General features: G+C 66.2%; 96 protein-coding genes and 3 tRNA genes (1 of these 99 only partly in view). 65 read left to right on the top strand and 34 right to left on the bottom strand.

Going from position 1 to position 114,955, the window contains the following annotated elements; all coding sequences use genetic code 11:
* From JANGC3_RS0109690 to JANGC3_RS0109665, 6 genes are all read left to right on the top strand, one after another.
* On the top strand, positions 1-863 hold the 3' portion of the coding sequence (locus JANGC3_RS0109690; protein WP_017876292.1) for an alpha/beta fold hydrolase. The gene continues 157 nt to the left of window position 1, outside the view; the window shows 863 of its 1,020 coding nt (coding positions 158-1,020); its start codon lies off the left edge, out of view; its stop codon occupies positions 861-863.
* Positions 864-994: 131 nt separating this feature from the next.
* Positions 995-1,336 carry a hypothetical protein gene (locus JANGC3_RS0109685; protein WP_017876291.1) on the top strand — a complete coding sequence of 114 codons (342 nt, stop codon included), beginning with the start codon at positions 995-997 and terminating at the stop codon, positions 1,334-1,336.
* Between the two features lie 115 nt (positions 1,337-1,451).
* Positions 1,452-2,174, top strand: a complete 723-nt coding sequence (gene tsaB, locus JANGC3_RS0109680; RefSeq protein WP_026132786.1) for a tRNA (adenosine(37)-N6)-threonylcarbamoyltransferase complex dimerization subunit type 1 TsaB — start codon at positions 1,452-1,454, stop codon at positions 2,172-2,174.
* On the top strand, positions 2,171-2,641 hold the full coding sequence (rimI, locus tag JANGC3_RS0109675; RefSeq protein WP_017876289.1) for a ribosomal protein S18-alanine N-acetyltransferase: 471 nt from the start codon (positions 2,171-2,173) through the stop codon (positions 2,639-2,641). The genes tsaB and rimI overlap by 4 nt, the downstream gene beginning before the upstream one ends.
* Positions 2,638-3,504, top strand: coding sequence for a uracil-DNA glycosylase (locus JANGC3_RS0109670; RefSeq protein WP_017876288.1), 867 nt, complete (start codon positions 2,638-2,640; stop codon positions 3,502-3,504). Before rimI ends, JANGC3_RS0109670 begins: the two co-directional genes overlap by 4 nt.
* Complete coding sequence (locus JANGC3_RS0109665) at positions 3,488-4,459, top strand: DUF1853 family protein (RefSeq protein ID WP_017876287.1); 972 nt, start codon at positions 3,488-3,490, stop codon at positions 4,457-4,459. The genes JANGC3_RS0109670 and JANGC3_RS0109665 overlap by 17 nt, the downstream gene beginning before the upstream one ends.
* A gap of 81 nt (positions 4,460-4,540) precedes the next feature.
* Here JANGC3_RS0109665 and lplT read toward each other — a convergent pair whose 3' ends face one another.
* Positions 4,541-5,803, bottom strand: a complete 1,263-nt coding sequence (lplT, locus tag JANGC3_RS0109660; protein ID WP_026132785.1) for a lysophospholipid transporter LplT — start codon at positions 5,801-5,803, stop codon at positions 4,541-4,543.
* 131 nt (positions 5,804-5,934) lie between these two features.
* Between lplT and alr the strand changes: the two genes are divergently transcribed.
* The 6 genes from alr to JANGC3_RS0109630 all read left to right on the top strand — a co-directional run bounded on the left by alr (position 5,935) and on the right by JANGC3_RS0109630 (position 12,306).
* Positions 5,935-7,032, top strand: coding sequence for an alanine racemase (gene alr / locus JANGC3_RS0109655; protein ID WP_026132784.1), 1,098 nt, complete (start codon positions 5,935-5,937; stop codon positions 7,030-7,032).
* Positions 7,033-7,126: 94 nt separating this feature from the next.
* Positions 7,127-8,506 (top strand): DNA repair protein RadA, encoded by a 1,380-nt coding sequence (radA, locus tag JANGC3_RS0109650; protein WP_017876283.1) that lies wholly within the window; start codon positions 7,127-7,129, stop codon positions 8,504-8,506.
* 149 nt (positions 8,507-8,655) lie between these two features.
* Positions 8,656-9,102 (top strand): PilZ domain-containing protein, encoded by a 447-nt coding sequence (locus JANGC3_RS30745; RefSeq protein ID WP_157406551.1) that lies wholly within the window; start codon positions 8,656-8,658, stop codon positions 9,100-9,102.
* Between the two features lie 24 nt (positions 9,103-9,126).
* Positions 9,127-9,447, top strand: a complete 321-nt coding sequence (locus JANGC3_RS0109640) for a PilZ domain-containing protein (protein WP_157406550.1) — start codon at positions 9,127-9,129, stop codon at positions 9,445-9,447.
* A 192-nt stretch (positions 9,448-9,639) separates the two neighbouring features.
* On the top strand, positions 9,640-11,019 hold the full coding sequence (fliD, locus tag JANGC3_RS0109635; RefSeq protein WP_017876280.1) for a flagellar filament capping protein FliD: 1,380 nt from the start codon (positions 9,640-9,642) through the stop codon (positions 11,017-11,019).
* Between the two features lie 156 nt (positions 11,020-11,175).
* Positions 11,176-12,306 carry a polyamine ABC transporter substrate-binding protein gene (locus JANGC3_RS0109630; protein ID WP_017876279.1) on the top strand — a complete coding sequence of 377 codons (1,131 nt, stop codon included), beginning with the start codon at positions 11,176-11,178 and terminating at the stop codon, positions 12,304-12,306.
* Between the two features lie 337 nt (positions 12,307-12,643).
* Here the strand turns inward: JANGC3_RS0109630 and sixA are convergent, their stop codons facing one another.
* On the bottom strand, positions 12,644-13,102 hold the full coding sequence (gene sixA / locus JANGC3_RS0109620) for a phosphohistidine phosphatase SixA (RefSeq protein ID WP_017876278.1): 459 nt from the start codon (positions 13,100-13,102) through the stop codon (positions 12,644-12,646).
* Positions 13,103-13,120: 18 nt separating this feature from the next.
* Positions 13,121-15,217 (bottom strand): polyphosphate kinase 1, encoded by a 2,097-nt coding sequence (ppk1, locus tag JANGC3_RS0109615; protein ID WP_017876277.1) that lies wholly within the window; start codon positions 15,215-15,217, stop codon positions 13,121-13,123.
* A 290-nt stretch (positions 15,218-15,507) separates the two neighbouring features.
* On the opposite strand from ppk1, the gene pstS reads away from it, so the two are divergent.
* From pstS to JANGC3_RS0109550, 13 genes are all read left to right on the top strand, one after another.
* The gene (gene pstS / locus JANGC3_RS0109610) at positions 15,508-16,542 is read left to right on the top strand and encodes a phosphate ABC transporter substrate-binding protein PstS (RefSeq protein WP_442789076.1); all 1,035 of its coding nucleotides are present in this window, start codon (positions 15,508-15,510) and stop codon (positions 16,540-16,542) included.
* A 230-nt stretch (positions 16,543-16,772) separates the two neighbouring features.
* Positions 16,773-17,756, top strand: a complete 984-nt coding sequence (pstC, locus tag JANGC3_RS0109605; protein ID WP_017876275.1) for a phosphate ABC transporter permease subunit PstC — start codon at positions 16,773-16,775, stop codon at positions 17,754-17,756.
* Positions 17,753-18,616, top strand: coding sequence for a phosphate ABC transporter permease PstA (gene pstA / locus JANGC3_RS0109600; RefSeq protein WP_017876274.1), 864 nt, complete (start codon positions 17,753-17,755; stop codon positions 18,614-18,616). The genes pstC and pstA overlap by 4 nt, the downstream gene beginning before the upstream one ends.
* A gap of 36 nt (positions 18,617-18,652) precedes the next feature.
* Positions 18,653-19,453, top strand: a complete 801-nt coding sequence (gene pstB, locus JANGC3_RS0109595; protein WP_017876273.1) for a phosphate ABC transporter ATP-binding protein PstB — start codon at positions 18,653-18,655, stop codon at positions 19,451-19,453.
* A gap of 43 nt (positions 19,454-19,496) precedes the next feature.
* Positions 19,497-20,201, top strand: coding sequence for a phosphate signaling complex protein PhoU (gene phoU / locus JANGC3_RS0109590; RefSeq protein WP_017876272.1), 705 nt, complete (start codon positions 19,497-19,499; stop codon positions 20,199-20,201).
* Between the two features lie 3 nt (positions 20,202-20,204).
* Positions 20,205-20,894 (top strand): response regulator, encoded by a 690-nt coding sequence (locus JANGC3_RS0109585; RefSeq protein ID WP_026132782.1) that lies wholly within the window; start codon positions 20,205-20,207, stop codon positions 20,892-20,894.
* Positions 20,895-20,900: 6 nt separating this feature from the next.
* Positions 20,901-22,217: a phosphate regulon sensor histidine kinase PhoR gene (gene phoR / locus JANGC3_RS0109580; protein WP_017876270.1), complete on the top strand. Its 1,317-nt coding sequence runs from the start codon at positions 20,901-20,903 to the stop codon at positions 22,215-22,217.
* 198 nt (positions 22,218-22,415) lie between these two features.
* Positions 22,416-23,315 carry a patatin-like phospholipase family protein gene (locus JANGC3_RS0109575; RefSeq protein ID WP_017876269.1) on the top strand — a complete coding sequence of 300 codons (900 nt, stop codon included), beginning with the start codon at positions 22,416-22,418 and terminating at the stop codon, positions 23,313-23,315.
* Between the two features lie 73 nt (positions 23,316-23,388).
* Positions 23,389-23,793 carry a GlcG/HbpS family heme-binding protein gene (locus JANGC3_RS0109570; protein ID WP_026132781.1) on the top strand — a complete coding sequence of 135 codons (405 nt, stop codon included), beginning with the start codon at positions 23,389-23,391 and terminating at the stop codon, positions 23,791-23,793.
* Between the two features lie 468 nt (positions 23,794-24,261).
* Positions 24,262-25,434 (top strand): glutamine-hydrolyzing carbamoyl-phosphate synthase small subunit, encoded by a 1,173-nt coding sequence (carA, locus tag JANGC3_RS0109565; RefSeq protein WP_035787573.1) that lies wholly within the window; start codon positions 24,262-24,264, stop codon positions 25,432-25,434.
* Positions 25,427-28,657 (top strand): carbamoyl-phosphate synthase large subunit, encoded by a 3,231-nt coding sequence (gene carB / locus JANGC3_RS0109560; protein WP_017876266.1) that lies wholly within the window; start codon positions 25,427-25,429, stop codon positions 28,655-28,657. The genes carA and carB overlap by 8 nt, the downstream gene beginning before the upstream one ends.
* 107 nt (positions 28,658-28,764) lie before the next feature.
* Positions 28,765-29,241, top strand: coding sequence for a transcription elongation factor GreA (gene greA, locus JANGC3_RS0109555; protein ID WP_026132779.1), 477 nt, complete (start codon positions 28,765-28,767; stop codon positions 29,239-29,241).
* Positions 29,241-29,690 carry a DUF4149 domain-containing protein gene (locus tag JANGC3_RS0109550; protein WP_017876264.1) on the top strand — a complete coding sequence of 150 codons (450 nt, stop codon included), beginning with the start codon at positions 29,241-29,243 and terminating at the stop codon, positions 29,688-29,690. Before greA ends, JANGC3_RS0109550 begins: the two co-directional genes overlap by 1 nt.
* Before the next feature lie 140 nt (positions 29,691-29,830).
* Here JANGC3_RS0109550 and JANGC3_RS0109545 read toward each other — a convergent pair whose 3' ends face one another.
* Complete coding sequence (locus tag JANGC3_RS0109545) at positions 29,831-30,304, bottom strand: YhbY family RNA-binding protein (RefSeq protein WP_026132778.1); 474 nt, start codon at positions 30,302-30,304, stop codon at positions 29,831-29,833.
* Positions 30,305-30,345: 41 nt separating this feature from the next.
* Between JANGC3_RS0109545 and JANGC3_RS0109540 the strand changes: the two genes are divergently transcribed.
* From JANGC3_RS0109540 to glmM, 4 genes are all read left to right on the top strand, one after another.
* Positions 30,346-31,029: an RlmE family RNA methyltransferase gene (locus tag JANGC3_RS0109540; protein WP_017876261.1), complete on the top strand. Its 684-nt coding sequence runs from the start codon at positions 30,346-30,348 to the stop codon at positions 31,027-31,029.
* Positions 31,030-31,238: 209 nt separating this feature from the next.
* The gene (gene ftsH / locus JANGC3_RS0109535; protein ID WP_026132777.1) at positions 31,239-33,122 is read left to right on the top strand and encodes an ATP-dependent zinc metalloprotease FtsH; all 1,884 of its coding nucleotides are present in this window, start codon (positions 31,239-31,241) and stop codon (positions 33,120-33,122) included.
* A gap of 110 nt (positions 33,123-33,232) precedes the next feature.
* The gene (gene folP, locus JANGC3_RS0109530) at positions 33,233-34,072 is read left to right on the top strand and encodes a dihydropteroate synthase (RefSeq protein WP_017876259.1); all 840 of its coding nucleotides are present in this window, start codon (positions 33,233-33,235) and stop codon (positions 34,070-34,072) included.
* Positions 34,073-34,111: 39 nt separating this feature from the next.
* Positions 34,112-35,449 (top strand): phosphoglucosamine mutase, encoded by a 1,338-nt coding sequence (gene glmM, locus JANGC3_RS0109525; protein WP_026132776.1) that lies wholly within the window; start codon positions 34,112-34,114, stop codon positions 35,447-35,449.
* 512 nt (positions 35,450-35,961) lie between these two features.
* Here the strand turns inward: glmM and JANGC3_RS32530 are convergent.
* Positions 35,962-36,210, bottom strand: a complete 249-nt coding sequence (locus tag JANGC3_RS32530; RefSeq protein ID WP_157406549.1) for a DUF6463 family protein — start codon at positions 36,208-36,210, stop codon at positions 35,962-35,964.
* Between the two features lie 608 nt (positions 36,211-36,818).
* Here JANGC3_RS32530 and JANGC3_RS28935 point away from each other — a divergent pair.
* The 3 genes from JANGC3_RS28935 (at position 36,819) to JANGC3_RS0109505 (ending at position 39,427) form a co-directional block, all read left to right on the top strand.
* A complete protein-coding gene (locus tag JANGC3_RS28935) occupies positions 36,819-38,873 on the top strand; it encodes a tetratricopeptide repeat-containing diguanylate cyclase (protein WP_157406548.1) in 2,055 nt (684 codons plus the stop codon).
* Between the two features lie 217 nt (positions 38,874-39,090).
* A tRNA-Pro gene (locus JANGC3_RS0109510) sits at positions 39,091-39,167 on the top strand.
* Positions 39,168-39,352: 185 nt separating this feature from the next.
* A tRNA-Arg gene (locus tag JANGC3_RS0109505) sits at positions 39,353-39,427 on the top strand.
* A 257-nt stretch (positions 39,428-39,684) separates the two neighbouring features.
* Here JANGC3_RS0109505 and JANGC3_RS0109500 read toward each other — a convergent pair.
* Positions 39,685-40,632, bottom strand: a complete 948-nt coding sequence (locus JANGC3_RS0109500) for an ABC transporter substrate-binding protein (RefSeq protein ID WP_051068263.1) — start codon at positions 40,630-40,632, stop codon at positions 39,685-39,687.
* 384 nt (positions 40,633-41,016) lie between these two features.
* On the opposite strand from JANGC3_RS0109500, the gene JANGC3_RS0109495 reads away from it, so the two are divergent.
* Positions 41,017-44,121 (top strand): DUF748 domain-containing protein, encoded by a 3,105-nt coding sequence (locus JANGC3_RS0109495; RefSeq protein WP_017876254.1) that lies wholly within the window; start codon positions 41,017-41,019, stop codon positions 44,119-44,121.
* A 19-nt stretch (positions 44,122-44,140) separates the two neighbouring features.
* Here the strand turns inward: JANGC3_RS0109495 and JANGC3_RS28930 are convergent, their stop codons facing one another.
* Complete coding sequence (locus tag JANGC3_RS28930) at positions 44,141-44,377, bottom strand: hypothetical protein (protein WP_017876253.1); 237 nt, start codon at positions 44,375-44,377, stop codon at positions 44,141-44,143.
* Between the two features lie 372 nt (positions 44,378-44,749).
* On the opposite strand from JANGC3_RS28930, the gene JANGC3_RS0109485 reads away from it, so the two are divergent.
* The 7 genes from JANGC3_RS0109485 to fdhD all read left to right on the top strand — a co-directional run bounded on the left by JANGC3_RS0109485 (position 44,750) and on the right by fdhD (position 52,045).
* Complete coding sequence (locus JANGC3_RS0109485; protein WP_026132775.1) at positions 44,750-45,091, top strand: zinc ribbon domain-containing protein YjdM; 342 nt, start codon at positions 44,750-44,752, stop codon at positions 45,089-45,091.
* A 199-nt stretch (positions 45,092-45,290) separates the two neighbouring features.
* Positions 45,291-46,328, top strand: coding sequence for a hypothetical protein (locus JANGC3_RS28925; RefSeq protein ID WP_017876251.1), 1,038 nt, complete (start codon positions 45,291-45,293; stop codon positions 46,326-46,328).
* A 147-nt stretch (positions 46,329-46,475) separates the two neighbouring features.
* A complete protein-coding gene (locus JANGC3_RS0109475; protein WP_026132774.1) occupies positions 46,476-47,609 on the top strand; it encodes a glycosyltransferase in 1,134 nt (377 codons plus the stop codon).
* The gene (locus tag JANGC3_RS0109470) at positions 47,596-48,360 is read left to right on the top strand and encodes a DUF2334 domain-containing protein (RefSeq protein ID WP_017876249.1); all 765 of its coding nucleotides are present in this window, start codon (positions 47,596-47,598) and stop codon (positions 48,358-48,360) included. The genes JANGC3_RS0109475 and JANGC3_RS0109470 overlap by 14 nt, the downstream gene beginning before the upstream one ends.
* 294 nt (positions 48,361-48,654) lie before the next feature.
* Entirely contained in the window at positions 48,655-50,964 is a 2,310-nt protein-coding gene (locus tag JANGC3_RS0109465) for an FdhF/YdeP family oxidoreductase (protein WP_017876248.1), read from the top strand.
* On the top strand, positions 50,961-51,230 hold the full coding sequence (locus JANGC3_RS0109460; protein ID WP_017876247.1) for a hypothetical protein: 270 nt from the start codon (positions 50,961-50,963) through the stop codon (positions 51,228-51,230). Before JANGC3_RS0109465 ends, JANGC3_RS0109460 begins: the two co-directional genes overlap by 4 nt.
* A complete protein-coding gene (fdhD, locus tag JANGC3_RS0109455; RefSeq protein ID WP_157406547.1) occupies positions 51,221-52,045 on the top strand; it encodes a formate dehydrogenase accessory sulfurtransferase FdhD in 825 nt (274 codons plus the stop codon). Before JANGC3_RS0109460 ends, fdhD begins: the two co-directional genes overlap by 10 nt.
* Before the next feature lie 70 nt (positions 52,046-52,115).
* On the opposite strand, the gene JANGC3_RS0109450 is transcribed toward fdhD, so the two are convergent.
* Positions 52,116-53,327 carry a pyridoxal-phosphate-dependent aminotransferase family protein gene (locus tag JANGC3_RS0109450; RefSeq protein WP_017876245.1) on the bottom strand — a complete coding sequence of 404 codons (1,212 nt, stop codon included), beginning with the start codon at positions 53,325-53,327 and terminating at the stop codon, positions 52,116-52,118.
* A gap of 466 nt (positions 53,328-53,793) precedes the next feature.
* Between JANGC3_RS0109450 and JANGC3_RS0109445 the strand changes: the two genes are divergently transcribed.
* The 5 genes from JANGC3_RS0109445 to JANGC3_RS0109425 are packed head-to-tail and all read left to right on the top strand — an operon-like array spanning position 53,794 to position 58,812.
* Entirely contained in the window at positions 53,794-55,218 is a 1,425-nt protein-coding gene (locus JANGC3_RS0109445) for a TolC family protein (RefSeq protein WP_157406546.1), read from the top strand.
* A gap of 1 nt (position 55,219) precedes the next feature.
* Complete coding sequence (locus JANGC3_RS0109440; RefSeq protein WP_017876243.1) at positions 55,220-56,203, top strand: HlyD family secretion protein; 984 nt, start codon at positions 55,220-55,222, stop codon at positions 56,201-56,203.
* 11 nt (positions 56,204-56,214) lie between these two features.
* Entirely contained in the window at positions 56,215-57,399 is a 1,185-nt protein-coding gene (locus JANGC3_RS0109435; RefSeq protein WP_017876242.1) for an ABC transporter permease, read from the top strand.
* Positions 57,396-58,622 (top strand): ABC transporter permease, encoded by a 1,227-nt coding sequence (locus JANGC3_RS0109430; protein WP_017876241.1) that lies wholly within the window; start codon positions 57,396-57,398, stop codon positions 58,620-58,622. Before JANGC3_RS0109435 ends, JANGC3_RS0109430 begins: the two co-directional genes overlap by 4 nt.
* Entirely contained in the window at positions 58,606-58,812 is a 207-nt protein-coding gene (locus JANGC3_RS0109425) for a glycine zipper 2TM domain-containing protein (protein WP_026132772.1), read from the top strand. The genes JANGC3_RS0109430 and JANGC3_RS0109425 overlap by 17 nt, the downstream gene beginning before the upstream one ends.
* 94 nt (positions 58,813-58,906) lie before the next feature.
* Here the strand turns inward: JANGC3_RS0109425 and JANGC3_RS0109420 are convergent, their stop codons facing one another.
* Together JANGC3_RS0109420 and JANGC3_RS0109415 are read right to left on the bottom strand one after the other, a co-directional pair.
* Positions 58,907-59,980: a patatin-like phospholipase family protein gene (locus JANGC3_RS0109420; RefSeq protein ID WP_017876239.1), complete on the bottom strand. Its 1,074-nt coding sequence runs from the start codon at positions 59,978-59,980 to the stop codon at positions 58,907-58,909.
* Between the two features lie 155 nt (positions 59,981-60,135).
* Positions 60,136-61,113, bottom strand: coding sequence for an aldo/keto reductase (locus tag JANGC3_RS0109415; protein WP_035788492.1), 978 nt, complete (start codon positions 61,111-61,113; stop codon positions 60,136-60,138).
* A gap of 94 nt (positions 61,114-61,207) precedes the next feature.
* Here JANGC3_RS0109415 and JANGC3_RS0109410 point away from each other — a divergent pair, with 94 nt between their 5' ends.
* Complete coding sequence (locus tag JANGC3_RS0109410) at positions 61,208-62,137, top strand: LysR family transcriptional regulator (RefSeq protein WP_232429683.1); 930 nt, start codon at positions 61,208-61,210, stop codon at positions 62,135-62,137.
* Between the two features lie 151 nt (positions 62,138-62,288).
* Here JANGC3_RS0109410 and JANGC3_RS0109405 read toward each other — a convergent pair whose 3' ends face one another.
* A complete protein-coding gene (locus JANGC3_RS0109405) occupies positions 62,289-63,575 on the bottom strand; it encodes an O-acetylhomoserine aminocarboxypropyltransferase/cysteine synthase family protein (RefSeq protein WP_017876236.1) in 1,287 nt (428 codons plus the stop codon).
* A gap of 237 nt (positions 63,576-63,812) precedes the next feature.
* On the opposite strand from JANGC3_RS0109405, the gene JANGC3_RS0109400 reads away from it, so the two are divergent.
* Together JANGC3_RS0109400 and JANGC3_RS0109395 are read left to right on the top strand one after the other, a co-directional pair.
* A complete protein-coding gene (locus JANGC3_RS0109400) occupies positions 63,813-65,048 on the top strand; it encodes an HD-GYP domain-containing protein (protein WP_017876235.1) in 1,236 nt (411 codons plus the stop codon).
* 105 nt (positions 65,049-65,153) lie between these two features.
* On the top strand, positions 65,154-71,552 hold the full coding sequence (locus JANGC3_RS0109395; RefSeq protein ID WP_017876234.1) for a DUF3320 domain-containing protein: 6,399 nt from the start codon (positions 65,154-65,156) through the stop codon (positions 71,550-71,552).
* Positions 71,553-71,604: 52 nt separating this feature from the next.
* On the opposite strand, the gene JANGC3_RS0109390 is transcribed toward JANGC3_RS0109395, so the two are convergent.
* The 9 genes from JANGC3_RS0109390 to JANGC3_RS0109350 form a co-directional block, all read right to left on the bottom strand.
* Positions 71,605-72,504, bottom strand: a complete 900-nt coding sequence (locus JANGC3_RS0109390) for a carbohydrate kinase family protein (protein ID WP_026132770.1) — start codon at positions 72,502-72,504, stop codon at positions 71,605-71,607.
* A 124-nt stretch (positions 72,505-72,628) separates the two neighbouring features.
* Positions 72,629-74,314 carry an alpha-amylase family glycosyl hydrolase gene (locus tag JANGC3_RS0109385; protein ID WP_051068261.1) on the bottom strand — a complete coding sequence of 562 codons (1,686 nt, stop codon included), beginning with the start codon at positions 74,312-74,314 and terminating at the stop codon, positions 72,629-72,631.
* A gap of 1 nt (position 74,315) precedes the next feature.
* Positions 74,316-75,206 (bottom strand): maltose ABC transporter permease MalG, encoded by an 891-nt coding sequence (gene malG, locus JANGC3_RS0109380; RefSeq protein WP_017876231.1) that lies wholly within the window; start codon positions 75,204-75,206, stop codon positions 74,316-74,318.
* 12 nt (positions 75,207-75,218) lie between these two features.
* The gene (gene malF, locus JANGC3_RS0109375) at positions 75,219-76,730 is read right to left on the bottom strand and encodes a maltose ABC transporter permease MalF (RefSeq protein ID WP_017876230.1); all 1,512 of its coding nucleotides are present in this window, start codon (positions 76,728-76,730) and stop codon (positions 75,219-75,221) included.
* A 110-nt stretch (positions 76,731-76,840) separates the two neighbouring features.
* Positions 76,841-78,055, bottom strand: coding sequence for a maltose/maltodextrin ABC transporter substrate-binding protein MalE (gene malE, locus JANGC3_RS0109370; protein ID WP_017876229.1), 1,215 nt, complete (start codon positions 78,053-78,055; stop codon positions 76,841-76,843).
* A gap of 86 nt (positions 78,056-78,141) precedes the next feature.
* On the bottom strand, positions 78,142-79,221 hold the full coding sequence (locus JANGC3_RS0109365; RefSeq protein ID WP_026132769.1) for an ABC transporter ATP-binding protein: 1,080 nt from the start codon (positions 79,219-79,221) through the stop codon (positions 78,142-78,144).
* A gap of 144 nt (positions 79,222-79,365) precedes the next feature.
* Entirely contained in the window at positions 79,366-81,015 is a 1,650-nt protein-coding gene (locus tag JANGC3_RS0109360) for an alpha-amylase family glycosyl hydrolase (protein ID WP_017876227.1), read from the bottom strand.
* 291 nt (positions 81,016-81,306) lie between these two features.
* On the bottom strand, positions 81,307-82,320 hold the full coding sequence (locus JANGC3_RS0109355) for a substrate-binding domain-containing protein (protein ID WP_017876226.1): 1,014 nt from the start codon (positions 82,318-82,320) through the stop codon (positions 81,307-81,309).
* A gap of 417 nt (positions 82,321-82,737) precedes the next feature.
* Complete coding sequence (locus JANGC3_RS0109350) at positions 82,738-83,958, bottom strand: maltoporin (RefSeq protein ID WP_026132768.1); 1,221 nt, start codon at positions 83,956-83,958, stop codon at positions 82,738-82,740.
* Positions 83,959-84,343: 385 nt separating this feature from the next.
* Here JANGC3_RS0109350 and JANGC3_RS0109345 point away from each other — a divergent pair, with 385 nt between their 5' ends.
* The 6 genes from JANGC3_RS0109345 (at position 84,344) to trhA (ending at position 90,772) form a co-directional block, all read left to right on the top strand.
* Positions 84,344-85,312, top strand: a complete 969-nt coding sequence (locus tag JANGC3_RS0109345) for a GDP-mannose 4,6-dehydratase (protein ID WP_017876224.1) — start codon at positions 84,344-84,346, stop codon at positions 85,310-85,312.
* Positions 85,299-86,093 carry a YaiO family outer membrane beta-barrel protein gene (locus JANGC3_RS0109340; protein ID WP_017876223.1) on the top strand — a complete coding sequence of 265 codons (795 nt, stop codon included), beginning with the start codon at positions 85,299-85,301 and terminating at the stop codon, positions 86,091-86,093. The genes JANGC3_RS0109345 and JANGC3_RS0109340 overlap by 14 nt, the downstream gene beginning before the upstream one ends.
* Positions 86,090-87,271 (top strand): HEAT repeat domain-containing protein, encoded by a 1,182-nt coding sequence (locus tag JANGC3_RS32525; protein WP_157406545.1) that lies wholly within the window; start codon positions 86,090-86,092, stop codon positions 87,269-87,271. Before JANGC3_RS0109340 ends, JANGC3_RS32525 begins: the two co-directional genes overlap by 4 nt.
* Complete coding sequence (locus JANGC3_RS28915; RefSeq protein ID WP_017876222.1) at positions 87,268-88,719, top strand: glycosyltransferase family 2 protein; 1,452 nt, start codon at positions 87,268-87,270, stop codon at positions 88,717-88,719. The genes JANGC3_RS32525 and JANGC3_RS28915 overlap by 4 nt, the downstream gene beginning before the upstream one ends.
* 241 nt (positions 88,720-88,960) lie before the next feature.
* On the top strand, positions 88,961-90,016 hold the full coding sequence (locus tag JANGC3_RS0109325) for a hypothetical protein (protein ID WP_017876221.1): 1,056 nt from the start codon (positions 88,961-88,963) through the stop codon (positions 90,014-90,016).
* 138 nt (positions 90,017-90,154) lie between these two features.
* Complete coding sequence (trhA, locus tag JANGC3_RS0109320; protein ID WP_017876220.1) at positions 90,155-90,772, top strand: PAQR family membrane homeostasis protein TrhA; 618 nt, start codon at positions 90,155-90,157, stop codon at positions 90,770-90,772.
* Between the two features lie 45 nt (positions 90,773-90,817).
* Here trhA and JANGC3_RS0109315 read toward each other — a convergent pair whose 3' ends face one another.
* On the bottom strand, positions 90,818-92,005 hold the full coding sequence (locus JANGC3_RS0109315) for an MFS transporter (RefSeq protein WP_035787570.1): 1,188 nt from the start codon (positions 92,003-92,005) through the stop codon (positions 90,818-90,820).
* Between the two features lie 230 nt (positions 92,006-92,235).
* Between JANGC3_RS0109315 and JANGC3_RS0109310 the strand changes: the two genes are divergently transcribed.
* Complete coding sequence (locus JANGC3_RS0109310) at positions 92,236-93,117, top strand: LysR family transcriptional regulator (RefSeq protein ID WP_017876218.1); 882 nt, start codon at positions 92,236-92,238, stop codon at positions 93,115-93,117.
* Between the two features lie 7 nt (positions 93,118-93,124).
* Here the strand turns inward: JANGC3_RS0109310 and JANGC3_RS32520 are convergent, their stop codons facing one another.
* Positions 93,125-93,304, bottom strand: a complete 180-nt coding sequence (locus tag JANGC3_RS32520; protein WP_157406544.1) for a hypothetical protein — start codon at positions 93,302-93,304, stop codon at positions 93,125-93,127.
* Between the two features lie 283 nt (positions 93,305-93,587).
* Here JANGC3_RS32520 and JANGC3_RS33210 point away from each other — a divergent pair, with 283 nt between their 5' ends.
* The 5 genes from JANGC3_RS33210 (at position 93,588) to JANGC3_RS0109290 (ending at position 96,864) form a co-directional block, all read left to right on the top strand.
* A complete protein-coding gene (locus tag JANGC3_RS33210) occupies positions 93,588-93,746 on the top strand; it encodes a hypothetical protein (protein WP_198292013.1) in 159 nt (52 codons plus the stop codon).
* Between the two features lie 154 nt (positions 93,747-93,900).
* The gene (locus JANGC3_RS0109305; protein WP_017876217.1) at positions 93,901-94,278 is read left to right on the top strand and encodes a LiaF transmembrane domain-containing protein; all 378 of its coding nucleotides are present in this window, start codon (positions 93,901-93,903) and stop codon (positions 94,276-94,278) included.
* Entirely contained in the window at positions 94,268-95,035 is a 768-nt protein-coding gene (locus JANGC3_RS0109300; protein WP_026132765.1) for a LiaI-LiaF-like domain-containing protein, read from the top strand. The genes JANGC3_RS0109305 and JANGC3_RS0109300 overlap by 11 nt, the downstream gene beginning before the upstream one ends.
* Positions 95,036-95,038: 3 nt before the next feature.
* Entirely contained in the window at positions 95,039-96,106 is a 1,068-nt protein-coding gene (locus JANGC3_RS0109295) for a sensor histidine kinase (RefSeq protein ID WP_017876215.1), read from the top strand.
* A gap of 29 nt (positions 96,107-96,135) precedes the next feature.
* Positions 96,136-96,864: a LytR/AlgR family response regulator transcription factor gene (locus JANGC3_RS0109290; protein ID WP_017876214.1), complete on the top strand. Its 729-nt coding sequence runs from the start codon at positions 96,136-96,138 to the stop codon at positions 96,862-96,864.
* Between the two features lie 71 nt (positions 96,865-96,935).
* Here the strand turns inward: JANGC3_RS0109290 and JANGC3_RS0109285 are convergent, their stop codons facing one another.
* The 6 genes from JANGC3_RS0109285 to JANGC3_RS0109260 all read right to left on the bottom strand — a co-directional run bounded on the left by JANGC3_RS0109285 (position 96,936) and on the right by JANGC3_RS0109260 (position 104,994).
* Positions 96,936-97,583 (bottom strand): dihydrofolate reductase family protein, encoded by a 648-nt coding sequence (locus tag JANGC3_RS0109285; protein WP_026132764.1) that lies wholly within the window; start codon positions 97,581-97,583, stop codon positions 96,936-96,938.
* A gap of 96 nt (positions 97,584-97,679) precedes the next feature.
* The gene (locus JANGC3_RS0109280; RefSeq protein WP_017876212.1) at positions 97,680-99,971 is read right to left on the bottom strand and encodes an ATP-dependent DNA helicase; all 2,292 of its coding nucleotides are present in this window, start codon (positions 99,969-99,971) and stop codon (positions 97,680-97,682) included.
* Positions 99,950-101,599, bottom strand: a complete 1,650-nt coding sequence (locus JANGC3_RS33205) for a VRR-NUC domain-containing protein (RefSeq protein WP_017876211.1) — start codon at positions 101,597-101,599, stop codon at positions 99,950-99,952. The genes JANGC3_RS0109280 and JANGC3_RS33205 overlap by 22 nt, the downstream gene beginning before the upstream one ends.
* 179 nt (positions 101,600-101,778) lie before the next feature.
* Positions 101,779-102,342 carry a TIGR01841 family phasin gene (phaP, locus tag JANGC3_RS0109270; RefSeq protein ID WP_017876210.1) on the bottom strand — a complete coding sequence of 188 codons (564 nt, stop codon included), beginning with the start codon at positions 102,340-102,342 and terminating at the stop codon, positions 101,779-101,781.
* A 98-nt stretch (positions 102,343-102,440) separates the two neighbouring features.
* Positions 102,441-102,653 carry a hypothetical protein gene (locus JANGC3_RS0109265; RefSeq protein ID WP_017876209.1) on the bottom strand — a complete coding sequence of 71 codons (213 nt, stop codon included), beginning with the start codon at positions 102,651-102,653 and terminating at the stop codon, positions 102,441-102,443.
* Between the two features lie 118 nt (positions 102,654-102,771).
* Entirely contained in the window at positions 102,772-104,994 is a 2,223-nt protein-coding gene (locus JANGC3_RS0109260; protein WP_026132763.1) for a PAS domain-containing sensor histidine kinase, read from the bottom strand.
* Between the two features lie 298 nt (positions 104,995-105,292).
* Between JANGC3_RS0109260 and JANGC3_RS33630 the strand changes: the two genes are divergently transcribed.
* The gene (locus JANGC3_RS33630) at positions 105,293-105,658 is read left to right on the top strand and encodes an NmrA family NAD(P)-binding protein (RefSeq protein ID WP_017876207.1); all 366 of its coding nucleotides are present in this window, start codon (positions 105,293-105,295) and stop codon (positions 105,656-105,658) included.
* A gap of 60 nt (positions 105,659-105,718) precedes the next feature.
* Here the strand turns inward: JANGC3_RS33630 and JANGC3_RS0109250 are convergent.
* A tRNA-Leu gene (locus JANGC3_RS0109250) sits at positions 105,719-105,803 on the bottom strand.
* 323 nt (positions 105,804-106,126) lie between these two features.
* Between JANGC3_RS0109250 and rnr the strand changes: the two genes are divergently transcribed.
* The 4 genes from rnr to JANGC3_RS0109230 all read left to right on the top strand — a co-directional run bounded on the left by rnr (position 106,127) and on the right by JANGC3_RS0109230 (position 110,971).
* On the top strand, positions 106,127-108,607 hold the full coding sequence (gene rnr, locus JANGC3_RS0109245; protein WP_026132762.1) for a ribonuclease R: 2,481 nt from the start codon (positions 106,127-106,129) through the stop codon (positions 108,605-108,607).
* Between the two features lie 3 nt (positions 108,608-108,610).
* Complete coding sequence (rlmB, locus tag JANGC3_RS0109240; protein WP_017876205.1) at positions 108,611-109,357, top strand: 23S rRNA (guanosine(2251)-2'-O)-methyltransferase RlmB; 747 nt, start codon at positions 108,611-108,613, stop codon at positions 109,355-109,357.
* A 161-nt stretch (positions 109,358-109,518) separates the two neighbouring features.
* Entirely contained in the window at positions 109,519-110,262 is a 744-nt protein-coding gene (gene cysE, locus JANGC3_RS0109235) for a serine O-acetyltransferase (protein WP_017876204.1), read from the top strand.
* Between the two features lie 10 nt (positions 110,263-110,272).
* Positions 110,273-110,971 carry a YceH family protein gene (locus tag JANGC3_RS0109230; protein WP_026132761.1) on the top strand — a complete coding sequence of 233 codons (699 nt, stop codon included), beginning with the start codon at positions 110,273-110,275 and terminating at the stop codon, positions 110,969-110,971.
* A 60-nt stretch (positions 110,972-111,031) separates the two neighbouring features.
* Here JANGC3_RS0109230 and JANGC3_RS0109225 read toward each other — a convergent pair whose 3' ends face one another.
* The 5 genes from JANGC3_RS0109225 to JANGC3_RS0109205 form a co-directional block, all read right to left on the bottom strand.
* On the bottom strand, positions 111,032-111,490 hold the full coding sequence (locus tag JANGC3_RS0109225) for a DUF421 domain-containing protein (RefSeq protein WP_017876202.1): 459 nt from the start codon (positions 111,488-111,490) through the stop codon (positions 111,032-111,034).
* 154 nt (positions 111,491-111,644) lie between these two features.
* Positions 111,645-112,625 carry a hypothetical protein gene (locus JANGC3_RS0109220; protein ID WP_017876201.1) on the bottom strand — a complete coding sequence of 327 codons (981 nt, stop codon included), beginning with the start codon at positions 112,623-112,625 and terminating at the stop codon, positions 111,645-111,647.
* Entirely contained in the window at positions 112,622-113,503 is an 882-nt protein-coding gene (locus JANGC3_RS0109215; RefSeq protein ID WP_017876200.1) for an ABC transporter ATP-binding protein, read from the bottom strand. The genes JANGC3_RS0109220 and JANGC3_RS0109215 overlap by 4 nt, the downstream gene beginning before the upstream one ends.
* Positions 113,500-113,868 carry a GntR family transcriptional regulator gene (locus JANGC3_RS0109210; RefSeq protein ID WP_017876199.1) on the bottom strand — a complete coding sequence of 123 codons (369 nt, stop codon included), beginning with the start codon at positions 113,866-113,868 and terminating at the stop codon, positions 113,500-113,502. The genes JANGC3_RS0109215 and JANGC3_RS0109210 overlap by 4 nt, the downstream gene beginning before the upstream one ends.
* Before the next feature lie 297 nt (positions 113,869-114,165).
* Complete coding sequence (locus JANGC3_RS0109205) at positions 114,166-114,924, bottom strand: UDP-2,3-diacylglucosamine diphosphatase (protein WP_017876198.1); 759 nt, start codon at positions 114,922-114,924, stop codon at positions 114,166-114,168.
* Positions 114,925-114,955 lie beyond the last annotated feature (31 nt).

Genomic DNA, 114,955 nt, shown 5'->3' with positions numbered 1-114,955 from the left:
GCCTGCACTACGTCGAGCAGGGGCAGGGGCCGACCTTGCTGCTGTTACACGGCAACGCGACGATGGCCGAGGATTTCAGCTTGTGCGGCCTGGTCGGACAACTGGCGCGGAATTTCCGCGTGGTGGCGATCGACCGGCCCGGCTACGGCTACAGCGAACGCCCGCGCGGCCGGCTGTGGACCCCGCGGGCGCAGGCGCGGCTGCTGCGCGGCGCCCTGTTGCAACTGGGCGCGGAACCGGCCATTGTGCTAGGGCACTCCTGGGGTACGATGGTGGCGCTGGCGATGGCGCTGGAATTTCCCGCCAGCGTACGCGGCCTGGTGCTGCTGTCGGGCTACTACTACCCCAGCTTGCGGCTCGACGTGCCGTACGCCGCCATCCCGGCGATTCCGCTGCTGGGCGACCTGATGCGCTTTACGCTGTCGCCGTTGCTGGGCCGGCTGCTGTGGCCGGTTTCGATGCGCTTCGCGTTCAGCCCGCGCAAAATCGCCGGCAGCTTCCGCCTGCCGCCCTGGATGTCCTTGCGCCCGCTGTCGATGCGCGCCAGCGCCGAGGAGGCGGCGTTGATGATCCCGGCCGCCGCGGCCTTGCGCAAACGCTATGGCGAGCTGCGCATGCCGGTGACGATCATGGCCGGGGCCAACGACCGCGTCGTCAGCGCGCAAGGCCAGTCGGCGCGCCTGCACGCGGAGCTGCCGCACAGCGAACTGCTACTGTTCCCGGCCGTCGGCCACATGATGCAGCATCTGGTGCAGGACGACATCGCGGCGCAGGTCGGGCAACTGGCCGGCGCGGCCGAGCCCGCGCCGCGCCCGCCGGCGGCCGGCCGCGCGCACGACCGCGCCGGCGCGCCGCTGCACTAAGCGCAACACCGACGGCGCAAAGCCGGGGGGGGGGGGACTCCTACAGCGCGACGGCTTGCCGTCCTATGCCGAATCGGCTCCCGCTTGACTAGCATGCGGTGTCAACCGCACACTCAATCTGGAGGCATCCAATGACCGCACCGCAACCCACCACGCAGCAAGGCCGCAACAGCGCGATGGACAAAACCGACGCCGAACGCGAGCGCGGCGATCCCTACGCCAACCAGGGCGGGGGCAAGCTCGGCAGCGGCAACGTCAACAGCGGCCACCCGGCCAACGACGTCATCACCCGCGCCGACTCGGCCAAGACGCGCGCCGACACCGCCCGCAGCACCGAGGTCGTCGGCGCCAACGTCAAAGGCTCCGGCATGCCCACGCGCAGCGGCGCCGGCAAGCTGGCCGACGACCGCCCCGGCCGCAACGATCCGAAAAGCGAGCACGCCTCGTCGTCGCGCAACACGCACGAGGAGTAGGCGCGGTCAGGCCAGCCGGGGCCGCCGCCGCGACCGTCGTGGCGGCGGCCGGGATCGCGTCCCGCCACCGTTGGCGGAAAGCCCCGGCAGGGGATGCGGCGGGTTAAAATACCGCATGTCTACCATTCTTGCCATTGAAACCTCGTCCGAACTCGCCTCTTGCGCATTGCTGCGCGGCGACGTCGTCAGCAGCCGCGATTCCTCCGGCGTGCGTACCCATTCCCAATCGATCCTGCCCATGGTGCAAAGCCTGCTCGAAGAAGCCGGCATCGCGCTGCGCGACTGCGACGCGATCGCCTACGGCTCCGGCCCCGGTTCCTTCACCGGCGTGCGCACCGCCTGCGGCATCGCCCAGGGCCTGGCGTTCGGTGCCGGCTTGCCGGTGGTGCCGGTGGTCACGCTCGACGCCATGGCGCTGGCTTGCCACCAGCAACACCAGGCCGACGCCATCCTTACCGTGCTCGACGCCCGCATGGGCGAGGTCTACTGGGCCGAGTACGCCTACGCCGGCGCCGACGGCTTGCGGGCGGTGGTCGCGCCGACCCTGTCGGCGCCGGCCGAGGTGCAGCCGCAAGGCGAAGCCGTCAGCGCCTGTGGCAACGGCTTGGCCGCGTACGCGCCGGCGTTCCAGGGCCGCGCCTTCGCCGCCGCCGCGCACCGCGACATCATGCCGCACGCGGTGCAGATCGGCCAGTTGGCGCGCGTCGCCTTCGCCGCCGGCGCCTTCGTCGCGCCCGCCGAGGCGCAGCCGCTGTACCTGCGCAATAAAATCGCCTTCACCAGCGCCGAGCGGCTCGACATCAAAAACGCGAAGGCCGCCGCGGAGGCCGCCTTATGACGCCGCAGTGGGACCTGGCCCGGCTCAACTACGAGCCGATGAGCGAGCGCGACATCGACGAGGTGCTGGGGTTGGAGGAATGCGTCTACCCGCACCCCTGGAGCCGTGGCAACTTCGTCGACTCGCTCGCCAGCGGCTACCAGGCCTGGGTGCTGCGCGACCAGCACGGCTACCTGCTGGGCTACTTCCTGCTGATGGCCATCGTCGACGAGGCGCACCTGCTCAACGTCGCCGTCAGCGCCGAGATTCAGGGCCAGGGACTCGGCCGTTTCCTGCTGAACCAGGCGGTCGCCTGCGCGCGCGGCCTGGGCATGGAATCGGTGCTGCTGGAAGTGCGGCCATCCAACTCCCGCGCGCTGGAGATTTACCGGCGCTACGGCTTTTCCCAAATCGGACGGCGCAAGGCTTACTACCCTGGCGCCAACCAGCAACGCGAGGACGCCATTGTGATGCGGCTCGACATATGAACCAGAGCACGGGCCGCAGCGCGGTTTTCCTCGAAGAGATGGGCGTGGGCGCCTTGTGGCGCCTGCGCCAGCCGGTGGCGGGCTTGCCCGACGCCGAGTTGGCGGCGCCAGCCGAGTCCGAGTCCGACGCCGTGGACGTGGCGGCACCGGCCGTCGCCGCCGTGGCGGCGGCCGCAGCCGCGGTGCCGGCGGCAACGCCGGCCCGGCCCGTCGCCGCCGCGCCGCCGGACGGCTCGACCGCATGGTTCGACGACGCGCCGGCACCGCCGCCGCCGGTTCCGGTGTCGGACCAGGCCATCGCCGCGATGGACTGGAACGAATTGAAGACGGCCATCGCCAAATGCACGCGCTGCCAGCTAGGCAGCAGCCGCAAGGGCGTGGTGTTCGGCCGCGGCGACCGCAACGCCGACTGGCTGGTCGTCGGCAGCGGCCCGAACCGCGCCGACGAGCGCGACGCGCAAGCGCTCAGCGGCGCCGCCGGCAAACTGCTCGACAACATGCTGCTGGCGATCGGCTTGCAGGCCGACAGCAACGTCTACGTCACCAACCTGGTCAAGTGCCGTCCGGGCGCCGCCGACGGCGCCGAGCGCGCGCCGACGGCCGAGGAAAACGCCGCCTGCCGGCCCTTCCTCGAGCGCGAACTGGCGTTGACCGGCGGGCGCATCATCCTGACCATCGGCCAGGCCGCGGCCGGCGGCCTGATACGCAGCCCGGCCGCCGCGCGCGGTACCGTGCGCCGGCTCGGCGGTATCCCGGTCGTCGCCACCTACCACCCCGAGGACATGCTGCGCCAGAGCGATACCAAAGCCAAGGCATGGGGCGACTTGTGCCTGGCCAAGCGCACGCATGCCGCCGCCGACTGAGGCGGCGGGCGACGCCTTCCAGGCGCGCTTCGAGCGCCGCTGGGGCCATCTGACGCGGCCGCACGTGCGCGCGCTGGCCTGGCTGCTGGACGCGCCCGACCTGCTCGACCCGGCCAGCGCCCACTGGGGCGGGCGCATCGCCACCCTGGGCGCCACCAGCGCCGCCGACGCCGCCTGGCTGGCGGCGCTGCAGCGCGACCCGGCGCCGCTCGACGCCGCGCTCGGCGCCCGCTACTACTCCCGCCTCGGCCTGTACGCCGAAAAACTGCTGGCCTTTTACTTCGCGCAGCGCGGCGTGCTGGTGGCCCACGGCCTGCAGGTGCGCGCCAACAAAAACGACACGGTGGGCGAGTTCGACTTCCTGCTGCGCCTGGACGGCGCGTTGGCGCACTGGGAGTTCGCCACCAAGTTCTACCTGCTCGACGGCGAACCGGATGACGGCCGCTTCCACCGCCTGATCGGCCCCAACCTGGCCGACAGCCTGGGCCTCAAAATGCGCAAGATCATCGACAAGCAGCTTTCGCTGGCGCAGCATCCGGCGGCCCAAAGCCTGCTGCCGGGCGCGCCCGACAGCGCCCAGGCGCTGGTCAAGGGTTGGTTGTTCTATGCGGGCGGGACGGTGCGGCCGATGGCCGGCATCTCGGCGGCGCACAACCATGGTTTCTGGAGCACGCTGTCGGGCATCGACGGGCTGGCCGGCGAGCGCTTTGTCGTGATGCCGCGGCTGCAATGGCTGGCGCCGTTGAAAGTGGCGGCCGGCGTCGCCGTGCTGGGCCGGGACGCGCTGCGGCAACTGCTGGCGGCGCAATTCGCCGCCACGCCGGGCGCCGTCATGGTGGCGGCGGTGCGAGAGGAAAACGGCTGGGAGGTGGAGTGGCGGCGTGGCTTCATCGTGGCCGACGACTGGTCCCGCCAAGCCGCCGAACGGCGCGACACCGGCAAGCTGCCGCGGTAACAGCCAGCGCGCCGCTTAAACAAGATACACCAAAGGCGACCAGCCCGGGGTCAGGCCCTTGGTTGAAACGAGGCCGCCAACTTAATGCTTATGCTCGCCGATCAAGGCCAGCGAATCGTGCTCGCGCTGGCTGGCGGCGTGCTTGCGCATGATCATGTACATGGTGCCGGCGACGAACAGGCCAAACGCGACGATGATAATGTCGAGGTCCAGATGCAGGCGGATCATCACCGAATACACGGCCAGCATCGTCAAGATCGACAGGTTCTCGTTGAAATTTTGCACCGCGATGGAATGGCCGGCGCTCATCAGCACATGGCCGCGGTGCTGCAGCAGCGCGTTCATCGGCACCACGAAAAAGCCCGACAGCGCGCCGATCAGGATCAGCAGCGGGTAGGCCAGGTACACCGAATGGACCTGGGTCATCAGCATGACGATGACGCCCATCGCGATACCCAGCGGTATCACGGTCAACGACTTGCGCAAGGGAATGAAGCGCGCCGACAGCGCGGCGCCCAGCGCGACGCCGATGGCGACCACGCCGACCAGGCTGGTGGCCTTGTCGAAGGGCATGTGCAGCGATTTCTTCGCCCATTCCAGCACGATCAGCTGCAAGGTGGCGCCGGCGCCCCAGAACAGCGTCGTCACCGCCAGCGTGATCTGGCCCAGCTTGTCTTTCCACAGGATCGAGTAGCAATTGGCGAAGTCGGTGATCAGCTTGATCGGATTGCGTTCCTGGTGCGGGTACACGCAGCCGGTGTCGGGGATTTTCAAATTGAAGATGGCCGCCAGCACATAGGTGCCGCCGACGATGCACAAAGCCGCCTCGGTCGGCGTGTCGATGCCGGTGTCCATGCCGGGGAAGTCGAAGCCTAGCAGGGTCGGCGCGACGCGGCTGCTGACCAGCGCGCCGCCCATGACGGTGCCAAGGATGATCGAGGTGACGGTCAGGCCCTCGATCCAGCCGTTGGCGGCGACCAGCTTTTCCGGCGGCAGCAGTTCGGTCAGGATGCCGTACTTGGCCGGCGAATAGATCGCCGCGCCGAAGCCGACCACGGCGTAGGCCAGCAGCGGGTGGATCTGGGCGAAGATCAGGGCGCAGCCGAAAATTTTCACCAGGTTGGCGATGAACATCACGCGGCCCTTGGGCAGCGCGTCGGCGAAGGCGCCGACGAAGGCGGCCAGCAAGACGTAGAACAGCACGAAGGAGAGTTTGAGCAGCGGCGTGATCCACGCGGGCGACTGCGTCGAAATCAGCAAGTCAATGGCGACGAAGAGCAGCGCGTTATCAGCCAGCGAGGAAAAAAACTGCGCCGCCATGATAGTGTAGAAACCACGATTCATTCTTAAGTGCCTGAAATCATATATATGGCTTGCTTTATACCATGAATATCGGGTATTCCCCAAACTTGCACGCGGTGTGGCGGGGCCGGGTCCGGTAGAATACGCCCTTAACCATTACCCAGTAGAACGTTATGCCAAGGCCGATAGTCGCAACGATCCATCTCGATGCCATGCAACATAATTTGGCGCGGGTGCGCGCCTGCGCGCCGCGGGCCAAGGTCTGGGCGGTGGTCAAGGCGAATGCCTACGGCCACGGCCTGGAGCGGGCGCTGCGCGGCTTCGCCGGCGCCGACGGCCTGGCGCTGGTCGAGCCGGACTACGCGCTGCGCCTGCGCCAGCTGGGCTGGGGCGGGCCGATCCTGCTGCTCGAGGGCTTCTTCGATGCGGCCGACCTCGACGCGATGGCCGCGCACGGCATCAGCGGCACGGTCCACTGCGTCGAGCAGATCGCCCTGCTGGAGGCGGCCACGCTGCCGCGGCGCGTCGACCTGCACCTGAAGATGAACACCGGCATGAACCGGCTCGGCTTCACGCCGGCCGCCTTCGCCCAGGCGTATGCGCGCTTGCGCGCGATTGCCGGCGTCGGCGACATCACGCTGATGACGCATTTCGCCAACGCCGACGAGGCGGCCCACCCGGCCTTGCCGATCGGCGAGCAGATCCGCCGCTTCCGCCTCGGCGCGGACGGCCTGGAAGGCCAGCGCAGCCTGGCCAACTCGGCCGGCGTGCTGCGCCAGGCCGAACTCGACGCCGACGTCGCCAGCGACTGGGTCCGGCCCGGCATCATGCTGTACGGCGGCACGCCCGGCGGCCGGCCGGCGGCCGCCTTCGACTTGCGCCCGACGATGACGCTGCGCAGCGCCGTCATCGGCGTGCAGGACATCGGCGCCGGCGACGTGGTCGGCTACGGCAGCCATTACCAGGCCGCCGGCCCGACCCGCGTCGGCGTCGTCGCCTGCGGCTACGCCGACGGCTACCCGCGCCACGCGCCGCACGGCACGCCGGTGCTGGTCGACGGCGTGCGCACCAGCCTGATCGGGCGCGTCTCGATGGACATGATGACGGTCGACCTGAGCCACGTGCCGGGCGCCGGGGTGGGCAGCGCCGTCACGCTGTGGGGCCAGGGCTTGCCGATCGACGAGGTGGCGCAGGCCGCCGGCACCATCGGCTACGAGCTGATGTGTGCGCTGGCGCCGCGCGTGCCGGTGGTAGAGATGCCGCTAAGTTAACGATATTCGAGGGTCGGCTTAGCCAGCCGGGGCGTAACCCGGCTGGCGCCGCCGCCGGCATTTCCAATCACCCTATATAGTAGCGATACTCCCCATGGCAAAAGCAAAAACCAACTACACCTGCAGCGAATGCGGCGGCGTCAGCAACAAATGGACCGGCCAGTGCGGCGCCTGCCAGCAGTGGAACACGATGGTCGAAACGGTTCCCGAAAGCGCCGGCGGCAACAACCGCTATTCCAATCCGCAGCACATGGCGCTGGCGCAGACGGCGCCGGTGCTGTCGCTGTCGGATATCGACGCGATCGACGTGCCGCGCTTCGGCACCGGCATCGAGGAGTTCGACCGCGTACTCGGCGGCGGCATGGTGGCCGGCGGCGTCGTGCTGATCGGCGGCGACCCGGGCATCGGCAAGTCGACGCTGCTGTTGCAGGCGCTGGCGAACATGTCGCACAGCAAGCGCGTGCTGTACGTCAGCGGCGAGGAGTCCGGCGCCCAGATCGCGCTGCGCGCCAAGCGCCTGGTCATCGACGCCAAGGACTTGAAACTGCAGGCCGAGATCCAGCTGGAGAAAATCCTCGGCACGCTGGCCGACCTGAAGCCCGACGTGGCCGTGATCGACTCGATCCAGACCGTGTATTCGGACGCGCTCAGTTCGGCGCCCGGCTCGGTGGCCCAGGTGCGCGAGTGCGCCGCCCAGCTGACCCGCATGGCCAAGCAGACCGGCGTGACCATCATCCTGGTCGGCCACGTGACCAAGGAGGGCGCGCTGGCGGGGCCGCGCGTGCTCGAGCACATCGTCGACACCGTGCTGTACTTCGAGGGCGACGCCCACTCCAGCTTCCGGCTGGTGCGGGCGATCAAGAACCGCTTCGGCGCCGTCAACGAGCTGGGCGTGTTCGCCATGACGGAAAAGGGCTTGAAGGGCGTTTCGAACCCGTCGGCGCTGTTCCTGTCGCAGCACGACAACCAGGTGCCCGGCTCCTGCGTGATGGTGACGCAGGAGGGTACCCGCCCCTTGCTCGTCGAGATCCAGGCGCTGGTCGACACCAGCCACCTGCCGAACGCGCGCCGGCTCTCGGTCGGGCTGGAGCAAAACCGGCTGGCGATGCTGCTGGCGGTGTTGCACCGCCACGCCGGCATCGCCGCCTTCGACCAGGACGTCTTCATCAACGCCGTCGGCGGCGTCAAGATCACCGAGCCGGCGGCCGACCTGGCGGTGCTGCTGGCGATTAACTCGTCGATGCGCAACAAGCCCTTGCCGCGCGGCCTGGTGGTGTTCGGCGAGGTCGGCCTGGCCGGTGAAATCCGCCCGGCGCCGCGCGGCCAGGAGCGCCTGCGCGAAGCCGCCAAGCTGGGTTTTTCAATCGCCATGATCCCCAAGGCCAACCTGCCCAAGCAAGCCATCGAGGGCATGACCATCATCGCCGTCGAGCGCATCGACGAGGCCTTCAACAAGCTGCGCGAGCACGAGTGACGGTGTGGTGTCGACGACAATAACAATTCTTTGATGTAACTAATATTTCCGTATGGCATTATAATAGCGTCCGCTGGCCGGTGCATCTCCGGCGGCCGGACCCGCGTGCGCGGGCTTCGCCGGATACATTTGACGCATCGGACGGACAATTGCTAGTTGATCAAAGAAAGGGGCTGCGCAAGGTGATGCGCGGCAGGGCCATGCTGATGCTCGACGGCGCCGGCCCGGTGCACGCGCGCGCCCAGGACGTCGGCCTGGGCGGTGTTTCACTGGGGCTGGTCGATTCGGTGCAGGTGGGGCAATGCGGCTTGGTGTCGTTTCAAATTTTCTCTGGCGGCAAGCTCGACATTGTGACGACCCGGGTCGAGGTCATGCACTGCGTCTGCGGCAGCGACGGTTTCAAGGCCGGCCTGCAGTTCGGCCGGCTCGACGAGCGGGCCGCCGCCGCCATCGCCAACTACCTGCGGCGCGACTGGCCGCCGTCGGCGCGCAACCGCGAGCGCGACCGGACGCCGCTGCCGTTTGCACATATAATAACCACGGTCCGGCAGCCGCGCTATGGCGGTGTCGTCGCCCGGCCGGCGCCACCCGACTAACGCGTATTGAGCATCGGATATAAATTGTCAGTAGAGCAACGGCAAACGCCGCGTAAGATATTACGTACCAGGGCCATGCTGGTGATGGACGGCGCCGCCGCCGTGGCGGCGCACACGATGGACATCGGCAGCGGCGGCGTCGCCGCCGTGGTCGACGGCAAGTTGGCGCTCGGGCACAAGGGACGCATCATGTTCGAGATGCTGATCGAGGGTAAATTGCACCTGGTCGACAGCCAGGTTTCGGTTACGCACTGCATCCTCAGCCACGAGGGTTTCAAGGTCGGCTTCCAGTTCGCCAACCTCGACATCGCCGTGGCGAACGCGATCAACAAGTACCTGCGCTGACCCGGCGCAAGGCGCAAGGGCCGGTCAGAGCGAGAATATAGCCTCAGCTCGGGGCTTTGTTTTTCCGTTAAAAGTACATAATGTGCAATTGAAGGGAATGCAGGCCAACACGCCAACAGCGTCGACGCCCCGTCTCTTGCGAGGCCGGCGGCAGATCCGCCGCGCCATTGTCTAACCGGACGGGACGCCATCATGTTTAGCTCTGCAATCAACAATACCAATCCATATAACGCCAATGCCGGCGCCACCCAGGGCGGCGTGTCGGCCGACGTCTACGCGCGCGTGGAAAAAGTCATGGCCTCGCAGGGCAAGGGCGTGGCCAAGCTGAACAGCGCGCTGACGCGCGACCAGACCAAGTTGTCGGCGCTGGGCCAGTTGCACACGGCCTTGGCCAAGTTCCAGTCGATCGCCCAGGGCATGGCGGGCGGCGGACTGGCGACCTCGGCCATCTCGTCTGCCAAGGGCGTGCTGGGCGCGAGCACCACCGGCCAGGCCGCCAGCGGCAGTTACGCCGTCGACGTCAAGCAATTGGCGCAGGCGCAGGTGCTGGCCAGCGCCGAGCAGAAGAGCGCCGACGCCGCCATCGGCAGCGGCGCGCCGGCCGTCATCACGGTGGAGTTCGGCAGAGCCGACGGCGCCAGCTTCGCGCCCGGCGACGACAAGACCAGCAAGACCGTCACGATCAAAAACGGCAACAACACGCTGCAAGGCATCGCGGCGGCGTTCAAGGAGGCCGGCATCGACGCCAAAGTCGTGAAGAGCGGCGACGGCTTCGCCTTGACGCTGAACGGCCAGAGCGGCGCCGCCGGCAGCATGCGCATCAGTGTCAGCGGCGACGCGGCGGTGAAGGACTTGCTGTCGCACAGCCCCGGCGCGGCCAAGGGGATGAGCCAGAGCGTGGCCGCGCAGGACGCGCTGCTGAGCGTCAACGGCACAGAGATCAAGAGCGCCGTCAACACCCTGGGCGCGGCCATCGCCGGCGTCAGGCTGGAGCTGACCGGCAAGGGCGCCACCAGCGTGGTGGTGGCGAAGGACCCGGGCCAGATCGCCGGCAACGTCGCTGGCCTGGTCAGCGCGTACAACAGCATGAACGCCAAATTGCAGTCGCTCAAGGGCGGCGAGTTGAAGTCGGACCTGGCGCTGTCGCAGGCCAGCAGCCAGATGGGACAGGTGCTGACGTCCGGCGGCAATGGCGTGCCGACCTCGGTGCTGGCGAAGATCGGCGTGTCGATCGGCAAGAACGGCGAGCTGGTACTCGACGAGAAAAAGCTCAACAGCGCCATCGCCGCCGACCCGGACGCGGTCAGCAAGTTGTTCACCGACAACGGCCGGGGCGTCGCCGACCAGTTCGCGGCGAAGATCGGCGCGCTGACCGGCGACAGCGGCATGCTGAAAAAAGAGGTGGCCTCGGTCGGCAGGGAGATCACCACGCTGACCGGCAAGAAGGCCGCGATGACCAAGGCGCTGACGGCGCAGGCGAACGCGCTGGTGCAACTGTATTCGCAGCAGGCGCAGTCCGGCGGCGGCTATGGCGCCGGGCCGTCCCGTTCACTGTTCGATTTCATGGCGTAGCGCGCGCCGGCGGCATGTTGGGATAGCAGGGACCGGCCTCGATTTTCGGGAAATATTTCTCGGAAAACGAGGCCGGTCCCTTTTTTTTCGCGCGCGGGGCGCTATCATGTTGGCCTGCAAGTTTGGGCATCGTGAATTGTTTGGACGGAGACGAGTATGGTGGCAGTGAATTTTCAGGCGCGCGTTGGCGCGCGCATCGGACGCGGCGCGCTCGCCCTGGCCGCCGCGGTGACGCTGGCGCTGCCGGCGCAGGCGCAGGAGGAAAAAGTCCTCAATATCTATAACTGGTCCGATTACATCGGCGACGACACGGTCAAGAATTTTGAAAAGGAAACCGGCATCAAGGTCCGGTATGACGTTTTCGATAATAACGAGATCCTCAACGCCAAGCTGGTGGCCGGCAAGTCGGGCTACGACATCGTGGTGCCAACCGCGCAGTGGGCGCGCCTGCAGATCGACGGCGGTTTGCTGCGCAAGCTGGACAAAAGCAAACTGAGCAACCTGGCCAACCTCGACCCCGCCATCCAAGCCAAGCTGGCCAGGCTCGACCCGAACAACGAACACCTGGTCGACTGGTTGTGGGGTTACACCACGGTTGGCATCAACGTCAACAAGGTCAAGGCCGCGCTGGGCGGCTTGGCGTTGCCGGACAACGCCTGGGACTTGATCTTCGATCCGAAGTACGCGTCCAAGCTGAAGTCCTGCGGCGTGTCTATCCTCGATTCGCCGTCCGAGGTGTTGCCGGCGGCGCTGCAGTATAGGGGCAAGCCGGCCTATTCGAAGGTCGCCGCCGATTACCAGGAGGCCGCCAAGGTGTTGCAGGCGATCCGCCCCTACGTCACCTTGTTCAGCTCGTCGGGCTACATCAACGACATGGCCAACGGCGCCGTCTGCGTGGCCCTGGGCTGGTCGGGCGACATCAACATCGCCCGCCAGCGCGCGCTCGACGCCAAGAACGGCAACGTGATCCAGGTGCTGGTGCCGAAGGCGGCCGCGCTGATGTTCGATACGATGGCGATTCCGATCGACGCGCCGCACCCGAACAACGCGCACCTGTTCATTAACTACATCCTGCGCCCGGAAGTGCACGCCAGCCTGAGCAACAAGGTGTTTTACGCCAATCCGAACACGGCCAGCGTCAAGTTCGTGCGCAAGGACATCGCCGAGAACAAGGCGATCTTCCTGTCGGAGCAGGACAAGCAGCGCATGGCCGCGCCGGAGGCGACCACGGCCGAGGTGCGGCGCTCGGTGACGCGGATTTACACCAAGTTCAAGTCCGGCAGGTAAGGCGGGGAGGGTGGCAAGGGTGTCGCCGCGGGCGGGGCGGCGGGACAGGCGCTCGCGACGAAAGGGGTGGCTCGTCGCCGGCGCCGGGGGGGCTTCGTTGGCGGGGCGCTATTCGTGGTAGCGGTCCATCAGCTTACGCCGGCTGTTGCTCATCTCGCCGACCATTTCGACGACAATGAGGCAGATCATTGCTCCAAATATACCCATGATAAACACGCTGAACATGGTGATCTCGACCGCTGTCGGGCGGCGCCTCCGTGTGGTTGATACCTTTAAACTGTAGCAGAAGCGCCCCGCTTTACAAGCGCGCGGCGCAGGGATTCGCGTTCACGGCGCCTTACTTGACGACCAGGTCGTGCGCCATCACCGCCTTCAGGTAGACGCTGGCCGGATCGCCCGGTTCGCGCTGCGAAAACCACCACGCCGCCGCCTTGCGCATTTCCCAGTCTTGCTCCTCGCCGGTCAGCAGCAGGGCCGCCACCTGGCCCAGCGTCGGCTGGTGGCCGACGATCAGCACCGCCTCCTTCGACGCCGGCCAGTTGGCCGCCTTCAGCACGTCTTCGGCCTCGGCGCCGGGCGCCAACTCCGGGTGCAGCTTGAACTTGCGGCCCAGCGCCTCGGCCGTCTGCAGCGTGCGCAGCGCCGGGCTGACCAGGATGCGGCAGCTGTCGGGCAGTTGCGAGGACAGCCAGTCCGCCATGCGCCGCGCCTGCTTCTGGCCCTTCACGGTCAGCGCCCGCTCCAGGTCCGGCACGCCGTCTTCGGCTTCGGCGTGGCGCCATAAGATCAAATCCATGCTGTCCTCCTTGTCAATTCATTCTGCCCCGGCCACGGTGTCGGGCGTGCCCAGCGTGTGCATCAGGTGCTGCTGCGCGCTGAACTCGGCTTGGCGCGCGCGCGGTTTGCGGCGCGTGTACTGGCCGCTGGAATCGAGTTCCCAGGCGTTGCTGTTGTCCTTCAAGTAAGGGTTCAAGCCCTCGGCGATGACGCGCCGCTTCAGCGCCCGGTCCAGTACCGGGAACGCCACCTCGACGCGGCGGAACAGGTTGCGGCTCATCCAGTCGGCGCTGGACAGGTAGACGTCGTGCTCGAGGTCGTTGCGGAAGTAATAGATCCGGCTGTGTTCGAGGAAGCGGCCGATGATCGAGCGCACCCGGATGTTTTCCGACAGCCCCGGCACGCCCGGCTTGAGGGTGCAGGCGCCGCGCACAATCAGGTCGATCTTGACGCCGTCGTTCGAGGCCGCGTACAGCGCGCGGATCACCGACTCGTCGACCAACGCGTTTATCTTGACGATGATGCGCCCGGGCCGGCCGGCGCGGGCGATCTTCGCCTCGTTGCGGATCGCCTTGATGATTTCGCTTTGCAGGCCGAACGGCGCCAGCCACAGATGGCTCAGGTTGTGCGGCTTGGTCAGGCTGGTCAGGTGGATGAAGACCTCGTTGACTTCGACCGCCAGTTCCTGGCGCGAGGTCAGCAGGCCGAAGTCGGTGTACAGCTTGGTGGTGGTCGGATGGTAGTTGCCGGTGCCGAGGTGGGCATAAAAGCGCAGCGCGCCTTCCTCGCGGCGTATCACCAGCGCCACCTTGGCGTGGGTCTTCAGGCCGACCACGCCGTAGACGACCTGGGCGCCGGCCTGTTCGAGCTTGTCGGCCCAGTTGATGTTGGCTTCCTCGTCGAAGCGCGCCATCAGCTCGACGATCACAGTCACTTCCTTGCCCATGCGCGCGGCCGCGATCAGCGACTCCATCAGGTCCGAGTTCATGCCGGTGCGGTAGATGGTTTGCTTGATGGCGACGACGGCCGGGTCGTGGGCGGCGCTGCGCACGAAGTCGATGACGGTCTGGAACGACTGGAACGGGTGGTGCAACAGGATGTCGTGCTTTTTCAGCGTGGCGAAGATATCGGTCAGCGCGCCTTTTTGCGGCACGCCCGGGAAGAACGGCGCGAAGCGCAGCGCCGGCTGCTGCACGTGGTCGATCAGCTCGGCCAGGCGCACCAGGTTGACCGGGCCGTTGACGCGGTACAGGCGGCTCTGGTCCAGGCTGAACTGGTCGAGCAGGAACTGCGACAGCTCGGGCGGGCAGTTCTTGGCCACCTCGAGGCGCACCGAGGTGCCGAACTGGCGCCCGACCAGCTCGCCCTTGAGGGCCTGGCGCAGGTTCTTGACCTCGTCCTCGTCGACCCACAGGTCGCTGTCGCGGGTGACCCGGAACTGCGAATAGGCGATGACCTCGCGCCCGGCGAACAGGTCGGAGATGTGGGCGTGGATGATCGACGAGAGCAGGCAGAACGACACGCCGCCGCTCGACAGTTCGTCGGGCAGGCGGATCACCCGCGGCAGCACCCGCGGCGCCTTGACGATGGCGATCGCGGTGCCGCGGCCGAAGGCGTCCTTGCCGCTCAGCGAGACGATGAAGTTCAGACTCTTGTTGACCACCTGCGGGAACGGGTGGGCCGGGTCCAGGCCGATCGGCGTCAGCAGCGGGCGCACCTCGCGGTCGAAATAATCCTTGACCCAGGCCCGCTGGGCCTCGTTGCGGTCGTGGTGGCGCAGCAGGTGCACGCCCTTAGCGCGCAACTGCGGCAACACCTCGGTGTTGAGGATCTCGTACTGGTGCTGCACTAGCAGGTGGCACTCGTTGCAGATGCGCGCCAGCGTTGCCAACAGCGCCGGGTGGCCCGACAGTTCGCCGCCGGCGTGCCCGGCCGCCAGCAGGCTGGCCACGCGCACTTCGAAGAACTCGTCCATGTTGCTGCTCATGATGCACAGGTAGCGCAGCCGCTCCAGCAGCGGAATGCCGCGGTCCTCGGCCTGCGCCATGACGCGCCGGTTAAACGCCAGTTGCGACAATTCGCGGTCGAGCAGGGTGCCCGACTTGTTGATGTCCGCGTGCTGTTCCAGGTTCATATGTGCGTGCAGATCAGGTTTCATGTTCTCTTGTCTTTGCAGATAGTTAATTCTAGTTCTTTTTGGCCTGCCGCGAGTGTAATTGTGAAATATGACAACTTTGTGACATCGACCGGCGCCGCGGCGTCGTATTGTGACAAGGCGATGGTAGCCGCCCGGGCATGGGCCGGGGCGGGCCGGTCGATGAGCGGATTGTTTCATGTCATAAAGCTGTCATATTTGGCCGGTAGACTGCGCAACATTGACGGCGGCGCGTAGCACCGTTACAACCCAGAGGACTTGATATGCAAATGAAGCAAATGGTGAAATCTTTCGTAGTTGCCGGCTCGGTCGCGATGACGTTCAACGCCATGGCGGCGGATATGACAGGTGCTGGCGCAACGTTTCCCTACCCGATCTACGCCAAATGGGCGGAGTCGTACAAGGCCGCCACCGGCAACGGCCTGAATTACCAGTCGGTCGGCTCCGGCGCGGGTATCAAGCAGATTAAGGCCAAGACCGTCGACTTCGGCGCCTCCGACATGCCGCTGAAGGCGGAAGATTTGGACGCCGAGGGCTTGATGCAGTTCCCGGCCATCATGGGTGGCGTGGTCACCGTGGTCAACCTGGACGGCGTCGCCCCGGGCCAGCTGAAGATGACCGGCCAGGTCGTCGCCGACATCTACCTGGGCAAGATCACCAAGTGGAACGCGCCTGAAATCAGCGCCCTCAACAGCGGCGTCAAGCTGCCCGACGCCGACATCACCGTGGTGCACCGCGCCGACGGCTCCGGCACCTCCTTCCTGTTCACCGACTGGCTGTCGAAGGTGCACCCCGAGTTCAAGGCCAAGATCGGCGCCGGCACCGCCGTCAAGTGGGCAGTCGGCGTCGGCGGCAAGGGCAACGAGGGCGTCGCCGCGAACGTGCAGCGCATCAAGGGCTCGATCGGTTACGTCGAATGGGCCTACGCCAAGAAAAACAAGATGTCGCACACCCAGTTGAAGAACAAGGACGGCCAGTTCCTGCAACCCGACGACGACAACTTCAAGGCCGCCGCCGCCAACGCCGAGTGGACCAAGACGCCGGGCTTCGGCGTGGTGCTGACCGACCAGGCCGGCAAGACCAGCTGGCCCGTCACCGGCGTTTCCTTCATCCTGATGCACAAGACCCAGGCCGACGCGGCCAAGGGCAAGGAAGTGCTGAAGTTCTTCGACTGGGCCTTCAAGAACGGCGCCGCCTCGGCCGTCGAGCTGGACTACGTGCCGCTGCCGGCGTCGGTCGTCAAGCTGGTGCAGGATTCCTGGAAAGCCAACCTGAAAGACGCGTCGGGCAAGTCGGTCTACTAATCGCGCGCATCCCTCCCGCGGTAAGCCGACTGGCGTCGGCGGCGGCTCGGCGTCGGATTACGCTTCGCTAATCCGAGCTACGCAAGCCGAACCGAGCGGCATTATCCCCGGGAGGGAGTTAGCCAGGGCCGCCTGGGCAAGATCAGGCGGTCCCGGCTAGCCCACATTAACGGCATAAACGGCATAAATGGCATACTATGAGCGCAAACCTATCCTCCTCACTCGGTCCGATGACCGAGATCACCATGCCCGACCACAGTACCGCGGCGATGCACTCGGCGATGCGCAAGCAGCGCCTGCAGGATTTCTTCTTCCACAAGGTGACGATGCTGTTCGCCTTGTCGGTGTTGCTCGTGCTCGTCGGCATCATCATCTCGTTGATGATCGGCGCCTGGCCGGCGTTGCATGAATTCGGCCCGGCCTTCCTCACCACCGTCGAATGGGACCCGGTCAACGACCGCTACGGCGCGCTGATCGCCATCGTCGGTACGCTGTCGACCTCGCTCATCGCGCTGTTGATCGCCTTTCCGGTCAGCTTCGGCATCGCCCTGTTCCTCACCGAAATCTGCCCGCCGTGGCTGCGCCGCCCGCTCGGCACCGCCGTCGAACTGCTGGCCGGCGTGCCCAGCATCATTTACGGCATGTGGGGCCTGTTCGTGTTCGCCCCGCTGTTCGCCGACCACGTCCAGCCGCTGTTGAAGGCGACGCTGGGCCAACTACCCGTCGTCGGCCAGCTGTTCAGCGGTCCGATGATGGGCATCGGCATCCTCACCGCCGGGCTGATTCTGGCCGTCATGATCATCCCCTTCATCGCCTCGGTGATGCGCGACGTCTTCGAGATCGTGCCGGCGGTGCTGAAGGAATCGGCCTACGGCCTCGGTTGCACGCGCTGGGAAGTGGTGCGCAAGGTCGTGCTGCCGTACACCAAGACCGGCGTCGTCGGCGGCGTCATGCTGGGCCTCGGCCGCGCGCTCGGCGAAACCATGGCCATCACCTTCGTCATCGGCAACGCCAACAAGCTGTCGTGGTCGATGTTCGCGGCCGGTAACAGCATCGCCTCGACCTTGGCCAACGAATTCGCCGAGGCCGAGTCCAGGCTGCACGTGTCCTCGCTGTACGCGTTGGCGCTGATCCTGTTCGCCATCACCTTTATCGTTTTGTCGGCCGCCAAAATCATGTTGGCCGGAATGTCCCGCAAGGAAGGCGTGAAATGAAGCAAGCCACCGCAATCAACCCGGTCTACCGCCGCCGCCTGTTTGTGCACCGGGTCGGCATCGCCCTGTCGGTGCTGGCCATGTCGGTCGGTCTGATCTTCCTGGTGTGGATCCTGGCCACCTTGCTCATCAAGGGCTTCGACGGCTTGACGCTGAACCTGCTGACGCAGACCACGCCGGCCCCCGGCAGCGAAGGCGGCGGGCTGATGAACGCCATCGTCGGCAGCCTGATGCTGGTCAGCCTGGCCACCGTCATCAGCACCCCGATCGGCATCCTGGCCGGCATCTACCTGGCCGAGTACGGCGAGGAAAACTGGTTCGCCCAAACCACCCGCTTCGTCACCGACATCATGCTGTCGGCGCCGTCGATCGTCATCGGCCTGTTCGTCTACGCGCTCTACGTCGCCAACGTCCAGCATTTCTCCGGCTGGGCCGGCTCGATCGCGCTGTCGCTGATCGCCGTGCCGGTGGTCGTGCGCACCACCGACAACATGCTGCGCCTGGTGCCCAACAGCCTGCTCGAGGCCGCCTTCGCCCTGGGCGCGCCGCGCTGGAAGGTGGCCACGCTGGTGCGCCTGCGCGCCGTCAAGGCCGGCGTCATCACCGGCGTGCTGCTGGCGCTGGCGCGCATCTCCGGCGAAACCGCGCCGCTGCTGTTTACCGCGCTCAACAACCAGTTCTTCAGCGCCGACATGAACGCGCCGATGGCCAACCTGCCGGTGGTGATCTACCAGTTCGCCATGAGCCCGTACGACAACTGGCGCGCGCTGGCCTGGGGCGGCGCGCTGCTGGTCACCTTCAGCGTGCTGGCCTTGAACATCCTGTCGCGCACCTTGTTCAGCCAGAAAATCCCGAATTAATTTGTTTATCCAGTTATCTATGAAGCGATCGATACCATGAACACGCATATGAGCAACGACGGCGCCATCGAGCTGGCGCCGAAGAAAAAAACCATCGAGATTTCGGGACTGAATTTTTACTACGGCAAGACCCAAAGCCTGCACAACGTCAACCTCGACATCCACGAGAAAAAGGTCACGGCCTTCATCGGCCCGTCCGGCTGCGGCAAGTCGACGCTGCTGCGCACCCTCAACCGCATGTACGACCTGTACCCGGGCCAGCGCGCCGAGGGGCGGATCATGTACCGCGGCCGCAACGTGCTCGACGCCGACCAGGACGTCAACATGCTGCGCGCCAAGGTCGGCATGGTGTTCCAGAAGCCGACGCCGTTTCCAATGTCGGTGTACGACAACATCGCCTTCGGCGTGCGCCTGTACGAGGACATGTCGAAGGGCGAAATGGACGAGCGCGTCGAGTGGGCGCTGAAGAAGGCGGCGCTGTGGGGCGAGGTCAAGGACAAGCTGGGCAAGAGCGGCCTGTCGCTGTCGGGCGGGCAGCAGCAGCGCCTGTGCATCGCCCGCGGCGTCGCCGTCAAGCCGGACGTGCTGCTGCTCGACGAGCCGACGTCGGCGCTCGATCCGATCTCGACGGCGAAGGTCGAGGAGCTGATCAGCGAACTCAAACAGGACTACACCATCGCCATCGTCACGCACAATATGCAGCAGGCCGCGCGTTGTTCCGATTACACTGCGTATATGTACCTCGGTGAGCTGGTCGAGTTCGGTGACACCGACCAGATTTTCATGAATCCGGCGCGCAAAGAGACGCAGGATTACATCACCGGCCGCTTCGGCTGATATGCCGGCGCCGGCATCGACTAATTGAACACGGAGAGACAGCATGACAGGTGAGCATTCATCCAAGCAATACGATAACGAACTCGAAGGCATCCGCTCGAAAGTGCTGTTAATGGGCGGCATCGTCGAGACCCAGTTCCTCGACGCCATGACTTGTTTTCGCATCGGCAATCCGGAGCGCGCCGACCGCGTCATGCGCGAAGACGACACCGTCAACCAGCTCGAAGTCTCGCTCGACGACGCCTGCAGCCATCTGATCGTGCGGCGCCAGCCGGCCGCCAACGACTTGCGCACCATCATGGCGACGATCAAGGTCATCACCGACCTCGAACGCATCGGCGACGAGGCCACCAAGATCGCCCGCGTCGCCAAGGGCCTGCACGCGCGCGGCAACGTCGTCGTCAACCACTATGAAATGGTGCGCGGCATCGCCAACACCGCTAGCGACATGTTGCACGACGCCCTAGACGCGTTCGCCCGCAACGACGGCAAGCAGGCGCTGCAACTGATCGCCCAGGACGCCATCATCGACCACGAGTTCCGTTCGATCATGCGCAACCTGATCACCTTCATGATGGAAGACCCGCGCACCATTTCGGCCGCGCTCGACACCTTGTGGGTGGCCAAGGCGATCGAACGCATCGGCGACCACGCCAAGAACATCGCCGAATACGTGATCTACGTGGTCGAGGGCAGGGACATCCGCCACACCCGTAGCGCAACGGCGCCCGTCGACCTTCCCGAGTGATTCATGGCATCTGATAAAACCACGGTATTGATTGTAGAAGACGAGCCGGCCATCGTTGAACTGGTGACCTATTCGCTGCGCGAAGCCGGCTGGAATTGCTGTTCGGTGCAAAACGTCGCCGACGCCTGGGACTTTATCCAGCACCGCACGCCGCACCTGATCCTGCTCGACTGGATGTTGCCGGACCAGACCGGCCTGCGCCTGCTCTCGCGCATCCGCGCCGACCGCCAGTTCAGCGCCATCCCGGTCATCATGCTGACCGCCAAGAGCATGGAAGAGGACAAATTGGCCGGCCTCAACAGCGGCGCCGACGATTACGTCACCAAGCCGTTCTCGCCGCGCGAGTTGCTGGCGCGCGCCAAGGCGCTGTTGCGCCGCAAGAGTCCCGAGCACGCGCAGGAAACCATGCGCGCCGGCAACGTGGCGCTTGACCCGGTGAGTTGCACCGTCATGATGGACGCGCAAAAAATCGACATCGGCCACGCCGAATACAAGTTGCTGAAGTTCCTGCTGGCCCATCCGGAACGGGTGTTCTCGCGCAGCCAGTTGCTCGACAAGGTCTGGGGCGACCACGCCGTCATCGAGGAACGCACCGTCGACGTCCACGTGCTGCGCCTGCGCAAGGCCCTGAAGGAGGCCGAAAGCTTGATCAAGACCGTGCGCAGCGTCGGCTACATGTTGTCCGAAAAATAGACTCTTATGAATCCGAAATTGTTGTTCTGGGTCCCCGCCGCGCTGCGCATGGCCCTGGTGCTGGCCGGCGTCGGCGTGCTGTGGTTCCTGTTCGGCGTGGTCATCGCGCTGGTGGTGGCGTTCGCGTTGATGGTGGTGATGGTGTTCGTCCAGCTGTCGTATCTGTACCAGCTCAGCAACTGGCTCGACAATCCGCACAGCGCCAAGCTACCCGACGGTTGGGGTTCGTGGACCAACATCTTTTCGCGCCTGTACCGGCTGCGCCGCGACGACGAGAAAAGCCAGGCCGAGCTGAGCGAATGGCTGGCGCGCTTCCGCCAGGCCATGCACTTGCTGCCGGACGGCGTCGTCATCATGGACGACGTCCTATTCCTCGAATGGTGCAACCCGGCCGCCGAGCAGCACCTGGGCCTGACCCAGGAGCGCGACAAGGGCATGCGCGTGACCAACCTGATCCGCAGCCCGGAATTCATGGACTACATCATCCTGGGGCGCTACGAGCAGCCGCTGACGTTGACGTTCCGCAACCGCAAGCTGATCGTCCAGATCATCCCGTTTGAAAACCGCCGGCAAATCCTGGTCACCCACGACGTCACCGAAACCGAGCGCATCGAGATGATGCGGCGCGACTTCATCGCCAACGCCTCGCACGAGCTGCGCACGCCGCTGACGGTGATCGTCGGCTTCCTGGAAATCGCCGGCACCGAGCTCGACCTCGACGCCCCGACCCGCGCCGCCCACATCAAGCTGATGACCGAGCAGGCGCACCGGATGCAGAACCTGATCGAGGACATGCTGACCTTGTCGCGGCTGGAGTCGGTCGACTACCCGCTGCGCCCAGAGCGGGTCGACGCCGGCAAGCTGATGGAGCAGGTGCTGCGCGACGCCCGCGCGCTGTCGGCCGGCAAGCACCAACTGACGCTGGAGGCCAGCGGCGCCGACGTGCTGGGCAACTTCGAGGAGCTGCACAGCGCTTTTGGCAACCTGGCCTCGAACGCGGTGCGCTACACCCCGGCCGGCGGCGCCATCCACCTGCTGTGGCAGGACAGCCCGGGCGGCCCGCAATTCATCGTGCGCGACACCGGCATCGGCATCAGCCCGGAGCATATTTCGCGCCTGACCGAGCGCTTCTACCGGGTCGACAAGAGCCGCTCGCGGGAAACCCAGGGCACCGGCCTGGGGCTGGCCATCGTCAAGCACGTGCTGCTGCGCCACGGCGGCACGCTATCGATCAAATCCGAGGCGGGGCAGGGCAGCAGCTTCATCGTCAGCCTGCCGAAGTCGGTGACCACCCCGGCCGCCGCCGAACTGCTGCCGCACTGAGCGCCGGTCGGGTTACGCGTCCCGCCAATCCGACCTCCGACACCGGGCCCCGGCGCCGGAGGGGGGCAGACCCTCGGGGCCTGACCCCGGACTCGCGCCCTTGGTTTGCCCGGCGCGCCCCTTCAGCCCGTCCTCGGCGTGCCCGCCCGGCAAGTGCGCTACAATCCGCCGGCTATGTCGCAGACCTCGCCTATATATATGTCCCCACGTCGTTACTCCCTGATCGCCATCGCGGCCCTGCTGCTGGCCGGCTGCACCACCACCGCTCCCGAGGCGCCGGCGCCGGCCGCCGCGCCGCAACCGCCGCGCAAGATCAAGATCGGCCTGGCGCTGGGCGGCGGCGCCGCGCGCGGCTTCGCCCACATCGGCGTCATCAAGGCGCTCGAATCGCAGGGCATCCTGGCCGACGTCGTGGTCGGTACCAGCGCCGGCGCCGTGGTCGGCGCCCTGTACGCGGCCGGCAATTCCGGCTTCGCGCTGCAAAAGCTCGCCTTTGACATGGACGAGGCCGCCATCTCCGACTGGGCCATGCCGCTGTTCGGCAAGTCTTCCGGCGTGCTCAAAGGCGAAGCCTTGCAAAGCTACGTCAACAAGTCCGTCGGCAACCTGCCGATGGAAAAGCTGAAGATCCCGTTCGGCGTCGTCGCCACCGACCTGAAGAACGGCCAGCCGATCCTCTTCCAGCGCGGCAACACCGGCATGGCGGTGCGGGCCTCGTCGTCGGTGCCGGGGGTGTTCCAGCCGGTCGCCATCAACGGCCGCCACTACGTCGACGGCGGCCTGGTGGCGCCGGTGCCGGTGCGCTTCGCGCGCGACATGGGCGCCGACTTCATCATCGCCGTCAATATCTCGACGCAAACCGACGCGCAGGCGGCGATCAGCTCGATGGAAGTGATCCTGCAAACCTTCAGCATCATGGGCCAGCGCATCAACCAGTTCGAACTGAAGGACGCCGACGTGGTGATCCAGCCCAGCCTGGGGCTGATGAAGGGCAACGACTTCAACGGCCGCAACCAGGCCATCCTGGCCGGCGAGCAAGCCGCTTTCGCGGTGATGGCGCAGCTCAAGCAAAAACTCAAGGCCAAGCGCGAACCATAAAATCAAGCGGCAAGCAGGTGCGCATCGGCGAGCAGTGGCGTACAATTCGTCCTCATTAAAAAAAGGACGCATGATGCAATCGAAACCAATCTTGACACTTGACGACGTTAAAAAAATCGCCGCGGCGGCGGAAGCGGAAGCGCTCGCCAACAAATGGGCGGTCGCCATTTCCATCGTCGACGATGGCGGTCACATGTTGTGGTTTCAGCGCATGGACGGCGCCGCGCCGATTTCCTCGCATATCGCGCCGGCCAAGGCCAAGACCGCGGCGCTGGGCCAGCGCGAATCGCGCGTCTACGAAGAGATGATCAACAACGGCCGCGTCTCGTTCCTGAGCGCGCCCGAAATCGCCGGCATGCTCGAAGGCGGCGTACCCATCGTCGTCGACGGCTACTATGTCGGCGCGGTTGGCGTGTCCGGCGTCAAATCGTCGGAAGACGCGCAAATCGCCAAGGCCGGCATCGCCGCGCTGGGCTGACAGTGGCATAGCCGCGCCCGCTAAGCGCCGCGGCCACTTCGCCGTTCGGGGCCGGGTCGCGCGCGTCGCCATTCTTGAGGGAGTGGCGGCGCGCGCGACCCGGCCCCGACTTCCTTGTATCTGCGCTTTACAGCCAATCGGCTTCCACGTCGGATCATCGAAGCCGGCCCGGCCGCGCTCGGAACTAGCTTGCTTGGCAATTGTTTAACGTTGTCGGACGCCGGTGCGGGGCGCCGCCGGCATGTGTCGCCGGCGGCTATTTTTGCGCCCTTTTTGGGGTCGCGGCGATTGCCGGAAGGGCGCCGATGCGCTATAATTGCAAGGTTTAGCCATTCTTACACATACCGTAGCCGACTACCACCATCCCATCATTCATTATGACCGTTGACCCTCAAGCCGCAGCTGCTTGGGATGCTTGGCGGTCGGTCTGACGTGGCGCAGCTACGGTAACTTTATCAGGAGTTGCCCTTGCCGCCATTTTTTTCTGGCCCTGCCGTTCCAGCCATTTTAGCGCTTGCTGATGGAACGATTTTCAAAGGATTTTCCATCGGTGCCGCCGGTCATACGACGGGCGAGGTGGTGTTCAACACTTCCATGACCGGCTATCAGGAAATCCTCACCGATCCGAGCTACTGCCGCCAGATCGTGACCCTTACCTATCCGCACATCGGCAACACCGGCGTCAACCCGGAAGACGTGGAATCATCCAAGGTGCACGCCGCCGGTTTGATCATCCGCGACCTGCCGTTGCTGGCCTCGAATTTCCGCTCGACCCAGTCGCTCGGCGACTATCTGAAGGCCGAGAACATCGTCGCCATCGCCGGCATCGATACCCGCAAGCTGACCCGCATCCTGCGCGAAAAGGGCGCCCAGAGCGGCGCCATCCTGGTGGGTACGCAAGGCAACGAGCCGTCCGCCGCGCAAGCGCTGGAACTGGCGCGTTCCTTCCCCGGCCTGTCCGGCATGGACCTGGCCAAGGTGGTCTCGACCAAGGCCGCCTACGAGTTCACCGAAACCGAGTGGACGCTGGGCGAGGGCTACGGCAAGCTGGCCGATTCCAAGTTCCACGTGGTGGCCTTCGACTACGGCGTCAAGCGCAACATCCTGCGCATGCTGACCGCGCGCGGCTGCAAGGTGACGGTGTTGCCGGCCCAGGCTTCGGCGGCCGACGCGCTGGCGCTGAACCCGGACGGCATCTTCCTGTCGAACGGCCCCGGCGACCCGGAACCGTGCGACTACGCGATCGCCGCGACCAAGGAGTTGATCGAGCGCGGCATTCCCGTGTTCGGCATCTGCCTGGGCCACCAGATCATGGCGCTGGCCTCCGGCGCGAAGACCCTGAAGATGAAGTTCGGCCACCACGGCGCCAACCACCCGGTGCAGGACCTGGACTCGAAGCAAGTGCTGATCACGTCGCAGAACCACGGTTTCGCGGTCGACGCGGCGACCTTGCCGGCCAATTGCCGCGTTACGCACGAGTCGCTGTTCGACGCTTCGCTGCAGGGCTTCGCCCGCACGGACAAGCCGGCGTTCTGCTTCCAGGGCCACCCGGAAGCGTCGCCTGGCCCAATGGATGTTGCTTACCTGTTTGATCGCTTCATCGGCTTGATGGATGCGGTGGAGAAAAAGAAAAATGCCTAAACGTTTAGATATTAAAAGTATTCTGATTATTGGCGCCGGCCCGATCGTTATCGGTCAGGCTTGCGAATTCGACTATTCCGGCGCGCAAGCGTGCAAGGCCCTGCGCGAAGAGGGCTACAAAGTCATCCTGGTCAACAGCAACCCCGCGACCATCATGACCGACCCGGAAATGGCCGACGTGACCTACATCGAGCCGATCACGTGGAAGGTTGTCGAGCGCATCATCGCTAAGGAGCGTCCCGACGCGATCCTGCCGACGATGGGCGGGCAGACCGCGTTGAACTGCGCGCTGGACCTGCACAACAACGGCGTGCTGGAAAAATACAAGGTCGAGTTGATCGGCGCCTCCCCGGAAGCCATCGACAAGGCCGAGGACCGCTCCAAGTTCAAGCAGGCGATGACCAAGATCGGCCTCGGTTCGGCCCGCTCCGGCGTGGCCCACTCGATGGACGAGTCGTGGGCCGTGCAGCGCGAACTGGGTTTCCCGACCATCATCCGGCCGTCGTTTACGATGGGCGGCAGCGGCGGCGGCATCGCCTACAACGAGGAAGAGTTCGAAACGATTTGCAAGCGCGGCCTGGAAGCGTCGCCGACCAAGGAGTTGCTGATCGAAGAATCGTTGATCGGCTGGAAAGAGTATGAGATGGAAGTGGTGCGCGACAAGGCGGACAACTGCATCATCATCTGCTCGATCGAAAACCTCGACCCGATGGGCGTGCACACCGGCGACTCGATCACGGTGGCGCCGGCCCAGACGCTGACGGACAAGGAATACCAGATCATGCGCAACGCCTCGCTGGCGGTATTGCGCGAGATCGGCGTCGACACCGGCGGCTCCAACGTGCAGTTCTCGATCAACCCGGCCGACGGCCGCATGATCGTCATCGAAATGAACCCGCGCGTGTCGCGCTCGTCGGCGCTGGCCTCGAAGGCAACCGGTTTCCCGATCGCCAAGATCGCCGCCAAGCTGGCGGTCGGCTTCACGCTCGACGAGTTGCGCAACGAGATCACCGGCGGCCAGACCCCGGCCTCGTTCGAGCCGTCGATCGATTACGTCGTCGTCAAGATCCCCCGTTTCACGTTCGAGAAGTTCCCGACCGCCGACCACCACCTGACCACGCAGATGAAGTCGGTCGGCGAGGTGATGGCGATCGGCCGCACCTTCCAGGAATCGTTCCAGAAAGCCCTGCGCGGTCTGGAAGTGGGCGTCGACGGCCTGAACGAGAAGACCAAGGACCGCGAGAAGATCGAGGAAGAGCTGGGCGAGCCCGGTCCGGAACGCATCTGGTACGTCGGCGACGCCTTCGCCCAGGGCTTCACGATGGAAGAAGTGCACCAGCTGACCCATATCGACCCGTGGTTCCTGATCCAGATCAAGGAAATCGTCGACCTCGAACTGTGGCTCGACACCCAGTCGCTCGACGCGCTCGACAAGACCACGCTGTACAAGTTGAAGCAAAAAGGTTTCTCGGACCGTCGCCTGGGCTTCCTGCTGCAAACCACCGACACGGCGGTGCGCCTGAGGCGCCACGCGCTCAACATCCGCCCGGTCTACAAGCGGGTCGACACCTGCGCCGCGGAATTCGCCACCGACACCGCCTACATGTACTCGACCTACGATGAAGAGTGCGAGTCTAATCCGAGCGACAAGAAAAAGATCATGGTGCTGGGCGGTGGCCCGAACCGCATCGGCCAGGGTATCGAATTCGACTATTGCTGCGTGCACGCGGCGCTGGCGATGCGCGAAGACGGTTACGAGACCATCATGGTCAACTGCAACCCGGAAACCGTGTCGACCGACTACGACACCTCGGACCGCCTGTATTTCGAATCGCTGACGCTGGAAGACGTGCTGGAAATCGTCGCGCTGGAAAAACCGGTCGGCGTTATCGTCCAGTACGGCGGCCAGACGCCGTTGAAGCTGGCGCTGGACCTGGAAGCGAACGGCGTGCCGATCATCGGCACCTCGCCGGACATGATCGACGCCGCCGAAGACCGCGAGCGGTTCCAGCAGTTGTTGCACAAGCTCGAGCTGCGCCAGCCGCCTAACCGCACCGCCCGCACCGAAGAGGACGCGTTACGCCTGGCGCAGGAAATCGGTTATCCGCTGGTGGTGCGCCCCTCGTACGTGCTGGGCGGGCGGGCGATGGAAATCGTCCACGAGCAACGCGACCTCGAGCGCTACATGCGCGAAGCGGTCAAGGTCTCGCACGATTCGCCGGTGCTGCTGGACCGCTTCCTGAACGACGCCATCGAGTGCGACGTCGATTGCATCTCCGACGGCGAAACCACCTTCATCGGCGGCGTCATGGAGCATATCGAACAAGCCGGCGTGCATTCGGGCGACTCGGCCTGCTCGCTGCCGCCGTACTCGCTGTCGCAGGAAACCATCGACGAACTGAAGCGCCAGACCGCGCTGATGGCCAAGGGCTTGAACGTGGTCGGCCTGATGAACGTGCAGTTCGCGATCCAGAAGCAAGAGATCGACGGCCAGATGCAAGACGTCGTGTTCGTGCTGGAAGTCAATCCGCGCGCCTCGCGCACGGTGCCGTTCGTTTCCAAGGCCACCGGCCTGCAACTGGCCAAGATCGCCGCCCGCTGCATGGTCGGCCAGTCGCTGGCGTCGCAGGGCATCACGCAGGAAGTGGTGCCGCCTTACTTCAGCGTCAAGGAAGCCGTCTTCCCGTTCGTCAAGTTCCCTGGCGTCGACACCATCCTCGGCCCCGAGATGAAGTCGACCGGCGAAGTGATGGGCGTGGGCATGACTTTCGGCGAGGCGTTCGTCAAGTCGCAGCTGGGCGCCGGCGTCAAATTGCCGAAGTCGGGCAAGGTCTTCCTGAGCGTCAAGGCGTCGGACAAGCCGCGCGCCGTGCAGGTGGCGCGCGACCTGGTCGACATCGGCTTCACGCTGGTGGCCTCGAAGGGCACCGCCGCGGTGATTTCCGCCGCCGGCATCCCGGTGACGCCGGTAAACAAGGTGATCGAAGGGCGTCCGCACATCGTCGACATGATCAAGAACCATGAAATCGTTCTGGTCGTCAACACGGTCGAGGAAAAACGCAGCGCCATCGTCGATTCGCGGGCCATCCGCACCTCGGCGCTGGCCGCGCACGTGACCACCTACACCACCATCGCCGGCGCCGAAGCGGCGGTGGAAGGGATACGTCATCTCGACGAGTTGCGCGTCTACGATTTACAAGGTCTGCATAAAACCTTACACTAAGCCTGTTTGCGGCACCCTTGACCACAGAGCCCCGCGCGGCAGTATCGCGCGGCCTCTGTGGTTTTCACTTGGTGGACCGGTTCCACCGACAACTTAGTAGATAAAACATGACCTCAGTCCCACTTACCAAATACGGCGCAGAACTGTTGAAAGCGGAGTTGCATCAGCTTAAGACCAAAGAGCGCCGCATCGTCATCGACGCGATCTCGGAAGCCCGTTCGCACGGCGACCTGTCGGAAAACGCCGAATACGACGCCGCCAAGGAGCGCCAAGCCTTCGTCGAAGGCCGCATCGCCGAACTGGAAGGCAAGCTGGGCGCGGCCCAGATCATCGACCCGGCCACGCTGGACGCGGAAGGGCGCGTGGTGTTCGCCGCCACCGTCAACTTGGAAGACCTGGAAAGGGGCACCAAGGTGACCTACCAGATCGTCGGCCTCGACGAAGCCGACTTGAAATTGAACAAAGTGTCGGTGACCTCGCCGATCGCCCGCGCGCTGATCGGCAAGTACGCCGGCGACGTGGTGGAGGTGCAGGCGCCGTCCGGTCCGCGCGAATACGAAATCCTGGAAGTGTTGTACATCTGATGCCGCTGGCGCGCGTGCGTGTCGCCGTGGCGACCTTGTGGGCCGGCAGCCTGTGGACGGTCGGCTATCTGGTGGCGCCGGTGCTGTTTGCCACGCTGGCCGACCGCGCGCTGGCGGGCACGATTGCCGGCAGCATGTTCCGCGCCGGCGCGCTGCTGTCGGCCGCGTTCGCGTTGCTGATGCTGGCCTTGCTGGCCTGGAGTGGCGCCGACCTGGAACCGAAGCGGCGCCGCCTGTTGTTCGCCCTGGTGCTGGCGATGCTCGGCTGCGTGCTGCTGAACTACCTCGGCATCCAGCCGCTGATCGCCGGCATCCGCGAGGCGGCCGGGCCGGGCGGTCTGGACGCGTCGCCGCAGCGCAAGCTGTTCGGCGTGCTGCACGGCGCCTCGATGCTGGTGTACATGGTGCAGAGCGCGCTGGCCGGCGTGCTCATCTGGAAGCAGCGCTAAAAACAACAGTAAAACGCTCGTCAGTCGATAATGTGCGATCGAGCGCGACCGGGGCGGGCGCGGCGGACGAAAAAAAGCGGGCCGGTCCGCAACCGAGGGGTTGCGGACCGGCCCGCCGGTGGCGGGTTGCCTGGCGGGGCTTACTTGCTGCCCAGCGCGCTTTTCTTGGCGCTCTTCTGACGCGGCTTGGCGCGCTTGATGGAGCCGCCTTCGGTAACGCGCTCATTGCCCTTGATCATGACTTTGGTGACCGACGGACGCTTGGTTCCGCTGGCACTGGCCTTGACGATGGTCACTTCGCGCATACCCTTGCCCGTGGTGACGCTGCGTTCTTTGACAACTTCTTTTTTCGGACGGTAGATCACCAGCAGTTTGCCAATATGTTGTACCGGAGCGGCGCCGAGATCGCCGCAAATCGTCTCGTACATCCCCACGCGGGCTTCGCGGTCGTCGCCGAATACGCGGACCTTAATCAGACCGTGCGAATCCAGGCCAAGATCGATTTCTTTGAGTACGGCAGGTGTCAAGCCCGCTTCGCCAATGATGACGATAGGCTTCAGCGCGTGAGCTTCGGCGCGCAGTGCGCTGCGCTCTACGGGTGTAAGTTTTAGCATAATAATTTTTAGTAATCCCTTAAAAGCAGTATTCTACGCGAATGGCAAAGAAGAAATTAAACAAAAACTGGTTGCACGACCACATAAATGATCCATATGTGAAGTTGGCGCAGAAAGAGGGCTATCGTGCCCGGGCCGCATACAAGCTCAAGGAAATCGACGAGGACGAAAAACTTGTAAAACACGGCCAGGTGATCGTCGACCTCGGCTGCACCCCGGGCAGCTGGGCGCAATACCTGCGCCGCAAGCTGGCCGGCAAGGACGGTGGCGGCATCGACGGCACCCTGATCGGTCTCGACATGCTGCCGATGGAGCCGATTGCCGACTTCAACTTCATCCAGGGCGACTTCCGCGAAGCGCGCGTGCTGCGCCAGCTGGAAGTGGTGCTGCAGGGGCGCAAAGCCGACCTGGTGTTGTCGGACATGGCGCCCAATCTGTCGGGCATCGCCTCGGCGGACGCGGCGCGCATGGAGCATTTGATCGATTTGGCCATCGAATTCTCGCAACTGCACCTGAAACCGTCCGGCGCCTTGCTGGTGAAGTGCTTCAACGGCACCGGCTACAGCCAGATCGTGGAGAAATTCCGCGCCGAGTTCAAGGTGGTGACGCAGAAAAAACCCAAGGCCAGCCGCGATAAATCGTCGGAAATCTTCCTTTTGGGACGCGGCGTCAAGAATGCGGCGGAAAATAAGCCGCTTCTGGACGAATCCGCCCTTGATATTTGACGCTTGTAGCCGCACATCAAAGCAGGGAAGGGTAATGCCGTGAGGGTATGAAAATGCTCGCAGGCACATAAGCCCGGTTACGCTTCCCGCGTGCGCGCGGTGTTTTTTGCGCGCACGCATCGGCAGGCTTTGGCACGGCCCGCTTATTGCGAGTAAAATCGTGTTTTCAGCTATAGGAAAAAGATGCGTACCGCATCCAAGGAGTCTTCGTGAATAACATGTTTTCCAAATCTGCCATCTGGGTAGTCGTTGCCCTGCTTCTTTTCATGTTGTTCAAACAATTTGACAGCCACGGCGTCGCGGGCGGCAGCAAGGCCATCGCTTATTCCGATTTGCTGGATGAGGTCAAAGCCAAGCGCGTCAAGGAAGTCTTGATCGAGGGCGGCAACATCACCGCCACCCGCATCGACGACAGCAAGGTCCGCACCACCGCTACCTTCCTCGACCGCGGCCTGATCGGCGACCTGCGCGAAAACGGCGTGCGTTTCGACGTCAAACCGCCGGAAGAGCCGTCGCTGCTGCAGCAAGTGTTCGTTTCCTGGTTCCCGATGCTGCTGTTGATCGGCGTCTGGGTGTTCTTCATGCGGCAAATGCAGGGCGGCGGCAAAGGCGGCGCCTTCTCGTTCGGCAAGTCGAAGGCGCGCATGATGGACGAGGCCAATAACACCGTCACCTTCGCCGACGTCGCCGGTTGCGACGAGGCCAAGGAAGAAGTCAACGAAGTGGTCGATTTCCTCAAGGACCCGACCAAGTTCCAGAAACTGGGCGGGCGCATTCCGCGCGGCGTGCTGATGGTCGGCCCTCCGGGCACCGGTAAAACGCTGCTGGCGCGCGCCATCGCCGGCGAAGCCAAGGTGCCGTTCTTCTCGATTTCCGGCTCCGATTTCGTCGAGATGTTCGTCGGCGTGGGCGCCTCGCGCGTGCGCGACATGTTCGAGAACGCCAAGAAACATTCGCCGTGCATCATCTTCATCGATGAAATCGACGCCGTCGGCCGCCACCGCGGCGCCGGCATGGGCGGCGGCAACGACGAGCGCGAACAAACCTTGAACCAGTTGCTCGTCGAGATGGACGGTTTCGAGGCCAATTCCGGCGTCATCGTCGTTGCCGCGACCAACCGCGCGGACGTGCTCGACAAGGCGCTGCTGCGTCCGGGCCGCTTCGACCGCCAAGTGTCGGTGGGCTTGCCGGACATCCGCGGCCGCGAACAGATCTTGAACGTGCACATGCGCAAAGTGCCAATCAGCACCGACGTCAAGGCCGACATCCTGGCCCGCGGCACCCCCGGCTTTTCCGGCGCCGACCTGGCCAACCTGGTCAACGAGGCGGCGCTGTTCGCGGCCCGCCGCAGCAAGCGCCTGGTGGAAATGTCGGACTTCGAAGATGCCAAAGACAAGATCTTCATGGGTCCCGAGCGCAAGTCGATGATCATCCGCGAGGAAGAGCGTCGCAATACCGCCTACCACGAGTCGGGCCACGCGGTGGTGGCGAAACTGTTGCCGAAGGCCGATCCGGTGCACAAGGTGACGATCATGCCGCGCGGCTACGCCCTCGGCCTGACCTGGCAGTTGCCAGAGCACGACAACCTGTCCGGCTACAAGGACAAGATGCTCGAAGAGATCTCGATTCTCTTCGGCGGGCGCATCGCCGAGGAAATTTTCGTCGGCCAAATGTCGACCGGCGCCTCGAACGATTTTTCCCGCGCCACCAAACTGGCGCGTTCGATGGTGACACGCTTCGGCATGTCCGACAGCATGGGCGTGATGGTCTACGAGGACAGCCAGCAAGACGGCTTCTTCGGCGGCTCGGCCAAGACGATTTCGGAGGCGACCCAACAAAAGGTCGACGCCGAGATCCGCAATATCCTCGACACCCAGTATGCGATTTCGCGCAAGCTGCTGGAAGAGAACCGCGACAAGGTGGAAGTGATGACGAAGGCTCTGCTCGAATGGGAAACCATCGACGCCGACCAGATCAACGACATCATGGCCGGCCTGGAGCCGCGCCTGCCGAAGGCCGGCGTGCCGCCGCGGCGCAATTCGGGCGACAGCGGCGCCGGCGGCATCTCGCCGAACGTCACGGCGCCAGCCTGACGCTGGCCGTTTGATGTCGGCTTCGTGCCGTCAGTAAAAGGGCGAGGAGCGATCCTTGCCCTTTTCCGTCGTGCGGCCTCCTGCCGTTTTTCCTACCGTTTCCCAGCCCCATGCGACAATACTTTCAATTCGGCCGGTTTGGCTTCAACCTCACCGCCCCGGGCGGCAAGGCCCTGGTAATGGGCATCCTGAACGTCACGCCCGATTCGTTTTCCGACGGCGGCCAGTTCCAGTCGCTGGAGTTTGCCCTGGCCCGCGCCGACGAGATGGTTGCCGAAGGCGTCGACATTATCGACATCGGCGGCGAATCGAGCCGGCCCGGCGCGCCCGCGCTGTCGCTGGCGGACGAGCTGCAGCGTGTCATGCCGGCGCTGTACGCGCTGCGCGACTGCGGCAAGCCGCTGTCGGTCGACACGTACAAGCCGGAGGTGATGCGCGAAGCCATCCTGGCCGGCGCCGATATGATCAACGACATCAACGCCTTCCGCGCGCCGGGCGCGATCGAGGCGGTGCGCGGCAGCGACTGTGCCTTGTGCATCATGCACATGCAAAGCGTGCCGCAAACCATGCAGGCGCGCCCGGAATATGGCGACGTGGTGCGCGAGGTCGTCGACTTCCTGCGCGAGCGGGTCGCCGCCCTGACGGCGGCCGGCGTCGAGCGCGAGCGCCTTTGCGTCGACCCCGGCTATGGTTTCGGCAAGACGGTCGAACACAACTTCGCGCTGCTCAAGGCCAGCGGGCAGATCCGCGCCGAACTGGGCCTGCCGATGCTGGCCGGGCTGTCGCGCAAATCGATGCTCGGGGCCGTCACCGGCAAGCCGGTGGAGCGGCGCCTGGCCGGCAGCCTGGCCGGCGCATTGGCTGCGGTAGCGCATGGCGCCGATATCGTACGGGTGCATGATGTGGCTGAGACTGTCGACGCGCTGAGCGTATGGCACGCGGCGCGCTAACAACATACGTGAGTAATCAACTTGATAGAAGAGAATAAAATGACACGTAAATACTTCGGAACAGACGGCATCCGCGGTCTGGTCGGCGCCGCGCCAATCACCCCTGACTTCGTGATGCGCCTCGGCTACGCCGCCGGTAAAGTCTTGGCCAAGGCCCAGACCGCCGCGATCAAGCCGACCGTGCTGATCGGCAAGGACACGCGCATCTCCGGGTATATGCTGGAAGCGGCGCTGGAGGCGGGCTTCTCGGCCGCCGGCGTCGACGTCATGCTGGCCGGCCCGATGCCGACGCCGGCGATCGCCTACCTGACGCGGGCGCTGCGCCTGGCTGCCGGCGTGGTCATCTCGGCGTCGCACAACCCGTTCCACGACAACGGCATCAAATTCTTTTCGCACCAGGGCACCAAATTGCCCGACGCGACCGAGCAGGAAATCGAACTGGCGCTCGACACGCCGATGTCCTGCGTGGCGTCGGAGAAGCTGGGGCGCGCTAAGCGCCTGGCCGACGCCCAGGGCCGCTACATTGAATTTTGCAAGAGCACCTTCCCCAACGAGTTGGACCTGCGCGGCATGAAAATCGTCGTCGACTGCGCCCATGGCGCCGCCTACCACATCGCGCCGCACGTGTTCCACGAACTGGGCGCCGAAGTGATCGCCATCGGCAACAAGCCGGACGGCTTTAACATCAACGCGGGCTTTGGCGCGACGGCGCCGGCCGCAATGGCGGCGGCGGTGGTCGAGCACGGCGCCGACCTCGGCATCGCCCTCGACGGCGACGCCGACCGGTTGATCATGTGCGACGGCAAGGGCCGCCTGTATAACGGCGACGAGCTGCTGTACGTGATGGTCAAGGACCGCCTGGCAACCGGCCCGGTGCCGGGCGCGGTCGGCACCCTGATGACCAATATGGCGCTGGAAGTGTTGTTCAAGGAAATGGGTATCGGCTTTGCGCGCGCCAAGGTGGGCGACCGCTACGTGCTGGAGGTGATGAAAGAGCGTGGCTGGATCCTCGGCGGCGAAGGCTCGGGCCACCTGCTGTGCCTGGACAAGCACACCACCGGCGACGGCATCGTATCGGCGTTGCAGGTGCTGTCGGCGCTCAAGCGTAGCGGCAAGACGCTGGAGCAATGCACCAGCGAGTTGGTGCTGTTCCCGCAAACCTTGATCAACCTGCGCGTCGCGGCGGGCTTCGACTGGCAAAAGAACCCGGCCATGGTCCGTGAAAAGGAAAAAGTCGAGCGGGAACTGGGCGATACCGGCCGCGTGCTGATCCGCGCATCCGGCACCGAGCCGCTGATTCGCGTCATGGTCGAGGCCAAGAGCGCCGAGCACGCCAAAACCATGGCGCAGCGCATCGCCGACAAAGTCATGGCCTAAGCCTCCGGCGGGAGGGGGGGGCGCCGGCGCCGCCGGCCCAAACCGCCGCGAATATGCGAAGGGCCGCCCAATATGGCGGCCCTTTTCACGTGTGCGCCCAGCATGGGCGCACACCTGTGGGCGCAAATCCCGCCGCGAGCTGACCACAGCGACGAAGCCCGCGCCATGCGCCAAAAAGTCAGGATCGGCGCTGCTGCCTGCGGCGCTGAGAAGGGGGGGGGGGGGGGGCTGCTGCAGGCGTTCAAGCGTGTGCGAGCCCTTCAGCGAGCACAGCTACGGGTTGCGTCCGGGCCGGCGCGCGCAAGACGCGGTTCTTGCCGCGCAAGTGTATGGTCAGTCGGGGAAACGTATCAATGACGCTGGAGTGGTCAATCACCCGGTAGCTCACGCGAGCCGACCATATCCAATCGTAACAAGGGCAATTGATAATAACAAAAGCGCCCAGATCGGCGAGTTGGGAAAGGCCGCCACGCCGAACAAGGCGGTGGCAGACAAATACAAACCGATGATTTTCAGGGTCTCAGATCTGACACGGTAGCGGCACGTATTGCGAGATGCCCGCATACCGTTATGGCAGGTCCAAACAAGGTGAGCCACGCGGCGGCAACGCGGCGTGAATCATTGGCCGAAAAAGCACCGATAAACCCGTCCTGCAGCGCAGCGGCAAACGGATGCCGGAAGCGCACGACCGCCATCCCTATATGAAGAATCCCCAGGAGGGTTATTCCCCACGCGACCATCATTTTCCAGCTCCATTCCATATCATTCTCCACTGTATCCCGTGCGGCAGGGCCGGCTATCGTATATTACGCAGCTGCTGCGTGAGATAGGCTGGTCGGTAGATGACGCGGCGGCACTCGCCCGTTTTTACTATTATGCGGTCATTGGCTATTCCCACGCGGGAGGGCAGGCGGCAAGCGAACGCGACTTGGCGCTGTACGTGGCGATGTTTGATAAGGTTCGCTAAGTCGGGTTCGCACGCGCGTCCCGGCGGCCCCGTTGGCCGGGGATTTCGACAACTCGGATTGTTCCCGTTTCGATTCGGGCTTGCCAGCCCGGGAGCAGGCCCCCGGGCGCGCGCGGCGTGCGTGCTCGGTTTCCACTGGGTCCGGGTGGCGGCCACCCGGAAGGCGTTGCGCCGACACAGGCCGAAATTGCCATGGCGGGGCCGCCGGGCCAATCATTGCTTGATTTCCTCGTGGCAATTAATCATACTGGGACGATCGCCGCCGCCTCGACCTAGCTGCCGCGCTGCAACCGCCGCCCGATTCCGACTCGCCCGGCACCCACGGACGCGCTTCCCGCGCGGGTACGTAACCGACCTTTTCGCGCCGCGCTGATCGCGCCGGCACCTGCAGCCATGAACGTTTTGTCTTCATTTCCGGTGCGCCGGGCCAGTAGCCTGGCGAGAGCCGCCCTGCTGGCGGCGACACTGTGGGCGCCAGTCGCGCGGGCCGACGACGCCGCCACGCTGGCACAATTGCGCGCCATTGTCGACCTGTCGTACAACACCAATGTCGCCGCGTTCAAACGGCTGCAAAGCTTGCGCGCCGCGTTGCCGGCCAAAGTGTCGTATCGCGTCCAACGCGAGCTGTTGTTGACGCGCCATGCGCTGCAACGCGACGCCGGGCAGGCGGACGACGCTTTCGACACGCTGGAAGCGCTGCGCGAACTTGCGCAGGCCAACGGCGACCAGGGCACGCTGGCGATGGCGCGGCTAGGTCGCATCGACCGCCTTCTGCATCAAAACAAACCGCTGCTGGCGCTGGCTGCGCTCGACGCCATGCGGCCCCATATCGGTGCCAATCCCGATCCCCAACTGCAGAACTGGCTTGACCTTTCCTATGGCGACGCTTACAACGCCACGACACAGTACGACAAGGCCTTAAGTCGCTATCTTGCCGTGCTGAGGCGCGCCGAGGGCAGCGGCGAGGCGACGCTGCGCTCGCGCCTGCAGGCGGTGATGCTGATCAGCCGTCTTTACGTCAACATGAGTAACCCCGAAAAGGGGCTGGAGATGGCGACGTCCGCGCTGGACGCCTACCGTGGCGCCATCGCAGCCAGGCCGCTTGCCTGGCTGCTGTTCGCGCAGGGCATCGCCTACGTGGCGCTGGACCGCAACGCCGAGGGTCTGGCCGCGTTCGAATTGGCGCTCGCAACGGCCGAGCGCGCGGGGCTGGTGGCGATGGAGGGCACCATACTCGGCAACATCGCCAACCATTATCTGCGCGCGCACCAGTATATGAAGGCGGAGGTGGCGGCGCGCAAGGCGTTGGCGAAATCGCTGCAAGTAGGCGACGCCAGTTCGACGCTGATGGCCAAGGCCAATCTCGGTTTTGCGCTGGGCGGGCAGGGCAAGGTCGACGCGGCGCTGCCGTACATCCATGAAGTGATTGCTTCGCTACGCGCATCAAACGCGAGTGGCGACCTGGTCAGCATGCTGGACGAAACCAGCCGCATGCTCGAGGGAGCCGGGCGGCCACGTGAAGCGCTGACGTTCGTGCGCGAGCAGCAGCACGTCCAGAAAGGGTTGCTGGCCGCGGAACGCGACCAGGCCGTGGCCGCGCTGCAAGAGAAGTTCGAAGCCGACCGGCGCCAGCGCCAGATCGGCCAGCTGGCGCGCGACAATCTGCTGAAGGACGCGGTGATCAGCAACAAGCGCCAAGAACAGTGGGTCATCGGTATCGCGGCCGCGCTGCTGCTGGTGGCGGGCGTGTTCGTGTACCTTCAGTACCGCCGGGCCACCAGCGCCAACGCCGAACTGGAACGTTTGAATACACAGCTGGAATTCCACGCCACGCGCGATCCGCTGACGGGGCTGTTCAACCGCCGCGTGTTCCTGGAACGCATGCAGCGACGGGCCGGCCTGCCCGAGGCGGAGCGGCGCCAGCAGCGCGGCAGCGGCATCGACGCCATCACGATCATCGATATCGACCACTTCAAGCAGATCAACGACCGCTGGGGCCATGCCGTGGGCGACCGCACGCTGGTCGAGGTGGCGCGGCGCCTGACGGAGGCGGTGCGCAGCAGCGATATCGTGCTGCGATGGGGCGGCGAGGAATTCCTGGTCTTTGCGCCGGGGATGCCGCCGAACCAGATCGAAGCGATGGTGGAGCGGCTACTGCACAGCGTGGGCACGGCGCCCGTCGATTGCGGCGACGTGCAGGTGCCAGTGAAGATCAGCGCCGGCACGGTGCCTATGCCATTCTGCGACTTGCCGGAAGCGCATTTCGGCTGGGAGAAGGCGGTGCAGCTGGCGGACATGGCGCTGTATTATGCCAAGTCGCAGGGACGCAACCGCGCCGTCATCGCGTCCAGTCTGCGGGAGCCCGCAGGTGAATTGCTGGCGCGCGCGGAAAGCGATTTCGCCGGCGCCGTGGCGCAGGGTATCGTGGCAACCGTGGCCGTGGCTGGTCCGCAATAGGCGCAAGCGGGGCCGGTGTGCGTTGTCGCCGGCGCTGGCAGGCACCGCTCGAGGAAGGTCAGCGGATTGTGTATAAAGTAAATGGTCCGAAGCTGCGCCCGGCGGCTCGGCGGAGCGGTAGTCTGATGCCATCATGCAAGCAGCTTCGATAGCTATTTTGATTTAATTTTCCTTGGGCGATTGACGGAGCGGGCCCCAGACGGTATTATCTTGTCTTCGGAGTGTAGCGCAGCCCGGTAGCGCACCTGGTTTGGGACCAGGGGGTCCAAGGTTCGAATCCTTGTACTCCGACCAAAATATAAGCGGGCTGTCAGATTCTTGGCAGCCCGTTTTTCATTTCGTGTATGGCATTTGAATGTTCTTGGGTATTCATTCTGCCGATAGCTCGGCCGGATATAACCTTCGGTAGCTCGGCTTGCATCAAGAGTATAAAGTGCCGTCACAAAACCGCTGCCAGCGGGTAAAATATCGGCTTCAATCCGCCCGTCGTTCAACGGATAGGACCTCGCTCTTCTAAAGCGATCATGGGGGTTCGATTCCCTCCGGGCGGACCATCGAATACAAGCTAACGACGACGCAAGAACTGTCGCTTCGCTGCGGCCTGCCAATATCGCGACACATCCGCCGGCTGGTGCCGTCTGGATCCTCGTCAATAACTCATTTCCCTGTACTGGCTTGGCTCGCGCAAAAACGCGGACCGATTCGACCCGCTCTTCGTCGGCAGTGGAGCGATAAGGTGTTGCCAATACAAACAATTGGTCAGATGATCATTCCGAATGATTCTTGCCCCGGCATCGAGTCCGAGTACCCGTTAAGGCAGCAGCAAGGACTGGATTTCCGGGTTCTTGTGGTTTGCCGGGGTCACCATCACCGCTCCGGTGAAGATAATACGGTCTTTGACGGGGGCGTTGCGTACTGCCGCTACCGCGGCCTTGATGCCCAGATATCCCATCTGGCGCGGATTCTGCACCACCAGTCCATTGATGTCCTGTAGCGCTAGGCCGCCGAGCAGGAAATCCGTCGAGTCAAATCCGATGAATTTCTTCTTCCCGGCCACGCCAAGCTCGCGCAGGGCACGTAACATGCCTTCGGTAGAGGATTCATTGACGGCAAAGACACCGTCAACGGACGGGAATTTTTTCAAGAGCTTCGCCGAGCCGCGGGTGGCCTGGTCGCGTGTGGCGCCGCCATACTCGTCGGCGACGACGCGAATGCGGGGCGCATTTCGTTTCAGGTAGGCGATAAAGCCGCGGGCACGCTCTTCGGTCGAGCCGCTGCCCGTCACCGTGCGTAAGACCATTACTTTGCCGCGCGCATTCAGCAACGTCGACATATGTTCCGCCGCCAGCTGTCCCGCGGCGAAATTGTCCGTCGTGATGAAGTTCAAATGGCGGTCGCCGTCCAGTTCGGAGTCGACCACGACGACTTTGATGCCCGTCGCCACGGCCCGCGCCACCGGCCCCGCCAAGCGCGCCCTGTCGGTTGGGGCGATAATGATCGCGTCAACGCCGGCAGTGGTGTACATCTGCAGGAGCTTGATTTGCTCGTCGGTTTTATCGTTGTGGGTCGGACCGCGCCAAGTGAGCGCGATATGCCCTTCCTCGCGGATGCCGCGCTCGACGCCGTCGCGCATGAATTTCCAAAACTCTTGATCGGGCGATTTCGCAATGAAAACGATGTTCATGTCCTTGTCGCTGGCAAGCACAGGGCCAGTTCCGAAAGCCAGGCAGGCGACCAACATCAGGAGATATTTCCCCATTTTTTTCTCCGACACATATGAGGCGTTGCGATTGCCACCCGACGCGGCCGGCGGATCGCTTGATGATGAATTTGTTGGTGCAGTGTAATCGTACCCAACTACATAGGCAAGCAGGTACTTACCGAGACGACGCGGCATGCCCGAAGTGCGGCTGAGAGTGCGCCAGGCGAGCCATCGCTTGGGCGCCGCGCACGGCTGTGGGGAGTGGTTTCCGTGGCGCACGGCGCGCAAGTTTCAGCGATAATATCCACTGTTGCCCAATGGGCACCTTAGTGCGCCCGCGTTCATGGCCGCCCGGCGCCCATTTTGGCGTTTATATATACAGTTGGACTGGCAATCCCGTCTTGCACAGCGTTGCGGACAATGTCGATAATAAGGAAAAATATGGCAAACTCCCCGCGTTCGCGCTGGCCACTGCGCGCCGCGCGCTGGCTTGGCTTCACGCTACTCCTGCTCGCGCTCTTGGTGGGCGCCGTCTGGCTGGCGCTGCCGCCGCTGGTCAAACATTTTGGCGAACAACAAATTGAAGCCAAAATCGGCCGCAAGGCCAGCATCGGCGCGGTCGCCTTCGACCCGTTCAAGCTGGTGTTGACGGTGTCCGATTTCCTCCTCTACGAGCGGGACAACACCAGTGCCGCTTTTTCGGCGCGGACGCTGCTGGTCGACGTCGCCCCGGCCGCCTTGTTCAAACTGGCGCCCTTGCTGAGCGAGGTCAGGCTGGTCGGCCCGCAACTGCATATTGTGCGCACCGGCGACGCCGGCGTGGCCCGCTATAACTTTTCCGATGTGATCGAGCGCGTGCTGGCAATGCCAAAAAGCGCGCAGCCGACGCTGTTTTCGGTCGCCAACATCCAGCTTGAACACGGCGCGATCACCTTCGACGACCGCTTCAACGACAAACAGGTCAAGGTTGAAGCGCTCAGCATCGGCTTGCCGTACCTGTCCAATTTCCCGGATCAGGTCGACTCCTTCGTGCAACCGCGCCTGTCGGCGACGGTGAACGGTTCGCAGTTCGTGTTGAAAGGACGCAGCAAACCGTTCGCCGGCAGCCAGGACACCGCGCTCGCGCTGGACGTCGAACGCCTCGACCTGGCCAGCTACATGAAATTTTCCCCGGTGGCGTTGCCGCTGGCGGTGCAGAGCGCCAAGCTGTCGACCAAGCTCGACTTGACCTTCGTGCGAAACCGGGGCCGGCCGCAGGTGGTGCTGTCCGGCACCATCAAACTGGCCGATGTCGTGTTGCACGACAACCGCGCCGCGCCCTTGTTGAAGGCGCAGGAAATGCTGCTGCAGTTGCGCAAGCTTGACCTCCTCGCCGGCGTCGGCGCGCTGGAGAAAGTCGAGATCGTGCAGCCGCAATTATTCCTTGGCCCGGGCGATGTCGTCGGCGCCCAGCGTATCGGTCTTGAAAACGCCAGCGTCGACGCCGCCGCCCGCACCGTCGCCGCCGACGCCTTGCGCCTGGCCGGGTTGCAGGGCGAGGTGCGGCGCGACGCCCGCGGCGCATTCAATGTACAGCAATTGTCCGGCCGGGTGGGCGGCCCGGCCAAGGCGGCCGCGGCGGACAAGGCCGCGCCGGCCTGGTTACTGGCGCTCAAGCAGTTCGCCGTCAGCGACGGCGCCCTCGCCTATACCGACGGCGCCGTGAAGCCGGCCGTCAAGCTGCGCGCCGACGACTTGAACCTGACGCTCGACGACATCTCCAGCCGGTTCGACCGACCGCTGAAGGTAACGCTGCGCACCCAGCTCAACAAAACCGGCAAGTTGTCGATCGATGGCAGTATCGCGCCGCAATTCAAGTCCTATGATTTGGCTATCGACGCCCAGAACCTGCAGGTGCCGGCGTTGCAACCGTATTTCGCCGACTACCTGAACGTCACGCTGGCCTCGGGCCAGGCCAGCGGCAAGGGGACATTGCTGCTGGTGCCGGCCGACGCCGGCAAGGAAACGGCCACCACCTACCGCGGCATGCTGCGCCTGGCCAATTTCCGCATGCTCGACAAGGAGACCGCCGCCGATTTCCTGAAATGGCGCGCGCTCGACGTCAACGGTATCAACCTCAGCCTGGGCGGCCCGCGCCAAAACATTGGGCTGGAAAAGGTCGCGCTGAGCGATTTTTACGCGCGCATCATTTTGTCGGAGTCGGCCAAACTGAACCTGGGCAATATCGTGGTGTCGAAAAACGCGCCGATCGGCACGCCGGCAGCGTCGCTGACCTCGGCCGAGCCGGCCGCGCCGTCCAGGGCGGCGCCGCTTGCCACCGCGGTCGTGGCGGCGCCGCCGCCCAAGTCGAACGCCCCGGTCATCAGGATCGGCCAGATTACGATTAAAGGCGGCAACATCAACTACACCGACAATTTCGTCAAACCGAATTACACCGCCAATATGACGGGCATGAACGGCACCGTCGGCGCGATCGCCTCGGACAAGCCGCAGCCGGCCCCGCTCGACTTGAGCGGCAAGATCGACAACGACGCGGCGGTCGCCATTTCCGGCACGCTGAACCCGCTGTTCTCGCCGATGTTCCTCGACATCAAAGCCAGCGCGAATGGCGTCGAGCTGCCGCGGTTGACGCCGTACGCGGCCAAGTACGCCGGCTACGCGATTGAAAAGGGCAAGCTGTCGATGGCGGTTAGTTACCGGGTTGAACAGGGCAAACTGGTGGCGCAGAACGACGTGCGCATCGACCAGTTGACGTTCGGTGAAAAAATCGACAGCCCGACCGCCACCAAGCTGCCGGTGATGCTGGCGGTGGCCCTGCTGAAGGACCGCAACGGCCAGATCAATATCAACCTGCCGATCTCCGGCACCCTGGGCGATCCGCAGTTTTCGCTCGGCGGCATTATCGTGCGCATTTTCCTGAACCTGGTCGTGAAGGCGGTGACGTCGCCGTTCGCGCTGATCGGTTCGGCATTTGGCGGCGGCGACGAGCTTGGTTATGCGGAATTTTCCGCCGGCTCGGCCAGCTTGACCGAGGCCAGCCAAGGCAAGCTCGACACCATTGGCAAGGCGCTGACCGAGCGTCCCGGGCTGAAGCTGGACCTGATCGGCCGGGTGGACCCCGGCAGCGACGCGGACGGCGTGCGCCAGCAGGTGTTGCGCAGCAAGCTGAACGCGTTCAAGCGCAAGGAATCGCTCGACCGCGGCGGCGAGTCGGTGTCCGAAGACGTCGGCGTGACCGACGCGGACAAAGAAAAATACATGGGGAAAGTGTATGCGGCGCAAACTTTCGACAAGCCGCGCAACCTCGTCGGCCTGGTCAAGTCCCTGCCGCCGGCCGAGATGGAAAAACTGATCCTTGCCAACTCCCCGGTCACCGCCGACGCCCTGCGGGCGCTGGCCAGCCGGCGCGCCGAGGCGGTGCGCGCCTACCTGGAAACCAAGGGGGTCATCGCGGCCGAGCGCATTTTCCTGGTGGCGCCGAAGGTGACGGCGGACGGCATCGCGGACAAGGGCGCGCCAAATCGCGTCGATTTCGCGTTGAAGTAATGCATGGAAGACGGCGCGTTCAATCCACCAAGTCGAGGCGTTTTTCGATGCGTTCGACGCGGCCGAGGATACGGTCGTAGCACAGTTCCTGGCCGGCGTGCATGACGGCGAAATCGCCGCCGTCGCGCCGCAAGCTTGCCACGCCCATTTCGGCGCTGCGGAGGCGGTGTTTGATTTCTTTCGTGTCGGCCCTGACTTCGGCGATTTCCGCCCGGATAAAGCGCAGTTGCTCCAGCACGAGGTTTTCACAGTTCATGATTGCTCCTTATTAAGGTCCGATTCCGTCGCAGTACCGGCTTGTTTGTATGACTCTGCGATACACCTTCCTGTTCCGCTCATTCAGGCAGTTGCTGCGCTACCTCAAGTGAGCCGCCGGCAAGCGAGTGGCGGATCTGGGCTGCGCCTGGGCGCAAGTTCCGCGTCATTATTGTATTAATAATAATGTAACGCGTAGGCGCCCGGTGCTTCTTGGGCGCGCTCAAAGAGCGGCCATGTGGCTGGCGTCGGCAACGCCTCCCGGCGCGGCGGCGCGGGTACTCAGGGGGGAAATAGATCCAAGCTAGCCCCGCGCAAGCAGTATACTGCCGGTTTTTTACGGCCGTTGCCTTACCCGAAAGGATCACCCAGCATGAGCGCTCTTCCAGCTTGCCCGCAATGCAATTCCGAGTACACCTATGAGGACGGCGCCTCCTACATCTGCCCGGAGTGCGCTCACGAGTGGCCGGTGCAAGCCGCCGCGGCCGCGGAAGAGGGGGGCCGGGTCTACTGCGACTGCGCCGGCAACGTGCTGCAAGACGGCGACACCGTTTCCGTGATCAAGGACTTGAAATTGAAGGGCGGCGGCGGCGTCGTCAAAATGGGCACCAAGGTCAAGAACATTCGCCTAGTCGACAGCGACCACGATATCGACTGCAAAATCGACGGTTTCGGTTCGATGAGCCTGAAGACGGAGTTTGTCAAAAAAGTGTAGTGGCGTCGGGTCGGACCCGGCCGCGCCGGACCAGCCGACCCGATACTCTGGCTCGCGGCCGCGGCCTGCCACCGCTGCGCTTTCCCCATTGTTTTTGTCTCGTGCGCGGGCGCCAAACGGGTCGCCGCTCGCGCCGGTTTTCTGGTACATTCCGTTTTTGCAACAATTGTCATTAATCACGATTTATTGAGGAACGAGAATGTCTGATATTTCCAGCCCAAACGCGGACGCGACCCCGCCGTCCGGGAGCGCCGCGCCGGTGCCGCCGAAGGCGCCCAAACAACCCTGGCTGCGCTATGTGATGTACACGCTGGCGGTGTTGGGCGTGTTGCTGCTCGCGCTGGTGGCTGTGGTCATGTACGAAAACAGCAAGAAGCCGAAGAACGTCGCCATCGACGAGACGGAAATGATCGATTCGCTCATGTCCAGCAACTACGGCAAGTATTCCGACGAACACAAGGGCTGGTTGTATGTCGGCGAGGGCAATCGCACCTACGTGGTGCGGGTGGTCCAGCAGGCCAAGCCAAGCGACGGGGCGCACGGCGACGAATTGTATTTCGTTACCAGCGGCAAGCCGCTCGATGGCGAGCCGGGCGCCATGTACGGCGTCTTCCAGGTGCGCGCAGGCGAGAAGGAAGAGGTCGGCAAACTGTTTCAAATCAGTTCGCCTTATCGCTACGAGGGGACGGTGCCGTTGACGCCGGAGAACGTGCGTTTCGAGGCCTTGAGCGAGACACTGTGGGCTTGGGTCATCAAGGTGCAGGACGGCGCTGACCCGAAGCTGGCGACGGTCACGGTCAACAACGTGGTGCTGGCGCCGAACGGCGACAATATCGCGGTGCTGGCGTGGTTCAGGGCGTCGCTGGCGTCGGACCCGGGTATCGACTGCGCCGCGGCGGAAACGCGTTACAAGTCCTGGGCCAACGGCGAGAGCCATCCGCAGGCCGCCGCCACCGAGGCCGCCGCGACGCAGGCTGGGCAGACCGAGTCCGAGCACGAGTCCGAGCACGAGCACGAGCACGAGCACGAGCACGAGGTCGACGACGTGCCCTTGCGCTGCAACGACGCCAACTGGGCATATCGCACCGGTCCGGTGTCCGGCGCGGTGCCGGTGCCGTTGACGGTCACCGCCAAGGGCGTGCGCGATGGCGTCAAAATGCAGGAGAAGACCTGGAAGCTGGTGTTTGACAGCAAGGCCTTTTCCTACCACGTGCCGGAGGCGTTAACCCCGGAATGAGGCAGCGGCCGGCGCCCCTGCGCGCCGGCGCCGGCGCCGGCATCGTTCCGGCCGGGCCGCAGGAACGAAAAGCGCCCGCGCATGTCGAATTGGCATCCGCATCAATCTCTCCGGCGACGGCGGTGCGCCGACATAGGGGGCGCAGGCATGCATGTCGTCGATATCACCATGTTTTACGCGGCCGAGGGTGGCGGCGTCAGCACTTACCTGAACGCCAAGGCGCGCTGGCTGGCCGGGCGCGAACGCATCAGGCATACCATCGTCAGCCCCAACCCGCACGCCGGCGGCACGGCCGACCAGGCCGGCATCCCCAGCCTGGCGCTGCCGGGCATCCATGGCTACCGGATGCCGCGCTCGGTCGGCGCCGCCGCCGGCGTGCTGCGGGCGCTGCGGCCGGACCTGGTTGAGGCCGGCGACGCCGGCCCCTGCGCATGGGCCGCGCTGAAGGCGGCGCGGCAGTTGCAGATTCCGGCCGTGGCCTTTTATCATTCCGACTTGCCGCAATTGATGCGCAACCGCTTCGGCGCGCTGGCCGCGGGCGCGGCCAAGCGCCACCTGGCGCAACTCTATCGTCGCTTCGACCTGGTGCTGGCGCCCAGCAAGATGATGGCGCAGAAACTGGAGGCGATGGGCGTTGCCGGCGCGCTGCACCAGCCGCTGGGCATTGACACCGACGTGTTTTGTCCGCAACGCCGCGACGCCGCCCTGCGCGCGCAACTGGGCCTGCCCGACGACGCCCGCCTGTTGCTGTACGCCGGCCGCTTTACCGCCGAGAAAAAGCTCGGCTTGCTGACCGACGCGGTGCGCCGCCTGGGCCGGCCCTACCATTTGCTGCTGGTCGGCGGCGGTGCTGCGCCGCCGCGCTGCGCCCACACCAGCGTGATCCCGTTCCAGCGCGACCAGCGCGTGCTGGCCGGGCTGATCGCCAGCTGCGACCTGCTGGTCCATCCGGGCGATTGTGAAACCTTCGGCCTGGTGGTGCTGGAGGCCATGGCCTGCGGCCTGCCGGTGGTCGGCACCAGCGCCGGCGGCGTGGCCGAACTGGTGGACGAGGCCACCGGCATTCTGGTGCCGCCGAACAGCGCCGCCGGCCTGGCCGAGGGCATCGAGGCGATTTACCGGCGCGACCGCGGCGCGCTGGCGGCGAACGCCCGCCGCAAGGCCTGCGACGGCTACGACTGGAACCGTATCATGCCGCAGTTGCTGCGGCGTTACGCCGGGTTGCTGGCCTCGCATCAGCGCCTGGTGCTGGAAACGGAGGCCGCTTATGTCGCCGGCTGAGCCGAAAGCGCTGTGCGTGTCGATCCACGACGTCGCGCCGGCCACCTGGCGCGACTGCCGGCGCCTGCTGGCGGCGGTACGCGCGGTCGCCGAGATCCCGCTGACGCTGCTGGTGGTGCCGCGTTTCCACCACAGCGCCGTCGACTCGGCGGCCTACGAGGCCATGCTGGGGGAGCTGCTGGCGCAGGGGCACGAATTGGCGCTGCACGGCTATTTCCACCTCGACACCGCGCCGCCGCCGGGGCGCTGGCGCGACCGCTTCCTGCGCACCGTCTACACCGAGGGCGAGGGCGAGTTCGCGGCGCTCGACGCGGCCCAGGCGCTGCGCCGCCTGGAACTGGGACTGGCCTGGTTCGGCCGGCGCAACTGGCCGGTCAAGGGCTTTGTCGCGCCGGCCTGGTTGCTGAGCAAGGAAGCCTGGAGCGCCGTGCGCGCCTGCCCGTTTGAATACACCACCACGATGTGCTATTTCCACTGCCTGGCGCGGCAAGAGGCGCTGTTCGCGCCGGCGCTGGTATACGCGGCCCGCAACGGCGTCGGGCGCAGCCTGTCGCCGCGTTGCGCCCGGCCGCTGGCCTGGTTGCAGCGGTCGGCGCCGCTGGTGCGGCTGGCGCTGCATCCACGCGACGCGCGCCACCCGCAACTGCTGCGCCACGCCCAGAAACTGATCGAAGATTTGCTGGATACCCGCCGCGCGCTGACCAAGGCGGCTTTCGCGCAAGCTTGGTGCGCGCGGCATCGTTCGGCTTAGCGTAGCGTCAGCCGACACGCTTGCGTGAGCCGATACGTTCGGGTCACGCAGGCATGTCGCCCGCGCGCGCAAGCAGTTGTGGTATCGCCCGGCCCGGCCGAAATACGCGCGCCGCGGCGCCGCTTGAACGGGGGCGACCCGCGTTTGCGCCGAGCCGACACGCCCCTGTGGCGGATGTGTATACCGGCGCCGGCATTTTTGCGCGCGGCCGCAAAGGGCGCACTTATCGTATAAAATTTGCCCTTTCGACAAAGCTGCGGCGCCGCCGGCGCACGCCGCGCGCAAAGGGATCCCATGAGCAAGAAGACAGTCCAGGTGTACAACCGGCCAGCGGGCGGCTGGGGCGCCCTGAAGAGCGTGGCGCAGCAGATTTTGCAGCAGGGCATTCCGGCCAAGGGCGCGCGCACCTTGCTGTCGGCCAACCAGCCGGACGGCTTCGACTGCCCCGGCTGCGCCTGGCCCGACGCCGACCACACCTCGACCTTTGAATTTTGCGAGAACGGCGCCAAGGCCATCGCCGCCGAGTCGACCGCGCGCCGCGCCACCCCGGCCTTGATCGCCCAGCACACGGTGCAGTGGTTGACGCAACAGTCGGACCACTGGCTCGAGGGGCAGGGCCGGCTGACCGAGCCGATGCGCTACGACCGCGCCAGCGACCGTTACCAGGCCATCGGCTGGGACGAGGCCTTCGCGCTGATCGCCGCGCGCCTGAACGCCTTGCCCACGCCCGACGACGCCATCTTCTACACCTCGGGGCGCACCAGCAACGAGGCGGCCTTCCTGTACCAGTTGTTCGTGCGCGAATTCGGCACCAACAACTTCCCCGACTGCTCGAACATGTGCCACGAACCGTCCGGCTACGCCATGCGCGAGGCTATCGGCGTCGGCAAGGGCACGGTGCAACTGGCCGACTTCCAGCTGGCCGACGCGCTGTTCATCTTCGGCCAGAACCCCGGCACCAACCACCCGCGCATGCTGGGCGAGTTGCGCAGCGCGGCCAAGCGCGGCGCCGCCATCGTGTCGTTCAACCCGCTGCGCGAGCGCGGCCTGGAAAAATTCCAGAACCCGCAAAGCGGCGGCGAAATGCTCACCGGCGGCTCGACCGCGATTTCCTCCGACTACTTCCAGCCGAAGATAGGCGGCGACCTGGCCGCCGTCAAGGGCATGATCAAATGCGTGCTCGAAGCCGACGCCGCCGCCCAGGCGGGCGGGCGGGCGCGCATCGTCGACGTCGCCTTCATCGCCGCGCACACCGCCAACGTCGACGCCTTCACGGCCGACGTGCTGGCCGAACCGTGGGACGTGATCGTGCGCGAGGCCGGTTTGACGCGCGCCGAAATCCAGCGCGCCGCCGACATCTACATGGGCGCCGGCAAGGTTATCGCCTGCTGGGGCATGGGCATCACCCAGCACCGCCACTCGGTGGCGACGATCCGCATGATCGTCAACCTGCTGCTGTTGCGCGGCAACATCGGCCGGCCCGGCGCCGGCCCGTGCCCGGTGCGCGGCCACAGCAACGTCCAGGGCGACCGCACCATGGGCATCTACGAAAAGCCGAAGGCGTCCTTCCTCGACCGCCTCGGCGAGGTGTTCGACTTCGCCCCGCCGCGCGCCGACGGCTACGACACCGTTGGCGCCATCGGCGCCATGCTGGCCGAGCCGGGCAAGGTGTTCTTCGCGATGGGCGGCAACTTCGCCGCGGCCACGCCGGACACCGCCGTGACCGAACGCGCGCTGCGCCAGTGCGCGCTGACGGTGCACGTGGCCACCAAACTCAACCGCAGCCATCTGGTGTGCGGCGACGACGCCCTGGTTTTGCCGTGCCTGGGCCGCACCGAGATCGACCAGCAGGCCGGCGGTGCGCAGGCGGTCAGCGTCGAGGACTCGATGAGCATGGTGCACCTGTCGTCGGGCATCAACGCGCCGTCGTCGGCCAGCCTGCTGTCGGAGCCGATGATCGTCGCGCGGCTGGCGGCGGCGACGCTGCGGGGCCGCAGCAAGACCGACTGGATGTGGCTGGTGGCCGACTACGACCGCATCCGCGACAAGATCGCCGCCGTCTTCGTCGACTTCGCCGGCTTCAACGAGCGCGTCAAGACGCCCGGCGGCTTCCACCTGCGCAACACCGCCGCCGAGCGCGAATGGGCGACCGACACCGGCAAGGCCAACTTCTTCGCGTACCCGGTGCCGACCGACCTGCCGATCCACCTGGCCCGCAGCGGCCGCGCCACGCCGGTGTTCAACTTGACGACGATACGCTCGCACGACCAGTACAACACCACCATCTACGGCTTGAACGACCGCTACCGCGGCGTCTTCGGCGAGCGCCGCGTGCTGTTCATCCACCCGGACGACATCGCCGAATTGGGCTTGCTGGCCGGCGCCTGGGTCGACCTGGAAAGCCTGTGCGACGACCAGGCGCGGCGCCAAGCCAAGCGCTTCATGCTGGTGGCCTACAACATTCCGCGCGGCTGCGTGGCGGCCTACTTCCCCGAAACCAATCCGCTGGTGCCGCTGTCGAGCTTTGCCGACTTCGCCCGCACGCCGACCTCGAAGTCGATCCCGATCGTGCTGACGGCGCACGCGGCCGGCGCCGCGCCATGAGCGGGCAGGGCGGCAACGACGCCACGGCGGCGCCCGACCTGGCGCTGGCGCTGCTGGCCGAACTGGCCGGCCACGCCGCGCCGGTATCGACGGCGCGCGTGGGCAAGCGCCTCGGCGTGCGCCAGAGCACCTTGCTGCGCTGCCTGGCCTACCTCGGCGACGACGTCATCGGCGGCGTCGCCGGGCCGGGCCTGGTGCGCGTCAGCCAGGACGGCGAGCGCACCATGCTGGCGCTGAGCGACAAAGGCCGCGCCGCATGCCAATGAGCGAAACGCCGCTGTCCGGCTGGAGCAATCTGGCGGTGCTGCGCCACGCGCCCGGCGGCACCGGCCTGCCGGCCACCGATTCGGTGGCCGAAGAGGTGCCGCTGGCGCTGGTCTACAACGGCATCTCGCAAGCGGTGATGATGGCGACGCCGCTCGACCTGGACGATTTCGCCGTCGGCTTTAGCCTGTCCGAGCGCATCGTCGACCGGCCCGGCGACATCTACGATATTGAATTGGTGTACACGCCCGGCGCGGTCGGCGCCGAACTGCGCCTGAGCATCGCCAGCGATTGCTTCATGCGCCTCAAGGAGCGCCGCCGCAGCCAGGCCGGCAATACCGGCTGCGGCCTGTGCGGCCTGGAAAGCCTGGGCGCGCTGGACCTGGAGCCGGCCGCGGTCGGCGCCGCGGACGTGATCGCCAAGGCGGCCTTGCTGCGCGCCTTCGCGTCGCTGGCGTCGCGCCAGCCGCTCAACGCGCTGACCGGCGCCACCCACGCCGCCGCCTGGGTCGGCCTGGACGGCGCCATCTTGACGGTGCGCGAAGACGTCGGCCGCCACAACGCGCTCGACAAACTGATCGGCGCACTGGCGCGCGGCGGCAAGCGGCCGCCGGGCTTCGCCATCATGAGCAGCCGCGCCAGTTACGAGCTGGTGCAAAAGGCGGCGCGCGCCGACATCGGCCTGCTGGCGACGATCTCGGCGCCGACCGCGCTGGCGGTGCGCATGGCCGAGCGGGCCGGCATCTGCCTGGTCGGCTTCGCGCGCCAGCACGGCTGCGTGGTGTACTCGCACGCCGGGCGCCTGCTCGCGCAATAGGGGCCGGAGACGCTGAAAATCAAGCCGAGGCGGGCAGCCGGGGCAAGTCCCCGAGGGTTTGACCCCTGTTTTAGACGGCCAGCGTTGCCGAGCGTTCGGACAGGCGCGTTTCCAGCCGGGCCATTCCGGCCGGCAAATCGAGCCGCGCGCCGCAGGCTTGCATGCTGGTGCCGAAGGCGTGCAGCGTCCTGAACAGGTGGTGCGCGCGGCTTTGCTCGCCCATTTGGCCGATGCGCAGGATGTTCAAGCCGAAGGAGCCGGATATCTCCACCTTGTGCACCTTCGACATGTAGGCGCGCACCGCGTCGGCCGAAACCTTGTCCGGAATCGTGATGCCGATCACCGAATTCAAACGGGCGCGCGGCGGCACCAGCAAGTGCAAGCCCATTTCCTCTATGCTTTCCTGCAATGCCTCGGAGCACTGGCGGTGGCGCTGGAAGCGCTGGGCCAGGGTTTCCTCGCACACCAGGCGCAGCGCCTCGTGCAGCGCCAGGATGCCCGACACCGGCGCCGTGTAGTGGTAGGAATTCTGGTTCCAGAACTTGTCGGCCAGCTTGGCGTCGAGACACCAATGCGCCAGCGTGTCCTCGCGGCCCTCGATGCGGGTCCAGGCGTCGTTTGAAAACGCCAGCAGCGACACGCCGGGAATCGACGACAGCCCCTTCTGCCCGCCGGTGATGACGGCGTCGATCTGCCACCGGTCCATCTCCAGCGGCATGGTGCTCAGCGTGCAGACGGCGTCGACCACGACCAGGCAGCCGTGCGACTTGGCCATCTTGGCGATCTGCTGCAAATCCTTGTTGCACACGGTGTTCGAGGTCTCGCCTTGGACGATAGTCAGGACGTCGTAGTTGGCGCTGTTGAAATACTGCTCGATCAGTTGCAGGTCGGCGCTTTCGTTGTTGGCGATGTCGACCAGCGTGACCTGGCCGCCGACGCGGCGGGCCATCTCGGCCATGCGGTTGCTGAAATAGCCGTTGCACACCGACAGCACGCGCGCGCCCGGCCGCACCAGGTTGCAGACCGCCATTTCCATCGCCGCCGACCCCGGCCCGGCCACGCCCATCACATGGCTCGACGTGGTCTGGAACACATAACGGCCCATGTCCTTGACCTGCGCGATGACCTTGTTCATGGTCTCGCCCAGATGGTTGATGACGATCGAGTTGGCGTAGGCCACGCGGTGCGGAATGGGAACCGGGCCGGCTCCCATCATCAGTAGCGGCTCGTCCGGCAGGATCAGTTCAAGCGGCACAATGCTGGGGGCCAGGATGGCGTTCATGGTCTTGCTCCATTTTCTGTCTAGATGTATAGGTGGCGGGCGGCGCCGACTGGTCGGTCCGAACGTCGTGCAGTCGGCTTGATTCGGTGGTGCTGGTGGATTGCGGGGCGGCGAGGGTGGCGCCCGGGGTGCGCCGGCGTGGATTGCGGCGCGCCCGTTTGTCGATGTTGTTTATGGATATAAACAAGTATATATTTGCAATAATGCATGTGTGGCAAATGATTGCGAAAGCCATCTTAGCGCATAATTTTTCAAAACGCCATCCACCGATTGCCAGGCGCGCTGGCCGGCACACGCGCCGCACGCAATTAAATTGGAGGTTTTGCTCTATTTCGCGGCCGTCAAAACAGCGCTTTCAAGGGGCAAACAAACGTGAAATCCGATTCGGCGTGTATATAATTGCTTTGGCAACATGCAATTTCACATACTACGCGCAACACGCGCTTTCGCTGAACGGAAATCGCACATGGAAGTACCACAAGGGTTGAGCCGCCTGATCGCTCCCTGGCCGCTGATTGCCGCCGTCGTTGCGGCGCCGCATGCCGCCGCCCAAACGCCCGTCGCGCTCGGCTTCGCCGAGGCCGTGCACGCCGCCGCCGCCGCCTCCGGCGCGCTGCAGGGCGCGCAGCTCGACGCCCGCGCCAAGGACTTGAAGGCGCAGGCGCTGTCACGCATCGACGGGCCGTCGCTGAGCCTGAACGCCTTCCAGGGCCGCCTGAGCACCAGCGTCAACCTCGACACCAGCCGCGTGGCCGGCGTGGTTGGCGGCATCGAAGCCGCCATCCCCAGCCTGCCGCTGCCGGACATTCCGACCTCCATCAGCCGCAACCTGACTGCCAACCTGTCCTCGGTCGGCCTGAGCAGCGTCTGGCCGCTCTACACCGGCGGCCGCCTCGACGCCGTCAAGGGCCTGGCCGCCGGCATGCGCCAGGAAGCCGAGGCCGACAGCCGCGAGGTCGAGGAAAAACTGGCGACCCAGGTGGCGCAGCGCTACTTCCAGCTGCTGCTGGCCGAGCGCGTCGTCGCGGTGCGCGCCGACGCCAGCGCTGGCATCGCCGAACACCAGCGCCACGCCAAAAAACTCGAAGCCGGCGGCCTGATTTCGCGCGCCGAACGGCTGCGCGCCGACGTCGCCCTGGACGGCGCCCGCAGCGAGGAGGCGCAGGCGCGCAGCGACGCCGAGATCGCGCAGGTGGCGCTGAACCGGCTGCTGGCGTCGGCCGTGCCGGTGCGTCCGCGCACGCCGCTGTTCGTGCACAGCGCGCCGCTCGGCCCGCTGCAATCGTTCGTCGACGCCGGCATGGACGGCAACGCCGCCTGGGGCAAGATCGACAGCAAGCGCGCCCAGGCGCAGCAGGCGCTGCGCCTGCACGGGCGCGAGTACGGCCCCAGCGTGTTCGCGGTCGGCAATTACAACCGCAACCGCGGCAACGACGCGTTGGTGCAGTCGACCTGGATGGTCGGCGTGGCGCTGAGCGTGCCGCTGGTCGGGCGCATCGATACCGGCAAGATGATCCAGGCCGCGCGGCTCGACCAGGAAAGGGTCGAGGTGACGGCGCGGCAGGCCGCGCGCGACATTCCGACCTTGATCGAAAAAAATTGGCGGGCGCTGGAAAACGCCCGCATCCAGTTCCTCGCCAGCGCCTCGTCGCTGGAACTGGCGCGCGAAAACATCAAGCTGCAATCGGCCGCCTTCCAGAACGGCCAGGTCACGGCGCTCGACGAGGTCGACGCCCGCCTCAATCTGGCCAAAATAGAAACCCAGCGCGCGCAAACCGCCTACGCCTACGTGATGGCGCTGGCCCAGCTACTCGAGGCCAGCGGCCAGCCGCAGCGCCTGGCCGCGCTGGCCGCGTCCGCCGACGTGCTCATTCCCCTGCAGGATCATTAATATGACGACAACGAAGAAAAACCCGCCGTACGCGCTCTGGCTGGGGCTGGCCGCGGTCGCGGCCTTCCTGGCCTGGGGTTTGTTCCAGGCATTCCAGCCGCAGCGGCTGCCGCTGCAAGGGCAGATGGACGCGCAGGAGGTCAACGTCTCGTCCAAGGTGCCGGGCCGGGTCGGCGCGCTGCACGTGCAACTGGGCCAGACGGTGCGCCGCGGCGACCCGCTGTTCGAGCTGACCAGCGCCGAAGTGCAAGCCAAGATCGCCCAGGCCACCGCCGCCGGCGAGGCCGCCCAGGCCGTGGCGGCGAAGGCCGACGCCGGCGCCCGGCCGGAGGAGGTCGAGGCGGCGCGCCTGAATTGGCAGCGCGCCCGCACCGGCGCCGACATCGCCCAGACCACCTTTGGCCGGGTCGACGCGATGTTCGGCCAGGGCGTGGTGGCGCGCCAAAAGCGCGACGAGGCCGAGGCGCAGGCGCGCGCGGCGCAGCAGTTGGCGCAGGCCGCCAAGGCCCAGTACGACATGGCGCTGAAGGGGGCGCGCAGCGAAGACAAGCTGGCGGCGCACGCGCAGGCGCGCCAGGTTGCCGGCGTGCTCAGCGAAGCCGAAATCGCCCTGGACGAAACCCGCGTCGTCGCGCCGGCGGCCGGCCAGGTCAGCAAGATCCAGATCCAGCCGGGCGAACTGGCGCCGCAGGGCTTCCCGGTCGTCACCCTGGTCAAGCTCGACGACGCCTGGGCTGTGCTGCAAGTGCGCGAGGACGAGATGGCCGCCTTCGCCATGGGCAGCGCCCACAGCGGCGACGTCGCGGCGCTGAAGCGGCAAGTCAGTTTCAAGGTCAGCTCGGTGGCCGTCATGCCGGACTTCGCCACCTGGCGCGCGGCGCGCCCGGGCGGCACCGATTTGCGCACGTTTGAAATCCGCCTGCGGCCGACGACCGCGGTGGACGGCCTGCGGCCGGGCATGTCGGTCGTCTTCCCGCCGCTCTGAATGGGGCCGCGATGAGCAACAAGCGGTCCGCCGGCGCCGGCGCGGTCTTGGCGCGCGAGTGCTTGCGCGTGCGCGCCGACTTCTGGGACCTGGGCATGCTGAGCTGGATCCCGCTGGCGCTGTACCTGCTGATCTGGCTGATCTTCTCGGCCGGCATGGCGCGCGACGTGCCGGTGGCGCTGGTCGACGAAGACCACAGTGCCGCCTCGCGCCAGCTGGGACGCTGGCTCGACGCCTCGCCCGGCGTGGCGGTGGTGGCGCAGGCGGCCGACGGCGCCGAAGCGATGGCCTTGCTGCGCGAGCGCCGCGCCTACGGCTTCGTGCTGATCCCGCGCGGCTTCGAAGGCCAACTGCTGGGCGGGCGCGCGGCCAGCGTGCAATGGTTCTACAACGGCCAGTTTTCCTCCCACGCCGGCGGCCTGACGCGCGACGTGCGCACCGTCGCCAGTACCCTGTCTGCCGGGGTCGAGCTGGGCGCGCGCGCCAAGCGCGGCGCCGGCCCGGTGCAGGCGGCGCAGCAGTTCGAACCGATCCGCAGCCGCATGGTCAGCCTGTTCAATGAAAACACCAGCTACGAATCGTTCCTGGTGCTGGCGCTGATTCCGTCGATGCTGCAAATTTTCGTCGTGGTGGCGGTGGTGACGAGCGTCGGGCGCGAGCTGCGCGACGCCAGCGTGCCGCAGTGGCTGGCCACGGCCGGCGGCAGCTGGCCGCGCGCGGTGCTGGGCAAGCTGGCGCTGCCGCTGCTGGCCTTCGCGCTACAGGCGCTGCTGTTCCTGCTGTTTTTCGCCGTGCTGCGCGGCTGGGCCGTGGCCGGCAGCGTGGCCGCGCTGGTGGCCGGCTTGCTGCTGCTGGTGCTGGCCTACCTCGGCGTCGGCCTGCTGCTGATCGGCGTCACGCTGTCGCTGCGCAACGCGCTGTCGGCGGCGGCCTTCATTACGGCGCCGGCCTTCGCCTACGCCGGCCAGGGCTTCCCGCTGCTGGCGATGCCGCCGCTGGCGCGCGCCTGGGCGCAGGCGCTGCCGCTGACGCACTACCTGCAACTGCAAAGCCGCCACTGGCTCGGCGGCGCTCCCTGGCGCTACGGCGTGGTCGACATGCTGACGCTGGCCGGCTTCGCGCTCGGCTGCGGCGGGCTCGGCCTGCTGCTGCTGAGCCGGCGCGGCAACAGTGCCGCCGCCTGGGGCAAAACATGAAAGAACACATCAGCGAAGACGGCAACACCGGCGTGCCGGCGCGGCTCTGGCGGGCGTTCGCGCTGACCTGGCGCGCGATGTTGGCCGACAAGGGCGCGCTGACGCTGCTGTTCGTCGGCGGCGTCATCTATTCCTTCTTCTACCCGCTGCCGTACAGCCGCGAGAGCGTCACCCAGGTGCCGGTGGCGATCGTCGACCAGGACCACAGCGCGCTGTCGCGGCAGATCGCGCGCTACGCGGCGGCGCATCCGTCGATCAAGGTGGTGGCGGTGACGCCGGACTTGCGGGTGGCGCAGGACCTGATCTGGCGCAACGACATCGCCGGCACGCTGTTCCTGCCGGCCGGCCTGCAAAACAAGGTGCTGGCCGGGCGCGCGGCCGAGGTTGAACTGGCCGGCAACGGCCTGTACCTGATGCTCAACAAGGCCGCGCTGAACGGCCTGGCCGAGGTGGTCGGCACCGTCTCGGCCGGTATCGAAATCAAGCGCCTGGGCGCGGCCACGCCGTCGGCGGCGCAGGCGGCGCAGCAGCGCCAGCCGGTGACGGTCAACGCGGTGCCGCTATTTAACGTGCGCGAGGGCTACGGCGCCTACATCGTGCCGGGCGTGGCCACGCTGATCGTCCAGCAAACGCTGCTGATGGCGATCTCGATGATGTTCGGCACCTGGGCGCAGCGGCGCGACTGTCCGCTGGCGCGCGACGCCGCCGGCTACTGCGGCATGCTGCTGGCGTACGCCTCGGTGGCGGCGGTTAACTGCGCCTACTTCTTCGGTTTCGTGCTGTGGTGGCAGGACTATCCGCGCGGCGGCAACGGCGTCGGCCTGGCCGTCTTCACCGTCTTGTTCGCGCTGACGGTGGCGGCCTTCGGCATCCTGCTCGGCACGCTGTTTCGCACCCGCGAACGCGGCGCGCAACTGCTCATCGTCACGTCGCTGCCGGTGCTGTTCCTGGCCGGCCTGGCCTGGCCCGAGACGGCCTTGCCGCCGGCCTTGTCGCTGGCGCGCTGGTTGCTGCCGTCGACCGCCGGCATTCAGGGCTTCATTGCCCTGAACCAGCTCGGCGCGTCGCTGGCGCAGGTGCGCCACGAGCTGCTGGCGCTGCTCGGCCTGCTGGCCGCCAGCGTGGCCGGTGGCTTGGCGCGCTGGCGCCAACTCAAGGAACTTGGCCCGGTGGACGATGATCTAATACCGGGAGGAGGAAACCATCATGAACGGACAGGCTAAAACGGCGGTCGTTATGCTGAGCTTACTGCTGGCGGCCGGGTGCGGCAATCTGACTGAGCGGGAACGCAACACGGCCGTGGGCGCGGCCGTCGGCGGTGTCGCCGGCTCGGTGCTGACCGGTGGCGAAACCGGGGGCGCGGTTGGCGGCGCCGTGGTGGGCGGCGTGATCGGCAACCAGATTAAGAAGTAAGCGTGTGTTGTGGGTCGGATTAGCGACAGCGTAATCCGACCATGTTGGCCGAAGCGGCACGCGCTGCTCCAGGCCTACTACCCAATGAGCGTCATTAAGTCAGTGCGGCGGCCGCTTCCTGCGCGCCCTGTGGCGCGTTGCCAAAGTGTTTCTCCACGGCGTCGCGTCCGGCCTGGTAGGCGTTGCTCACGCCGTAGGGCGAGAAGTCGGCGCCGCCGGTCAGCGGTGGTTCCGCCGCCTGGATAACCTGGACGTTTTTCAGCGCCCGCAGGCGCATCAGCCACTGGTAGGACGCCCGGCCGCGCAGCGCGCTGCCCTGCGGCAGTTCGCGCTCCAGCTCGGCCAGCATCTGGATAAAACCCTGCAGGCCCTCGGTGCCGCCGTACTGTGCCCAGAAGCGGTTCTGGTATTGCAGCGCGATGGTGCGGGTCTGTACTTCGACCAGGTTGGTCGGCAGCGGCAAGCCCTCGCTGGGGAACAGGTCGACGACGAAAATCGGCAGCGTCTCGATCTCGTCGGGTTCCAGCAGGTTGAGCAGGGCGTCGATCGGCGTGTTGCTGAACAGGCCGCCGTCCCAGAACTGGGTGCCGTTGATCTCGGTGGCGCCGAAACCGGGCGGCAGGCTGCCGCTGGCGATGATGTGGGCGGCGTCGATGCTGGTGCGGTGGGCAATGTGGCCCTCGGCGACGATGCGCTCGGCGCCGTGCGCCAGGTGGTTGGAGAAGGTGGTCGGTCCGCCGGTTTGCAGATTGGTCGACGTCACCGCCAGGCGCATGTGGGCCGGGTCGTTGATTTGTTCGAAGTCGCAATGCTTGTTGAGCGTCGTGTACATCGGCAAGGTGCTACACAGGCTGGTCCAGCTCAGCATGTCGAAGTAGTCGGTGCGTGGCTTGTAGAAATTCGGGTTGCCGAACAGCGACAGGCTGCCCTGCTGCGACGCCGGCAGCCACGGCACCTCCGGCAGGGTGATGGCGGCCCACAACTTGTGCAGGCTGGCGCAAATGTCGCCGCCGGGCGCGCCGGCCACCGCCGCGGCGTTGATGGCGCCGATCGACACGCCCGTCACCGCCGTCGGTTGCCAGCCGCGTTCAACCAGGGCCGCCACCACGCCGTATTCGAAGGCGCCGAGCGCGCCACCACCTTGCAAAACCAATGCCATCTGTTTCATGCGAATTCCTCCCAGGTTGAGTCGATCCGGGCGGGCTGCCCGAACTCGACTGTACGGAAGGGCGGCCGGGGCCGCATTGATCGGCAGCAACGCCGGGTCGCGGCCGGTTTGCGGCGCACGGGTGCGTGCCGCAAACCGGCCAACAGGCGCGGCGCTTAGCGGTCGATCCAGGCCATCCGTTCCTTGCTGTAGCGTTCGCCGGAAACCTGCAGCAGCGCCCGCTCCAGCGTCGCCGTTTCGGCCGGACTGAGCGTGACCTCGGCGGCCGCCGCGTTCTTTTCCAGATAGCTGCGCCGCTTGGTGCCGGGGATAGGCACGATGTCGTCGCCCTGTTGCAGCACCCACGCCAGCGCCACCTGGCCCGGGGTCAGCTGTCTGGCCGCGGCAATGTCGCCGACCACCTGCGCGGCGCGCATATTGGCGTCGAAGTTGTCGCCCTGCAGGCGCGGGTCGAGGTGGCGGAAGTCGGACGGCGCGTATTGCTCGGCGCGCAGGGCGGTACCGCCGAGGAAGCCCCGGCCGAGCGGGCTGAAGGGCACCAGCCCGATACCCAGTTCGCGCAGCACCGGCAGGATCGCCACTTCCAGGTTGCGCTCCCACAGCGAGTACTCGCTTTGCAGCACCGTGATCGGATGCACGGCGTGCGCCTTGCGGATGTTGGCCACGCCCGCCTCGGACAGACCGAGGAAGCGCACCTTGCCCTCGCGCACCAGCTCGGCCATCACGCCGACCACGTCCTCGACCGGCACCCGCGGGTCGATCCTGTGCTGGTACAGCAAGTCGATATAGTCGGTGCCGAGACGGCGCAGCGACCCTTCGACCGCGCGGCGGATGTGCGACAGGTCGCTGGTGACGCCGGTGGTCACGCCGTCCTCGATTTTAAAACCGAACTTGGTCGCCAGCACCACCTCGTGGCGGCGCCCGGCGAAGGCGCGGCCCAGCAACTCCTCGTTGTGGTAGGGGCCGTACTGCTCGGCCGTGTCGAAGAAATTGACGCCCAATTCGAGCGCGCGGCGCAACGTGGCCAGCGATTCGGTGTCGTCGGCCGGGCCGTAGGTGGTGCTCATGCCCATGCAGCCCAAGCCCATGGCCGAGACGCGCAAACCGCTGGCCCCCAATTGACGTTGTTTCATCCGCTGTTCCATGCTTGCCGCTCCTGAGTAAGTGAGAAATGTTGCCACGGGGTTGAGTATGTATCTGCACCAATAAATAAACAATTACCTTAAAATGCAAAGCATTGTTGATCTGTGTGCAAAGGTGGCGACGGTGGAAATGCTCAGGGAAATGGCGATCTTCGCCCAAGTGGTCGACAGCGGCAGTTTTTCGGCCGCCGCGCGCCAGCTGGCGCTGACCACCTCGGCGGTCAGCCGCCACGTCTCGCGGCTGGAGGCGCACATGGGCGGGCGCCTGCTGCACCGGACCACCCGCTCGCTGGCGCTGACCGAGCTGGGCCGGCAAGTCCACGACGGCTGCGCGCGCATGCTCAGCACCGCGCGCGAGATCCACGCGCTGGCGGGCAGCTACAGCGCGCGTCCGAACGGCGTGATCCGCGTCACCGCGCCGGTGGTGCTGGGGCAGGTCTGGCTGGCGCCGCGGCTGCCGCGCTTCCTGGCGCTGTATCCGGAGGTGGACCTGCGCCTGACGCTGGTGGACCGGCTGGTCGACCTGGTCGGCGAGGGCTACGACCTGGGCATCCGCATCGCGCACCAGCTGGCGCCGGGGCTGGCGGCGCGGCAACTCGGTGACATGCGCTACATCCTGGTGGCGGCGCCCGGCTACCTGGCGGCGCGCGGCGAACCGCGGCAGCCGCAGGCGCTGGCCGGGCACGACTGCATCCACTTCGGCTATCTCTCGCACGGCGATCGCTGGCAGTTGCAGCGCGGCGGCGTGCGCCACAGCGTGGCGGTGACGACCCGGCTAACCATCGACAACAGCGCGGCGATCCTCGGCGCGGTCGAGGCCGGCGCCGGCATCGGCCTGGTGACCGACTTCAGCGCCGGCGCCGCGCTGGCCGCCGGCACGGTGCGCCAGTTGCTGCCGGAGTGGCAACTATGCGCGCCCTACGCCGGCGCGGTGCACGCGGTCTACATGCCGGGGCCGCACCTGGCGCTGAAAGTGCGCGTGCTGATCGACTACCTGGTAGCCGAGAAATTCTAGCCGGGAGTAAAGTGAGCGCGCTTTTCGCAGGTCGGGTGGGTCGCAACGGCGTAACCCGACTGGCGTCGGCGGCGGCTCGGCGTCGGACGACGCGTTGCGTTAATCCGACCCACGACACGCTGGCGCTTGATGTTGACGCAAGGCATACGCCTCAGGCGGCGGCCAATGCCTGCTCCAGGTCGGCCAGCAAGTCGTCGATGTGCTCGATGCCTACCGACAGGCGCAACATGTCCTCGGAGACGCCGGCCTTGGCCAGCTCCGCCGGATTCAACTGCCGGTGCGTAGTCGAGGCGGGGTGCGTCGCCAGCGACTTGGCGTCGCCGATGTTGACCAGCCGGGTGAACAATTGTAGCGCGTCGAGCACGCGCGCGCCGGCCGCGCGTGGATCGTCGCGCGACGCCGTCTTCAAGCCGAACGACAAAATCCCCGAGGCCCGGCCGCCCATGTACTGGCGCGCCAGCGCGTGGTCGGGGTGGTCCTCCAGCCCGGCGTAGTTGACCCACGCCACCTTCGGATGGCGCGCCAGGTGCTGCGCCAGCGCCTGGGCGTTGCTGCAAATGCGGTCCATCCGCAGGGCCAGCGTTTCGATTCCCTGCAAGATCAAAAACGCGTTCAACGGCGCGATCGCCGCCCCCATATTACGCAGCGGCACCACGCGGGCGCGGCCGATAAAGGCCGCCGGCCCGAACGCCTCGGTGTAGACCACGCCGTGGTAGGAGACGTCCGGTTCGTTCAAGCGCTTGAAGCGCTCCTTATGCTCGGCCCAGGGGAATTTGCCGCTGTCGACGATGGCGCCGCCGACGCTGGTGCCGTGGCCGCCGAGGTATTTGGTCAGCGAATGGACCACGATATCGGCGCCGTGCTCGATCGGCCGGCACAGGTAGGGGCTGGGCACGGTGTTGTCGACGATCAAAGGGATGCCGTGGGCGTGGGCGATCTCGGCCAGCTTGGCGAAGTCGGTGACGTTGCCCAACGGGTTGCCGATCGACTCGCAAAAGATCGCCTTGGTGCGCGCGTCGATCAGCGCGGCGAAGGTGTCGGGCTGGCGCGCGTCGGCGAAGCGCACCTCGATGCCGATCTGCGGCAAGGTATGGGCGAACAGGTTGTAGGTGCCGCCGTACAACTGGCTGGCGGAGATGAAGTTGTCGCCGGCCTCGGCGATGGTCTGGATCGCGTAGGTGATCGCCGCCATGCCCGACGCCACCGCCAGCGCGGCGACCCCGCCTTCAAGCGCGGCGACGCGTTTTTCCAGCACATCCTGGGTCGGGTTCATGATGCGGGTGTAGATATTGCCGGGCACCTTCAAGTCGAACAGGTCGGCGCCGTGCTGGGCGTTGTCGAAGGCGTAGGCGACCGTTTGATAAATCGGCACCGCCGCCGCCCGGGTGGTCGGGTCGGGCGAGTAACCGGCGTGCACGGCGAGCGTTTCGAGCTTCATGATGTCCTTAGGATATAAAAAAAACTATTGTGGCATGAAAAATTTTTCTATTAAGCACCATCTGTTAGAATTTTAAGTGATATCGATATAGCGATTTTCCATCTGGCGTCTGGATGCTACGTCGGCTGAAATAGGTATGCTGTAATAAGTCGGCAGTAATAGGTAATAGGCAATAAGTAATAAGCAATAATAAGCAGCAATATGCACCGCAAGAATTGCCGCCGACTGGAAAATAAAATGAACAATCTAAAAAAAATCAAAGTGCGGGAATTGCGCCTGGGAATGTTCCTGAATGGATTCGACGGCGCCTGGCTGCAACATCCTTTTTGGAAAACCAAGTTTTTATTGCTGGAACCGGCCGATCTGCTGGCCGCCCATGGCAGCAGCGTGGCCGAGTGCTGGATAGATATCGAAAAAGGTGAGGATGTGGCGCCGCCGGTCGCCGTGGCGCCAGCGGCCGCCGCGCCGCGCGTGGTCTTGCCGGAAGCGCCGGCGCTGCCGCCGGTGAGCGCCAGCTTCGGCGAGGAAATGCAACGCGCCGCGAAACTGTGCCGCAAAGCCCGCGACGCCACCGCGTCGATGTTCAACGAGGCGCGCCTGGGCAACGCCATCGACCCGGAGCAATGCGTGCCGCTGGTGACGGAAATCGCCGAATCGATGTTGCGCAACCCCGGCGCATTGATCAGCCTGGCGCGCTTGAAAACCAGCGACGACTACACCTATATGCACTCGGTGGCGGTGTGCGCGTTGATGGTGTCGCTGGGGCGCGCGCTCGGCATGGACGAAGAGCAATGCCGCGACGCCGGCCTGGCTGGGCTGCTGCACGACATCGGCAAGGCCACCATTTCAAACGACATTCTCAACAAGCCGGGTAAGCTAACCAGCCAGGAATTCGACTCCGTCAAGCGGCACCCGGTGCGCGGCTACGAGCTGCTGGTGCGCGGTGATGCCGCCAACGCGGCGGCGCTCGACGTCTGTCTGCACCACCATGAAAAATACGATGGCAGCGGTTATCCGGACAAGCTGGCCGGCGAGGACATTTCGCTGATGGCGCGCATGGGGGCGGTGTGCGACGTGTACGACGCGATCACTTCGAACCGGCCGTACAAGTCGGGTTGGGACCCGGCTGAATCGGTGGCCCAGATGATTTCATGGAAGGGCCATTTCGACCAGAAAATATTGTCGGCGTTTATCAAAACCCTCGGCATCTACCCAACCGGCGCCCTGGTCAGAATGGACAGCGGGCGCCTGGCCGTGGTGCTTGAACAGAACCCGGCCCAGCTTACCAAGCCGGTCGTCAAGGTCTTCTTTTCGACCAAGTCGGACACCTACATCCCGGTCGAGCGCATCGACCTGTCGCAAAAACACGCCAGCGACCGCATCGCCGGGCGCGAACCACGGGAGAAATGGACGTTCGTGCAGATCGACGAGTTGTGGGCAGGCGAATTCGCGCCCGTGCGCGCGAACGGATAAAGCGGTTCGCAAGACTGCATGCGAAAATAGCCGACCCAATAACAAGCCGTTCGGATCTGCGTGGCAGTCGGCGGCTGAACCTCTATTCTCGACAAGGCAGTATCAATGCAAATGGACAAAGGACAGCGCGTCAAACTGGCTGACGCATTGAGCGTCGACAGCGGATTTGTGGCGCGGTTGTCGGCAAGCGGCCCTGGCTTGACTATCGATTTCGTTTGCTTCGGCCTCGACGCGGCCGGCCAGCTGTGGCACGACGACTATATGACCTTCTTCAACCAGCCGGCGACGCCCTGCGGCGGCGTGGCCATGGCCGCCGGCGCGCCCGACGCCACCTTCACCTTCGAGCTGGAGCGCCTGCCCGCCGCGGTCGAGCGGCTGGTGCTGGCGGCGGCCATTGACGGCGCCGGCTCGATGGGGCAGCTGGAGCATGGCCACGTCCGACTGCTCCAGGATGGGCGGGAAGGCGTTGCGTTCTCCTTCGCCGGCGCCGATTTCAGCGCCGAGCGCGCCTTGATATTGGCGGAAATGTATCGCCTCGACGGCGCTTGGCGCTTCGGCGCGACGGGGCAGGGCTTCAACGGCGGCCTGGACGCGCTGGTGCAGCATTTCGGCGCCGACGTTGGCGCCGCCGTATCGCCCGGCGAGCGGGCGCCGCCGTCCGCGCCGCGGGACCCCGCCGTCATGCTCGACATTCACATCGCCGCCGACCGCACCATCGGCTACGCGGCAATTCAAAACAACGTCCCGGTGGTGCGCGCCCTCACCCTGCTCAACACGGGCGCGGCGCCGCTGCTCGACGTCGACGTCGAAATCCGCTGCGCGCCCGCGTTCGCGCTCGGCACCCGCCTCAAGTTCGAGCGCTTGATGCCCGGCGAGAGCCGCAAGATGGCGCCGATCGACCTGCAACCGGACCACGCCTACCTGAGCGCCCTCGACGAGTCGGAGCGCGCCGCGATCCAGGTCAGCGCGACGGCGCAGGGCCGGCCGGTGGCGCAGGCCAGCCGCGCCATCGACGTGTTGGCCTACGACCAATGGGCCGGCACGCGCTCGCTGCCGGAATTGCTGGCGGCGTTTTGCATGCCGAATTCACCGGTGGTCGACCAACTCATCGCCGCCGCCTCGACGTTGTTGCGCGCGGCCTCAGCCGGCGCGGCCATGAGCGGCTACCAGGCCAAGAACCGCGAAAAAGTCTGGCAGCAGGTGTCGGCCTTGTACAGCACGCTGCTGGCGGAAGACCTACAGTATGCCAATCCGCCGGCGTCGTTCGGCGCCGACGGCCAGAAAATCCGCACGCCGGAGCGCATCTTCGGCGGCAGGGTCGCCACCTGCCTCGACCTGGCCATGCTGTTCGCCTCCTGCCTGGAGCAGGCCGGCCTGCATCCGGTGGTGTTGTTCAAGGAGGGTCACGCCTGGGTCGGCGTGTGGCTGATCGAAACCTGTTTTCCGACCGCCCTGGTCGACGACGTGCAAACGCTCAGAAAGCGCGTGAGTTCCGGCGAGTTCATCGTCTTCGAAACCACCGGCGTCGCCGGCGGGCAGAAGCCGTCGCTGCGCCAGGCCTGCGCGCGGGGCGCGGAAGAGTTGAATGAAGCCAGCGCTTTCCTCTACGCGATCGACGTTCGCCGCGCCCGGGAACTGCAGATCCTGCCGCTGCGCTCGCGCTCCGCCAGCGCCGCGCCGCCAACCCCGCTGGCCATCGACGCGGCGCAGGCGATCGAGGACATGCCGGCGCTGCCGCCCTTGGACCCGGTGGTGCCGCCGCTGACGCGGTCCGACATCCCCGACACGCCCGACGGCCGGTTGGCGCGCTGGAAAAGCAAGCTGCTCGATTTAACCCTGCGCAACCGCCTGCTCAACTTCAAACCTGCGAAAACCAATGTGCGGGTGATTTGCCCGAACCCCGGCGCCCTGGAGGACGTGCTGGCCGAAGGCAAGGAGTTCAAAATACGCGCGCTGCCGCCGGTGATGACCGGCAGCGACCACCGCGACGCCGCCGTGTTCGCCGCGCGCACCGGCGCCACACCGTTCGACGCGCTGGCCGGCGACGCGCTCGGCCGCGGCGAGTTGATCGTCGACGTGCCGGCGGAGGCCCTGGAGGCGCGCCTGCTGGAGATCTTCCGCGCCGCCGGCACCGGGCTGGAAGAGGGCGGCGCCAATACCTTGTTCATGGTGTTCGGCATGCTCGAATGGCAGGAGGACAAGGACGCCGAGGCGCGCCACCTGGCGCCGATACTGCTGATCCCGGTGACACTGTCGCGCCAGTCGGTGCGCAGCGGCTTCCGCCTGACCCGGCACGACGACGAGGCGCTGGTGAACCCAACGCTGGTGCAGAAGCTGTTGCAGGACTTCGGCTTGAAGCTGCCTTCGTTCGAGGTATTGTCGGGCGACGACAAGGGCATCGACGTCGCCGGCATCCTGCAGATTTTCCGGCTCCACGTGACCGAGTTGAAGGGGTGGGAGGTCAAGGAGCAGGTACACCTGGGTATTTTCTCGTTCACCAAATTCCTGATGTGGAAGGATTTGCAAAGCCGCCACAAGGCGCTGTTGGAAAACAGCGTCGTCGCGCACCTGATCAACCACCCCGGCAAGGCCTTCGCCGACAACGCCATCGGCTTCGCCCCGGCCACGCTGGACGACACGCACCGGCCGCAAGACCTGTTCGCGCCGCTGCTGTCGGACTCGTCGCAACTGCGGGCGATCTGCGTGGCCGGCGCCGGCACCAACCTGGTCGTCGAAGGCCCGCCGGGCACCGGCAAGAGCCAAACCATCACCAATCTGATCGCGCACCTGCTGGCGACCGGGAAATCGGTGCTGTTCGTGTCCGAAAAAATGGCCGCGCTGGAGGTGGTGCACCGGCGCCTGAACTCCCTGGGGCTGGGCGCGTTCTGCCTGGAGCTGCATTCGTCGAAGGCCAAGAAAAGCAGCGTCTTGAAGCAGCTCGGCGACGCGCTGGAAGCGGCCGGCGCGCGCTCGGTCAAGGACTGGGAGCTGGAGGCCGATCGGCTGGCCGCGCTGCGCCGGGAATTGAACGCGCTGTCCAACGCGCTGCACCGGGTCCATCCCAACGACCTCAGCGTCTACGACGCCATCGGCGTGTGCATCAAGCACGCCGAGCGGCGGCCGGCAACGATGGATTGGCTTGATGCCAACCAGCACAGCCGGGTCGAGCTGGAGGGTTTGCGCGATACCTCGCGGCAGATGGCGGCCTTGGCCGGCCAGCTGTCGCAATTGGGCGCGCATCCGCTGGCGGACATCGCCAACGCCGACTGGACCCCATCCTGGCAGCAGGATGTGCTCGACGCGGCCGCCGCCCTGGCCACGGCGGCCGGCGCCTTGCGGGAGCGGGCGGCGCCGGCTTTGGCGGCGATTGGACTGCCCGACGCCGGACTCTCCTTGCATGAGCTGGGCGCCCTGGACCGGCTCGCCGACGCCTTGCTGCGCGCGCCGCATATGCCACCCGGCGTCGCGCGCGCCGCCCACGATGAAGCGGCGCGCGCGACCTTGGCGCAGTTGCGCCGGCACGGCCTGGCGCGGCACAAGGCATGGGAGTCGCTGGGCGGCGCCTACCGCGAGGAGCTTGCCACGCTAGCCGCCGCGGAACTGACATTGCAATGGGCCGAAGCCGGCGCCGCGTGGTGGCCCAAGAGCTGGTTCGCGAAACGCGCCGTGCTCAACCGCATCCGGGAGTTCAGGGGCGACGCGCAGCGTCCGCGCGAAGACGAGGTCGCGCCCTTGCTGGGGGCGCTGGGGCGGCTGAACGCGGAAGACGCCGCGCTGGCGTCGATGGCGGCGGACGCCGGCGCGCTGCTGCAGGGCGGTTACGCGGCGCATAACACCGACTGGGCCGCGGTCGAAGCGGCCGAAGGCTGGGCCGGCGAATTCGCCGACGCGCTGGTCGGCATGGCCGGCGGCGACGTCGAACGCGCCACGGCGCTGCGAGAGAAATTACAGTTGTTGGTGACGGAAAACCGCGCCATGCTGAAGCCGGACGGCGCGCTCGGCGCCGCGCTGCTGGCCTACCGCGAAGCCTTGCGGATGTTCACCGGCGAGTTGGCCAACGTCGACCGGATAGCCGCGTGCGGCGGCGCCTTGGCGATGGCGCCCGCCGCCGCCGGCGCCATCGCCACGCTGCTGGCGCTGCTGCAAGGCTGGCAGGCGGCGGCGCGCCAATTGCAGCCATGGTGCCTGTGGCGGCGGGTGCGCGCCAAGGCCATCGGCCAGGGGCTGCACGGCCTGGTGGCCAGTCTGGAGAGCGGCGCCGTCGCCTTGCCGGATATCCCGGAGTTTTTCGAGTACAGCTACCGCAACTGGTGGTTGAGGAAAAGCGTGGACCTGGAAACGGTGCTGTGCACCTTCTCCAGCGCCGACCATGAACGCAAAATCCGCGAATTCCAGGCCGCCGACGCCCGCTTCCAGTTGCTGACGCAGCAGTACGTCGTGGCGCGGCTGGCGGCGCAGGTGCCGTCCAGCGCCGGCATCGCCCCGGGCGCCGATTCCGAAATGGGCAAGCTGCGGCGCGAACTGCAAAAGCAGCGCAAGCATATGCCGATCCGCCAGCTGGTCCAAAGCCTGCCGACCTTGATGGCCAAATTGAAGCCGTGCCTGCTGATGTCGCCGCTGTCGGTGGCGCAGTACCTGGACGCGGCGCACGCGCCGTTCGACGTCGTGGTCTTCGACGAGGCTTCGCAGATACCGGTGTGGGACGCCGTCGGCGTGATCGCGCGCGGGCGCCAGTTGACCTGCGTGGGCGACCCGAAGCAGTTGCCGCCGACGAGTTTCTTCACCCGCCTCGACGACGAGGACGGCGTGGGCGAGGACGATGTGCAGGATCTGGAGAGCATTCTCGACGAGTGCCTGAGCATCGGCATGCCCAAACTGAGCCTGAACTGGCACTATCGCAGCCGCCATGAAAGCCTGATCACCTTCAGCAACGTCACCTATTACGAGAGCCGCCTGGTGACCTTCCCGTCGCCGGCCACCGACGACCGCGGCGTGCGCTTCGAACACGTGCGGGGCGTGTACGACCGCGGTGGCGCGCGCACCAACCGGGCCGAGGCGCTGGCCATCGTCAAGGCGATCGAAAACCATTACCTGGACCCGGCGCGCTGCGCGCTGAGCCTGGGCGTAGTGACGTTCAACCAGGCCCAACAAAACCTGATTGAGCGCTTGCTCGACGAGCGCCGGCGCGCCTCGGCCGCGCTCGACCAGGCGATCGCGCTGGCGCTGAACGAGCCCTTGTTCATCAAGAACCTGGAAAACGTCCAAGGCGACGAGCGCGACATCATCTACTTCTCGATCACCTACGGGCCGGATGCGACTGGCAAGGTCAACCTCAACTTCGGCCCGCTGAACCTGGAGGGCGGACACCGGCGGCTGAACGTCGCGGTGTCGCGCGCGCGCCAGGGCGTGGTGGTGTTCAGCACCTTGCTGCCGGAGCAGATCGACCTGTCGCGGGTGCGCGCCGCCGGCGTGCGCGACTTGAAAAACTACCTGGAGTTTGCGATTCGCGGGCCGCGCGCCCTGGCCGAACAGGCCGCGCCGGCCGGACCCGAACCGGACGGCCCGTTCGAGCTGGAGGTGATCCGCGTCCTGCGCGAGCAAGGCTGGACCGTGCATGCGCAGGTTGGCGTGTCGGCGTACCGCATCGATATCGGCGTCGTCGATCCGCGCGCGCCGGGCCGCTATCTGCTCGGCGTCGAGTGCGACGGCCGCAACTACCATTCGGGCGCCACCGCGCGCGACCGCGATCGCCTGCGCCAGCACGTGCTGAAAGGTTTGGGCTGGGAACTGCAGCGGATCTGGTCGACCGACTGGTGGTTGGACCCGCGGGAAGCGTCGCGCAAACTGCTGGCGCGCCTGCAGCAGTTGCTGGCGCGGGAAGCGCTCGCGTTGGACGCCGGTGAACCAGTCGCGCCGGCGCATGTCGTTGTGCTGGAGGCCGGCCCGGCTGAACTGCCGCGATATCGGCCGACACCCTTGCCGGCGGGGGTGTCGGGCAGTTTCTACGACGCCGCCTCGAAGCAGACGCTGCGCGATCAGTTGGTGCAGGTCGCCAACGCCGAGGGGCCGGTTGCGCACCACCTGGCGTTCAAGCGCGTCATGCGCGCCTGGGGCTTGTCGCGGACCGGCCGGCGCATCGAGGATTTGCTGAGCGGGCTAGCGCCGGCGCAGATCGCGCGCACCGGCGACGGGTTTTACTGGCCTAACGGGCTCGACCCGAGCACGTGGGAGGGCTTCCGCCTGCCCGGCGGCGAAGCGGAGTCAAAGCGCCCGATCGAGGAAATTTGCCTGGAGGAGATCGGCAACCTGGCGCTGTTTATCCTGTCGGAGCATGGCAGCACCTCGCGTGACGACCTGGGGCGGTCGGTGTGCCGCATGCTTGGCATGGCGCGCACCACGACCGAGGCGGAGGAGCGCATCGGCCGGGCGCTGGCGCACGGCCGCGCCGGCGCGCGCATCCACATTGACAACGGCGTCGCCGCTAAAAAAGAGGGAATTTCGTAGGTCGGGTTAGCCCAAGGGCGTAACCCGACAACGTTGGCTCCGCTAATCCGACCTACGCGACCTGCAACGCCAACTCGTGCGGCTCGATAAACCGCTCATGCGTACCATGCCAGCCGCAGGCGAACGCGCCGCCGACGGCGCCGTGGCGCATCGCCAGCTCCAGCGGCGCGCCGCGCAGCCAGGCGGCCAGGAAGGCGGCGACGAAGGAGTCGCCGGCGCCGTTGCTGTCGACGACGGGACGCGGCAGCGGCGCGCACGGGAAGTGCCGCGGCGCTTCATCGCCGCGCGCCAGCAGATAACTACCGCGCTCGCCGGCCATCGCCACCACCGCCCGCGCCCTGCCGTCGCGCAGAATCCTCGCCATGACGCCGCCGACCCGCTCGCCCAGCGCCGCCGCGCCGACGAACACCAGCTCCGAGCGCAGCGCGAAGTCGAGGTGGTACGGGTTCTCGCCGTCCCAGTCGTGCAGGTCGGTCGAGGTGCTCACGCCGAGCGCCTGGGCGTCGTCGTACAGCTCGCGCACCCAGTGCATGATGGAGAGGTGCGCATGGCGCGCCGCGCTCAGGTGCGGCAGGTAGAATTCGCGCGGCATGCGCAACTCGTACGGATGGCGGCCGTCGTACATCGACAGGCGCCGGCCCTGCGGGTCGATCAGGTTGACGCTGCGGCGGGTGCCGCTGTCGTGCACCAGGTGGCTGAAGTCGAGGCCGCGTTCCTGGTAGCGCGCCAGAATCAGTTCGGCCTGGCGGTCGGCGCCGATGAAGTCGATGAACTTGGTGCGCAGTTGCAGCGCCAGGCAGCCGAGGGCGACGCCGTTGCCGGTGTGGGCGACGTAGTCGCGGATGGCCGGCACGTGCAGCGAGTCGGCCGCCGGCAGGGTCAGCGAAGGCACTTGCACGATGGTGTCGATGCCGACGCCGCCGACGACCAATACGTCGTGGCTTGTTGTCATGGTGATTGCTCCGTTAGCTTGTCGTAGGTCGGATTAGCGTAGCGTAATCCGACAATGTTGGCCGAAGCGAGACGCAGTGCTGCGGGCTAACCCGACTTATATTTGAGGGCGCGGGCGCCTCGCGTTATGGCGCCGCTTCCAGCAGCAGGGCGCCGTCGGCGCGCAGGCTGACGGCGCCGTCGCGCACCGTCGCCGCGCGGCCGCTGTAGGCGTCGCGCACTTGCGCGCCGTCGGCGAAGACGCCGTGCACCTTCAAGGTCAGCTCGCCGATGGCGTCCGGCGCCACCAGCACGCGGTCGCCCGAGGTCGCGTCGACGCGCGAGAACAGATACGGCTGCTGGCCCAGGCGCTTGTGCGCGCCGCGCGCCAGGGCGAGGTGGCGCGCGCGGAACTGGCCGAGCTTGCGCGCGTGCGCCAGCAGCGCCTCGTCGGGCCGCTCCCAGTTCATGTCGGAGCGGGTGTTCTGCTGGGTGTCGCCGTCCGGCGCGGCGCCGGGCTGGCGGCCGCTTTCGTCGCCGTAGAACAGTTGTACGCCGCCGGGCGCCAGCAGCAGGGCGCTCAGGCCATGGCGCAGGTTCTCGCGCGGGAACAGCAAGGTGTCGTGCGAGGAGATGTAGGACAGGATGTCGTAGCGCGGCCCCTTGCCGAGCAGGCCGGCGTAGCGGCGGTACTCGGCGTCGACGGCGTTCCAGTCGCCGCCGGCGCGGTGCTGGAAGTCGAAGTTGATCATCGAGTCGAAGCCGGCGTCGTGCCAGCCGCTGCGCTCGGGGCCGTGGTCCCACGCTTCGCCGGTCATCCAGAACGGGGCGTCGTCGATTTTCTGTTGCGGGTGGCGTTTTTTCCAGTCGGCCAGCGCGGCCGTCGATGCGCTTTTCAGCGCGCGCCAGCTGTCCGGCTCGACGTGCTTGACGGTGTCGCAGCGGAAGCCGTCGACGCCGTATTCGCGCACCCACTCGCTCAGCCATGAGACCAGGTAGCCGCGCACGCTGGTGCCGGGCAGGGCGCGCGCGCCGCTGCCGGCCTTGTTTTGCAGGATGGGCGGCAGGCCGACCGCTGTCGGGCTGTCGGTGCGGAAGTCGGCCAGGTAGGCTAGTTGCATGGTGAAGTCGTCGCCGCCGCCCTCCTGGTAGCCGGGCAGGCCGGCGCGCACCCAGTCGGGCCCCCACCATTGGGCGAAGTCGAAGTTGTTATAGTCGATATAGCCGTGGTAGTCGGCCAGCGTGGCCTTCTCGTGGCCCTTCCACAGCACCGGCACCTGGTATTCGGCCAGGGTGCCGATGTCGGCGTAGCCGGGGTGGTTCATGACGACGTCGAACAACACCCGCACGCCTTGGGCGTGGGCGGTGTCGATCAGCGCGCGCAGTTCGTCTGGCGTGCCCATGTTGGCGTCGAGGCGGGTGTAGTCGAGCGGCCAGTAGCCGTGGTAGGCATAGTGTTTGAAGCTCTGTTTGCCGCCCACCACCCAGCCGTGGATTTGCTCGTACGGCGCGGTGATCCACAGGGCGTTGACGCCCAGCCCGGCGAAGTAGCCGTCGCGCAGCTTCTGCGTCAGGCCGGCCAGGTCGCCGCCGTGGAAGGTGCCGGCCTCGCCGGCGCCGTCCGGGCCGCGGCCGTAGGAGCGGTCGTTGCCGGGGTTGCCGTTGGCGAAGCGGTCGGTGACGGCGAAGTAGACGATCGGGTTGGCCGCGAAACCGGCGGCCGGGGCCACGGGGGACGCCGAGGCGGCCGGATCGGCCAACCCCGCCAGCAGCGCCAGCAACGGCAGCAGGCGCAAGCGGGAGCGGAGGGCGGGGCCGCGTGATGTACGCATGTCAGCCTTTCACGCCGCCGGCGGTGAGGCCGGAGATCATCCATTTTTGCGCCAGCAGGAACACCACCGTGATCGGCAGGCCGGACAGGATGGCGGCCGCGGCGAAGTCGCCCCACAGGTACTTTTGCTCGTACAGGAAGAGCTTGGAGCCGACCGCCAGGGTCAGGTTGTTTTGTTCGTGCAGCAGCACCGAGGCGATCGGGTATTCGATGATGGCGCCGATGAAGGCCAGCAGGAACACCACCATCAGGATCGGCACCGTCATCGGCAGCAGCACGTAGACGAAGGTTTGCCACGGGCTGGCGCCGTCGACCTTGGCCGCCTCCTCGATTTCAACCGGGATGGTTTCGTAGTAGCCCTTGATGGTCCAGATGTGCATGGCGATGCCGCCGGCGTAGGCCAGCACCAGGCTGCCGTGGCTGTCGATGCCGAGCCACGGCACGTAGGCGCCGATGGTGTCGAAGATGGCGTAAATCGCCACCAGCGCCAGCACCGCCGGGAACAGTTGCAGCAGCATCAGCGTGCTCAGGGCCTGCGCCTTGAAGCGGAACCGCATGCGCGCGAAGGCGTAGGCGCAGGTGGTCGACAGCAGCAACGTGACGGCGGCGGTCATGGTGGCGACCTTGATCGAGTTCCACAGCCACAGCAGCACCGGAAAGTCGGGCTCGACCAGGGCGCCGTTCGGCCCCTGGTAGGACATGCCCAGCGCCAGGCGCCAGTGCTCGAAGCTGATTTCGGCGGGGATCAGGCTGCCCGCGGCGAAATTGCCGGGGCGCAGAGAGATCGACAGTATCATCAGGAAGGGGAACATCACCAGCGCGATCAGCGCGATGACGGCGACGTGCGCGGCGAGGATGCGCCAGCGGTTGGATCGGTCTACTACGATTGCCATGGTGCGCTCCTGTTAAGCTTTGTTCATGCGCGTCAGGCGCATGTTGACCAGCGAGATGGCTGCCACCAGCAGAAAGATGATGGTGGAGATGGCCGCCGCCAGGCCGAAGTTCTGGCCGGAGTCCTCGAACGCGATGCGGTAGGTGTAGGACACCAGCAAGTCGGTGGTGCCGGCCGGCAGCTTGGTGTCGAGGAAGTCGGGGCGGCCGCCGGTCAGCAGGCTGATCAGCACGAAGTTGTTGAAGTTAAAGCCCAGGCTGGCCACCATCAGCGGCGTCAACGGCTTGATGATCAAGGGCATGGTGATCTTGAAGAAGTTCGTCAGCGGGCCGGCGCCGGCCAGCGCCGAGGCTTCGTACAGGTCGGCCGGAATCGCCTTGATCAGGCCCATGCAGACCACCATCATGTAGGGGTAGCCGAGCCAGGTGTTGACGATCAGGATCATGGTCTTGGCCAGCGTGGTGTCGGAAAACCAGGCCGGCTTGATGCCGAAGAGGGCGTCGAGCACCAGGTTGATTTCGCCGAAGTTATTGTTGAACAAGCCCTTGAACACCAGGATGGAGATAAAACCCGGCACCGCGTACGGCAGGAACAGCAGGGTGCGGTAAAGGCCGCGGAATTGCAGCGCGTCCCAATTCAGCAACACGGCCAGCGCCATGCCCAGGCCGGTGGTGGTGGCGACGGTGATGGTCGAGAACACCACGGTCCAGACGAAGATGCGCAGGAACGGCTCGCGGAAGGCCTGGTCGGCGAAGATGCGGGCGAAGTTGGCGAAGCCGACGTTGACCTTGAAGCCGGGTTCCAGCGATTCGCCTTCCGGGCTCTGGTAGAAGCCGGTCTGGAAGTTCGGTTTGATCAGCTCGCCCGTGGCGAGCTTTTTCAGGTTGCCGTCCGCGGCGGCGGCGTAGACGTGGGCGATCGGGCCGAACTCGCGCAGGCTGACCATGCGCAGCTCGATCTTGTTGGGCATGACCAGCGTCAGCATTTTCAGCTCGGCTTGCTGCTCGATGACGTCCTTGAGCCCCAGCGGCTGGCCCGGCAGCGGCGTTTGCAGCGGGTCCAGCGGCGCCACGTCGACCTTCAGCGGCACCTTGCGGCGCAGCGCCAGCGGGCCGCTGAGGAACAGTTCATTGGTGTCGGCGCGTTCGAGCTTGATGCGGAACTGCTTGCCGTCGCCGTACAAGGTCATGGCGTAGCCGCCGCTGTCGGTGCGCTGGGTTTCGTCGAGCAGGTACTGGGTCGCGCGTTCGAAGGTCAGCAGGTTCTTCGAACTGAAATTGGTGAAGCCGATCGACACCGTGTAGACCAGCGGCAGCAGGACGAACACCATCACCGCCGCGACGCCTGGGAACAGGTAGCGGTAGGCGTAGGCGCGGCTGGAGGTGAAGATATACCCGGTCAGCGTCAGCGCGCCGAGGCAGATGCAGGCCAGCATGGTCTGGCCGGTGGAGTAGAGCATGAACAGCAGATACAGACCCAGCGCCAGGCTGATTGTCAGTATCGAAGGACCGATAAACTTGCGCACGATTTTTTACCTGTAAAGATGGGGCGGAGTCTGCCCTTAATGGCGTTAAGTTAGCGCGTCGTAGGTCGGATGAGCGCAACGCGTAATCCGACCTACCAAAGCTGGCTAACTTAGTTCACGCTAGTGATGCGCTTGGCGGCGGCGTCCAAGCCTTCTTTCGTGCCTTGGCGGCCCTGGGTGATATTTTCCAGCGCCGATTTCATCGACGACCAGAAGCGCCCCATTTCCGGATTGTTCGGCATAGGACGGCCCGCTTGCGCGCTTTCCATCGTCGCCTGGATGTTCGCGTTGGTTTTCAGCTCGGCGAACAGGGCCTTGTTGGCGGGCGTGCCCAGCGGGACGTCGGCGTTGATGGTTTTCAGGCCGTCAATCGCCAGCATGTGGTTTTCCAGGAATTCGGTGGCGATTTCCTTGTTCGGGCTGGCCTTCGAGATCATCGCCCCCAGCACGCCGATGAACGGCGAGGCGGCCTTGCCGCCGACGGTGGGGATGTTGGCGACGCCGAAGTTGATCTTCGACTTGCGCGCGTTGTCCCACGACCACGGGCCGTTGATCATCATCGCCACCTTGCCCTGGTTGAAGCCGGCTTCCATGTCGGCGTAGCCGGCGCCCTTCGGCATCGCGCCGCTGTTGATGAGGTTCATGATGGCGTCGACGCCGGCCGTCGCGCTGGCCGAGTTCACGCCGGTCTTGGCCGCGTCATAGTGGCCGTCGGCCTTCAGGTCGAAGGCGGTGGCGCCGCCCGCCGCCAGCAGCGGCCAGCTGAAGTAGGTGTTGGTGTAGTCCCACAGGATGGCTTTCTTGCCCTTGGCCGCCAGTTTTTTGTCCAGCGCGGCCAATTCCTCGAAGGTTTTCGGCGGGTTCGGCACCAGGTCCTTGTTGTAGACCAGCGAGACCGCCTCGATCGACATCGGGTAGCCCCAGGTCTTGCCGCCGACGGTGAAGGCGGCCCAGGCCAGCGGCAGGATGGCGTTGCGCGCTTCCTTGCTCGGGGTCAAAGGCTGCAACAGGCCGCTGTCGATCCAGGCGCCGATGCGGTCGTGCGGCCAGACCCAGATGTCCGGGCCCTTGCCGGCGGCGGCGGCTTGCTGGAACTTGGTCGGCGCGTCTTCCGGATGCTCGACGACGACCTTGACGCCGGTTTTCTTGGTGAATTCCTCGCCGACCTTGGCCAGGCCCTTGTAGCCCTTGTCGCCGTTGATCCAGATCAGCAGCGTGCCGGCTTCGCCGGCGTGCGCCAGGCCCACGCCCATGCAGCCCAGGCCGCTCAGCGCGGCGAACATCAGGCTAGTCTTGAACAGCGTGCGTTTTGTGGTCGATACCATGGTTTCGTCTCCGATTGTTTTTTATGTCGAGGCTGTGAAAAAAACGGGTCGAGCGGCGCTCGTTGCATTCAACCCGCCAGAAGAAATTAGCGGCAGGCGCGTCCCTGCTGGTCGAACACGTGCAGCCGCGGCGGCGTCACCGTCAGGAACACCGCCTGGCCCTGGGCCCAGTCGGTTTCCGGATCGGCGCGCACCACCAGCGGCTCGTCGGCGCCGGCCACCGCCACGTACAGGTAGCTGATGTCGCCCAGTTTCTCGACCGCGTGCACGGTGGCGGGGATGCCGCCGGCGTCGTGGCTGGCGCTGACGTGCTCGGGCCGCGCGCCCACCGTCACGGCGCTGCCGGCGGCCAGGGTCTGGCCGATGGCGGCGCTGACGCTGCCGCCGGCGGCGGTGGCGATCACGCAACTGCCGGCGGTGGCGCTTTGCACGGTGCCCTTGAGGAAGTTCATCCGCGGCGAGCCGAGGAAGCCGGCCACGAACAGGTTGTCGGGGTGGTGGTACAACTCCAGCGGCGCGCCGACCTGCTCGATGCGGCCGGCGTTGAGCACGACGATGCGGTCGGCCAGCGTCATCGCCTCGACCTGGTCGTGGGTCACGTAGATCATGGTGGCGCCCAGCTCGCGGTGCAGATTGGCCAGTTCGATGCGCATCTGCACGCGCAGCGAGGCGTCCAGGTTCGACAGCGGCTCGTCGAACAGGAACACGTCGGGTTTGCGGACGATGGCGCGGCCGATGGCGACGCGCTGGCGCTGGCCGCCGGACAAGTCCTTCGGCTTGCGTTCGAGCAGCGGCTCGATGCGCAGCACCTGCGCGGCGCGCGCCACCGCCTCCTGGATCTGCGCCTTGTTCATGCCGGCCAGCTTCAGGCCGAAGGCCATGTTCTCGGCCACGCTCATGTGCGGATACAGCGCGTAGCTCTGGAACACCATGGCGATGCCGCGCTTGGCCGGCGGAATCTGGTTCATGCGCACGGCGCCGATGTGCAGGTCGCCGGCGCTGATTTCCTCCAGGCCGCAGATGACGCGCAGCAGGGTCGACTTGCCGCAGCCGGACGGACCGACGAAGACCACCAGTTCGCCGTCCTCGATCTGCAAATCGATGCCGTGCAGGGTCTGCACCTCGCCGTAGGATTTTTTTATGCCCGATAACTTCAGTCCTGCCATGTCTTCCTCGCTGTTCTCGTTCCGGCGCGGCTGGCGCCACGCTCTGTATGGGATTGCTTTTCGCGGCGGCGCTTGTCGGCTTACGCCCCGCGGGCTCACCCGACCTACGTGAAGCGATCTCCGTGGCGCCCGGGGCCGCCGATGTTACTTGGCCACCTGCCCAAACCAGCCGCCGTACGCCGGCAGCGCCACGCTGGCGCCCTCGGCCGCGCCGCGCAGGCCGTGGCCGTCGAGCGCCACCGCGCCGGCCGCTTGCGGCCAGTCGAAGCGCACCGCCGCGCCGCCCAGGTTGAAGGCGGCCAGCACGCTGGGCGATCCGGCCAGGTCGCGGCGGAGGGCCAACACCGGTTCTGGCGCGTCGAAGAAGACGATGTCGCCGAGCGCCAACTGGGCCACGCCGCGGCGCCAGGCCAGCACCTTGCGGGCGAACGACAGCGGCGAGTCCGGCCCGTCTTGCTGGTCGACGGCGCGCGCGAGGTGTTGCGGCGGCACCGGCAGCCACGGCGCGGCGCTGCTGAAGCCGGCGTGCGGGCTGCCGGCCTGCCACGGGATCGGCGTGCGGCAACCGTCGCGGCCCTTGAATTCCGGCCAGAAGGTGATGCCGTACGGATCTTGCAGCACCTCGAACGGCAGGTCGGCCTCGGTTAGCGCCAGCTCGTCGCCCTGGTACAGGCAAGGCGTGCCCTTGAGCGCCAGTTGCATCGCCAGCACCACCTTGGCCAGTTCCGGCGAGGCGTCGGCGCCGCCCCAGCGCGTCATCACGCGGGCGCTGTCGTGGTTGCCAACCGACCAGGAGGCCCAGCCGTCGGCGACGCGCGCCTCGAACTGCTCGACCTGGGTGCGGATGTGCGCGGCGGAGAACTCCGACGTCAGCAGGTTGAAACTATAGGCCATGTGCAGCTTGTCGCCGCCGGTGGTGTAGTCGCCCATCACCGCCAGCGAATCGTCGGCGCCGATCTCGCCGATGGCGATGGCGCCGTATTCGTTGAGCAGGCTGCGGATGTTTTGCAGGAAGGGCACGTTTTCCGGCTGGGTCTTGTCGTAGATGTGCGCCTGCATGCCGTACGGGTTGACCGACGACACCATGGTGCTGTCGCGCAGCGCCGCCGGCGGATTGCTGCGCAGCTGCCGGTCGTGGAAGTGGAAATTGCAGGCGTCCAGGCGGAAGCCGTCGACGCCGCGTTCCAGCCAGAAGCGCAGGTTGTCCAGGTGGGCTTGCCGCACCGCCGGTTGGTGGAAGTTCAGGTCGGGCTGGCTGGTCAGAAAATTGTGCAGGTAGAACTGGCCGCGGCGGGCGTCCCATTGCCAGGCCGAACCGCCGAACACCGACAGCCAGTTGTTCGGCGGCGTGCCGTCGGCCTGCTGGTCGGCCCAGACGTACCAGTCGGACTTGGCGTTGTCGCGGCTGCGGCGGCTTTCAACGAACCACGGATGCACGTCGGCCGAGTGCGACAACACCTGGTCGATCATGATTTTCAGTCCCAGCGCGTGGGCGCGCGCGACCAGTCGGTCGAAATCGGCCAGCGTGCCGAACAGCGGGTCGACGTCGCAATAGTCCGCCACGTCGTAGCCGAAATCCTTCATCGGCGAGGTGAAGAACGGCGAAATCCAGACGATGTCGACGCCCAGGCCGGCGATGTAGTCGAGCTTGGCGGTGATGCCGGGCAGGTCGCCGACGCCGTCGCCGTTGCTGTCCAAAAAGCTGCGCGGGTAGATTTGATAGATGACGGCGCTGCGCCACCAGTCGGCGGCTGGGGTGGCGGGTGCGGTGGCGGTGCTTGGCGTAGGATTCACTCTGTCAGCGTTTCTATAAAAACTAGCCGGTATGCTTACCGGATAGTTCGGTTGGTCGGAGGTCGCGCTTCGGAACTAGCCAAAGCGCTTTGGGCATGAATTTAGTATAGTTCAAAGCGCTTTGGAAAGTAAAGATATTTACACGTCATTTTGTTGTGAAACGCGCCGCGGTGTTGTCGGTCGGATGAGGGCGGCGTAATCCGACGCCGAGCCGCTGTCGACGCCAGTCGGTTTATGCCCGATGGGCTAACCCGACCGACGAAAACGCACCCGGCCGGCGTTGCGGCTCGCTTAGTTGCCGGGCGCCGGTCCCGCCGTCTCGCCCGGCAGCAGTACCGGTTGCCACAGTTGCTGCAACTCCGACGCCGGGGTGCCGTCCATTAGCGCGAACAGCATCTCGATCATCTTGGCGCCGGCGCGGCGCGGTTCGGGCTGGTGCACGGTGGTGACGTTGTAGCCGGCCAGCGAATCCTCCATCGCGCCCCAGACGATCAGCGACAGGTCGCGGCCGATGTCGACGCCGGCGTCGAGCAGCGCGCGCACCGCGCCCACGCCCGACATGTGGTTGTCGACGATGACGGCGGTCGGCCGCGGCGTGCGCGCCAGCAGGCGCTGCATGGCCTGGTAGCCGGCGCGGCGGTCGTGCGCGTTGTCGATCAGGTTGTCCGGGTCGACCGCCAGGCCGGCTCGCAGCATCGAGGCCTGGAAACTGTCGACGCGCTGGCGTACGAAGGTCATGTCGGGCGTCGCGCTGATCAGGCCGATGCGCTGGTGGCCCAGCGCCAGCAGGCGCTCGACCGCCAGGCGCATGCCGGCCTCGTTGTCGTAGTCGAACCAGGCGTGCGGCTGGTTCAGCAGGGTGCGCCCGTGGGTGACGAAGGGCAGCCCCTGTTGCGCCAGGTAGGCGATGCGCTCGTCGTAGGGTTTGGTGCGGCCGACCACCAGGCCGTCGACGCGACGCCCGGTGACCATCCGCTCGTAGGAGCGAAATTCGTGCGACGGCGAGGACGGCGCGATGATCATGTCCATGTCCTGCGCCTCGAGCGCCTCCGACATGCCGCCGACGATGTCGATGAACATCGGGTCGGCCAGGTCGTTCGGCTGCAGCGGGTAGATGATGCCGACCACGTTGGTGCGGCCCACGGCCAGGCTGCGCGCCATCGGATTGGGCCGGTAGCCGGCGGCCTTGGCGGCGGCCAGCACCCGTTCGCGGGTGCGTTCGCTCACTTCCGGGTAGCCGTTCAGGGCGCGGCTGACCGTGGTTTCCGAAATTCCGAGGTTTTTGGCGAGATCTTTTAAATTCATGGGCGAAGCGTTAGGGTGATGTCGCCGGCCGGATCGCGCAGCGGTTGCGGGCGGGGGACTGGAGCCGACAGTTTATCTGAAATTTGCCAAAGCTTTCCACATTGCCAATCTGGCAGTGGAGGGAGGCCGGCGCGCGGCGCGGTCGCTGGCGGGGAGGGCGAGCGGCGCGATGGCGCTGTCGCTTGCTGCGGACGAAAAAAACGCGCGGGGGACCGGGGTCGCATCGCTGCGCGCCCCGGGCCGTCGGCCCGCCTCCGCAGACCGGAGCCGGGCGCACCCGCGCCAAAGAAGGATACAACCTAAATCCACTACGTGAAGCCGCCGGGGCGCGGGGCAGCACCCGCGCATCCCTCCGGCGTGTTACCTACTGCAATCGAACGCTGCACAGCGCCGGCCCGCGAAGGCCGGCCCATTCTGTTACCACCAAGCCTCGACCTGGAAACCGAGCGAGCTGCCGCTGGTCTTGCCGCCGAACACGCCGGTGCTCGACAGCGCGTCGCCGGCGCCGGCCGCCGCCTGCGCCGCGTCGTTCCACTTGGCGTAAGTGTAGAAGGCGCGCAGCACCGGACGCGACCAGAAACCGTTGCCGGCCGCCAGTTGCGGGGCGATCGTAAACTTGCTCAGCTTGCGGGTTTTCTGGCCGTCCGGCTTGACCTGGTCGAAGCCGAGTTCGGCGGCCAGGCTGTAGTTGTCGGCGAAGTGGTAGACCGGACGCACGCCGGCCGAGGTCCACTTGCTGTGGCTGCCGCCGTTCTTCTTGTCTTCGTAGACGAAGGTGGCCATGCCGGACCAGTCGCCTTTCGGCTGAACCATGATCTGTTCGGTCAGGCGGGTCACCTTGTCGTCCTTGGCGCCACCCAGGTTGATGCCGCCGGTGGTGGCGCCGCTGCCGCTACCGTATTGCAGGGCGACCTTGTTGAAGCCGCCCAGCAAGTTGCCCTGGGTGTGCATGGCGGTCAGCAAGTGGCCCCCGGCGATCGCGGCGGCGCCTTCGGCGTTGCGCTTCTGGTTGATTTGCGCGCCGAAGGTCAGTTCGCCGTCGGGGTTGAGCTTGATGCCGGACAGGCGGATGTCGTGCGCCAGCGCGGTGCGATTGGCGTCGCCGCTGTCGGCGGTGCGCACCACGGCGTAGGCCAGCTTGGCCGCGCCGAGGTCGATGTTTTCAAGGCCGGCGCCCGGACCGCTGTTGTTCCAGAAATAGTAATCGGTGATGTGCACGTCCTGGCGCTCGTAGTAGCGCTTGCCGACCCAGGCCTTGGCGTTGGCCATGGCGCCAGTGCCGATGTGGTCGGCCACCACGTTCAGTTCGCGCCACGATGGCGAAGCCTGTTCCCAGTCCTGGTTTTGCGCCACCGAGAAGGCGAGCAAGGTGTTGACGCGGAAGGTGGTGCCGTTGGCCGCCTTGAACGCTTCGCCGCCGAACTTCAGTTCGCCGTAGGTCTCGCATTCGTTGCCGAGGCGGTATTTCGACGAGGCGCCGGCCAGGCCGAAGCAGGCTTCCTTGCCGCCTTCGCCGCTGGTGCCGAAGCCGGAGCGCACGTAGCCGCCGAAGTCGATCGGCAGGCCAGCTTGCGCGGCCGATGCGCCCAGGGCCAGGGCCAGCGCGGCTGGCAAGGTTTTCATGAAGTGTCTGCTCATTTTTCTCTCCGATGGTTTTTTTAAGTTATGGATGGCGTGCGCCACGCTCCGGCCGCGCGCCGTCCCGGTTTCGTACCGGGATCGACATCTGCGCAAGTCAAAGCGCTTTGAATATAGTCCAAAGCGCTTTGAGTATATTTCAAAGGGCTTTGATAAGTAAAGTTTTTTGCTGGACGTTGTGTTGCGCTTTGACTACGCCGGGCGTTTGACGGCGCCGCTTTATTGTCGGGTTCGCCTTCTTGAGCCTGCGCAAACGGCCGCTACTATGACTGAATCAAGCGCCGGCGGCGGCGTCCAACCTGGCAGACGCAAGCTTTTGCACGGCGCACTGCGCGCGCATTGATCGACTCTGAAACAGTGGACTTTGAGTAAGGAAGCGCCCGATATGGACACCTATCTGATCACCGGAGGCGCCGGCTTCATCGGCTCCCACCTCGCCGAATCCCTGCTCGGGGACGGCCACGCGGTGATCGTCATCGACGACCTTTCCACCGGCAGCGTGGACAACCTGCGCGCGTTTTGCGCGCACCCGCGTTTCGAGCTGGTGCACGACTCGGTCCTGAACGAGCGGCGCATGGGTGAGCTGGTCGGGCGCGCCGACTTCATCTTCCATCTGGCCGCCGTCGTCGGCGTGGCGCGCGTGCTGGAGAGCCCGATCCGCACGATCCAGAACATCGTCCACGGCACCGACGTGGTGCTGCGGCTGACCAGCGAGCAAAACAAGGTGGTATTCGTCGCCTCGACCTCCGAGGTCTACGGCAAGTCGAACCAGTTGCCGTTTAGCGAGGGCGGCGACATGCAGCTCGGCGCCACCAGCAAGGGCCGCTGGTCGTACGCCTGCGCCAAGGCGATCGACGAATTCCTGGCGCTGGCCTACTTCCGCGAGCGCCAGTTGGCGGTGGTGGTGGCGCGCCACTTCAACACGGTCGGGCCGCGACAGTCGGCGCGCTACGGCATGGTGTTGCCGCGCTTTATAGAGCAGGCGCTGTCCGGGCAGCCGCTGACGGTGCACGGCGACGGCAGCCAGCAGCGCTGTTTCTGCTATGTCGGCGACGTCGTGTGGACGATTAAGCGCCTGGTGCTGGAGCCGAGCAATTACGGCAAGGTGTTTAACGTCGGCTCCGCCGAGGAGGTCTCGATCCTGCAACTGGCGCAGCGCGTCAAGGCGAAAATCGGCAGCGCCTCCGAGATCAGCTTCGTACCCTACCACCTGGCCTACGACAACAATTTCGAGGACATGCCGCGGCGCATCCCGGACCTGCAGCGCCTGCACGCGGCGCTCGGCTTCCGGCGCCTGATGCGGCTTGACGAGATCATCGAGCGCATGGCGGAGCACTACCTTGCGCGCGCTTGAAGCGGCGCCCGGCCCGCTGGCGCTGCTGCTGGCGCTGGCCGGCGGCGCGGCCGCCGCGTTGCCGCGGAGCGCCGCGGCCCAGGAGCCGGCCTGGAGCGTCGACGCCGGCACCGAGCCGTCGCGCGTCAGCCTGGGCGCGCGCGACGTCACCTGGTGGAGCAACCGGCTGCAGGCGAGCTACCGGGCCGGGCCGGACCGCGGCTGGTATGCCGCCGCCGAGAGCCAGCACCGCAAGCAGGGCGACGACCTCACCCTCAGCGCCGGCGGCTACCGCCGCATCGACAACTGGCTGCTGTCGGGCCAGGTCGGCGCCGGCGTGCGGCCGGAGTTCGCGCCGCGCTTCGCGCTTGAGCCGCAGCTGGGGCGCCTGTTCGGCAAGGTCGCGTTGCAGGCCGGTGCCGTGTACCGTTCGTTTCCGCAGTCGCGCGTGAAGATCGGCTCGCTGGCGGCCATCCTCTACCAGGGCGGCAGCGAGTTCGAACTCAAGCTGTCCTATGGCGCCACCGACCCGGTCAGGCACCACATCCGCGTCGCCGCCGTGCGCGCGACCTGGGACGGCGGCGCCGCGTACAGCTACGGCGCCAGCGTCAGCGCCGGGCGCGGCCTGTACGACGCCATCAACGTGCCCGGCGCCGACGCCAGGCGCGGCTTGATCGTCAACGCCAACCTGCGCTACCGCATCGACGCCGGCAGCAGCGTCAGGCTCGACCTGACGCTGGGGCGCGAAGAACCGTCGTTCCGCCAGCGCGCGCTGGGACTGTCATACCGGAGGGCATTTTGAACACTTTGCTGATCGCCGATTTGCTCAAGCACCCGCCGCTGTACGTCGCTGCCTTGCTGAGCGTGGCGCTGCTGTGGCTGACCCTGTCCGGCGCCTGCCTGCTGGGGCGGCGCCGCCACGACCGGCTGGCGGCCGCGCTGGCGCGCTGCGCCTGCGCGCGCCCCGGGCCGGGCGCCGGCGCGAGCGCGCTGGCGGCCTGGAACCGGGGCCTGTTGCGCCTGCTCAGAACACTGCCGCGCGACGCGCTGTACCGGCTGGCCTGCGACGGCGCCCAGCCGGACTGGCTCAAGGACGCGCTGGCCGCCGGCGCGCTAGCGCGCTACGGCGCGCGGCGCCTGCTGCGCGAGGCGGCCGGGCGACAGGGGCGGCGCGGGCGGGGAAACCCGTGGCGCCGCATCGGCGCGCTGCACCTGCTGTGCCAGGTACGCGCGGCCGGCATGCACGCGCTGCTGTGCGAGGCGCTGGCCCAGCCCGACCGCGCCGTCGCGGCGGCGGCGGTGACACTGTTGGGGACGCTGGGCGACCGCGCCGCCGCCGCCATCCTGGTGGGCGCGCTGCGGCGCAATTGGTACGCGCGCACATGCCTGGCGGGCCAGCTCGAGCGTTTCCCCGACGACGTCGCCGAGATGTTGCTGCCGCTACTGGACGACGCCGAGCCGGCGGTGCGGGTGTGGGGCATCCGCTTGCTGGCGCTCCGGCGCGGGCTGGCGCGGCTCGACGCGCGCCTAGCCGCGCACGCCGACGACGCCGACGCCGCCGTGCGCAAGGCGGCGGTGCAAGCCCTGGGCGAGTTGGGCGGGCCGTTGGCGGCAACGGTGGCGAGCCGCCTGGTGGCCGACACCACGGGTTTCGTGCGCGCCCACGCCGCGCGCGCGCTGGGCCGGCTGTTCGACCCGTCGCGGCAAGGCGACGGCGCGCTGGTGGCGCCGCTGCTGGCGGACCGCGACTGGTGGGTGCGGCTGGCCGCGCGCGAGGCGCTGGCGGCGATGGGCAGCGCGGTCTGGCGCGACGTCGCCGCGCAGGCGCACTCGGCCGACGCCTTCGCCCGCGACGGCGCCCGCGAGGTGCTCCGCCAGATCGGCGCGGGCCACGCCGCAGCCAGCCGCGGCGGCGCCGCGGTGTTCGCCTTTCCCCCGGCCGGCGCGGCGCCGGCCGGGCGCCGGCAGCTGTTGTCATGAGCGGCGCCGCCTGGCTGCACGGCGCCATCGGACTGGCGGTGGCCGGCAGCCTGGCCTACACGCTGTTGCTGTACGTACTGGTGCTGGCGCTGCTGCTGCTGTCGGCGCGCGAACACCGCCGCCGCGACCGCCTGCGCGGCGGCGGTGGCGACGACGGCACGGCGCCGTCGCGCCTGGCGCTGCCGGTCAGCGTCGTCGCCACCGCCTACAACGAGGAGACCATGGTGCTGGCCTCGGTGCGTTCGCTGCTGGCGCAGGACTACCTGGAATTCGAGCTCATCCTCGTCAACGACGGCTCGACCGACCGCACCCTCGAAATCCTGACGCGCGAATACGCGCTGCTGCCGCGCGTCGCGCTGTACCGCAAGCTGCTGCCGAGCCGTATGGTCGGCGACGTTTGCTATACCAGCGCCACGGACAAGCGCCTGACGGTGGTGTGCAAGGAAAACGGCGGCAACAAGGCCGACGCGATGAACTGTGGCATCAACTTCGCGCGCTACCCCTACCTGTGCTCGGTCGACGGCGACACGGTATACCACGGCGACGCGCTGCGCTCGGCGATGGCGCCGGTCAAGCTCGCGCCCGACGAGGTGGTCGGCGTGACCAGTTTTTTCGGCATCAGCCGCACCCCGGAGGCGCCCGACCTGGACGGCGCCGGCCTGCGCGCGGCCGAGCAACACTTGCTGAGCTGTTTCCAACACCTCGACCTGATGCGCTCCTTCGTCGCCTTCCGGCTGGGCTGGGCCAGGCTTGGCTGCATGATGTGCAACCCGGGCGGCTTCGCCATCTGGCGCCGCGACGCCGTCGTCGAACTGGGCGGATTTTCCAACGCCTTCAGCTGCGAGGACATTGAACTGACCTTCCGCGTGCATGAAAAATTCCGGCGCGAGGGCCGGCCCTACCGGATCGTCTCCCTGCCCGGGCTGATCGCCCGCACCGAGGGTCCGGACCGGCCGTCCGGGCTGATGCGCCAGCGCGCGCGCTGGCAAAAGGTGGTCCTCGAAGTGGTCTGGCACTACCGCGGCATGCTGCTGCGGCCGCGCTACGGCAGCGTCGGCATGCTGGCGCTGCCGTATTTCGTGCTGTTCGAGGCGCTCGCGCCGCTGGTGCAACTGTTCTCGCTGCTGGCGCTGGCGGCGGCGGCCGCGCTGGGCGTCGTCGACTGGGTGGCCTACGCCGCGCTGCTGGGCGTGACGGCCTTTGCCGGCGCGATTCCGACCACGGTGGCGCTGGCGCTGCACGACGCCGGCTACCGCGACTACCGGCCGCGCGCGCTGCTGCGCATGCTGTTGCTCGGGCCGCTAGACCTGTTGCTGTACCGGCCGTTGATCATACTCGCCGGCCTGCGCGGCACCGTGCAGTTCCTCAAGGGCGACCGCGGCTGGGACAAATTCGCCCGCAACGTGCGCCGGGACGGCGCCGCCGGCGCCCCGGCCGAAGGCAATTGAGGAATGCTGAAACGCCGCGCCCGGCGGCGCCGGCGTTCAGTGGGCCGGATTGGCTGAGCTGGCGCCCGCCGCTTGCCCCGCACCATCGCCGCCGGCACGCCCGTTCATTCACCCCCCCCCAAAAAAAGAAATTGACTATGGGAAATAGATTCTCGATAGAAAAATTTCTCTGAACCAATTCGAAGCGGCCGGCGTCCAAACAAGAGTTTGATCTTTCTCAACAACTCTTGCGGGCCTTCCCATGTCAAAAACCATTCCAACGCTGGCGCTGGCGCTGTTGTCCACCCTTGCCGCCTGCGGCGGCGCGTCGGACCCGGCCGGGGCGCCGGCCGGGCCGGCGCAACTGGCCGCCGCGCAGTCCGCCGCGCAGTCCACCGCGCAGTCGACCGCGCAGTCCGCCTATTCCGCAGCCGCCTTAGCCGCGCCGCCGGTATCCGAGCCGCAGCAAAGCATCCGCACCGCCGCCTCCAGTGTCGCCGCCGCCGTGCCGCCGGCGGCCCGACGCGCAATGTGGTCCTGGTACGACGCCGACATCGGCACCAGCGCGCGGCAGAGGGCCATGCTCGACTTCGCCACCGACCAGCGGGTCAGCGTCATCTACCTGCACAGCGAATCGCTGCTGACCAGACAGCCGGCGCTGCTGGCCGGCTTCCTCAACCGCGCGGCGGCCTACGGCGTCACGGTCGAGTTGCTGTTCGGCGCATCCGAATGGATGCTCAGCGCCAACCACCAGTACGCGCTCGACCTGGTCGCCAAATCGAACGCCTTTGTGGCCGGGTTGACGGGGGCGCGGCCGGCCGGACTGCACTTCGACATCGAGCCGCACTCGCTGCCGAACTGGAAAACCGACCAGGTCGCCATGGGCCAGCAATTAATCGACCTGTACCAGAAATTGGCGCGGGCCAAGGCGGCCGGCCTGTACCTGCACGCCGACATCGCGCTCGGCTACGAATACCTGACGTTGACGCGCGGCGGCGTCAGCAAGACCTTGTCGCAGTGGCTGATCGACAGCACCGACCGCGTAACCGTAATGTCTTACCGCGACGTCGCGCTGGGCGCCGACGGCATCGTCGCCCACGCCGCCCATCCGATCGCCTACGCCGGCACGCTCGGCAAGCTGGCCGTGGCCGGCGTCGAAACGGCCTGCAACGCCGAGCTGCCGAAGGTCACGTTCTGCGAGGAGGGCCGGCTGGCGCTGGAGGGCCAGCTCGGCAGCGTCGGCGCCTACTTTGGCGGGGCCGCCGGCTTCGGTGGCGTCGCCATCCACGACTACCGCAATTTCAAGGTCCTCAGGTAGGGGACTCGGGCGCAGGCGGGCGAATAAGTTCCATCCAGTTAATTGAAAACTTGCCAATATAGGACGGCCTGGGCGAAAGCGGCTACACTGGGCCGCCGGGCGCGCCGCGTCCGGCGCAATCGACAAGGCGGCAATTCCATGTATCACGGCGAACGCTTCAACAGCATTACCCACAGCGTCGGCGCTGCCCTGGCGGCGGTCGGCGGTGTGCTGCTGATCGTCCTGGCGGCGCGCTCGGGCGACCCGTGGAAAATCGTCAGCTTCAGCATTTACACGGCGATGCTGCTGGTGTTGTACCTCAGCTCGACGCTGTACCACAGCGTGCGCGGCGCCGCCAAGGACGTGCTGCGCCGCTTCGACCACTGCGCGATCTACCTGCTGATCGCCGGCAGCTACACGCCGTTTACGCTGGTCACCTTGCGCGGCCCCTGGGGCTGGTCGCTGTTCGGCGTGGTCTGGGCGCTGGCGCTGGTCGGCATCGCCCAGGAAATTTTCTACGCCAGGGGCGCGCGCGTGCTGTCGCTGGTGATCTATGTGCTGATGGGCTGGCTGGCCGTGGTCGGCGTCAAGCCGCTCATCGCCGGCCTGGGCTGGGACGGCTTCCTGTGGCTCGCCGGCGGCGGCCTGTTTTACACCGTCGGTATCGTCTTTTACGCCACCGACCATAAGGTCCGCCACGGCCACGGCATATGGCACCTGTTCGTCCTCGGCGGCAGCATCTGCCACTACGTCGCCGTGTTGCGCTACGTCGCCTAGCTCAAAGAATGGGTCGTTGAGCTGTTCCGCCAGCAATAAGGCTTGCTAGCGCCGGCGCGACAGCAGCAGGGCGCCCGCGGTCAGCGCGCTCAACAGCAGCGCCACCGGCAGCAGCTGCCCGTGCGGCAGCACCACGGCCAGGCTGCCGACGCCGGTGGCGATCATTTGCAGCGCGAAACCGAACAGGGCGGTGGCGTGGCTGCCTTGGCCTTTGACGGCGTCGAGCGCGGCCGCCATGCTGTTGGGGAACAGCACCGCCTGCCCCAGCGACACCGCGCAATACACCAGCAGGACCAGGGCCAGCAGAACGCCGCCGCCGAGCCGCCCGCTTCCCAGCGCGGCGGCGCCGAGCAGCAGGCCGGCCGCCAGCATCAGTTGCAGGCCGGCGCGCATCAGGCGCGCATAGCCCAGCCTTAGCGCCAGGCGGTTCACCAGCAGCGAGCCGCAAAAATACGCCAGGCCCAGCAGCAGGCCGGTGTTGCCGTACTGGCGGGCGCTCAGTCCCAGTTGGTGCTGGAATAGATACGGTCCGATTTCCTGCAAAAAGATCAGGCCGCCGTAGCCGAGCGCGCCGGCCACCATCGGCCGCAGGAAAGCCGGGTTGCGCAGCACCGCCAGATAGGCCGACACGTGCGATTGCCCCGCCGTCGGGCCGGCGCCGCGCATCGGCGTCAACAACACCAACGCGGTCAGCGCCGCGCTGATGGCGGCGAGCAAGAAAAACTCCGCCTGCCAGCTGGCGTATTGCTGCATCAGACCGCCCAGGAACTGGCCGCCGCCTAGCGCCGACACGAAGGAAAACGACAGATAGGACAGGTTGCGCGCCAGTTGCGCGCCGCTGGCGCCGTCGCGCACCAAAATCCGTCCGACGGTGGAGGCGCCGCCGGCGCCGACGCCCTGCAGCAGGCGCGCGACGATGAAGCCGGCGCCGTCGCTGGCGCCGGCCGCGGCCAGGCTGGCCAGGCCGAATAGCGCCAGCGACAGTAATAGCACGGTCTTGCGGCCGAAGCGGTCGGCCGCCGCGCCCCAGAACAGGATGGGCGCGGCGCTGCCGAGGAAATACGCCAGCAGCGACAGCGACGCCTGGTTCGGCGCCAGCCGCAGCGCCTGGGCGATGTCGGGCAGTGACGGCAGGTACAGCGTCACGCCCAGTTGCGTCAGAAACACCAACGCGCAACTGAGGGGGAGGGTGGTGCCGCTACGGTCGGCGGGGCAATACGATTTTACTTGCATGGAGGGGCTTAATCACTGGTCACTGGCGGATCGGGCGGGTGGCGGCCGCGGTGCGGCCGCCTCGGGAAGGACAGGTTTCAGCGCCGATGCCGTTGGCTGGGATTGGCAATGAAAACGGCGCTCAATATACCCGATCGGGCGGCGCCGAATATACGCGCATTGTTGCAACGGCCGCAAACCGGCCCGCGCGCTTGCCCTATAATTCCGTGACATGGCAAGCAAGGATCAAAGTGGACATTAATTCCGACGACCTCAAAACCTTCGTTGCGGTGATTGACAGCGGCACGCTCAGCGCGGCCTCGGTGCGCCTGGGCCAGACCACTTCCGGCGTCAGCCGCGCCCTGTCGCGGCTGGAGCAAAAGCTGGCCACTTCGCTGCTCACGCGCACCACCCGGCGCATGGAACTGACCGAGGAGGGCCAGTTACTGCTGGAACGCGCCCGCGCCATCCTGGCGTCGATGGAGGAGGCCGAGGAAAGCATCCGCATGCGCCGCCAGAGTCCGGCCGGGCGCCTGAGCGTGGACGCGGCCTCGCCGTTCATGCTGCATTGCGTGGTGCCGCACGTGGCCGAGTTCCGCGCGCTGTATCCGGATATCCGGCTTGAGCTGAGCAGCAACGACCGCATCGCCGACCTGATCGAGCACCGCACCGACATCGCCATCCGCATCGGTGCGCTGAGCGACTCGACGCTGCACGCTCGCGCACTCAGCGCCAGTCCGCTGTACGTGCTGGCCAGCCCGGACTACCTGCGCCGCCACGGCGTGCCGGCCACGCCGGAGGAGCTGGCCGGGCACGCGTTGCTGGGCTTTGCCGATTACGAGCTGGGCAACGCCTGGCCGCTGCGCCACCAGTCCGGCAACAGCCTGCAGATCGCGCCGGCGCTGGCCGCCACCAGCGGCGAAACGCTGCGGCAACTGGCGCTGCACGGCCAAGGCATCGTCTGCCTGGCCGACTTCATGACCCGCGACGACCTCGCCGCCGGCCGCCTGGAGAAGGTGCTGGAGCACTGCTATACCGGCTACCGCCAGCAGATCCACGCGCTCTACTACCGCAACACGCAGCTGTCGCAGCGCATTAGCTGCTTCCTGGAGTTTTTGCAGCGCAAGCTCTAAGGCGCCGTTAAGGCAGCACTTCGCTGTGCTGCTCGACCACGGCCGCTTGCACCAGCAAGCCGTTCAGCGCCGCCAGCAGCGAGCACCGTGGCGCGCGCCCGTGCTCGATTGGATCGCCGCCGACAGGCTGGCGCCGCCGGCATATCCTGATGCCGCCAAGTAAAGATTCCGTAGGTCGGATTAGCACAGCGTAATCCGACGCCGAGCCGCTGCCGACGCCAGTCGGGTTACGCCGTCCCGGCTATTCCGACCTACGACAATCCTTGCCGGCATACCCGGGATAGCGAAAATGCGGATGTGTGCGGCATCGTACAGTCGGGTGCGGTGCCCGGCGCTACGATGGTGGTGCGCGATGGGATGACGGCCCGAAAGAAGCCAGCGTCCCCTCGGCAGGTAAGCCGGTCGCCTCGAGGACCGGCACCAATTTCCCACCAGCGACATGCGCCCGCGCCGCGGTTTAGGAGCTGATCATGACACAGTCAAACCATCCCTCGAAGTACGCCGTACGTGAGTATCTGGAACGCCGTTCGCAAGAAGCCAAACCGCCGCCAACGCCGGCCGAGATCCGCCGCCAGCTGGGTTGGGAGCTGTTGGGCGTGTCGAAAACAGGGCGCTGCCTGCCTTCCTGAACTGGCCCGCGGTCCTCCACCCGGTTTCCCTTTACGCCCGCCGGCGCTGCCGCGCGCCATTCACCGGCGTTGCCGCGCCATTCGCCGAAAAGCGCTGTCGCCGCCCGCCATTCCCGCGTATCGTCACGATCAATCACTCTACCAAGGAGCCATCGTGACGACGAACAAGCTGTATTACCGGCGCAAGCAGCTACTCGGGGGCGCGGCCCTGATCGGCGTGGGTACGCTGTTCCTGCTTGACCGCCTCGACCTGCTCGAACTGGAGCTGCGCCAGCTGTGGCATTATTGGCCGCTCATCCTGGTCGCGCTCGGTGTCAACAAGTTGCTGCCGCCAACCTCGCCCAGGCACATCCTCGGCGGTTTGTGGTTGATTTACTTCGCCGCCTGGTATTACATCTCGTTCGAACAGATGTGGGGTATGTCGTTTGGCGTCACGTGGCCGTTCCTGCTGATCGGCTGGGGTGTCGGGCTGGTGCTCGAGCCGCTCTTGAACCGCCACTTCTTCGCCACGGAGTACTTCCATGAAAAATAGACGGCAATTGAACTCGCCCAGCCAGATCCTGCTGGGCGTCGCCGTGATCCTGCTGGGTTTTTTGTTCCTGCTCGATAACCTGGGCTTCATCAACTTCCGCTTCACCTTTCATTTTTGGCCGACCATCCTGATCGTGGCCGGCGTCCTGAAGATCGCGCAAAGCCACACCACTTCCGGCTACGCGGTCGGCGGCGCGATGTTGTTGTTCGGCCTGTTGTTGACGCTCAAGCGCCTCGGCCTGCTGTTCCTGAGTTGGAACACGGTCTGGCCTTTGCTGATCATCGTCCTCGGCGTGTCGCTGGTCTACAAATCACTGGGAGGACGGCGCGCGACGGGCGCCGCCCAAGTCGCGCCGGACGACAAGCTTGCCGAAGCCGAAGCCGAAGCCCAAGCCGAAACCGTTATCGACGGCGCTGCCGGCGGCGACAGCGACAGCCTGATTAACGTCGCCGCCATCCTGGGCGGCTACCACCGGCGCATCACCACGCCGAACTTCCGCGGCGGCGAGATCACCGCCATCATGGGCGGCTGCTCGCTCGACCTGCGCCAGTGCTCGATCCAGGGCGAGGCGGTGCTGACCGTGTTCGCGCTGTGCGGAGGCATCACCATCAAGGTGCCGCCGGACTGGAGCGTCGTCTTGCAGGGCACGCCCATCCTCGGCGGTTTCGAGGAAAAGACCGCGGCGCCGCCGGACCGCTCGAAACGCCTGCTGGTTAAAGGCGCCGCCATCATGGGCGGCCTCGAAGTGCGCAACTAGCCGATGCCGGGGCCGTTATCGAGCCGGCGCGGCGCCGCGCTGTACGCGCTGGTATGCCTGGGGCTGGGGCTGGCGCTGGCCGGCGTGATCGTCGCCGCCGCCGGCGCGCGCTGGCCCAATGCGCTGCTGTTCGCCTTGCCGCTGACGCTGGTGTACGCGGTCGCGGCCGGCTTTTCCGCCTATTATCTGTGCCGCGCCTACCCGCTGAACGGCGCCCGCCCTCTCGGCGTCGTCGGCGTCATGGGGCTTGCCGCGCTGTGCGCCGGCATGCTGTGGAACGCGCTGGCCGAAGCCTGGAACGCGCTGCTGCTGCTGTTCGAGCTGCGTTGGGCCGGCCTCACCCTGACGCCGGCGCTGTCGCTGTTGATGTTCGGCCTGGGCGCGTTGCTGTACGCGCTGGCGCTGGCGGTGCATTTCCTGGCCGTCGAGTTTCTGCGCGCCGGCGCCGCCGAGCAGGGTGAAATGCAGTCGCGCCTGATGGCGCAGGAGGCGCAACTGCGCATGCTGCGCTCGCAAATCGACCCGCACTTCCTGTTCAACAGCCTCAATTCGATCAGCGCGCTGACCTCGATCAACCCGGCCGGCGCCCGCGAGATGACCTTGCAGCTGGCCAGCTTCTACCGCCGCAGCCTGGGCATGGAGGCGCATAAAAAAGTCACGCTTGAGCAGGAAATGGCGCTGGTCGGGCACTTCGTCGCGATCGAACAGATCCGCTTCGGCGAGCGCCTGCGCGTCGAGGAGGCGATCGACGCGGCCGCCGCGGCCTGTCTGGTGCCGCCGATGATCATCCAGCCGCTGCTTGAAAACGCCGTCAAGCACGGCATCTGCAACATGACCGAGGGCGGCGTCATCCGCATCGAGGCGCGCCGGCTCGGCAGCCTGCTGCGCATCAACGTCGTCAACGCCATCGACGCCGACCTGGCGCCGGCGCGCGCCGGCGGCGTCGGCCTGGACAACGTGCGCCAGCGCCTGGCCGGCGCCTACCTGCACGAGGCCAGCATCCATTGGGCGCGGCGCGACAACAGCTTCGGCGTGGAAATCAATATGCCGGCGCAAACCAGCGAGGAATAAATAATGAAAACCAGCGTGAGGGGAAAAAAATGCGCGTAATTATCGTCGACGACGAGGCGCTGGCGCGCGCGGTGCTGCGCGAATTCCTCGGCCGCCACCCGGACATCGACATCGTCGCCGAATGCGCCAACGGTTTCGACGCCGTCACGGCGATCGCCGAGCTGGCGCCGGACCTGGCCTTGCTCGACATCCAGATGCCGCGGCTGGACGGCTTCGAGGTGGCCGAGCTGGCCGCCGGCAAGACCCGCTTCATCTTCGTCACCGCCTACGACCAATACGCGCTCAAGGCCTTCGACTGCCACGCGCTCGACTACCTGCTCAAGCCCGTCAGCCAGCAGCGCCTCGACCAGGCGCTGGCGCGCGCCCGCGACGGCGTCGTCGCCGACGGCGCCCTCGGGCGCGTGCTGCGCGAGGCGGCGGCGCAACGCCAGCCGCTGGCCCGTCTGCTGATCCGCGACGGCGCCAAGGTCCACGTCGTCGCCTGCGACAAAATAGACTATATCGAGGCGCAGGACGACTACGTGCAAATCCGTTCGGAGGGCAAGTCCTACCTGAAAAGCCAGCCGCTGAGCGAGTTCGAAAGCCAGCTCGACCCAGCCGGCTTCGTGCGCATCCACCGTTCCTACCTGCTCAACATCGCCTGCGTCAGCCGCATCGAGCAAGCCACCAAGGACAGCCACGTTGCGGTGCTGAAGGACGGCGCCAGGCTGCCGGTCAGTAAAAGCGGCCACCAAAAGCTGAAGCGCCTGCTGCCGTAGCGTGACCACACTGAATAAAGTTGGTCGAGGACGCAACGGACGTCCGTTAAGACCCGCGCTTTAGTACTTTCTTAGTTCTTCCGTAGCACGATGTGCGTTGCGGATTCGGTTGGCACGTGCTCGGTGCAATGAAATCCTAGACTTGGCAGGTCAAGTCCTGCGAACAATGATTCACCCGATCCGAGCAATACCGGGGAGATTGCCAGATGCATCTCGTCGACCAAGCCGGCGCGCAGATACTCGCGAATAGTCGCCACGCCACCCCCGAGACGCACATCCTTGCCGTTTGCCGCTCGTCGGGCTTGAGCGTAAGCGGACTCGATGCCGTCGGTGACGAAATAAAAGGTAGTGCCACCTTTCATCTCCAGCGGCGCGCGGGGGTGATGGGTTAACACGAACACGGGGACATGATACGGAGGTTCCTCTCCCCACCAGCCTTTCCACTCGTCGTCTGGCCATGGCCCGCGGATTGGACCGAACATGTTCCGGCCCAGAATCCAGGCGCCGATGTTCGCAAAGCCGCGGGCGGCAAAATCTTCGTCTGGACCGTCTACGCCTTTGCTTTCGTCTCCCATCATGCGTTGGAAAGTGCGAGTGCCGCGGAACCACTGGTGCAGCGCCTGCGCGTGCTCACCCATTGGATTTTCCAGGCTCTGGTTCCTGCCTGCGCCAAAGCCATCGAGCGATATGGTGAAGCTTTTTACCTTTAGTTCGGACATCATATCTCCTTGTAATCTGCGTCCAGATTCCTCTACTCTACACGAACGGTCCGGGCCGAGCCGGGCCTGGGAGCGCGTCGCCGGCGGGCGCGGCATTCATCCAGCCAGCGCCACATGCCACCAGGCCGGCAGCAGGCGCCTGACCTCGGGCCGGGCGAAGCGGTCGTCGATCAGGTACACCACGCCGCGGTCGGACTCGCTGCGGATCACGCGCCCGGCCGCCTGCACCACCTTTTGTATGCCCGGATATAAATAGGTGTAGTCGTAGCCGGCGCCGAACACCGCCGCCATGCGCTGGCGTATTTGTTCGTTCACCGGGTTGATTTGCGGCAGGCCTAGGGTGGCGATGAAGGCGCCGATCAGGCGCGCGCCGGGCAGGTCGATGCCTTCGCCGAAGGAGCCGCCCAGCACCGCGAAGCCGATGCCGCGGCCGTCGGCGCGAAAGCGCGCCAGGAACTGCGCGCGGCCGGCTTCGTCCATGCGCCGTTCCTGGCGCCACAGCGGCACGTCCGGGTGGCGCTCCGCGAACAGCGCGGCGACCTGTTCCATGTAGTCGAAACTGCTGAAAAACGCCAGGTAGTTGCCCGGCTGTTCGGCGTACTGGCGCGCCATCAGCACGACGATGGGTGCGAGCGAGGCGGCGCGGTGTTGGTAGCGCGTCGATATCGCGCCGACCACGCGCACCGCCAACTGCCCGGCGTCGAACGGCGAGTCGACGTCGACCCAGGCCGTGTCGTCGGGCATGCCGAGCGTGTCGCTGTAATAATTCCACGGACTCAGCGTGGCCGAGAACAGCGCGCTGCTGCGGCAGGCGCCGAAGCGCTGCTTGAGGAAGGGCGCCGGGATGATGTTGCGGATGCACAGCAGCGTGCCGCCGGCCTCCTTGCTGGCGTCGAACAGCGAATGTTCGCCGAAGGACTCGCTCAGGCGCGTGAACAGCAGCGCGTCGAAGTAGAAGCGCTGCAGCTCGGCGTCGACGGCGCGCGGGTGCTCGGCGAAGTAGTCGCCGATGGCGCCGCTGGCGCCTTGCAGCGCGTCGAGGAATTTCTCCGGGATGGCGTCGTAGACCCGGTATTCGGGGTTGGGCAGCTCCTGCTGCGCCTTCTCCAGCTGCGTCCATTGCCGGCCCAGCCGCGCCAACGGCTTCTTCAAGGCCTCGGGCGCGCCCTTGCGCAGCGCCTTCAAGGCGGCGTGGCGCAACTCCGCCGAGTACATCTTGCGCGCCCGCGACACCATGTTGTGGGCCTCGTCGACCAGCACGTTGACCTTCCAGTCGTTGGCCACGGTCAGGCTGTACAGCATGGCGCTGATGTCGAAGTAGTAGTTATAGTCGCCGACGACGACGTCGGCCCAGCGCGCCAGTTCGGCGGCCAGGTAGTACGGGCAGACCTGGTGCGCCAGCGCGACGTCGCGCACGCTCGCCTTGTCGAGGATGTCGGCCCGCAACGCCGCCGCGCGCGCCGCCGGCAGCCGGTCGTAGAAGCCGCGCGCCAGCGGGCAGGAGTCGCCGTGGCAGGCCTTGTCGGGATGCTCGCAGGCGCTGGTCTTGGCGCTCAGCTCCAGTACCCGCAACGGCAACGCGCCGGCGTGGCGCTTGATGGTGGCGCAGGCGTCCAGCGCCAGTTGCCGCCCGGACGTCTTAGCGGCCAGGAAAAATACCTTGTCGAGGCCGTGTTCGGCGCTGGCCTTGAGCATCGGGAACAGGCTGCCGACGGTCTTGCCGATGCCGGTCGGCGCCTGCGCCAGCAGCGCGCAGGAGCGGCTGCTGGCCTTGTACATGGCCTCGGCCAGCGCGCGCTGGCCGGGCCGGAATTGCGGGTGCGGGAAGCGCAACGCGCGCAATTGCGCGTCGCGCGCGCTGCGGTGCGCCATCTCCCGCTCGGCCCAGGCCAGGAACAGGCCGCACTGGCGCTCGAAATAGGCTTGCAGCGAGGCGGCGCCGTGGTCCTCGTAAAACAGCGTCTCCCGTTGGCTGCCGATGTCGAAATACACCAGCGCCAGGCGCAGTTCGGCCAGGCCCAGCTTCTGGCACAGCAGGTGGCCGTAGATGCGCGCCTGGGCCCAGTGCAACTGCCTGTGGTTGGCCGGCATCGCCGCCAAGTCGCCGCGGTAGGTCTTGATCTCGTCGAGTTGGCCGCGCTCCGGGTCGTAGCCGTCGGCGCGCCCGCGCACGCGCAGCGCGCCGAATGCGCCCGCCAGGCTCACTTCGCGCTGGTAGCCGGCGCCGCGGCGCGCCGTCACCAGCGCGTGGCCGGCGATGCCTTCCTGGGCCGAGGGGGAGGGCGTGAAGCGCAAATCCAGATCGCCTTCCTTGGCGGTGAATTCGCACAGCGCGCGCACCGCGACGACGTACGGGGTTTCGTCGTTCAAGCGCCGGCCCCGCTCCATTGCAGATAGCAGACGCTGACCGGCATGTCGTGCCGCGCGCAATAGTCGAGCCAGCGCTTCTGGCTGTCCTGCAGGCGGTCGCCCGGCCCCTTCACTTCGATCATCCGGTAGCGCTTCTCGGCCGGCCAGAACTGGATCAGGTCGGGGAAGCCGCTGCGGTTGGCCTTGATGTCGAGCAGGATGCGCTCGAACCATTTGCGCAAATGCGCCGCCGGGATGCAGTCCAGCGCCAGCGCCAGCAGCGCTTCGTCGAGCACTTCCCAGCTGACGAACGGCGACTGCAGGCCGGCCTTGCTGGCGTAGTTGGCGCGGATGGTACGGCGGTACTTGTCGCTGTCGAGTTCGGCCAGGCAGGCGTCGAACTCGGCCGCCCGGCGGCGCTGGAAATCGGCGCTGTGCAGGTCGGCCGGGCCGCGGTGGAAGGGGTGGAAGAAGGCCCCGGGTATCGCCTTGAACACGGCGCCCCAGCACAGCAGCCCGAACAGGGAATTGATCAGCGCGTTCTCGACGTAATACACCGGCGCGTCGGCGCTGCTCAGATGGTCGCGTACCACCGCCTCGACGTAGCAGGGCGCCGGCGGCGGCGGCAGGCTCAGGTCGACCCGAGGCACCGTCGCGGCCGGCGTCGCCGCAAGCTTGGCGTGGCCCAGCTTGCGGCGCAGGCGCGGCGCGATGCGCAGCAGGTGCTGGCGCTCGGCCTCGCCCTCGGGCGCCTGCCAGGCGCCGCTGAGCCACTCGAAGGCCAGCGCCTCGCGCCCGCTCTTTTCCAGCACGCGGATGGCGCGCACGCGCGCGCCCGGATAGGCGCACCGCGAATACGCGTCGAAGGCGGCGTCCCAGTCCCGGCATTTTTCCAGGTGCTGGGCGATCTGGAACAGCAGCTTCTCGCGCCGGCTGGCCAGCCAGTCGTTGTCGAGCGCGCTGGCGGCCAGCTCGCGCAGTACCTCGGCGGCCGGCTCGTTGTCGTTGAAACGCTCGCGGCAGCGCTGCAGCGCCAAGTAGTCGTCGATATCGCGGCGGTTGCGAAAACCGCGCGAGGACGCCGAGAACTCGACCTTTTCATATTTGTACACGCCCAGGTCGGACAGGACGAACTCGGTCCAGTCCTGGGTGAAGTTGCCGAAGAAGATAAGGCGCAGGCGGTCGCACAGCGGCTTGCCGACGACGTGGTACAGGTGGTCGCCCGAACGCTCGTACCACGCCGAAAAGCGGAACTGGCCGGCGTACTCGGCGCGCAGCGCCGCCAACTGCTCGGCCTTGCGCGCGCCCTTTTCGTGCAGCGACAGGCGGAAGACGGCGCCGATTTCCGGCTTCAGCAACAGGTCGAACAATTGCTCGATGGTCAGCAGCGGGTCGTTCTCGATCCAGCCCAGCGCCAGCAGCGGCAGCGCGGCCGCGTGGGTGTCGCCGACCTCGGCGTAGACCAGCTTGCTGGCGCGGAACAGGCAGCCCTTGCGCATGACCATGCGCACGAACAAGGAGCGCGACGGCTGCGGCAACAGCGGGAACCGGGCGATGAAGGCGGCTTCCTCGGCCGTCAGCAAGTCGCTGTAGCGCTCGCCTATCCACTCCAGCACCCGGTGGAAGTTATCCAGGTAGTACAGCGGGTTTTCAAGGATTTTGATCATGGCGGAGCGAGATTAACTGTGTTTTTATACAGTCTATCGTGTCGCGGCGCGCTTGCACAGGAAATTTAGCGGTGTGGCGGGGGAGATTGAAACCAGGGGCGTGGCCCTAGGGTCAGGCCCGCGGGTCTGACCCCCGGCTTTTCGCCCTGGATGGATGGTTAGCGTGGTAGGCGCGCGTATTATTTTCCGGCCGGTTTCGCGGCCTGTTCCTGCGTCGTCGCGACCTGCTCGGCGGCCTTGGCGATTTGCTCCTCGACCGCTTGCACCGCCTGTTTGGTGGCCTTGGTCACCTGCTCGTAGCCGAGGAAGGCGTTGTCGATCGCCGTCTTGATGATGGCCACCGCGTTCTCCGAGCCGGGGCGCACGTTCTTGGTGACGTCGTAGATCAGCGCGCTGAGGTTGCTTTTCGCCTCGGCGACGTGGGCTTCGGCGGCGCTGGTGAATTCGTTGTGGATGTCCTTGATGATTTCGCCCAGCTGCTGGTGGTAGGCGGTGACGCCGGCGACGCCCGGTTGCACCTGCGCGCCGACCGCCTCCAGGGCCGCCTTCGGGTCCTTGGCCTGGCTGATCTCCTTGCCGGCCGCCATGGAGTCCTCGACGCCGGACTTGGCGGTGGCGACGTTCAGCGCGACCACTTGCTCGACCCCTTGCACGGCCTTGCTGGTGAGGGCGTTAAAAGTCATCAGTTGAAATTCAAACAAGGCTTTGGTGGCGGACGCGAATTGCTCGGGATTGGTGAACATGTAGTCTCCTCAGTGTGAACTCAGTTAAAACGATGATCTTCTCGATTGCTGCGACGTGATGGCTGTTTGTCCGGCTGCCCCGTGTTGTTATGGCCCCATTATTTAGCAAGCAGCAATTTTTCGCAACGGCTATCTTTGTACGGCCCCATGGCCCGCTCCCAGCCCGGCCCGAGCGGAAATTGCGAGCACGCGTACTGGCCATCGATTTTGCTGCGGTATTGGTACCAGGGCGCCGGTCCGGCCAGCGCCGCGGCGCACAGGGCCAGCAGCGTGGCGGCGGCGCCGATTGTCGCGATGCTGTTCGATGGCATACAGAGTCCTTGTCGAGGCGGCCGGGGCCGCCGTCCTGCCGGGCTGCGGCAGTTCTGTTGCCTCACAGCGTACAGCAATTCGGCGGCGCTGGCGAATCGCCCCGCGCGCCGCCTCGGTTCAGGGCGCCGGCGCCGGCGCCACCGTCGGCAGGTGCAGCGTGAACGTGGTGCCGCCGGCGCCGGCGCTGGCCGCCTCGATGCGCCCGCCCAGCACGCTGGTGACCAGGTTGTGGGCGATGTGCAGGCCCAGCCCGGAGCCGCCGGAACCCAGTTTGGTGGTGAAAAACGGATCGAACACGCGTCCCAAGTGGGCCGGCTCAATGCCGGCGCCGTCGTCGGCGATCGACAGCGCCAGCTCGCCGCCGGCGCCGGCCTCGGCGCGCAGCACGATGCGGCCGCGCTCGCGGCCCTCGAAGGCGTGGCGCAGGCAGTTCTCGAACAGGCTGCTCAGCACCTGGCCGAGCGCGCCCGGATAGCTGTCGAGCAGCAGCCGCCCGGGGATCAGCTGGTCCACCGCGAAGCCGCTGTCCTTCAACTGCGCGCACAGCGGCAGCATCAGCTCGGCGACGAACTGGCGCAGCTCGAAGCGGCGCCGCTGCGAACTGGCGCGGTCGACGGCGATCTGCTTGAAGCTCGACACCAGGTTGGCGGCGCGCTGCAGGTTGCGCAGCACGATGGCGTCGGCCTCGGCCGCCTGGCCGAGGTAGGCTTCCAGCACCGAGCGGCGCAGGCCGCCGTCCAGGCCCTCGCGCAGCAGGCGGGTACGCTCGGCCATCGTGCTGCACACCACCAGGCTGTTGCCGATCGGCGTGTTCAGTTCGTGGGCGATGCCGGCCACCAGCGCACCCAGCGCGGCCAGCTTGTCGCGCCGCACCAGCTCGCCCTGGGTGCGCGACAGCGTCTCCAGCGCGCCGGCCAGCTCGGCGTTGACCAGGTCGGCGCGTTCCTTGGCCAAGGTCAGCGCGGCGGTGCGCTGGGCCACCAGCGCCTCGAGCTCGCTGCGGTGGCGCTGCAGCTCGCGCTCGTGGCGGCTGCGGCCGATGGCGATGCCGGCGATGTGGACGGCGACTTCGAGCAGGCGCAGGTCGTCCTCGCTCGGGCGTCGCACGGCGCGGTAGTACATCGCGAAGGAGCCGAGCACCCGCTCCCGGCCCTGGATCGGCACCGACCAGCAGGCCCGCAGGCCGTGTTCGCCGGCCAGCGCCCGGTAGGGCGCCCACAGCGGGTCGTGCTCGATGTCGCCCACCAGCACCGCGCCCTTGCGGTACATCGCCGTGCCGCAGGAGCCGGCCGCGGGGCCGATGGCGACGCCCTCCAGCGCCGCCAGGTAGGCGGCCGGCAGGCTAGGCCCGGCGCCGCCGCGCATGTGGCGGCCGTCGTCGTCGAGCAGCATCACCGAGCACAGCACGCCGCGCGACTGCGCCTCGATCATCAGCAGCAGGTGCGTCAGCGTCTGCTCCAGCGGCGCGCCCTTGGCGATCATTTCCAGCAGACTGTTCTGGCCGGCGCGCAGCGCCTCGGCCAGCTTGCGCGCGGTCAGGTCGACCACCCGCACGTGCACTAGGCGCCGGCCCGGCACCGACAGCATCAGCAGACGCACCTCGCAGGCGACCTGGCGCCCGTCGCTGTCCAGGCAGACGGCCTCGAACACGTTCATGTCGCCAGCCAGCGCCTGGGCGATCTTTTCGGGGATCAGCGCGGCGGCGGCGCGCCCGCCCGGCTGCAGCGGCGCGCACAGGCGCACCAGGTTGGTTTGCAGCAGGGCGTCGACGCTGCGCCCCAGCAGCTGGACGGCGTGGTGGTTGACGTCGATCAGGCGGTCGTTGTCGACGTCGAGCAGCAGCACCGCCTCGGGCGAGCCGGCCAGCACCGAGTGGTAGTTCACCTCCAGCGTCTGCGGGTGGGTGGCCACCGGCGGGCGCGCCGGCCCGGCGCCGCCGGCGTCCTCGCGCAGCGCCAGTTCGACCAAGATCTTCTCGGTCAGTTCAAGGGCGTTGCAGGGCAGTTTGATGTAGTCGGCGGCGCCGGCGCCGATGCTGCGGCTTTGCTCGGCGGCGCTGGGCGCGGCCGACAGCAGGAACAGCGGCGCGGCGTGGCCGCCGGCGGCGCCGATCAAGCGTTGATAGGCGCCGGCCAGGTCGGCGCCGGCCAACGCCGCGTCGAGCAGGATCAGGGCGATGCCGTCGCCGGCCAGCGCGACGGCGCGGTCGAGGTCGCGGGCCCGCACGTCGCGCAGCCCGTGCCGGTCCAGTTCGACCAGCAGCTCGTGCATGTCCTCGGGCGCGCGGGTGATCAGCAAAATGCCTGAGCGTGCGGGCTGGGACGGAAGTGGCTGTTTCATGGCGGCGCCTTGGTTGCCGGTGCGATGGATCGCGATTCGTTATTGATTGCCGGCGCGACTGGCCAACGCAGCTGAGGCGCTGGCGCGGCGAGCCGTCCGGCTTTGTGCGCTAGTGTGCCACCAACGCCCGGACGAGTAAACCTAAGCGGCCTCATCGGCTGATAGCGCCGCCCGCGCCGAGGCGATGCCGGATAGCTCTGCTCGATCCAGTCGACCAGCGCGGCCAGCCGTTGCGCCGCCTCGCGCCCCAGCGGCGTCAGGCTGTACTGCGTACTTACTATTCGTAAGTATAAACCTTATGATGGTTTTTTCGTCCCCCCGCCACAGCGCCGCGCAGCACCGGAACGTGGTCGACGCCGCCAAGCGCGCCGGCGTCGAACTGCTGGCCTACACCAGCGTGCTGCACGCCGCCACCTCGCCGCTGGCGCTGGCCGGCGAACACCGCGCCACCGAGGCGGCGATTCTCGCCTCCGGCCTGGCGTCGACTTTCCTGCGCAACGGCTGGTATCTGGAAAATTATACCGCGCACCTGGCGCCGGTGCTGGCGCGTGGCGCCGTGCTCGGCAGCGCCGGCGACGGCCGCGTCGACGTTGGCGCGGGCGGGTTTGGCCGCCGCATAAGCATGATTGCGGGCCTGCCGGGGCATCTGTCGCAGAGGACATGAAAAAAGCCGCAAACTCATTTCTGAATGTGCGGCTTTCTCATTTACTGCGTATCCGGTAGATGGTGCCCACGGAGGGACTCGAACCCCCACACCTTACGGCACATGGACCTGAACCATGCGCGTCTACCAATTCCGCCACGTGGGCACTGTTACTGCAACTTCTGCTATTATACGGTCTTGGAGAGTTTTGCGCCAGATGAACTTTCGTTCCATACTGCACATCCACTCTAGTACCGCTTTCCCGTCGCTGGCATTCTTTTTCAAGTTTGCCGCTGCGAGAGACCAAGATTATAGATGAATTTCGGCGGATGTCAAATGCCTGCCAAATCTTTTTAAAATACCCTCATGCGTTAGGTAAACCGCGCCGTCCTCCGGTACACTACGGGCTATCACCGTGTCAATATTGACGGTGATTTCATCGGCCGTTACCCCGTTTGATCACTGTCAATAATAACTATAGAAATACTTTTGAGCCAAAATACCCACACCATCCCCAGCCGGGAGGAAATTCTCGGCATATTCCGCAGTGTTAATGCGCCGCTAGACCCGCAGGCACTTGCGCAGTCGTTGGAAGTGCACGCCGATTCCTTGGACGTGCTGGTTCGTCGCCTGAAGGCGATGGAACGCGACGGCCAATTGAAATCCGATCCCACCGGCGTGTTCGTGCTGGCCGACCAGGGCGGCTTCGTCGCCGGTCGCGTCAGCGCGCACCGCGACGGTTTCGGTTTCGTCATCCCCGATGACGCCAGCGCCGACCTGTTCCTGTCCGAAAAGGAAATGCAGAAAGTGCTGCACGGCGACAAGGTCATGGCGCGCGTCACCGGCACCGACCGCCGCGGCCGCCCCGAGGGCACCATCGTCGAAGTCGTCAGCCGCGCCAACAGCCATGTCATCGGCCGCCTGCTGAACGACAACGGCGTCTGGGTCGTCGCACCGGAAGACAAGCGCATCGGCCAGGACATCCGCGTCGAGGGTTCGCCCGGCAAGGCCAAAGCCGGCCAGATCGTCAGCGTCGAGCTGACCGAGCAGCCGTCCCGCTTCAAGCAGCCGGTCGGACGCATCGTTGAAGTGCTGGGCGCGCTCGACGACCCCGGCATGGAAATCGAAATCGCCGTGCGCAAGTTCGGCGTGCCGCACATCTTCTCGAGCGCCGCGCTGAAGCAGGCCGCCAAGCTGCCGAGCCAGGTGCGCGACGAGGACATCGACCTGGGCTCGCGCGTCGACTTGCGCGACGTGCCGATGGTCACCATCGACGGCGAAGACGCCCGCGACTTCGACGACGCCGTGTATTGCGAGCCGGTCAAGGTCGGCCGCAGCAACTGCTTCCGCCTGATCGTCGCCATCGCCGACGTCAGCCATTACGTCAAGCCGAACGACGCGCTCGACGTCGACGCGATCGAACGCAGCACCTCGGTGTATTTCCCGCGCCGCGTGATTCCGATGCTGCCGGAAAAACTGTCGAACGGCCTGTGCTCGCTGAACCCGGCGGTCGACCGTCTGACGCTGGTGTGCGACGCCGTCGTCACCGACAAGGGCGACATCAAGGCCTACCAGTTCTACCCGGCCGTGATCCACTCGGCCGCGCGCCTGACGTACACGGAAGTGGCCGAAATCCTCGGCAACACCAACGGTCCCGAAGCGGAAAACCGCGCCGACATCGTGCCGCACCTGCAGAACCTGAACGACGTCTACCGCGCCCTGTTGAAGGCGCGCAGCGTCCGCGGCGCGATTGATTTCGAGACCACCGAAACCTATATCGTTTGCAACAGCGCCGGCAAGATCGAAAAAATTATTCCGCGCACCCGCAACGAAGCGCACAAGATCATTGAAGAGTGCATGCTGGCGGCCAACGTCTGCGCCGCCGATTTGCTGCTGCGCCACAAGCATCCGGGCACCTACCGCATCCACGCCAGCCCGACGAAAGAAAAGCTGACCCAGGTGCGCACCTTCCTCAAGCAGGTTGGCCTGACCCTGACCGGCGGCGACACGCCGGCCGCGTCGGACTACGCCACGCTGATGAAGCAGGTCAAGGAACGTCCGGACGCGGCGCTGCTGCAAACCATGCTGCTGCGCTCGATGCAGCAAGCGGTCTACAGCCCGGACAACATCGGCCACTTCGGCCTGGCGTACGAGGCGTATGCCCACTTCACCAGCCCGATCCGCCGCTACCCCGACTTGCTGACGCACCGCGCCATTAAGGCGATCCTGCAAGGCAAGCGCTACGAGCCGAAGCTCGCCGACACCACCGTGCTCAACACCAACGTGTCGAACGCGACGCGCAAGCAGCAAGCCAAGGACAAGGCCGAGGGCAAGCAAAAGCAAGCCGCCGACCTGACCGTCTGGGACGCGCTGGGCGTGCATTGCTCGGCCAACGAGCGGCGCGCCGACGAAGCCTCGCGCGACGTCGAAGCCTGGCTGAAGTGCTACTTCATGCAGGACAAGCTGGGCGAGGAATTCACCGGCATGATTACCGGCGTGACCACCTTCGGCATCTTCGTCCAGCTCGACCAGTTGTTCGTCGAGGGCCTGGTGCATGTCACCGAACTAGGCACCGACTACTTCCAGTACGACGACGCGCGCCATGAACTGCGCGGCGAACGCACCGGCAAGCGCTACCAGCTGACCGACCGCGTCACCGTGCAAGTGGCGCGGGTCGACCTGGAAACGCGCAAGATCGACCTGCGCCTGGTGTCCGAACCGGGCACCGAGGAAGACGAAGCGCCAGGCGACAAGGCCGGCAAAAAAGGCGGCCGCAACGCCAAGAGCATGGTGAAACCGGGTCCGACGACCCAGTCGCGCCATGAAATCAAGGCCAGCGACAGCGGACGCGGCGCCAGCGCCAAGCCCGCCGCCAAGCGTTCCAGGGCCAGCGCCGCGGCGCCAGCCCCGGCTCCGGCCGCGCCACGTACAGCAAAAACTGTTTCAAAATCCAGCAAGAAGAAGCGATAACAAATGAAGAATAAAATGATTTTCGGGTTCCACGCCGTGACCTCGCGTCTGCGGCATGAGGCCTCGTCGGTGGAAGAGATTTTTGTCGATGCGAGCCGGGTTGACCGCCGCATGCAAGACATGGTCGCCGCCGCCAAGGCCGCCGGCGTGCGCGTCATGCCGGTGGACTCTTCCCGCCTCGACAAAATTGTCGGCACCCGCCGCCACCAGGGCGTGATCGCCTTCGCCTCCGAACTGGCGCTGGCGCGCAACCTCGACGAGCTGCTCGACGCCATCGACGGCCCGCCGCTGCTGCTGGTACTCGACGGCATCACCGATCCGCACAACCTGGGCGCCTGCCTGCGCGTGGCCGACGGCGTCGGCGCGCACGCGGTCATCGTGCCGAAGGACCGCGCGGTTGGCTTGAACGCCACCGCCGCCAAGGTCGCCAGCGGCGCCGCCGAGACCGTTCCGTACATCACGGTGACGAACCTGGCGCGCACCATGCGCGAACTGAAAGAGCGCGACATTTGGCTCATCGGCATGTCCGACGACGGCGACAAGGGCCTGTATGAAGGCGACTTCAGCGGCCCGACCGCCCTGGTTATGGGCTCGGAAGGCGAGGGCATGCGCCGCCTGACCCGCGACACCTGCGACATGCTGGTCAGCATTCCGATGTTCGGTTCGGTCGAAAGCCTGAACGTGTCGGTCGCCGCCGGCGTCTGTCTGTACGAAGCGCGCCGCCAGCGCCTGGCCAAGGAATCCGCCTAACCGCGTTTTCAGGCAGGGCGCCGGAGACGGCAAAAAAACCAACGGCAAAGAGCCGGGGTCTGACCCCGGCCTCACGCCCTTGGTTTTTTTTACGTCCCCCAACCCTGCAAGCCCCGGCTGAATAAGCTACCATCATCGTCCCAACCCCCACCTCAAGCCCTATGTTCCACAACCTGCGTGAAGACATCAATAGCATCATCGAACGTGATCCCGCCGCCCGCAACGCCTGGGAGGTGCTGACCTGTTATCCGGGCCTGCAGGCGATCGTGATGCACCGCTGGGCGCGCTGGTGCTGGACGCGCCGCATGAAATGGGGCGGTCGCTTCATTTCCTACCTGGCGCGCATCGTCACCGGCATTGAAATCCACCCCGGCGCGAGCATCGGCCGGCGCGTCTTCATCGACCACGGCTTCGGCGTCGTCATCGGCGAGACCGCCGTGGTCGGCGACGACTGCACCATCTACCAGGGCGTGACGCTGGGCGGCACCTCGCTGCACACCGGCACCAAGCGCCACCCGACGCTGGAACGCGGCGTCATCGTCGGCGCCGGCGCCAAGGTGCTGGGCGGCTTCACGGTCGGCGAATACGGCAAGGTCGGCTCCAACGCCGTGCTGTTGAAGCCGGTGCCGCCCGGCGCGACCGCGGTCGGCAACCCGGCCCACATCGTGCAAAAAGACGCCGCGCGCGAGGGCGCCAGCGCGCACCTGTTCTCGGCCTACGGCGTGACGCCGAACGGCGACGACCCGCTGTCGAAGGCGCTGCACGGCTTGATCAACCACGCCGTCACGCAAGAACAGCAGATCGAACGCATCGTCGCCACGCTGAAGGCGGCCGGGATAGCCTGTCAGTCGCTGCAAGAGTGTGATAAATTCGACTCGGTGCAATTGAACAAGTTAGTCGACTAAGGAAGCGCACATGAATATTGAATTAACGGCGGGAGAAAAAGGGTCCGACAACGCGGCGTTGCTCGACGCGTTTGAAATCCGCGTGTTGGCCGTGCTGGCCGAAAAAGAAGCGCTGACGCCGGATAACTATCCGCTGTCGCTGAACGCCATCACCAACGGCTGCAACCAGCTGTCGAGCCGCGACCCGGTCATGGCCTTATCCGAGGAAACCGTCTACGACGTGCTGCAACGCCTGATGCAGCGCAAGTTCGTCAACGGCATTACCCAGGCCGGCGCCCGCACCACCAAGTACGAACACCGCATGCGCATCAAATGGTCGTTGGAGCAGGAAAAGCTGGCGATCCTGACGATCCTGATGCTGCGGGGGTTGCAAACGGCCGGCGAAATCCGCACCCGCAGCGGCCGTTTGCACGAGTTTAAATCGGTCGCCGACGTCGAACTCGGCCTGCAATTCCTGATCGATAAATACCCGCCGCTGGTGGCGCGGCTGGATCGCGCGCCCGGCACCAAGGAGCCGCGCTACGGCCAGTTGCTGTCGGGCGAGGAAGCGCTGGCGCGGCAGGAAACGGCGTCCGGCTTCGCCGGCAGCGTGTCGGCGCCGCAGCAGGGCAGCCGGGTGGCCCAGCTGGAAGAGGAGGTGCAGCGTCTGCGCCTGGACTTCGACGGCCTGGCCGCGCAATTCGAGGCGTTCAAGCGGCAGTTCGAATAGCCCGGCGGCCGGGGCGCGGCAACGCGCCCCGGCCGTCGCCGCGTCGCGCGCGGGTATGGCTTACGACTTTAATACGGTAATGTTGCCGTCCGCTTCTAAAAATAGACATTTCATTTCTTCCAGCGAGCAATCATTTTCCCGCAGCGCTTCCTCCACGTCCCCCTTGGAGATGCGGCACTTCTTCACCACGTCGTCGAATATCTTGCCGTCGCGGCCCAGTAAGGTCGCCGTCCCTTCTATCAGGTCGGAGATCTTGCGGTTGCGCGAGGTGGCGAAGGCAATGCCGACATTGAGCGATATCAAGGTTGCCGCGACGATCAAGCCGCCGGGCACCGACTGGTCGCCTCCGGAGAGCGAATTCGACACCGACTCGCTCAGCAGCATCACCACCAGTAAATCGAACGGCGTGAACTGGCCCACGGTGCGCTTGCCGGACACCCGCACCAACACCAGCAGCACGCAATAAATGATCGTGCCGCGAAGAATGAATTCCCACCAGGGAAGATCCATCTCAAACATGTTTTGTCCTTCGGAGAAATGATAATCAACTCTTATACGGTGGCGCCGGAAAACGCGCCGCACAGTTGCCGTTTCGGCTGCCTATTTGTGGAAGACGCCAATGCAAAACGCCCCGGCGGGCGGGGCGTTTTGTTCACTGCGTCAAACTACCGGCTTAGCATTCCGCGCGCGACTGGCGCAGCTTGATGGCGGCGTAGATCATCGCCGCGCCGGCGGCGGCGCCGATCCACACGCTGACGCCGCCCAGCGTGGCCCAGGAGTAACTGAGCAGGTCGGCCGACGTGAGCGCGTTGGCGCCCGACTCCGACATCGCCTGGCGCTGCGTCCGGTCGAACAGGAACCAGTAGCCCGGCACCACGCCGAGCAGGACGCGGCCGATGACGTCTTCCATGAACCACTCGGTGTTCAGCATTAGGTTGAAGCTCTTGTTGGCCCAGACCGCCAGCAGCACCGTCAGCGCCGGCAGGCCCAGCGCCCACAGCAGCACCTTCGAGCGCGCCCAGGCCGACACCATCAACAGCCAGCCCACCGTCGGCAGCGCCCACAGCGCGTACACCGGCAGCAGCGCGGCGATGCGCAGCGGCGTCAGGTACAAATCCGGCGTCGCCAGCAGTTGCCCGAAGACGTTGACGCCGTTGGCCGCCAGCAGCGCGCACAGCATCATCAGCAGTAGTAGCGAAGTCAGCGTGCCGACCGCGACGACGATGGCGGGGGCGACGGCCAGCGCCATGCCGGCCTTCGACAGCACCGTCATCGCGTCCGACACCGGCAGCGATTTCCAGAACAGCAGGCTGCGGTCGCGCCGTTCGTCGTAGAGCGCGCCGAGGCAGTAGAAAAACACCAGCGCGCCCAGCGTCAGGAAGAGCGGCGACGCGGCGGTCATGTAGGTGTTGGCCATCAGCCTGGCGGTCTGGCTCAGGTCCCTGTTGCCGAGGGCGTCGCCGACGACGTGGCTGACGGAGCCGCTGCTGCCGTTCACCGTCAGCGTCGCGTGCAGGTCGTCGCCGGTCAGCGCGAGCAGCAGCATGGTCGCGGCGAACAGCGCCATGACGGCGCCTTCCACCACCGGGGTCCAGAACAGCATGCCCTTGTGCTCCCACATTTCGCGCTTGACCAGCCATTGCATGGTTTTCATTCGTACGTACCTTTCATGGTTGCGACAAACAGATCGGCGACGCTGGGCGTGCGGATCTCGCCGAAAACGGCCAGTTGTTCGCGGCTGGCGCCGTCGAACAGCATCACCGACTTGCCGAATACGGTGCGCTGGCTCAGCGGTTGCAAGGCGCTGGCGGCGCCGGTGAATTGCGGCTCGACCATGACTTCGGTGTAGCGCTCGCCGACTTCGTCCATCGACGCCGACAGCGTAATCTTGCCGTCGCGGATGAACATCAGGTCGGTCAGGATGTGCTCGACCTCCTCGATCTGGTGGGTCGTGATGAGAATGGTTTTGTCCTCGTCGAAATAATCCTCCAGAAGGTTTTGGTAGAACTGCTTGCGGTACAGGATGTCCAGGCCCAGCGTCGGCTCGTCGAGCACCAGCAGCCTGGCGTCGATCGCCATCACCAGCGCCAGGTGCAGTTGCACCACCATGCCCTTGGACATGGCCTTGACCTTCATCTTCGGCGACAGCTTGGTGTGCGCCAGGTAACGCTCGGCCTTGCTGCGGTCGAAGCGCGGGTGCACGCCGGCGACGAAATCGATGGCCTCGCCGACGCGCAACCACTGCGGCAGGATGGCCACGTCGGCGATGAAACAGACGTCCGCCATCAACTTGTCGCGGCTGGCGCGCGGGTCCAGGCCGAGCACCGTCAATTCGCCCTCGAACGAGGTCAGGCCGAGGATGGCCTTGAGCGTGGTGGTCTTGCCGGAGCCGTTCGGGCCGATCAGGCCGACAATGCGCCCGGGCGCGACGTCGAAGCTGACGTTGTCGAGCGCCGCCTGCTTGCCGTAGCGCTTGCTCAAGCCCCTGGCGCGGATGACGGGGCCAATGCTTGGCTCGATGGCGGCGCTCATAACTGGCCTCCCGGCTGGGCGGCGCGCAGCAACTGGTCGACGTCGAGGCCGAGGCGGCGGATGCGTTCGAGCATGGCCGGCCACTCTTCGCGGATGAAACGGTCGCGCTCGCTGGCCAGCAGTTTGTCGCGGGCTCCCTCTGTTACATACATACCTAGTCCCCTTCGTTTTTCCACCAGCACCTCGTCGACCAGCTCCTGGTAGGCGCGCGAGACGGTGATGGGATTGAGTTGATAGTCGGCCGCGACCTGGCGCACCGACGGAAGCGCGTCGCCGGGCTTGAGCAGGCCGTCGAGCAGCATGCCGATGACGCGCTCCTTGAGCTGGCGGTAGATCGGGGCGTTGTCGTTCCAGCCGATGCTCATCGTGGTGACTCCCTGCGCGGCGGGAGCGGCGCGAATTCGGGTGCGGGCATGGCGCCTCCTGGTTGGTGATCTGATGAAGTGGTGTTGTAGTGCACTATAACACTAAATTTAAACTTGTCAACCAGGCTATTGAATCAGGCAAGATGAAAGGCTGCGTTTATTGACCAAAGGCCTAACCGTGGGGTCGGACTGAGGCGGCCCGGGTCGATTTTTTGGTGTGCCGGCCCGCCAAGTCGAAACTTTTTCCGTAGCTGGGGTTAGCCCGCAGGGCGTAACCCGACTGGCGTGGAACTACGCTCAGCCGAGGATGGCGCCGTCGAGGCCGTGCCGTGTAACGTTGCCGTCGGCGTCGACGGCGATCCAGCCGCCGCGCGGCCCGTCGACGTCGCACTCCCAGTCCGGCAGCACGTAGCGGCGCGTGGCGCCGACGACGTGCAGGGCGGGGCGGTGGGTGTGGCCGTGGATCATCACGCTGGTGCCGGTGCGCGCGAACACGTCGGCAACCGCCTGCGGCGTCACGTCCATGATCTCGTACGACTTGCCGCCCTGTTGTTCGCGGCTGTTCTGGCGCAGGCCGGCGATGATGGCCTGGCGCTGCGCCAGCGGCATCGCCAGGAATTGCGCCTGCCACGCCGGCTGGCGCACCATGGCGCGAAACTCCATGTAGCCGACGTCGTCGGTGCATTCGGCGTCGCCGTGCAGCAGCGCGATGCGCTGGCCGCCGACGCTGGCCACGTGCGGCTCGGCCAGCAAGGTGGCGCCGGTCGCCGCGGCGAAGCCGGGGCCGACCAGGAAGTCGCGGTTGCCGGCGATCCAATACAGGGCCACGCCGGCGTCGCTGACGCGCCGCAGCGCCGCCGTCACTTGCTGGTGGAAGGGGGCGGCCAGGTCGTCGTCGCCGGCCCAGTACTCGAACAGGTCGCCGAGTACATATAATTCTTGTGCAGCCGTCGCGCGCCGTTCGAGGAAGTCGAAAAACGCCGCGCTGGTGCGCGGGTGCGAAGGCTGCAGGTGCAGATCTGAAATAAACAGCGCGCGTGGGCGCGCGTCAGGCATTGTCATCGCGCAGCGCCGATGCAAGCTCGAT

Source organism: Janthinobacterium sp. CG3 (assembly GCF_000344615.1).
Lineage (GTDB): Bacteria > Pseudomonadota > Gammaproteobacteria > Burkholderiales > Burkholderiaceae_D > Janthinobacterium.
Note: the sequence above shows the minus strand (reverse complement) of the source record. Positions and strands in the feature narration are given on the sequence as shown.

Coding starts and splice junctions, on each gene's coding strand:
- JANGC3_RS0109295 (WP_017876215.1), top strand. CDS start 95,039: ATGCCGGGGCCGTTATCGAGCCGGCGCGGCGCCGCGCTGTACGCGCTG.
- JANGC3_RS0109540 (WP_017876261.1), top strand. CDS start 30,346: ATGGCAAAGAAGAAATTAAACAAAAACTGGTTGCACGACCACATAAAT.
- alr (WP_026132784.1), top strand. CDS start 5,935: ATGCCAAGGCCGATAGTCGCAACGATCCATCTCGATGCCATGCAACAT.
- JANGC3_RS0109395 (WP_017876234.1), top strand. CDS start 65,154: ATGCAAATGGACAAAGGACAGCGCGTCAAACTGGCTGACGCATTGAGC.
- glmM (WP_026132776.1), top strand. CDS start 34,112: ATGACACGTAAATACTTCGGAACAGACGGCATCCGCGGTCTGGTCGGC.
- JANGC3_RS0109575 (WP_017876269.1), top strand. CDS start 22,416: ATGTCCCCACGTCGTTACTCCCTGATCGCCATCGCGGCCCTGCTGCTG.
- JANGC3_RS0109425 (WP_026132772.1), top strand. CDS start 58,606: ATGAACGGACAGGCTAAAACGGCGGTCGTTATGCTGAGCTTACTGCTG.
- JANGC3_RS0109285 (WP_026132764.1), bottom strand. CDS start 97,583: ATGTCCGAACTAAAGGTAAAAAGCTTCACCATATCGCTCGATGGCTTT.
- JANGC3_RS0109465 (WP_017876248.1), top strand. CDS start 48,655: ATGAGCAAGAAGACAGTCCAGGTGTACAACCGGCCAGCGGGCGGCTGG.
- JANGC3_RS32530 (WP_157406549.1), bottom strand. CDS start 36,210: ATGGAATGGAGCTGGAAAATGATGGTCGCGTGGGGAATAACCCTCCTG.
- pstS (WP_442789076.1), top strand. CDS start 15,508: ATGAAGCAAATGGTGAAATCTTTCGTAGTTGCCGGCTCGGTCGCGATG.
- JANGC3_RS0109495 (WP_017876254.1), top strand. CDS start 41,017: ATGGCAAACTCCCCGCGTTCGCGCTGGCCACTGCGCGCCGCGCGCTGG.
- fliD (WP_017876280.1), top strand. CDS start 9,640: ATGTTTAGCTCTGCAATCAACAATACCAATCCATATAACGCCAATGCC.
- JANGC3_RS0109400 (WP_017876235.1), top strand. CDS start 63,813: ATGAACAATCTAAAAAAAATCAAAGTGCGGGAATTGCGCCTGGGAATG.
- JANGC3_RS0109230 (WP_026132761.1), top strand. CDS start 110,273: ATGAATATTGAATTAACGGCGGGAGAAAAAGGGTCCGACAACGCGGCG.
- JANGC3_RS0109420 (WP_017876239.1), bottom strand. CDS start 59,980: ATGAAACAGATGGCATTGGTTTTGCAAGGTGGTGGCGCGCTCGGCGCC.
- JANGC3_RS0109390 (WP_026132770.1), bottom strand. CDS start 72,504: ATGACAACAAGCCACGACGTATTGGTCGTCGGCGGCGTCGGCATCGAC.
- JANGC3_RS0109290 (WP_017876214.1), top strand. CDS start 96,136: ATGCGCGTAATTATCGTCGACGACGAGGCGCTGGCGCGCGCGGTGCTG.
- JANGC3_RS0109325 (WP_017876221.1), top strand. CDS start 88,961: ATGTCAAAAACCATTCCAACGCTGGCGCTGGCGCTGTTGTCCACCCTT.
- JANGC3_RS0109315 (WP_035787570.1), bottom strand. CDS start 92,005: ATGCAAGTAAAATCGTATTGCCCCGCCGACCGTAGCGGCACCACCCTC.
- phoR (WP_017876270.1), top strand. CDS start 20,901: ATGAATCCGAAATTGTTGTTCTGGGTCCCCGCCGCGCTGCGCATGGCC.
- pstB (WP_017876273.1), top strand. CDS start 18,653: ATGAACACGCATATGAGCAACGACGGCGCCATCGAGCTGGCGCCGAAG.
- phaP (WP_017876210.1), bottom strand. CDS start 102,342: ATGTTCACCAATCCCGAGCAATTCGCGTCCGCCACCAAAGCCTTGTTT.
- malG (WP_017876231.1), bottom strand. CDS start 75,206: ATGGCAATCGTAGTAGACCGATCCAACCGCTGGCGCATCCTCGCCGCG.
- JANGC3_RS0109550 (WP_017876264.1), top strand. CDS start 29,241: ATGCCGCTGGCGCGCGTGCGTGTCGCCGTGGCGACCTTGTGGGCCGGC.
- rimI (WP_017876289.1), top strand. CDS start 2,171: ATGACGCCGCAGTGGGACCTGGCCCGGCTCAACTACGAGCCGATGAGC.
- JANGC3_RS0109585 (WP_026132782.1), top strand. CDS start 20,205: ATGGCATCTGATAAAACCACGGTATTGATTGTAGAAGACGAGCCGGCC.
- greA (WP_026132779.1), top strand. CDS start 28,765: ATGACCTCAGTCCCACTTACCAAATACGGCGCAGAACTGTTGAAAGCG.
- JANGC3_RS0109440 (WP_017876243.1), top strand. CDS start 55,220: ATGACGACAACGAAGAAAAACCCGCCGTACGCGCTCTGGCTGGGGCTG.
- lplT (WP_026132785.1), bottom strand. CDS start 5,803: ATGAATCGTGGTTTCTACACTATCATGGCGGCGCAGTTTTTTTCCTCG.
- JANGC3_RS28930 (WP_017876253.1), bottom strand. CDS start 44,377: ATGAACTGTGAAAACCTCGTGCTGGAGCAACTGCGCTTTATCCGGGCG.
- JANGC3_RS0109430 (WP_017876241.1), top strand. CDS start 57,396: ATGAAAGAACACATCAGCGAAGACGGCAACACCGGCGTGCCGGCGCGG.
- fdhD (WP_157406547.1), top strand. CDS start 51,221: ATGCCAATGAGCGAAACGCCGCTGTCCGGCTGGAGCAATCTGGCGGTG.
- JANGC3_RS0109630 (WP_017876279.1), top strand. CDS start 11,176: ATGGTGGCAGTGAATTTTCAGGCGCGCGTTGGCGCGCGCATCGGACGC.
- JANGC3_RS0109355 (WP_017876226.1), bottom strand. CDS start 82,320: ATGAATTTAAAAGATCTCGCCAAAAACCTCGGAATTTCGGAAACCACG.
- JANGC3_RS0109460 (WP_017876247.1), top strand. CDS start 50,961: ATGAGCGGGCAGGGCGGCAACGACGCCACGGCGGCGCCCGACCTGGCG.
- JANGC3_RS0109445 (WP_157406546.1), top strand. CDS start 53,794: ATGGAAGTACCACAAGGGTTGAGCCGCCTGATCGCTCCCTGGCCGCTG.
- JANGC3_RS0109485 (WP_026132775.1), top strand. CDS start 44,750: ATGAGCGCTCTTCCAGCTTGCCCGCAATGCAATTCCGAGTACACCTAT.
- JANGC3_RS0109350 (WP_026132768.1), bottom strand. CDS start 83,958: ATGAGCAGACACTTCATGAAAACCTTGCCAGCCGCGCTGGCCCTGGCC.
- phoU (WP_017876272.1), top strand. CDS start 19,497: ATGACAGGTGAGCATTCATCCAAGCAATACGATAACGAACTCGAAGGC.
- JANGC3_RS33210 (WP_198292013.1), top strand. CDS start 93,588: ATGACACAGTCAAACCATCCCTCGAAGTACGCCGTACGTGAGTATCTG.
- carB (WP_017876266.1), top strand. CDS start 25,427: ATGCCTAAACGTTTAGATATTAAAAGTATTCTGATTATTGGCGCCGGC.
- JANGC3_RS0109345 (WP_017876224.1), top strand. CDS start 84,344: ATGGACACCTATCTGATCACCGGAGGCGCCGGCTTCATCGGCTCCCAC.
- JANGC3_RS0109435 (WP_017876242.1), top strand. CDS start 56,215: ATGAGCAACAAGCGGTCCGCCGGCGCCGGCGCGGTCTTGGCGCGCGAG.
- trhA (WP_017876220.1), top strand. CDS start 90,155: ATGTATCACGGCGAACGCTTCAACAGCATTACCCACAGCGTCGGCGCT.
- JANGC3_RS0109220 (WP_017876201.1), bottom strand. CDS start 112,625: ATGAAAACCATGCAATGGCTGGTCAAGCGCGAAATGTGGGAGCACAAG.
- JANGC3_RS0109210 (WP_017876199.1), bottom strand. CDS start 113,868: ATGAGCATCGGCTGGAACGACAACGCCCCGATCTACCGCCAGCTCAAG.
- JANGC3_RS0109410 (WP_232429683.1), top strand. CDS start 61,208: ATGCAAAGCATTGTTGATCTGTGTGCAAAGGTGGCGACGGTGGAAATG.
- JANGC3_RS0109450 (WP_017876245.1), bottom strand. CDS start 53,327: ATGAACGCCATCCTGGCCCCCAGCATTGTGCCGCTTGAACTGATCCTG.
- JANGC3_RS33630 (WP_017876207.1), top strand. CDS start 105,293: ATGATGGTTTTTTCGTCCCCCCGCCACAGCGCCGCGCAGCACCGGAAC.
- JANGC3_RS28925 (WP_017876251.1), top strand. CDS start 45,291: ATGTCTGATATTTCCAGCCCAAACGCGGACGCGACCCCGCCGTCCGGG.
- JANGC3_RS0109500 (WP_051068263.1), bottom strand. CDS start 40,632: ATGGGGAAATATCTCCTGATGTTGGTCGCCTGCCTGGCTTTCGGAACT.
- JANGC3_RS0109475 (WP_026132774.1), top strand. CDS start 46,476: ATGCATGTCGTCGATATCACCATGTTTTACGCGGCCGAGGGTGGCGGC.
- JANGC3_RS0109365 (WP_026132769.1), bottom strand. CDS start 79,221: ATGGCAGGACTGAAGTTATCGGGCATAAAAAAATCCTACGGCGAGGTG.
- JANGC3_RS0109470 (WP_017876249.1), top strand. CDS start 47,596: ATGTCGCCGGCTGAGCCGAAAGCGCTGTGCGTGTCGATCCACGACGTC.
- JANGC3_RS0109385 (WP_051068261.1), bottom strand. CDS start 74,314: ATGCGTACATCACGCGGCCCCGCCCTCCGCTCCCGCTTGCGCCTGCTG.
- tsaB (WP_026132786.1), top strand. CDS start 1,452: ATGTCTACCATTCTTGCCATTGAAACCTCGTCCGAACTCGCCTCTTGC.
- JANGC3_RS0109670 (WP_017876288.1), top strand. CDS start 2,638: ATGAACCAGAGCACGGGCCGCAGCGCGGTTTTCCTCGAAGAGATGGGC.
- JANGC3_RS0109300 (WP_026132765.1), top strand. CDS start 94,268: ATGAAAAATAGACGGCAATTGAACTCGCCCAGCCAGATCCTGCTGGGC.
- malE (WP_017876229.1), bottom strand. CDS start 78,055: ATGGTATCGACCACAAAACGCACGCTGTTCAAGACTAGCCTGATGTTC.
- JANGC3_RS0109215 (WP_017876200.1), bottom strand. CDS start 113,503: ATGAGCGCCGCCATCGAGCCAAGCATTGGCCCCGTCATCCGCGCCAGG.
- JANGC3_RS28915 (WP_017876222.1), top strand. CDS start 87,268: ATGAGCGGCGCCGCCTGGCTGCACGGCGCCATCGGACTGGCGGTGGCC.
- ppk1 (WP_017876277.1), bottom strand. CDS start 15,217: ATGAACCTGGAACAGCACGCGGACATCAACAAGTCGGGCACCCTGCTC.
- radA (WP_017876283.1), top strand. CDS start 7,127: ATGGCAAAAGCAAAAACCAACTACACCTGCAGCGAATGCGGCGGCGTC.
- JANGC3_RS0109685 (WP_017876291.1), top strand. CDS start 995: ATGACCGCACCGCAACCCACCACGCAGCAAGGCCGCAACAGCGCGATG.
- JANGC3_RS0109260 (WP_026132763.1), bottom strand. CDS start 104,994: ATGAAACAGCCACTTCCGTCCCAGCCCGCACGCTCAGGCATTTTGCTG.
- JANGC3_RS0109570 (WP_026132781.1), top strand. CDS start 23,389: ATGCAATCGAAACCAATCTTGACACTTGACGACGTTAAAAAAATCGCC.
- sixA (WP_017876278.1), bottom strand. CDS start 13,102: ATGGATTTGATCTTATGGCGCCACGCCGAAGCCGAAGACGGCGTGCCG.
- cysE (WP_017876204.1), top strand. CDS start 109,519: ATGTTCCACAACCTGCGTGAAGACATCAATAGCATCATCGAACGTGAT.
- JANGC3_RS0109545 (WP_026132778.1), bottom strand. CDS start 30,304: ATGCTAAAACTTACACCCGTAGAGCGCAGCGCACTGCGCGCCGAAGCT.
- JANGC3_RS0109280 (WP_017876212.1), bottom strand. CDS start 99,971: ATGGAGCGGGGCCGGCGCTTGAACGACGAAACCCCGTACGTCGTCGCG.
- JANGC3_RS0109265 (WP_017876209.1), bottom strand. CDS start 102,653: ATGCCATCGAACAGCATCGCGACAATCGGCGCCGCCGCCACGCTGCTG.
- JANGC3_RS0109405 (WP_017876236.1), bottom strand. CDS start 63,575: ATGAAGCTCGAAACGCTCGCCGTGCACGCCGGTTACTCGCCCGACCCG.
- pstA (WP_017876274.1), top strand. CDS start 17,753: ATGAAGCAAGCCACCGCAATCAACCCGGTCTACCGCCGCCGCCTGTTT.
- JANGC3_RS0109665 (WP_017876287.1), top strand. CDS start 3,488: ATGCCGCCGCCGACTGAGGCGGCGGGCGACGCCTTCCAGGCGCGCTTC.
- JANGC3_RS0109225 (WP_017876202.1), bottom strand. CDS start 111,490: ATGTTTGAGATGGATCTTCCCTGGTGGGAATTCATTCTTCGCGGCACG.
- rlmB (WP_017876205.1), top strand. CDS start 108,611: ATGAAGAATAAAATGATTTTCGGGTTCCACGCCGTGACCTCGCGTCTG.
- pstC (WP_017876275.1), top strand. CDS start 16,773: ATGACCGAGATCACCATGCCCGACCACAGTACCGCGGCGATGCACTCG.
- JANGC3_RS0109415 (WP_035788492.1), bottom strand. CDS start 61,113: ATGAAACAACGTCAATTGGGGGCCAGCGGTTTGCGCGTCTCGGCCATG.
- JANGC3_RS33205 (WP_017876211.1), bottom strand. CDS start 101,599: ATGATCAAAATCCTTGAAAACCCGCTGTACTACCTGGATAACTTCCAC.
- folP (WP_017876259.1), top strand. CDS start 33,233: ATGCGACAATACTTTCAATTCGGCCGGTTTGGCTTCAACCTCACCGCC.
- JANGC3_RS0109205 (WP_017876198.1), bottom strand. CDS start 114,924: ATGCCTGACGCGCGCCCACGCGCGCTGTTTATTTCAGATCTGCACCTG.